The organism is Phaeobacter sp. JH20_37 (assembly GCF_048056015.1).
GTDB classification, from domain to species: Bacteria; Pseudomonadota; Alphaproteobacteria; order Rhodobacterales; family Rhodobacteraceae; genus Phaeobacter; species Phaeobacter bryozoorum.
Window position 1 is genome coordinate 341099 of record NZ_JAYMWW010000015.1, and the last position, 106457, is coordinate 447555.

Genomic DNA, 106457 nt, shown 5'->3' on the forward strand with positions numbered 1-106457 from the left:
CGGGTGATTTCATTGTCGGCGGTGATCGCCTGACCTTCGCTTCGGGTGCGCAGTTTCAGGTCCAGTGCATAATCTGCACCAGATCCGCGTCCCAACCGGCTTTCGAGATTCTGGACCAGGAAATAGGCGTCGGTATCATCCGTAGCGCCCAGCGTTTCCGGGGCTTGCACCCTTACCGCGCCATAAAGCACGGATCCGCTGCCACCGGGCGCGTAAACCGGAGTGAAACCGCAGGCCGCCACCAACAAAGAAGCGGCCAATGCGATGAGGTATTTTGGCCTACGCCACGACATTCACAATCCGACCCGGCACGACAATCACCTTCTTTGGAGCGGCGCCATTCAGCGCCTTTTGCACAGCTTCATGCGCGAGGGCGATTTTTTCAACCTCATCCTTGCCGAGGTCCTTGGCAACGGTGATTTCACCGCGGCGTTTGCCGTTGACCTGAATCGGCAGGGTGACGCTGTCTTCCACCAGCATCGATTCATCCGCAACCGGCCAAGGGGCAGTTGCGCACAGGCCTTCGCCCCCCTGATGGTTCCAGATGTCCTCAGCCAGATGCGGCGTCATCGGAGACATCAGCTGGGCCAGTGTCATGATCGCCTGCTTCTGCGCGGCAGCCCCGGCCTTGGATTTGGCAAGGGTGTTGGTGAAGCTATAGAGCTTCGCAATCGCCGCATTGAAACCAAAGGTTTCGATGCTGAGGGTAACATCGCGGATTGCCTTATGCATATCGCGCAGCAGCTCATCGTCGCCCTCACCGCCAGCGCTCGGGTCCATCTCGCCGATGCGATCGCAGAGATTCCAGACGCGGTTCAGGTGCTTATGCGCGGCTTCTGCACCAGAGGCCGTCCATTCCACATCTCGTTCAGGCGGTGAGTCGGAGAGTACAAACCAGCGTGCGGTATCCGCCCCATAAGACGAGATGATGTGCAGCGGATCGACGACGTTGTTTTTGGATTTCGACATCTTGGCCGAGGGGATGACCTTGACCGTTTCGCCGGTTTCCTTGACCACAACCGCACCGTCGCGCTCCTCGACCTCTTCCGGGTAGTGGTAGATCGGGCGGTCATTCTCAGTGCGGCGTTCCGCGTTTTCATAGATTGCATGTGTCACCATGCCTTGAGTGAACAGCGCGTCAAAGGGTTCCTTTGCCTTCTCGGGCAGGTGACCGCAGATCTGCATGGCACGGGCAAAGAAGCGCGAATAAAGCAGATGCAGAATCGCGTGCTCGACGCCGCCGATATACTGATCGACGTTCATCCAGTAGTTGGCATCCTCCATCCGAGTCGGTGTTTCGGCGTCGGGCGCGGTGAAACGGGCGAAATACCACGACGAATCAACGAAGGTATCCATTGTGTCGGTTTCGCGCTGCGCAGGCTTGCCACAGGCAGGGCAGGCACAGTTGCGCCAGCTGGGATGACGATCCAGCGGGTTGCCGGGGATCGAGAAGTCAATCGCCTTGCCGTCTTCGTCATAGGGCAGCGCGATGGGCAGGTTTTCCTTCTTCTCCGGTACCACGCCGCAGTCCGGGCAATGTACCACGGGAATCGGGCAACCCCAGTAGCGCTGGCGCGACAGACCCCAGTCGCGCAGGCGGAATTTGGTGACACCTGCACCCCAGCCTTCGCGTTCGGCCTTGTCAACGGCGGCATTTACGGCCTCTTCACCAGTTTGCTCATCCGCACCGGCGAAGCCTTTGACATAGCGAACCTTCTCGGCCTTGGTCGGGACATAGGCCTCGGTCAAGGGGCTGTCATCTTCAGGGTTCTGGAACACCGGAATGATGGGTAGGCTGTATTTGGTCGCGAATTCGAAATCGCGCTGGTCATGTGCAGGGCAGGCAAAGATCGCGCCGGTGCCGTAGTCCATCAGAATGAAGTTCGCGATCCAGACCGGCAGCTCCCAGTTCGGATCCAGCGGATGCTTCACGCGAATGCCGGTGTCATAGCCCAGCTTCTCGGCGGTCTCGATGGCCTCTTCGGTCGTGCCCCCCTTGCGGCATTCGGCGACAAAGGCGGCGACTTCTTCCGAGTCGGCTTCCAGGGCCTTGGCAATCGGGTGATCGGGAGAGATGCCCACGAAGGATGCGCCGTTCAGCGTATCGGGGCGGGTTGTGTAAACCTCGATCGGATCGCCGCCATCGCTGCGGGTAAAGCTGAACTGAAGGCCGCGGGATTTTCCGATCCAGTTCTCCTGCATCAGACGCACCTTGGCGGGCCAGTTTTCCAAAGTGTCCAGCGCGGTCAGCAGCTCATCCGAATAATCGGAGATCTTGAAGAACCACTGCGTCAGCTCGCGGCGCTCGACCAAGGCGCCGGAGCGCCAGCCTCGGCCGCCTTCGACCTGCTCGTTCGCCAATACGGTCATGTCGACCGGATCCCAGTTCACCACGGCATTTTTGCGGTAGACCAAACCTTTTTCGAGGAAATCGAGGAACAGAGCCTGCTGCTGGCCATAGTAGGATTCGTCGCAAGTGGCGAACATCCGCGACCAATCCAGCGACAGGCCCAGCGGTTTCATCTGTTCGACCATCGTGTCGATATTCGCGTAGGTCCAGTCCTTGGGGTGACCGCCGCTGGCCATCGCGGCGTTTTCAGCGGGCATACCAAAGGCATCAAACCCCATCGGGTGCAGTACGTTATGGCCGGTCGACAGTTTGTAGCGCGCGATCACATCGCCCATGGTGTAATTGCGCACGTGCCCCATGTGCAGTTTGCCCGATGGATAGGGGAACATCTCCAAGACGTAATACTTCGGTTTGTCAGCCGAGCGTTTCGCCTGAAAGATCCCGGCTTTTTCCCATGCGTCCTGCCAACGCGCTTCGATTTCCGGGGCAACATAACGGGGCATCAGAGCTGTCCTTCGTAGATAAAAACGCCAGGTTTGGGGCCTGGCGCTTGTGATAGTGATGTTTGCCCGCCTGTTCCAGAGGGCAGAAGAGGGGGATGCGCCGGGTTAAAGCTTGCGGTCGGCGATGCGCAGCTGGCGGGCCCGAGAGAGAATCGCATCCTCGATCGCGCGTGCTGTACTGGCGCTGACTGGGCCGTTGCGGGTCTGAAGCGACACGTTTAGCGAGCGGGCATCCAGTGCGGGATCCTTGATATGAACCGTTGCACGATAGGCGCGCCCGCCACCCGGGGGAGTACCGTAACCTGTGACGATCACACCGGTGTAGGGTTCGACGGTTTGCAGCGGCAGGAAGTCCAGCACATCCAGCGTTGCGGTCCAGAGGTAACGGTTCACCTGAACAATCTGTTCGGCCTTCGTGGGTTTGAAGGCATCCCAGATTGTCGTGCCTTCTATGTTCTCCGGGTTCCGCGGGTTGCCGCCAATGACGTTTTCATTATAGGCCGACGGGCCGCCGCGGTTCTTGCCGCCGAATGCGCCACAGCTGGCGGTGACAGCCAGAAGCGAGATGAGTCCAAGTTTCGTGAGCCAGCGCATGATGGGCAAGATCCGTTGCTATTCCGGTTGCGGACTAGTCCTAGCCAAGCGATAGGGCGGCAACAAGCCTATTCTTTAATAGACTCTCTCTGTGCGAAGCCGTTGATGCCGCTCGGGTTAAGATACTGTGACATGGTTGCATCAACTTCGGGCCGAAAGGATTTGCCGCCTGCGCCCAAGCTTGCGTAACGACCCCAAAAAGAGCGAAACGGAGGGCGTACTCAGACTTGTGCCACTCAGCGCCTGTTTGAGCTTGGACATTTAAACCCGAGGGAAAAACATGAAAAAGATTCTCTTCGCTTCGACTGCGCTGGTCGCCACCGCTGGTGTTGCAGCAGCAGACGTTTCGTTCGGTGGCTACGGCCGCTTTGGTATCGGCTACGTTGAAGATCGTACCGTTGGTGGCACTTCCGACACCGTGATCGTCAGCCGTTTCCGCATGAACATCGATGGCTCCGCTGAAACCGACGCAGGCGTGAAGTTCTCCGCTCGCGTTCGTATGCAGGCTGACGAAGATGCAGCTTCCGGCGAAGCAAACGCAGCTGGCCTGAACGGCGCGCGTTTCTCGGTTGAGTACGGCGGTTTGCGTGTTGACGTAGGTAACGTTGCTGGCGCAATCGACAACCTGCCCAACTACTACGGCAACGAGCCGGGCCTGGAAAACTTCGTTGGTCAGTACTCCGGCGTTAACTACGACTTCGTTGGTTACTCCTCCGGTGGCGCAGGCGTGAACGGCGTTTACGCTCGTTACGCAGTTGGTGACTTCGCTGTTGCTGCGTCCTACGACCAGGCGGCAAACGGTGGCGACGGCGACCGTTTCGACATCCACGCTGCTTACACCTTCGGCAACATCACTGCCGCTCTGGCATACGGTGAAACCGACAACGGCGCAGCAGACGACGACGACATCGTTGTTCTGTCGCTGGGCGGCACCTGGGGCGCATTCTCCGGCACCCTGCTGGTTGGTGATGAATCCATCGCGGGCAACGTTGCTCAGTCCGACACCTTCTACGGTATCTCTGCTGCTTACGACGTAAGCTCCGCAACTACCCTGACCTTCGCTTACGGCGACGGTTCCGGCGACGGCGACACCCGCAACGTTGGTCTGGGCGTGATCCACGACCTGGGCGGCGGTGTCTCCCTGCGCGGTGGTATCGGCGAGAGCAAAGTGGGCAGCGCCGACGGCCAGATGCGTGCCGACTTCGGTGCTCAGTTCAGCTTCTAAGCTGACCTGAACCACTACGGTTCTTGGGGCGGGCTCTTACGAGCTCGCCCTTTTCTTTTGTGCAGAAACTGTGTTTTTCTGCGGCAACATCTGACCATAGTGAGACTGCCCCATGTCGCTTCAGGAGATCCAATCCCGCATTCATACCGCCGAAGAAAAAGCTGGCCGCCCTCGAGGGTCGGTGCAGCTGATCGCGGTATCCAAGGTTCAACCCAACGACAGGGTCGCGGCGGTTCTGGAAGAGGGGCATCGCTGTTTTGGCGAGAATCGTGTGCAGGAAGCCGCCGGAAAATGGCCGGACTTCGCGACGCGCTACTCGGAACTGGATCTGCACCTGATTGGCCCGCTGCAAACCAACAAGGCGCGGCAGGCGATGGATCTGTTTCAGAACATTCATACTGTTGACCGCGCGAAACTGGCCAAGACCATCGCGCGGCTGGCGCAGGAACTGGGCCATTGTCCAAAGCTGTTCGTCCAGGTCAACACCGGCGAGGAGCCGCAGAAAGCCGGGATCCCTCCGGGTGAAGCAGATGCCTTCATTCGCGAATGTCAGGATATGGATCTGCCCCTCGAAGGTCTGATGTGTATTCCGCCCGCAGCTGAGGAACCGAGCATTCATTTTGCTCTTCTCCGCAAGATCGCAGAGAGAAATGGCCTAACGGGCCTGTCGATGGGCATGAGTGGTGATTTTGAAACTGCTGTTGCGTTAGGCGCGACCCATGTGCGTGTTGGATCGGCCATCTTCGGTGCGCGCGCTTACGAGCTCTGATAGCCTGCGCGGCAACGTCTCAGCGCGCCAGCGGTGGCACCACAAGGCGTGTACCGGGCAGAACCAGTTTGGCCAGCCAGTGTAAATCCTGACGCGAAAAAGCGATGCAGCCCTCGGTCGGGAAGCCGGGGCGCCGCCACTGATGCAGGAAGATTGCCGACCCACGGCCGGGCTCGGCAACCGGCCAGTTCCAATCCGTGACCAGGACCAGATCATACAACGGGTCAGCACGTCTGAGGGCTTCATGGCTGTCGGAGTATGGCGCGCGGACGTGTTGGTTGTAATCCTCGGCGTCGGAAGCGTCGGACCACAGGTCGCCGGGCCCGATCGGCTCAGCCCAATCGGTTGGTGGTGCCATTCGGTCCGGTCGATAGAGCATACCGACGACAAGATGGCAGCCGATTGGCGTTGCACCATCGCCCTCGACCTTGTTCGGACTCAGCCCACCGCGCCCGATTGAACAGGGCAGGGTGCGTCCAGCAAAGCGCAGGCCCCTTGGGGTGAGCAGCATATCGGTTGACCGCAGGTTACGCGGGATGCCCGATCTCATAGCATGTGGCCGGATTTGGCGGCTTTTGTTGCGAGATATTCGCGGTTGAACGCGGTCTCCCCGACCTTCAGCGGTACCCGTTCGGTGACTGTGATGCCGGTTTTTTCCATCATGGAAATCTTGTTGGGGTTGTTGGTCAGCAGTCTCACCGAAGAAAAGCCCAGCTCCTTCAGGATTGCGGAGCCTAGGCGAAAATCTCTCTCATCATCTTCGAACCCAAGGCGATGATTGGCCTCAACCGTGTCAAACCCCTGATCTTGCAGGGAATATGCGCGCATTTTATTAGCAAGGCCAATGCCGCGCCCCTCCTGGTTGAGGTAGAGCAGTACGCCCTGTCCTTCGGCGCCCATCTGGTTCAGCGCTCCATGCAGCTGGGGGCCGCAATCGCATTTGAGCGAGCCAAGAACATCGCCTGTGAAACACGCGGAATGCAGTCGGGCAAGGACTGGAAGGCTACGGTCAGGTTTGCCGATTTCGATGGCATAATGTTCTTCCGCGCCATCTTCCGGGCGAAAGATGTGCAGCCGCCCGGCTTCGGCCGCAGCGATTGGAAGACGAGCCGCGGCGACGGGATGAAGCGGCGAACTTTCGACCATCAGCGGTGCAACTGCGGCGAGCGGCAGGGTTGTCAGCCCATAGCTCTGGGCGAATTGTGCGGGATGTTGCAGGGGGCAAACCACCGCGGCAGGCAACAGGCGGGCCGATTTGGCCAAGGCAATGGCCAACCGGTGCAGCTCTGCATTGCCTCCGCGACCGCTTTGCAGCGGGCCCTTCATCGGTGTGCTCAGATCGTCAGCGGGGTCGGCAACGGCCTGAAGCCAAGACAGATCCGCTGAATTTGGAACGCTGATGCGGGCAACATCGCCATCATAGGCACGGGCCTTCAGAGTACTCGCCCGCCGGGCTGTCACGGCCAATGTCAGTGGGCCAAGCGTGCGCAGGCTCGCCAGTCGGGTGCTGTCCAATGGTTCAACCGCGACGGCCAATACCGCCTGATCGGGCGTGGTCAGGACGACCGGCAAGCCCATACGCAGGTCCACCCGCGCGCGGGCCAGTAGGTCGATCATCGTGGGCATCAGACTCATGCGGAAATCCTGTGGGTCATTGACGTCTTGGGGCGCGGCACCGCTGCGGTGAACAGTATTTAAGTAGTCATAAACGATGGAAAAGTGAAACAATTCCCGCCCCATGGACACGTCGGCGTGAAACTCTTGCAGCATAACTTGTGATCGGGCGGCGGACTGCGCATCTGTTGTGCACGGCACAGGAGGACAAGGTTATGGCCCAACTGAAGAAAATTCTGCTTGTAGACGATGATGAAGATCTGCGCGAAGCCCTGAGCGAGCAGCTGGTTATGACCGAAGACTTCGACGTGTTCGAAGCCGAGAACGGTCAGACAGCTATGGAGCGCGCAAAAGAGGCGCTTTATGACCTGATCATCCTGGATGTTGGCCTCCCCGATACCGATGGCCGCGAACTCTGCCGCCTGATGCGCAAACAAGGTGTGAAAGCACCGATTCTGATGCTGACCGGGCATGACAGCGATGCGGATACGATCCTCGGGCTGGATGCCGGGGCGAATGACTATGTTACCAAACCGTTCAAGTTTCCGGTCCTGCTGGCCCGGATCCGCGCGCAGCTGCGCCAGCATGAACAATCCGAAGATGCCGTATTTGCACTTGGTCCATATACGTTCAAACCGGCGATGAAACTGCTTCTGACCGAGGACGATCGCAAGATCCGCCTCACCGAGAAGGAAACCAACATCCTGAAATTCCTGTACCGCTCTAACGAGGGGGTTGTGCAACGCGATGTGCTGCTGCACGAGGTCTGGGGCTACAATGCTGGGGTTACAACCCATACGCTGGAAACCCATATCTACCGACTTCGCCAAAAAATTGAACCAGATCCGTCAAATGCACGTATACTAGTCACAGAGTCGGGTGGCTACAAACTGGCCATCTGACACCTCAGCGCCACAGAATCGCCCGGACTGGGAGGTATGGTGGTCATTGAGACAAGTGCGACGGCACTGACGAGAGATCCCGTGCATGTCCGGGTAATGACATGTTCCTCCCTGTTGGACTGCCGGGCCTAGTGCCCGGCTTTTTTTCGTTCATAGCAGCGCGAATGATGAAGATACGGCGATGATTTCGCCGTTTTCCCGATGCCATTTGTGCACTGGTATCACCGCGCCAGAGCGGGCAGTATCCGGCCAACAGCACAGACATTTGAGAAAGAGGCGCGCGATGTCGTTTACCCTAGCCACCTGGAATATCAATTCGGTTCGCCTGCGGGAGCCGATTGTCTGCAAGCTGTTGGCAGAGGAGGGGCCGGATGTACTCTGCCTGCAGGAGTGTAAGAGCCCGGTCGACAAGATTCCCTTGGAGCAATTTGCCGAGCTGGGCTACGGCCATATGATCGCCCGCGGCCAGAAGGGTTACAACGGCGTCGCAATTCTCTCCCGGCTGCCGATCGAGGATGTCGGTGACAAGGATTTTGCCGGTCTTGGCCATGCCCGCCACATCGCGGGCCGTCTCGAAAATGGCGTTACCATCCATAACTTTTATGTCCCCGCTGGCGGCGATGTGCCTGACCGCGAGGTCAATGAGAAATTCGGCCAGAAGCTCGACTATCTTACTGATATGCGGGATTGGTTTCACTCTGAGCGGCCGGAGAAATCCATCCTTGTCGGAGACCTCAATATCGCGCCGCGCGAAGATGACGTCTGGGATCACAAGAAGCTGCTGAAAGTGGTGAGCCACACTCCGATTGAGGTCGAACATTTCGCCGATGTCATGGAGGCCGGTGGCTGGTCGGATGTCACCCGCAATGATATCCCGGATGGGCGGCTCTACAGCTGGTGGAGCTACCGTGCCAAGGATTGGGATGCGGCGGACAAGGGGCGCCGACTGGACCATGTCTGGGCCAGCTCCGACATCAAAAACTCCTCCCATTCCAGTCGGGTAATGCGGGATGCGCGTGGATGGGAGAAACCAAGTGACCATGCGCCTGTCTTCGCGACATTTGACCTCTGACCGCCGATGATCGGTGGCGCTGGTCCGGGACAGGTTGCCGGCGCCACGGAATAGTGATTTTCACGCCGCTCGTGATTAGCTACACTGCCGCCAAAATACGCCCAGTGATTTACAAGAGGCAGAGGCAATGAGCAGAATCATAGGCGCCATGATCCTATTGCTGATCGTGGCATCCTGCGGAGGTGGCGGTGGCTCACCGCCGCGCAATCTCGACAATGCGTGCAGCATCATCAAGCAACGGCCCGAGTATCTGAAGGCGTTCCGCGCCACAGAGAAGCGCTGGGGCGTTCCCATGCATGTGCAGATGGCCATCATCCATCAGGAAAGCCGTTTCCGGTCCGACGCGCGCACACCGCACCGCTTTGCGCTAGGGGTGATCCCGATGGGGCGGCAGTCCAGCGCTTATGGCTACAGTCAGGCGCTCGATGGCACCTGGGACGATTATCGCAAATCTGCCGGCCGCCGCGGCGCCAAGCGCAACCGGATCAAGGACGCCACCGATTTCATGGGCTGGTATATGAACCAGACGCGGGACCGCAACGGTGTGTCGCTCTATGATGCGCGCAACCAGTACCTAGCCTACCATGATGGACATACCGGTTTCGCCCGCGGAACCTACCGATCCAAACCATGGCTGCTGCGGGTTGCTGCCAAGGTGCAGGCGCGGGCTGAGATGTATCAGACACAGCTTGCCACCTGTCGCCGCGCACGCTGACCGTTGCGATCATTACGACAAGAGACCCCCCGTCCGATTGTTCGGGCGGGGGGTCTCATGTCTGACGTCGCCGCTCTTTAGCGCGACGGGGCTGAACTGGTGTTGAATAGTTTGGAGGACAGCTTGACCCCGGTTTGCAGCCCGCCAAGGATCACCGTGGTCTTGCCGCCGGAACCATCGTGGATCACCCATTTCCGCAGCTCAACCGGGTTGTCGGTGAACATCATTTCGATACTGCCATATTCCGGGTTTTTAGGATCCTGCGCGCGGATAATCGTGGAGGTGCCATCGAAGCCGTGACCCACCACCATATTGGCACGGCCCAGGTTCACGTTGCGGGCCAGGATCAGCGAAAGTGGCGTCCGGTTGAGTGGATAGGTCTCGGGCGGCTGGTTTGACTTCGGATCCTGAATCAGAACAGCGCCCGCGCCTGCAACCACAACCCCCTTGTTGGGCGGATCATATTCGAACCGCATCCGTCCGGGCCGGTGCATATAAAGCTTGCCGGTGGAGAGGCTACCATCGTCATTAATCTGGCTGAACGGGGCTGTCGCAGTAGAGATCCCGTTCAAATATTGCGAAACGTCGTTCAGGCTCAGTTTCTCGGCTGCCCATGCAGCCGGGGCACAGAGCGTCAGCGCTAGGGCGTAGGCAAGTTGTTTCATGGTTTCTAAATAGGGAGACATTGGCAAATGTGAAGAGGCGGGACCAATTGGCCCCGCCGTGAAACGACTATTGCTCGGGAACCAGAATTTCCCTTTTTCCGACGTGGTTTGCAGGAGAGACGAGCCCTTCTTCCTCCATCTGCTCAACAAGACGTGCTGCCTTGTTGTAGCCGATGGCCAGTTTTCGCTGGATATAGGAGGTCGAGCATTTGCGATCCTTGATGACGATCTGTACCGCCGTATCGTATAGCGCGTCCTCGGTATCGGTATTGCCACCGGTAGAGAGACCCAGCACCGCATCAATATTGTCGGCCTTATCGTCATCCGGGCCGTCAAGCACATTGCCGATATATTCGGGCGGTCCGAATTGCTTGAGGTGGTTGACCACCTCTTCGACTTCTTCATCTGACACAAACGGGCCGTGGCAGCGGGTTATCTTCGCGCCGCCCGCCATATAGAGCATGTCGCCCATACCCAGCAGCTGCTCGGCGCCCATTTCGCCGAGAATGGTCCGACTGTCGACCTTGGAGGTCACCTGGAACGAAATCCGCGTCGGGAAATTCGCCTTGATCGTACCGGTGATCACGTCAACCGAGGGCCGTTGCGTGGCCATGATTAGGTGAATGCCCGATGCCCTGGCCATCTGCGCCAGACGCTGGATGCAGGCCTCGATCTCCTTCCCCGCAACCATCATCAGGTCGGCCATCTCATCGACGATGACCACGATATAGGGCAACGCCTCGGGCGCGAATTCTTCGGTTTCAAAGACCGGTTCGCCCGTGTCGTCGTCAAATCCGGTTTGCACGGTGCGGCTGAACATCTCGCCTTTGTTAAGCGCTTCTTTCACCCGGCCATTGTAGCCCGCAATATTCCGCACGCCCATTTTCGACATCTTGCGATAGCGATCTTCCATTTCGCCGACTACCCATTTCAGGGCGACGACGGCCTTTTTCGGATCTGTCACCACAGGCGAGAGAAGATGCGGAATGCCATCATAGACGGAGAGTTCCAGCATCTTCGGGTCGATCATGATCAGACGGCATTCTTCGGGCGTCAGCTTGTACAGCAGCGACAGGATCATGGTGTTGATCGCCACCGATTTACCCGAGCCGGTGGTCCCTGCGATCAGCAGGTGAGGCATTTTCGCAAGGTTGGCGACCATGCTGTCACCGCCAATATCCTTGCCAAGCGCCAGTGGCAGCGCATGGGTGCCGTCGCCAAAATCGCGTGACGCAAGAATTTCGCGAAGGACAACTTTTTCACGCTTGTCGTTGGGCAGTTCGATACCGATCACGGTGCGACCCGGCACGGTAGAGACCCGCGCGGACAGTGCGGACATGGAGCGTGCGATATCATCGGCCAGACCGATCACGCGGCTGGCCTTGAGACCCGGTGCCGGCTCCAGTTCATACATGGTGACAACGGGACCGGGGCGCACCGAGACGATGTCACCCTTGACGCCATAGTCATCCAATACCGATTCCAGCATTCGCGCGTTTTCTTCCAGCGCCTCGTCACTCAGGTGGTGGCGTTCGATCTGTGCCGGGCTGGTCAGCAGCGAGAGCGGCGGCAATTCGAAATCACTGCTGGCATCTTCAAAGGCCAAGGGGGGCTGTGCTTCGGCCTTTGCGCGGGCCGATGGCTGCGGCGGCTTGCGGACTGGCTGTTCCACAACAGCCCGACGTGGCTCTGCCACCGGAAGTGTCACAGGGGGCGTTACGGGCGGGGCGACCGTCGCCGCTGCCGCATGAGATGCGGCAGCGCTTTTTGCGGTACGGCGCAGAACCTGCGCACCGCTGGCGTCTGGGGTCGGAGCGCTTGGCAGCCCTTCGGAGGCGACATGGTCGACGAACCCAGCGGACGCCGGATGCTCATATGCAGCACTATTGTACCCCGGGTGCGGCTCAGCATCGGGGGAATATCCGACCTCTGGTGCGGGTGGAACAGGCGGGACCGTTCCCATCGCCGCCTCCATAGCGTCCATCGACGCACCGGTCAGCGGTGGTTCGGGCGGCAGACCTTCGACGTTGTGATTAGGGTTGAAAATCAGGGGTTCCGGTCGACGTCCACGGCCCTTGGTCAGCGGGAAATCCACTTCGGGTGCCACATCAGCAGCGCGGCGCACGCGTACGGCACTGGCAATTTTTTCGGCGATCCGCTCATCGCCGGGAAGGGTGTCCAGATCCGCTGCCCTGCTCGCCTCACTCAGGACGGGTTCAACAAGTTCCGGTTCGGGCATCACTGGTTCGGCCCGGCGGATGAGGTTCGGCACACGGGCAAACAGGCCAGTCTTTTCCTTGACCGGTTCGGGCTCATCTTCGTGGCGCATCTCAAATGCCGGTTCTACCCGGCCATAAGGGGCGGCTGCCGGCCCAAGCACCGGAGCACCAAGCGGCGGCGCTGCTGTGGGCCCGTCGTCGAACTCCAACGGCTCGAACATCTGCGGGTCGGTTTCGGTGCTGTCGACGACATCTGCCATCGCGACCGCTGCTGCTGTACGTTCGGCGCGGCGGCTTCGATAGTTGAGCGCTGCCTGCATGCCGCTTGCTGCGCCCCGGCCAAGGACACCGGCGATCGCACCGTAGATCAGAATGAGACCGACCAATACGAACCGCAGACCACGGGTGACTTCAGCGCGGGTAAAGCCGAGAACGGTGGCGCCCAAGCCCAACATTCCAAGCGCGGTGAGGAGTGAGAGGAATTTGACCAGAAAGATCAGCCCAACTGGCAGCAGGGCCAACAGCATCCCCAGAAAGGTATATCCGATCATACCGCCGAGACCGAAGGTATGCGCCGATTTCCAGGCGTCGGATGGGACCAGCGTTTCCAGATGCAAGGAGACCAGCAGCAGCCAGGGCAGCGACAGTAGCAGCGGCCACAGGAACCGGTCTTCGCCGCGATGCAAGATGCAGCGTCCACCCCAGACGGTCAGGAAGAGCGCGATCGCCCAGCTGGCCTTGCCAAAGAGCGTGATCAGAATGAAGGCCAGCGATGCCCCGGTGCGACCCAGCATATTTTGCACCGGGGCGTCAGTCGACACCATCCAGTTCGGATCATCCGCCGAATAGCTGCCGATCATCAGGGCAACCATCAGGCCGAGGCCAATCAGCAGTGCGCCAATCAGTTCCTTGCCACGCTTCTCGATGGCCGCCTGCATGTTACTGTCCAGCAATGGATCGCGGCTGCGCGTCTGAAATGCCATGCCTACCTCGTTTCATCTTGTCCGTCGGGGCGTCCCGCTTCTTATGCGCGGGTTTGGGCCCCATGACTTTTTTATTTTGGCGCCGCTCGTTGAAAGGGGCGCATCGAATGGGTCATCAGTAGAGGCAGTTGCGCAATTTGCGCAGGGCTACCTCGGTCTGATCTGCGGGGGCGACCAGTGCCACCCGAATATAACCGGCGCCCGGGTTCTTGGTGCCGTTGCCCTGGGCCAGATAAGATCCGGGCAGCACCCGTACGCCGGTGTCCAGCCACAGTTTCAGTGCCGCCGCCTCTCCGTCCTCGACCGGTAGCCAGAGGAAAAAACCTGCCTCAGGTGCCATGTAACCGTCCAGCCCGTCAAAAACCTGATCCGCAATCCGGTATTTTGCCTGATAAAGCGCGCGGTTCTCCACGACATGCGCTTCATCCGCCCAAACTCGGGCTGCAGCGGCCTGTAGCGGTGCGGGCAGCGGGGCGCCGGAATAGGCGCGCAGCTGATGCACCCGCTTTAGCGTTTCCGGTCCGCCGACGATGAGGCCCGAGCGGAGACCAGCAAGATTGGAGCGCTTCGAGAGCGAATTGAACAGCACCACCCGTTCTGGGTCCGCACCCATTTCTTGTGCGACGCTCAGGGCACCGACCGGTGCGCTGTCCCGGTAGATTTCAGAATAGCATTCATCGGCAAAGATGCGGAAATCATACTGCTCGGCCAGTTGGATAAGCTGGGTCCAGTAGTCCCGGCTGGCTACGGCACCCTGCGGGTTGGCGGGCGAACAGATATAGGCGACAGCAGTGCGGTTCAGCACCTCGGGCGGCAGGCTGCTATAATCGGGCAGATGACCCGTCGCAGCCGTCGCGGGTACAAAAACCGGCTCTGCTGCAACCGAGATCGAGGCAACCATGTAGACCTGATAGAAGGGGTTCGGGATCAGCACGACTGGTTTCTGGCCGTTTTTCTGTTCCGGGCAGAGCGCCATCGCTGCATTGTAGAGCCCTTCTCGGGTGCCGTTCAGCGCCATGACCTGTGTCATTGGGTCGACGCTGACATCATAGCGGCGCTTGATCCAGTCGCTGATGGCGCCGCGCAGCTCGGTGCTACCCTCGTTGGGAGGGTAGCTCTGAAAGCCGGCGGCGTTTTCGACGATCACATCCGTCACCCAGGCCGGGAAATCATGTTTGGGTTCGCCAATGGTCATATGCACCACATCGCCGCCCGGCGTGTGATGGTCCAACAGGGCCCGCAGTCGCGGGAACGCGTATGGCGGCAGGTTTGAAAACCGCTCCGGAAAATTCATGTGTTTGGCCTCAGGTCCGGGATCGTTAATGCCCCGTTCACAAACAAACTACAGAGCGGATCCCCCTGCGTCCAGCCGCGCGAAGGTGGGCTTGGCAAAATGTGGCTTTCACGCCAATGCCCGCTCCACAGCTGCGCCGACGCGCAAGAGGGCCTCTTCGCAGTCAGGTTGCCCCAAGATCTGCAAGCCACATGAGGGGGCTCCAGTGGGCAGTGACAGGCCACACAGTCCCATCAGATTGCCAATCCGGGTGTTGCGCAAGGCCATCAGATTTGAATGGATGTAGTAGTCGTGATCGTTCTGAAGCCGTTCGACATCAGGTGGCAGGATCGGAGAGGTCGGGCAGAGCACGCCGTCAAACCCTGCGGTGGCCAGATCCCAGTCCATTCGATACTGCTCCAGCTTGGCCCAGGCGGCGACATAGTCCGGACCGCTGAAACCGGCCCCGGAGCGGAACCGCTCCAGAATCTCGGGAAACATCAGATGTGGTGCTGCCTCGATCACATCTTTCCACAGGCCGTAGGCCTCCGCTGTAAAGAGGATCGCACTGAGCGACATGGCCTCCTTCAGCACAGGAACCTCCAGCGGGACAATATCTGCTCCGGCTGCGCGTAGTTTATTCAGGGCGTCGCTGTAGGCCTCGGCAATCTCAGGGGCCAGATCCTCCTGCGCCACGGTCCGCAGGTCGGCAAAGCGGCGTCCCTCCAAGGTGGTTCCGCGCAGATCGGGGCCATGGGTGCCCTCCAGCATACCTAGATAAAGCGCGGCGTCCTCGACCGATCGTGCCAGAGGGCCGACGGTATCAAACCTGAGGCAAAGCGGGACAACCCCTTCCAGGCTGATCCGGCCGGAAGTCGTCTTTAGTCCGACAAGATCATTCCAGGCCGAGGGAATTCGTACAGATCCCCCTGTATCAGAGCCTATTCCACAGGCCGCCAGACCAAAGGCGACGGAAGCTGCCGCACCGGAGGACGATCCGCCAGGGGCTGCCTGATCGTCATGGATGCAAGGCGGTGTTGCCTTCACCGGATTGAGACCGAGCCCGGAGAAGGCCAGCTCGCTCATATGTGTTTTGCCGAGGCAGACAGCGCCCATTGATGTTGCCGTCTGCAGAACCAGCGCATCGCGTTCGGGGACCCGCTCGGCTAGCAGATTGGACCCGGCTTCGGTTGTGATATCAGCGCTGTCAAAAAGATCCTTCCAGCTGATCGGAACGCCGTCTAGCAGCGACAACCGCTGTCCCTGCGCCGCGCGCAGCTTTGCCGCTTCGGCCTCGGCAAGGGCGCGGTCATGGGTGACGATGGTGTAGATCCGGTCGCGCTTGGGATGGGCGTCAATGGCCTCCAAATAGGTTCTGGTCAAGGCAACCGGGCAGATTTCACCTGCCTCAATGCCACGGCCCAGATCCGCTGCGGTCTGCGTCAGCCATTCTTGCATGTGCGCCTCTCCAAATTGCTCGGGATGAGGCGACGGTAGCGGCACCGCGCCCCATGGACAATCCCAATCGCAGGCGCATATTGCGGGGCATGAAAAACACAACCGACATCCTGATTGTGGGCGGTGGCCTGAATGGTCCGGCCCTGGCATTGGCGCTGGCCCAGACAGGCCACACAGTGACGCTGATCGACGCGCTGCCGCGGGATCTGCGCGACGATGACGGCTTTGATGGGCGCAGCTATGCGCTGGCGCTCGCATCACAGCGGTTGCTGGAGCAGATTGGCGTCTGGTCGCAGGTCGCGGACAAGGCCCAGCCGATGCTGGACATCAAGGTCACCGATGGTCGCGCGGGTCAGGGACCATCGCCGTTCTTCATGCATTTCGATCATGCCGAGATCGAAGATGGTCCTATGGGATACATGATTGAGGATCGCTATCTGCGTCGTGCCCTGCGCCGCGCGATGGAGGCGGATTCGGCAATCACGCTGGTGGATGAGCAGACAGTCGTCGCGCAGCATGTCGACGCCACTGGTGTGACCCTTACGCTGGCCTCTGGTGACGCGCTGCGTGGGGGAATGATCGTCGGGGCGGATGGTCGGCGCAGTGGCACCGCAGCACGCGCAGGTATCAAACGGACCGGCTGGGATTATGGTCAGACGGCGCTGGTTTGCGCCATTCAACACGAGGCGCCGCATAACGGCGTCGCCCATCAATTTTTCATGCCCTCTGGCCCGTTGGCGATTTTGCCGTTGCCGGGCAATCGGTCTTCCATCGTCTGGAGTGAGCGGAGCCGGGTTGCTGAAGCGATCCAGGCCCTGGACGAGGCGGACTACCTTGCGGCGCTGCGCCCCCGATTTGGCGATTTTCTGGGCGAGATCAGCTTGGCCGGTGACCGTTTCATCTACCCTTTGAACCTGACCCTCGCCAATGCGTTTGTGGCTGACCGGCTGGCGCTGGTTGGCGATGCCGCCCATGGGGTCCACCCGATTGCAGGGCAGGGGCTGAATGCAGGGCTTCGCGATGTCGGCGCATTGGCGGAGGTGCTGACGGAGGCAAAGCGCCGGGGCGAAGATATTGCCTCTCCGCTTGTGCTTGCGCGTTATCAACAGTGGCGTCGCTTCGATACCGCCAGTCTGGCGGCAGCTACCGATGCGTTCAACCGGCTGTTTTCCAACGATAACCCGCTACTGCGCTTGGGGCGCGACGTTGGGATGGCCGTGGTTGGCGCCTTTCCGGGGCTGCGCCGCACCTTTATTCGTGAGGCAGCCGGACTGACCGGGGATCTGCCGAGATTGCTTCAAGGGCTGCCGATCTGAAGCTGGCCATGGTGCGGGTGCAAATCAAATTGGCCGGACAAAACTTGCCCGGCCACATCAAGATTTCAGCTTCAATCGCATTGCGGCAGGTATCGGCCTAGTCCAGAACGCGCGCCTCGCCCTCAAGCATGACAGGAATGCCATTGCGGATCGGAAAGGCCAGATTGGCCGCGCGCGATATCAGCTCCTGCGCTGAGGCATCGTATTCAAGGACCGTCTGCGTGCGCGGGCAGACCAGTGCCTCAAGCATCCGGCGGTCAAAGGGCGCCTCACTGGCTCCGGTGGAAGACGGTTCAATGCTCATTGCAGAATTTCCTCATGCGAGCCGCCGCGAAGGGCGAATTCGATCAATGTGATTAGGGTCTCGCGCCTTGTGGCAAGGCAGGGCGCTTCGAGCAAGGCCTGTTTGTCTTCGGGATCGAAATCGAGCATCATCGACAAGGAGTTGATCAGTAGCTCGTCCTCGGCGTCCTTCAGGGCATCCCAATCTGTCGAAAGGTTGCGCGATTCAAAGAAACGTTCGAGCAGCTCTAGAAAGCGGGCGCGGTTGAAATCGTCGTCCGCCTCAACCCGGCCCAGATCGCGATGAAACCCGTCCCAGTCGACATCGCACCGCCGATATGGCGTGAACCCATTGATCTCGGTCTTGATCCGAAACCGTGAGACGCCGGACAAGGTAATCAGATAGCGGCCATCTTCGGTTTCCGAAAACTGCGTCACCCGTCCGGCGCAGCCGATGCTGTGCAGGCTACTGTCGCCGGTTTTCGACGGGAACGGCTGTATCATGCCGATCATCCGGTGTGGCGTCTTGAGCGCATCCTCCAGCATTTGCAGGTAGCGCGGTTCGAATATGTGCAACGGCAATCGCGCCCGGGGCAAGAGCAACGCCCCGGGCAGCGGAAACACCGGCAGAGTGTCGGGCAGATCAGCAACCTGTATCATGCTAGGGACTGTAGCGCTGGCGCCGCCCTAGGCAAATATGATGGAGCTGAGTTTGCGCCGACCATTGAGGACAATCGGATCGTTTGGCTTCAGAGCGTCGAAAATTGTGAACAACTGTGCTTTGGCCGCGCCGTCGTTCCACTCTTGGTCTTTGCGGAACAATGTCAGGAGTTCATCCACTGCGGCTTGGGTGTCGCCAGCTGCGTGCAGGGCCTGTGCCAGATCAAACCGGGCCTGATGGTCCTCGGGGTAGGCGTCCACGGTTGCGCGCAGTTCCGTCACGGGACCTGCATTCTCGGCCTGACGAGCCAGGGCGATCTGGGCATGAGCGGCCTCGATTTCTGCGGCATCGGAGATATCGGCAGGTGCGCCATTGAGCACCGCCTCCGCCTGGTCGAGATCTCCCATGGCGACATGGGCGCGTGCCAGCCCCCCGTAGGCGGCGGCGCTGTGATCATCTTCGCCAAGCACGGCGGCGAAGGTCTGCGCCGCATCCGCGAAATCACCATCGGACAGCATCTGCTCGGCCGCTTCGACAGCTTCGCCCAGCCCGCCGTCCGCGCTGCCACCAGCTGCTTCGATTGCACGTTTGATGAATGCGTCGATTTCAGATGGCGCTACGGCGCCTTGAAACATGTCAATGGGCCGCCCCTGAACAAAGGCGACAACCGTCGGGATTGACTGCAAAGGAAGTCCTTGCTGCGAGAGGGCCTGAACCAGACGTTGGTTCTGATCCACGTCGATCTTCGCCATGGTGACAGCGCCTTTTGCCTTGGTCACGGCAGCTTCCAGCGCGGGTCCAAGTGTTTTGCAGGGGCCACACCAAGGAGCCCAGAAATCGACGATCACCGGTGCATGCATCGACGCATCGACAATGTCCTGCATGAATGTTGCCTCGGTCACGTCTTTGACCAGATCACCTGCGGGGGCCATATCTCCCGCGCCGCCAAGAATATCGATCATGCGCTTGCTCTCCATTTCCAACTTGCCCCCTATATGAAAGCTGGCTGCCCAGAAACCAAGGGTTCATCTGCGCAAAGCCCTGCACCCGAGCGCTATCGCGGCTGTTTGCCGAGGGCTCAGAAGGCGCAGGTATACGGCGACAGCATTGTTCTATCGTGAATGACACAGTGTTTCCGGCGAAACCGGGCCGTGGATTCGACATTTTCCCTTGTCGCAGAGTATCATGAGGCGATAGGAACAGCATTCATGCTTAGAACGCGCGCAAAATATAATCTGGGACAGGTTGTCCGCCACCGCAAACATCCCTTTCGCGGAGTTGTGTTCGACGTCGATCCAGAGTTTGCCAATACCGAGGAATGGTACGAGGCCATTCCCGAAGACAGCCGCCCGGTGAAGGACCAGCCGTATTACCATCTGCTGGCGGAAAACGATCAGACCTACTACGTGGCCTATGTGTCGGAACAGAACCTGATCGCCGACTATTCCGGCGAACCTGTGGGGCACCCCGATATTCCAGAGATGTTCGGCAGTTTTGACGAAGGCAGCTATGAGCTGCATTATCAACTGAACTGATATAAGCGGCAGGCGTTTGGACCTCAGCCTTATGAACTCCGCACTGGCGCGGCCAAAGTGCGAAGATCCATTTCTCTCAATTGCGGTCCTGTCGTGCGGTTTAATACCCCAGAGCGCAGCCATCTTTCCGAGGGTCGCTGGCACCTTCCAGCACACCTGAGCGATGAATCTGGATCGCCTGTGCTCCGCCAATTGCGGTCTCCGGTATCGTGATGTTGTGGCCCATATCCGCGAGCTCTTGCCTCACCACATCGCTGTAGCCGCGTTCGACCTTCAGGGTGGCGCCATCGGCAAAGGCGCGGGGCAAATCGATCGCCGCCTGGGGATCCATGCGAAAATCCGTCATGTTAGAGACGAATCGCGCGTGACCATTGGGCTGATAGGCACCACCCATCACGCCAAAGGGCATGGTGACCGCGCCTTCCTTGCACAGCATTCCCGGAATGATGGTGTGCATTGGCCGCTTGCCGCCTGCCAGCATGTTGGGGTGGCCCTCTTCCAAGGTGAAACCTGCGCCGCGGTTTTGCAACAGAATGCCAAACTTGTCGGAGGCGATCCCCGATCCGAAACCGTGGAAGATCGAATAGATCAGCGAAACGGCCATGCGGTCCTTGTCGACGACGGTGATATAGATCGTGTCTTTATGCACTGCCTCACTGATCGGAGCAGGTGCAGCCATCGCGCGCTTCGGATTGATCAGCTCGGCCAGGCGCACCGCCGTTTCCGGCGCCAGCATATGGTCCAAACGGACCGTGTGATCTGGATCCGCAATGAACCGGTTGCGCGCATCATAGGCGAGCTTTGCGGCTTCAGCTTCGATGTGAATACGTTCTGCGCCAACTGGGTTCATGCCTGCCATATCGAAATGCTTCAGGATATTCAGCATCAGAATAGCCGTGGCTCCCTGACCATTTGGCGGGTGTTCGACCAGCTCGATATCCTTGTAGCTGCCGACAACCGGTATGGTGACGTCAGCCTGCGTAGCGGCAAAATCCTCGCTGCGTTGCAACCCGCCGCGGGCTTGCAACGCAGCAATCATATCTTCGGCTACCTCGCCCGTATAAAACGCATCACGCCCGTCTTTGGCGACGCGCCGCAATACCTCGGCCTGACCTAGAGCGCGAAATATCTGCCCGATCCGCGGTGGCTCACCATCAAAAAGATACTGGTCGCGGGCGCTGCCCTGAAGCGTGTCGGCATCGTTCTGCCAGTCAAAGGCCACTCGCGGAGCCACCGGAACCCCAACTTCGGCATAGTGGATAGCAGGGGCAAGGATGGCATCCAGCCCCAACCGCCCTTCGGTATCGGAGAGTTTGCAGAAGGCGTCGATTGCACCGGGTATGGTCACTGCATGTGCGCTGGTCAGGGGAACCGCGCTCAACCCATCCGCCCGCAGCCCGGCCGCGTTGGCGGCCGCGGCGGCACGCCCCGATCCGTTCAGGGCCATAACCGGCGAGCCGGGGCGGGAGTAAAGAACAAAACAATCGCCACCAATCCCGGTCATTTGCGGTTCACAGATGCCAAGCAGCACCGCGCCAGCGATTGCGGCATCCATCGCGTTGCCGCCGCGTTTCAGAATGTCTATGGCCGCGCCCGCCGCCAGCGGATGAGATGTGGCGCAAAGACCATTTTCGGCAAAGACCGCCGACCGTCCGGGGAAGTGAAAATCGCGCATGGTGCCTCCTGTAACTGGAAGGCAGCTTAGGTCGCACGGACGCAAAGGCAACGACAAAGGAGGATGAAATAGTCGCCGCTGTCGCTATGGCGCAATGCGGCAAGGCGCCGTTCCGGCGCAGATTATCTGCACTGGCGCCGCCTGTAGCCCGATGAACCGAGCGATAAAGAGGAGAGAGGAGGTCTGGTGTTCGCCGCCGGGTGGCCAATGTGCCGTCCGCATGGTGGCGCTGAATGCCGGAACTCGGGCGCTAGACGTCACGCGCTATTGGCGTTGCGCATCTGAATTTCGAAACACAGGGAAAGGTTGTTGCCGCTGTCATCTCGCTTGTATTGCACATCTGAGGTGAGTTCGCGGATCAGCAGCCAGCCAAAGCCGCCTTCTGGCAGCTGGTCGGTCTCAACAGTCAAGTCATGCGCGGTCGCGATCGGCAATTCGCCATCCTTGAACGGAGCGCCTCCGTCGCCAATCGAGATCCACAGCTGGTCAGGGTGCAGATTGCACCGTATGCGGACATCCCCGATGTCCATGCCGGCATAGGCATGTTCGACAACGTTGTTCACCGCCTCAGTCAAGGCGATCTGCACCTCATCCGCCCGGGCTTCCGGGATGCCCATTTTGCGCAGCCGCGCCACAACATCCTGTACACCGGATCTGGCATCCAGTTCCGTTGCCGTGAACGTGCAGGAAAAGGTTTCTACCATAGTCTTTTCGCTCCGCGTTACAAACACGCGTGGGGTCAAGAATCGATGCGGGTGGCAGTCGTTGCGTCGCTCAGTGACGCATACAAATCAAAAACAGTATCCATTCGCGTCAGTCGAAACACCTTGTCGACCATCGGCGTCAGCCCGGCGAGATCCAGTTTTCGGCCCTGTCCGAGCTGCTTCATAGCAGCTACAATAGCACCAAGACCGCTGGAATCGATGAATTTTACTTCGGACAGATCAAGAATGACGCGATCAGGGCCATTTTCGGTGGTCGCGCGCATGTCTTCTTTGAATTGGATGGCCATCGCTGCATCAATGCGTTCGGCATTGACGGTCACGATCTGTGTACCATCTGCTGTTGTGCTCGTCAGGCTCATGAGTGTCCCCGCGTCAATATGTGTTGACGATCAAACTAGACGTCAATCCTTACGATTTTGTATGCACTATTTCGAGATTAGGAGGAATATTAGATGAAAAATGTAGTGATCGCAGGCGCGGCCCGAACCCCGATGGGAGGTTTTCAGGGCATGTACGACGGCGTCGCGGCCGCCGACCTCGGCGGCGCTGCAATCCGCGCAGCTCTTGAGGGGGCAGGCGCCAGCACGGTGGATGAGGTCCTGATGGGCTGCGTCCTTCCGGCGGGCCAGGGCCAGGCGCCCGCGCGACAGGCCGGGTTTGCGGCTGGCCTCGGAGAAGAGGTGCCTGCAACGACGCTGAACAAGATGTGTGGCTCCGGGATGAAGGCCGCGATGATTGCTTATGATCAGATCGCGCTTGGGCAGACCGATACCATGGTTGCGGGCGGTATGGAGAGCATGACCAATGCGCCTTATCTTCTGCCGAAGATGCGCAATGGCGCGCGGATCGGGCACGGGCAGGTGGTTGATCATATGTTTCTCGACGGCCTCGAGGACGCCTATGACAAGGGCCGCCTGATGGGGAGCTTTGCCGAGGATTGCGCTGAGACCTATCAATTCACCCGTGAAGCGCAGGACGAATACGCGCTGACATCGCTATCCAATGCGCTGGCCGCACAGGAAAGCGGTGCGTTTGACGGTGAAATCGCAGCTGTCACCGTAAAAACTCGAAAAGGCGAGGTCGTGACGGATGCCGATGAGCAGCCGAAATCGGCGCGCCCCGACAAGATCCCGACGCTCAAACCGGCCTTCCGCAAGGATGGCACCGTAACGGCAGCAAATGCCTCCTCGATCTCCGATGGCGCGGCGGCCTTGGTTCTGGCCTCGCAGGAGGCTGCCGAGGCGCAAGGCTTGACCATACGCGCCCGGATCATGGGGCATGCAAGCCACGCACAGGCGCCGGGTCTGTTCACAACTGCTCCAGTCCCAGCAGCGAAGAAGCTGATGGAGAAGATCGGCTGGACCACCGATGATGTCGACCTGTGGGAGGTGAATGAAGCCTTCGCAGTTGTGCCCATGGCCTTCATGCGTGAAATGGGGCTGCCGCGCGACAAGGTGAATGTGAACGGCGGTGCCTGCGCGTTGGGGCATCCGATTGGGGCCTCTGGTGCGCGGATTATTGTGACCTTGCTCAACGCGCTGGAAAAACGCGGTCTCAAACGGGGGATCGCTGCCATCTGTATCGGCGGCGGCGAGGGAACGGCAATCGCGATCGAGCGGGTGTGAATGTCACCTTTACCAAAATACTCTCGGGGGTGAATTGACCTTAAGGTCAAGAGGGGGCAGACAGCCCCCTCTGCTACACTTGAGGAGGGCTGCTCTTGCAGGTCGAGTACGAAACACTTGCCAAGACTATCGCTGCACTGACTGAGGGCGAGACTGACGAAGTTGCGCTGATGGCAACCGTGACCTGTGAGATCCACCACAGCGATGATCGGTTCAACTGGACTGGGTTTTATCGGGTAGTGGCGCCGCAATTGCTGAAGATTGGCCCCTATCAGGGTGGGCATGGATGTTTGCAGATCCCGTTTTCACGCGGCGTCTGCGGAGCAGCGGCGCGCAGCGGTGAGGTGCAGCTGGTCGCCGATGTTGACGCCTTTCCGGGCCATATCGCATGTGCGTCATCGACACGGTCCGAGTTGGTGCTGCCGGTCTGGAACCGCGACGGAGCGCTGATCGGCGTGTTTGATATCGACAGCGATCAGCCGGATGCCTTCACGCAAGAAGACGCAGAGCAGCTGACGCTCATATTGAAGCAGGTCTTCAGCCGCGCCGATTGATTCGGTGATCAAGGGGCGTTGCCCCTCGGCCTGACGGTCTCACCCCAGAGTATTTATGGAAAGATGACGAAGCCGGGCGCCTTTATGGCCCCGGTTTTTGTTTGTCAGGGCCGTTCATGAAAAAAGGCTTTGAAATTTCACAAAGCCAGTGCATCGTGAAAAAATGACCCGCTTTTTCATGGAGCCCCTGTGACAGATCAATCACCATATCACGCAACACTCGGTGCGGATCTGCGCGCCTTGCGTAAGGCGCGTGGCGTGACGCTTGCCGATCTTGCGGGACGTCTTGGTCGGTCTGTTGGCTGGTTGAGCCAGGTCGAGCGGGATATGTCGGAGCCGTCGATTTCTGATCTTAGAGCGATTGCCAGCTCGTTGGATGTGCCGATGTCGATGTTGTTTGCCCATTCGGCGGCGCCGGTTTCAGAACAGGGGTACATTGTCCGCGCAGGCGCGCGCCGTCCGATGGGGTCGGGCGACGAAGGTCTGATCGAAGAACTGCTGTCGCCCGATCTGACCGATGACTTCGAGATGGTGCACTCCACCTTTCGTCCGCATTCGCGGATGCAGACCCCCGCCGACCGCCCGACGCAGGAGGTTGGCTACATGATTTCAGGCCGGTTGGACCTGCTGATCGGGGGGCGCAGTTTCACCGTGGGGCCCGGCGACAGTTTCCGGATCAAGGAAGAGCCGTACCAATGGGCCAACCCCTATGACACGCCGGCCGTCGCGGTCTGGGTTATTGCTCCGCCGGTGTACTGATGAGTATTGATGCCTGGATCATATTTGCGTTGTTCTGGGCTGTCTTCGTGACCACACCCGGGCCGAATGCGGTGAATTGTATCTCCAACGGAATGGCCTTGGGGTTTGGGCGTGCAATGGTCGGTGTTCTGGCGATCCTGACGCAAGCGACGTTGTTCCTATTGCTGTCGGCCCTGGGGGTGACGACTCTGATCGCAGCCTCGCCCACCGGATTTCTGGTGGCCAAGCTGATTGGCGCCGGGTTTCTGATTTATCTGGGTTGGCGTGGTTGGCGCAACGCGACACGCCCGGTTCCGGCCACTGTCCGGCCCGCCCGTCACATCTACCTGCACGCCTTGGCGGTGGCCGTGATCAATCCGAAGAGCGTGGCGGGTTATCTCGCCGCGTTCTCGCAGTTCATCCAGCCGGACGTGCCGGTCTGGGACCAGATGCTGGTGATCGTGCCCACTGCCTTGGGCCTGACCACTCTGAGTTACACCGGTTTTACCCTGCTGGGTGCCGGCCTGGGAAAAGCTGCAATGAAAGCCGTCTTCAGCGTCTGGATCCGTCGCCTGCTGGCAATTTGTTTGATTGTTTACGGCGTTCTGCTCGGCGCGAGCAGCGCTCCCAACCTGGAGGTTGCAAGATGATCAAGGGGTCCTGTCTTTGCGGGGGCATTCATTATGAGACATCCGCCCAACCGCAGGGCGCCTCGATGTGTCACTGCGGCCAATGCCGTCGGCAATCCGGGGGTATATGGTCGTCGGCTCGCTTGCCGGAGGCAGAGCTGATGATCTCCGGCGAGGTGAGCTGGTACGCGGCCAGTCCGGTGGCGAAACGGGGTTTCTGCGCCCGTTGCGGATCGTTTCTGTTCTGGAAAGCTGAAGATGGGGACGCGATCTGTTTTTCGCTTGGCTCGGTCGAGGCACCTACCGGTGTCTCCCTAGAGAAGCATATCTTTGTTGCGGACAAGGGCGACTACTACGACATCGCGGACGGCGTGCCGCAAGAGGACTGACATCAGGGAGCAATCATGTCCGATTTTCCAAACAAGGCCCGTGTGGTCATCATCGGCGGTGGCGTCGTCGGCTGTTCGGCACTGTATCATCTTGGGAAGAAGGGATGGACGGATTGCGTCCTCCTGGAAAAGAACGAACTGACAGCCGGTTCGACATGGCATGCGGCGGGCAATGTTCCGACATTCTCGACCTCTTGGGCGATCATGAACATGCAGCGCTACTCGACCGAGCTGTATGACCGCCTCGGTGAAGAGGTCGACTATCCGATGAACTATCATCAGACCGGCTCTGTCCGTCTGGCCCATACCAAGGAGCGAATGCAGGAGTTTGAACGCGCCTGCTCCATGGGCCGCTATCAGGGCATCGGGATGGAGATATGGACGCCTGAGCAGGCCAAGGAGCGTTATCCGTTCCTGGAGACCCACGACCTGCAAGGTGTGCTGTGGGATCCGTCAGACGGCGACATCGACCCGGCGCAGGTGACGCAGGCGTTGGCCAAGGGCGCCCGCGACATGGGGGCGAGGATCATCCGCTTCTGCCCGGCAACCGGTGTCACCCAGAAGGAAGACAAGACCTGGATCGTGCATACCGATAAGGGCGATATTGCCTGTGATTATGTGGTGAACGCCGCCGGTTATTATGCCCAGCGTGTCGGAGAGTGGTTCAAGCCCTATGGCGGGCGCACCGTGCCGATGATGGTGATGAGCCACCAGTATCTGCTGACCGAGCAGATCCCCGAGATCGAAGAGCACACCAAGAAGACCGGCAAGAAGCTGCCACTGATCCGCGACGTGGATGTGTCCTATTACCTGCGTCAGGAGAAGAACGGCTACAACCTCGGCCCCTACGAGCCGAACTGCAGGGGCCACTGGATGACCGAGGACGACCGGATGCCGGACGATTTTTCGTTCCAGCTGTGGTCGGACGATCTGGACCGGATCGAGGATATCGTCACCGACGCGATGGCGCGGGTGCCGCTGATGGCGTCCACCGGCGTCTCCAGCGTGATCAACGGCCCGATTCCCTATGCCCCCGACGGTCTGCCGCTGCTGGGCCCGATGCCGGGCGTGGACAACGCGTTCGAGGCTTGCGTCTTTACCTTTGGCATCGCCCAGGGCGGCGGTGCCGGCAAGGTGCTGGCGGAATGGATCGCCGACGGCCAGACCGAGTGGGACATGTGGTCCTGCGATCCGCGCCGCTACACCGACTATACCGACCAGGATTACTGCGATAAAAAAGGCATGGAAGTCTACGGCAACGAATACGCCATGCACTTCCCGCACCACGAATGGCCGGCAGCGCGCGACAAGAAAGTCAGCCAGGTGCATTGCCGCATCAAGGAGCTCGGCGGCCAGATGGGCGCCTACAACGGCTGGGAGCGCGCCAACTGGTTTGCAAAGGATGGTGACGACACCTCCGAGGAGACCACCCATACCTGGGGCCGCTCCGGCCCGTGGCAGCAGCGGATCAAGGAAGAATGCGAAGCGGTCCGCGACGATGTTGGCGTGCTGGACCTGCCGGGTTTCTCCCGTTTCAACCTGGACGGTGAGGGCGCAGCCGAGTTTCTGCGCGGGATGATCACCGGGGGTCTGCCCAAGGCGGGCCGGATGAACCTGGTCTACTTCGCAGATAACCGCGGCCGTATCCTGACGGAGATGTCCTGCATCCGTCATGGCGAGGACCACTTCACCCTGATCACCGCGGGCTCGGCCCAGTGGCACGACTTCGAGATCCTGAAGAAGGCGCTGCCCGAGGGCCTGACCCTGACCGACCGCACCACCGAATTTGCAACCATGATCGTCACCGGCCCGAAATCGCGGGAGCTGCTGGCGGGCATCTCGGATGCCGATCTGTCGCTGGGCTGGCTGACCCATCAGGAAGCCACGGTCGCGGGCAAGCCCGCCTTCCTGGCGCGGGTGTCCTTTGCTGGCGAACTGGGCTGGGAGGTCCATTGCGCCAACGCGCATCAACCGGAGATTTACGAGGCCCTGCTGGCGGGCGGCGCCAAGCCGTTTGGCATGTACGCGCTGAACTCCCTGCGCATCGAAAAGGGCTACCGCACCTGGAAGGGTGACCTGTCCACCGACTACTCGCTGCTTGAAGGCGGGCTGGAGCGCTTCGTCAAGCTGGACAAACCGCAGGATTTCCCGGGCAAGGCCGCGATCCAGGCCGAAAAGCAGCGTGGGGTGAAGAAATCCTTTGTCACCCTGATTGTCGATGCCGGGGAGGCGGACGCGCCCTATATGTCCTGCATCTGGAAGGATGACGAGATCGTGGGCGAAACCACCTCTGGCGACTGGGGCTACCGTGTGAATGCCTCCATCGCGCTGGGCATGGTGCGACCTGAGTTGGCGGTGCCCGGAACCGAACTGGAGATCGAAATCTACGGTGAGAAATACCGTGCGGTGGTTCAAAAAGACGAACCACTGTGGGATCCGGGCAATGACCGGCTCCGGGCCTGACCCTCGCGCGACCTCCGGGGGCCCCGCCCCTGGGGGACGTCGGTGGCAGGTTGATATCCTGCTGAGCGAAGGTTTCGTCCTGACGGAATTTTCCGCCGTGGTGGAGCCGCTGCGCCTGGCCAATCGGGTGTTGGCGCAGCCACCGTTCTCCTGGACCCTTCGCTCCGCAGCGGGTGGTCAGATCGGCTGCCGGGCGGGTGCCTTTGTCGAGACGGAGCCTTTTGCAAGCCGCGCCGAGGCGGATTGTGTTTTTGTTCTTGGCAACACGGATCCCGATTGCCCTGCGCTGTCGATGGGGCCGCTGATCAGCAAATACCGCGCGCGCGGAGCCAAAGTCTATCTGCTGGCTGAGGCGGCAAGCAGGTACATCCGCGACAGCGGAAAGCAGGGGGCGCTCCACACGACACATTGGGAAAACGCCACTTTGATGCGCGAACGTATTGGATTGTTTGACGCCAACTTCGCGCTTGCAAGCGAGGATGGTCAGGTTGTGACCTGTGCCGGAATGGGGTCGACGGTGGATATCGTTCTGGCCCTGATTGGACAGCTGACAACGGCCGCCGCCCAGGTGACGGTTGCCAATATCCTGCTGCATGACAAGATACGCGATTACGCATCGCTGCAACCCTTCTCAGGTGTGAAGCCAACGGTTACCGGTGATGCTGACCTCGATCAGGCCATTCGCGTGATGCAGGAGCACATCGAAGACCCGTTGCCGATCAACGAGATCGTGGATCAACTGGGGATTTCGACCCGATCGCTGGAGCGCAAGTTCAATACTTTTCTGGGGACCACTCCAAACGGGTTTTACCGCGAAATGCGGCTGAACAAGGCGAATAATCTGCTGCTCAACACCACTATGAGCGTGCGGGAAATCGGATTGGCCTGCGGATTCTCCAACGGGTTTTCGACCCTGTATAAGGCTTTTTTCGGCATTACCCCATTTGCCCTGCGAAAGTCACGACGCGCTTCCCAGTCCATGGAGCGACGTCGGAAACCCGCCCATTAGCGGCGGAGAATACAGCGGCAAAATTGGCGTTTTTCATACATTTCCTGTCGCCTATCTGTGGCAGGGTCTGATCAAACGAGATCAGGAGACACAAGATGAGCGATCTTCCCAACAAGGCCCGCGTGGTCATCATCGGCGGCGGCGTGATCGGCTGCTCGGTGGCTTATCACCTGACCAAGCTCGGCTGGCAGGATGTGGTGCTGCTGGAGCGCAAGCAGCTGACCTCCGGCACCACATGGCATGCTGCGGGGCTGATCGGCCAACTGCGCGCGTCCTCCAACATGACCAAACTCGCCCGCTATTCGGCCGAGCTCTATTTGGGGCTTGAGGCAGAAACCGGAGTCGCGACGGGTATGCGTCAGGTGGGGTCGGTGTCCGCTGCCCTGACCAATGAGCGGCTTGAGGAGCTCTACCGCAACGCCGCCATGGCGCGCGCCTTTGGCGTGCCGGTGGAGGAGCTGTCGCCTAAGGAGGTGAAGGAGCGCTACGAGCACATCAATCTGGACGGCGTGACCGGCGGCGTCTGGCTGCCGACCGACGGGCAGGCGGACCCGGCCAACATCGCATTGGCCCTGGCCAAGGGCGCCCGCCAGCGCGGTGCGCTGGTCAAGGAGCGCATCAAGGTCACCGGCATCGCCAAGCAGGGCCGCCGCGTCACCGGTGTGGACTGGGTCAGCGACGATGGCGGGGCGCAGGGCCATATTGAATGCGACATGGTGGTGAACTGCGCCGGCATGTGGGGGCATGAGGTCGGCCGCATGGCAGGCGTCAACGTGCCGCTGCACGCCTGCGAGCACTTCTACATCGTCACCGAAGGCATCGAAGGCCTGACCCAGATGCCAGTGCTGCGGGTGCCGGACGAATGCGCCTACTACAAAGAAGATGCAGGAAAGATCCTGCTGGGAGCGTTTGAACCGAACGCCAAGCCCTGGGCGATGAACGGCATACCCGACAGCTTTGAGTTCGACCAGCTGCCCGAGGATTTCGACCACTTCGAGCCGATCCTGGAAGCCGCCTGCAACCGGATGCCGCTGCTGGCGGAGGCGGGCATCCACACGTTCTTCAACGGACCGGAATCCTTCACCCCGGATGATGCCTACCATCTGGGCCTGGCGCCGGAGATGGACAATTTCTGGGTCGCGGCAGGCTTCAACTCAATCGGCATCCAGTCTGCAGGCGGTGCCGGCATGGCGCTGGCGCAGTGGATGGAAGACGGCCAGAAGCCGTTTGACCTCGGCGATGTGGACATCTCCCGCATGCACCCGTTCCAGGGTAATAAACACTATCTGTTCGAGCGTTCAAAAGAGACTCTGGGCCTCCTGTATGCGGACCATTTCCCCTACCGCCAGAAGGCCACGGCCCGCGGCGTGCGCCGCACCCCGTTCCATTATCACCTCAAGGAACAGGGCGCCGTTTTCGGCGAAATAGGCGGCTGGGAGCGCGCCAACTGGTTCGCAAACGCTGGCCAGGAGCGGGAATACCAGTACAGCTGGAAGCGCCAGAACTGGTTCGAAAACGCTGCCGCCGAACACCGCGCCGTGCGGGAAAATGTCGGCATGTACGACATGTCTTCCTTCGGCAAGATCCGCGTTGAAGGCCCGGATGCGGAGAAGTTCCTGAACTACATCTGCGGCGCCAATGTTTCGGTTCCGGCGGGCAAGATTGTCTACACCCAGTTCCTGAACCCGCGCGGCGGGATTGAGGCGGATGTGACCGTCACCCGCCTGAGCGAGACCGTCTATCTGGTCGTAACCCCGGCGGTGACCCGTCTGGCGGATCAGACCTGGATGATGCGCCATAAGGGCGGTTTCAACGTCGTGCTGACTGATGTGACCGCAGGCGAGGGTGTGTTGGCCGTGATGGGGCCGAACGCGCGCAAGCTGTTGCAGAAAATCTCGCCCAATGATTTCTCCAATGACGTGAACCCCTTTGGCACCGCGCAGGAGATCGAGCTGGGCATGGGCCTCGCCCGTGTCCACCGGGTGACCTATGTGGGCGAACTGGGCTGGGAGATCTACATCCCGGCGGAGATGTCCGGCCACGCCTTCGAAACCCTCTGGGAGGCTGGCCAGGACATGGGGCTGAAGCTCTGCGGTATGCACATGATGGACAGCTGCCGGATCGAGAAGGGCTTCCGCCACTTCGGCCACGACATCACTTGCGAAGACAATGTGATCGATGCAGGGCTTGGCTTTGCGGTTGCCGTCGGCAAGGACGACTTTATCGGCAAGGCCGCGGTGCTGGAGCGCAAGGAGAGCGGTCCCAAGAACCGCATGGTTCAGTTCAAACTGACCGCCCCCGAGCCGCTGCTGTTCCACAACGAGCCGATCATCCGCGACGGTAAATACGTGGGCTATCTCAGCTCCGGTAACTACGGCCACACGCTGGGTGCCGCCATCGGCATGGGCTATGTGCCCTGCGAGGGGGAAAGCGCAGCGGATGTGCTGGGTTCGGTCTATGAGATCGACGTCTGCGGCGTGAAAGTGAAAGCCGAAGCTTCCCTGAAGCCGATGTATGATCCGAAATCGGAGCGGGTGAAGGCATAGGTCACCTCTAAGGAACCTATGGGGGCGAGATCAGCGGGAGAAAATGTGCGCAGTTCGCGCACTCTTTCCCCGCCGATCCGATAAGGCCGTCTACCATCGCCGACAGCAGTGTTCTTTGTGCTTCCGCTCTGTCAATTGCGCGCTGAGCTGTCATAAACGCGGCTCAGGGAGATTCCACGATGACCTCATCAGTTGAGAACAAAGACACGCCGCAGGGCCTTGCCTTTGCAGTTTCCGCCTATCTGATGTGGGGATTTCTGCCGATCTATATGAAAGCGCTGGCACATATGCCCGCCGCCGAAGTTGTCGCGCATCGGGTAATCTGGTCGGTGCCCGTGGCGGGTGTGCTACTCATTATCCTGCGTCGAACCCGTGATCTGCGCGCGGCGCTGACCTCGCCCAAGGTCTTGATGATGGGGGCGGTGACAGCGGCGCTGATCTCAGTGAATTGGGGCATCTATGTGTGGTCGATTGCAACCGGGCATGCGCTTGATGCGGCGCTGGGGTATTATATCAACCCGCTGTTCAGCGTCATGTTGGGTGCACTTTTGCTGGGAGAGAGATTGTTGCCGGCACAGCTGGTCGCAATCGGTCTGGCGGCACTGGCGGTGCTGGTGCTTGCCGTTGACGCCGGGCGCCTGCCGTGGGCTGCCATTGGTCTTACTCTCAGCTGGGGGTTCTATGCGTTCTTCAAGAAATCCCTGCCGGTCGGCCCCAATCAGGGTTTCATGCTGGAAGTGCTGATCCTGACCCCTCCGGCGCTGGGATATCTGCTCTATCTTACGGCCTCCGGTGACGCGCATTTCGCGGGAGCGTTCAGTGACACCGCGTTGCTGCTGGGCTGTGGTTTGGTCACAGCGGTGCCGCTGATCACCTATGCCAATGGCGCCAAACTGCTGCGGCTCTCCACCATCGGTATCCTGCAATATATTGCTCCGACGATGATATTTCTGGCAGCGGTGTTCATTTTTGGCGAAGATTTCGGTCGCGCGCGCATGATCGCCTTTCCGATGATCTGGCTCGCGCTGGTGATCTACTCGGTCTCATTGGTGCGGCAGATGCGCCGGGCCTGAGGGGCGGGCCGGGATGTGCAGGACAGTTCCGCGTTGATGGTCTCTGCCAAGGTTTCAGCCCAAAGAGAATAGGCGGCTGCCGACGGATGATAGCCGTCCTGCGCTGCCAGCGCTGGGTCGGGCGCCATCGTGAATGGCAGGTGGATGACATCGTGATTTCCTGCGGCTAAGTTGGATAGAACCCGGTCCAGCCGCGCCGCGTGGCGACCCAGGACCCAAGCCAGCGGTTGGGGAAGGGCTGGAAAATCTGCCATTGGTGGCACTCCTGACAAGACCACGAGCCTGACACCAAACCGGTCCCGCAGGAGCTTGATCAGCGCGCACTGTTCCATGTGAAACCGTCGCCGCCGCGCAAGCCGGGTCACGTCATTGACCCCCAATGCCAGAACCGCAACGTCAAAGGTCTGCGGCGGCAGCGCACGCACCCGCGCCAGAGCATCTGCGCTGCGATGCCCGGTTGTGGCCTCCAGCCGCCAGGTCAGATGCCGACCTTGCGTCAGGCGCGATGTCAGTTGACCGGAGAGCGCATCGTTCTGGCGACCGACACCGACACCAGCAGCTGAGCTGTCGCCGACAATCAACAGCCGTAGCGGCGTGCCCTGTCCCTGTTGGCCGAACCGAGGCCCCGAGGGTTCCGGCAGGTTCAGCGCCCTGCGCCGGACGTTAACTGCCTGCACCACCAGAAGCGGCAGCAGGACAATGCGGGCGATATGATCGATGCCGATCAGCTGAGCGCCTTTTGATATTGCAGAAATCGTGGGTCGGTGGTGACCCGTTCCATGATTGCGGCGCGCAGCACGCCGACGCTTTTATAGGGGCGCATGACCACCTCGAAATGGCTGATCAGGCCGTGCGAATTCAACGTGATCAGGTCAACGCCCACGGCATCGAACTCGCCGATCTTGCACTGGAACTCCAACGCCCAGTCGTTTCCGTCCCCCATGATCCGACGATAGCGAAAGTCACTGAATACCTGACCGACATGACCCAGAATCGCCGCCACTGGTGCGCGACCGGTCCATGTTTTCCAATAGGTCGGGGGCAGGAACTGCACATCCTCCGCCAGGAGATCTGCAATCTGGCGGTCGTCGCCTTTGGCAACAACCTCTTGCAGCCTGTTAATGGTCGGATGTGTCATGCTGCACCTCTCAGAACAGGGAGCCCGCGGTGAGGCAGGGGTTACCGCCACCCTGACGCTCCGCCAGATCCCGGGCAAGCACGACGTAGCGATACCTTGCCCTGCGGGCGCCGGATCGCTAGGGACGCGGGCATGACTGTTTCTAGCGATTATACCCCGCCGACGGATCCATTGGATATCCTGCATCATGACGCGCAGCTATTGGTGGTGAACAAGCCCCATGGTCTGCTGAGCGTACCGGGGCGCGGAGAACACCTTGCGGACTGTCTGCTCACCCGCTTGCAGGCAGTGTTTCCCGAGGCGTTGCTGGTCCATCGACTGGATCGCGATACCTCCGGCGTAATGGTGTTTGCGGTCACTCCGCACGCCCAACGCCATCTCTCGATGCAGTTTGAAAAACGTACCGCAAAGAAAGCCTATATCGCGCGCATCGGTGGCAGGCTAAAGCCGCGCAGCGGGACCGTCGATTTGCCGCTGATCGTCGATTGGCCAAACCGCCCGCGCCAGATGGTCTGCCATGACACTGGCAAGGAGGCGGTGACCGATTGGCGGGTGATAAAATATGAAGAGGCCGCAACACGTGTGCGTCTGACGCCAAAGACAGGTCGCTCGCATCAGTTGCGTGTGCATATGCTCTCGCTCGGACACGCCATTCTGGGCGATCCGCTTTACGCTCAGGGGGCTGCACTGGATCATCCACGCATGATGCTGCACGCAGAAGAGCTGCGTATCAAACATCCCGACAGCGGCGAATCGATGAAGTTCCGCGTCAAGGCGCCGTTCTGATCGCAGCAGTTACTAGACGCTGATCCGCAGCCAGTCCGGTGGCAGGATATCGGGGTTGTTCAGCTTGGGGTCGCCGAACCATTTTGCCGGTCCCGCAACCCGGCGCTTCGCAGTCTGGTTCAACCAGGCGGCCCACCAGGAGAAGGAGCTGTTGCCGATGATGTTATGTCTGCACAGGCTCATCAGGCGCATGTCCTCGTAGTCGGTGTCCGCGCCATTGAAATCCACCACCACCTTGTCACAGGGGAGGGGGAGGTTGTCCTTGGCCCACTGCGGATCGTCCGAGAAGACATAGACCGTTGGCTGTCCCTCCAGCCCGTCCAGCACCTGTTGCAGCGCGGCTTCGTAATAAGACTGATCGCAAAGCACATGCGCCGCGAGCGTCAGATAATCGCCCCGCCGAACATGCAGCGAGATCGCGTTGCTCTCACTGATCCTGGCCGCCATCTCGGCGTTCTGCTGATTTGAGAAGTCAGGAAAGGTGAAGTCCCGCCTGATCCGTTCAGCGCACCCATTGAAATAGTGCTCGCTCTGCCAATAGCCGTGCAGATAGCTGTCGTCGCCCCAGTGTTCGAAATCTGCATTGTAGCCAAGGCCAGCTTCTCGCCGGAGTTTCGGTCCTGCACCCAACCTCTGCCCGAGGCTGCGCCATACCGCATAGCGCAGTGGTTCGGTCTGGCGCAGCGGAGGTAATTTGTCCGGCGCCGCCAAATCAAGGTCGAAGACACGTGTCAGGACACCTTCGCCGCGCAGCTCCGCGCCACGGCTGTCCAGCGCCAGCGAGACCCCGAGCCGATCCGCCAGCGCGCGCCCGGCGGCATATTGGAACATCTGGTTGCCCAGTCGGCCGTGCAGGCGGGTGATAATCATCGTCGGTCCCTCGAAGAGCTACAGGGGCGTTCATATGCGTGAAGCAGTGTCGTGACCAGTCCCGCCCTCGCTCATCCGCCGTATCGCGCCTGCCAGTCACCAAGGGCTGCGATGCCGAAATCGGGATCCGGCTGATCCGGCATTGGTGCGAGGATCTCGATTGAATGCCCGTCAGGATCCTTGAAGTAGATCGAGAGCGCCGGCATCCAGCCCAGCACCACCGGCTCATCGGTTGGGCTGCCGTGAAAATCGAGCGGTATGATTCCCGCATCCGTCAACCGGTCACAGATGCCATCCATTGCCGCTACGGTACTGCGAAACGCCATGTGCAGCCGCAGTCCCATCGGTGCGGATCCACCGGCCCAGAGCCCCAGCATTCCCTGAGACTGACCGCCCACCCAGTAGAATGCGACCTGTCGTTCCGGCAGATGGTGGGCCAGCTGCAAACCCATGGTCTCTCCGTAGAATGTCATCGCACGGTCTAGGTCTTTAACCGTCAGATGCGTCTCATAGATTCCGGTCAGTTCCGTTTCGATATGTGTTTTGCCGGTAGCGTTATCCTGTACATGGATCATCTTAAGGCTCCGCTGAATGGTCAGGTAGCGACAGCCTGCAATCTCAAGTCAGGTTTAGATCAAGCGAAAAATCACAGCCGCGTGGCTTCGCCAGACGGATATCTGATGTCATCTGCTGATGCGGCCGGGGCGTGACAATCAGGTCAGCAACTGTTGTGCAGGCTGGCTTGGGTCTTGACCTCGGCCGATTGAACGGCCTAAGGCTGACGTAAGGGTCGGGGCCCTGCCGCTCGCGGTTGAGAAGACCATGGTGAACCCCCGCGCTGAAACTCCTGTCTTTCGCCCATCCATGTGATGCGCCAATGGCAATGCGGGCCCCATTTATCCGGCGCATCTTGTTGATTGGACAAGAGGCAAGAATGACAAATAGCCAGACAGATCTCCCGCCCATTGGGAGCCTCAAGCAGCAGGCCCGCAATCTGCGCGCTCAGTTGCAGGCACGTAACCACACACTCTCGCATAGCGCCGCGCTTGAAATGGTGGCCCGGCAATATGGCTACAAGGATTGGAACACGATCAGCGCCAAGGCTGACAGGCCACGCCCGGATGTTGCGCAGCAGGCGTTGCAGATCGGGCAGATCCTGAGGGGCAGCTACCTTGGCCAGGCCTTCACAGCCGAGCTGCGAGGGTTGCAGGTGTTTGCTGGCGGCGCCCGACGACGCGTTACCCTGCATCTGGAACAACCGGTCGATGTTGTGAAATTCGACAGTTTCTCAGCGCTGCGCCAGCGGATCACCGGAACCATCGGCTGGGATGGCCGCTCAGCTGAGTGTACCTCCGACGGCCTGCCCCAACTGGTGCTTGAACTGCCCAATTAGAGCCTGTTTTGCACCAGCATGAGGCGCCAGAAAAGCCCTGGTCCCAGCAAAGCCCTGATGCAGGAAAGCAAGGAGCCGCCCTCTAGGGGCGGCTCCTGTTGTTATGACCCTGAAAAATAGGCCTATTCTGCGGCCCAGCCGCCGACGGCTTTGACTTCCAGGAAGTCCTCGATGCCCCAGCTGCCGCCTTCGCGGCCGTTGCCAGATTGCTTCATTCCACCAAAGGGAGATCCGGCGGAGCGGGATTTGCCGTTCATCTCGATCATGCCGGCGCGCAGTTTGCGAGCCATGCGATTGGCACGGGCCGCATCCTGTGTCTGCACATAATTGGTCAGCCCGTAGGGGGTATCGTTGGCGATTTCGATCGCTTCTTCTTCGGTCTCGAAGGGGATAATCGACAGCACCGGGCCAAAGATCTCTTCGCGGGCGATGGTCATCTGGTTGTTCACATCGGCAAAGACGGTGGGCTTGACATAGAAACCCTGGTTCAGCCCATCAGGACGGCCGGTTCCACCTGCGACAAGGCGGGCGCCTTCGTCGATGCCTTTCTGGATCAGATCCTGGATCTTAGTCCATTGCAGTTCGTTCACAACCGGCCCGATGTGGCGGCCTTCGCTGGAGGCGGGGCCAACCTCCACCTTGCTGGCAACAGCAGCAGCTTCTTCGACAGCTTTGTCATAGATGCTTTTCTGAACCAGCATCCGGCTTGGGGCGTTACAGCTCTGGCCGGTGTTGTTCATCATATGCAGGACACCGCGCTTGACGGCCTTGTCATCGGCATCTTCAAAGATGACGTTGGCGCCTTTGCCACCCAGCTCCAGATGAACTTTTTTCAGCGTGTCGGCTGCGGCCTTGGAAATTGCCGTGCCTGCGCGGGTCGACCCGGTAAAGGACACCATATCCACGTCCGGGTGGCTGGACAGCTGAGTGCCGACACCGGCGCCGTCGCCATTGACCAGATTGAATACGCCCGCAGGGAAACCGGCCGCATCCATCATTTCGGCAAAGATCATTGCATTGAGCGGGCTCTGCTCGGAGGGTTTCAGAACCATGGTGCACCCGGCAATGGCCGCCGCGCCAACTTTCAGCGTGACCTGATTCATCGGCCAGTTCCACGGCGTGATCAGCGCAGCGACACCAACCGCCTCGTGGATGATACGATCATTCGGGGCATGGTCGCCCAGCGGCGCTTCGAAGGAGAACGCCTTGGCTGCCTTGATGAAATTGCGCAGATGCCAGCTGCCAGCGCCCGCCTGCTGGGTGCGGGCCATATCAATTGGCGCCCCCATTTCGATGCTCATTGCCTGCGCCAGATCTTCAGTGCGGCTCTCATAGATCTCGATCAGCTTTTCGACCAGCGCGATGCGCTCTTCTACCGGAGTGGCCATCCAGCCCGGCAGCGCCGCCTTTGCAGCCGCGACGGCAGCATCTGTATCCGCCGCACTGCCAAGCGAGATGACCGCGCAAGGCGCTTCGGTCGATGGGTCGATCACTTCGAAATCATTCGGGGCAGCCGGGGCGACCCATTGGCCGTTGATGTAAAAATCACGTTTCTCGATCATCTGTCGATCTCCCGATTGTCAGGGTGTGACGGGGCGGTGCCCGCGATTGGCGGACACTCTGTCACTGGCGTTTCGGATGAGCAAGGGGGGGATTTCATAATTTGATCAAATTTTGCAGCGGAATAATTTTCGCCACTTTGACCCTATATGGAACGGCGGTATGATGCCCGGCACCAATCCGTGCAGATGTTCCGATGGGGGCAGATTGACGCGTGGGGCGATCTTTTCGTCTGCCTGTCGCCCATCAAGGGTTTAACCTGCGCGCCGAGTGGTTAGGTTACTCACCAGATAGCATTCATTTGACAGCAGAGGAGAGACCCATGGGTTTGCGTATCAATGATGTGGTTCCGGATTTCACCGCAGAAACCGATCAGGGCACCGTCTCGTTTCATGACTGGATCGGCGACAGCTGGGCGATCCTGTTTTCCCACCCCAAGGATTTTACACCGGTTTGCACCACAGAGTTTTCTGCCGTGGCGCAGTTGGCTGATGAATGGGCTGCACGCAACACGAAGGTGATCGGTGTGTCCGTAGATGGTGTTGAAGACCACAAGAAATGGAAAGGCGACATCGAAAGCTATGGCAAAGCTGCGGCAGGCTTTCCGATCATCGCGGATGAAGGTCTGGCTGTCTCCAAGGCCTTCGATATGCTGCCGGCAGAGGCCTATCTGCCTGATGGCCGCACACCCGCAGATAGCGCCACGGTGCGATCGGTCTTCATCATCGGACCTGACAAGCAACTGAAGCTGTCGATGACCTACCCGATGACCGTCGGGCGCAATTTTGCGGAGATTCTGCGCGCGCTGGATGGCCTTCAGATGTCCGGCAAAGGTGTAGCAACTCCGGCAAACTGGGTTCCGGGCGAAGATGTCATCATCCCCCCCAGCGTCTCGAACGAGGATGCGAAGGCTAAATTTGGCGAGTTCGAAACGATCTTCCCCTATCTGCGCAAGACCAAAGCGCCAGAGTGATCTGTAGGAAGGCGTAGCGGGGCACGTAAGCGGCCCTGCTGACATGTCGTCATGAACAGGGGCCGTCTGGCCCCTTTTCTATTGCGGGTCTAACCGGGCTTTTGCGATCGCAAGGCGACCTGTGTCCGGTAGAGCGCGCGTTTCAGCTCCCGCGCAAGCTTGCCACCTGCTGGACGGGATTGGATGGTTGATCCGCCCAGGGCCTCGGTCAGCTCAGATGCGCCGTTTGGCCATATGGTATGTACTGGCTGGCGGTGAACCCAGTGCATCTGAAGGAAGGTGTCAACCGGCCGGTCCAGCGTCTCGCTTGCTTCCAGCAATCGGGCGGCGGCGGTCTTGCCCACCACCTGTGCCACGGTTTGCAGTCCGATGCGTCTTGGCAGAAACATGCGCGCCGCGCCTGTTTGCGCAACGACCTGCCGCGCTGACTCGCGCTGTTTGGCAGGCAGGCGGATGAAGTGATCCTTGTCGGCATGGTTGCCGACAAGCGCCATCGCGTCGCGCCAGAGGTTGGGCTCAAACGCTAGATCGTCCTCAACGATCAGTCCGAAATCATCCATGCCTTCCGCGATTTTCTGCCAGCACTTGCGATGGGATAGAAAACATCCGACTTCGCCTGCCCGGAGCGCGAAGGGGTAATGTGGCCGGTGCAGATCCCCATCGCAGAGAGGCACAAGCCCCGCCTGAAGCGCCGCCCGGCCGTTGACCGCCTCGACCACTTCCGGCTGCGGCAGCTGCGCCATCAGACGCGCCACATTGGGCGCGCGTTTCTGATCGTCGGCCATATGAATGATGTAGGATCTCATGGTCCCAGAGGTAGCGATCTTGACCGGTGGTGAAAAGAGGCGAGCAGGAACCAGCTGCCACTGAAACAAAGAAACCCCGCCATTTCTGGCAGGGTTCCGGGTGCTTGGAAAGGGAAGGCAGATTACTCTGCGTCTTCTTTCTTCTCGGCTTTGATTTCTTCGCCGGTTTCCTGATCCACGATTTTCATGGACAGGCGGACCTTGCCGCGATCATCAAAGCCCAGCAGCTTTACTTTCACTTCCTGGCCTTCCTTCAGAACGTCCGAAGGGTGGTTCAGGCGGCGGTTTTCGATCTGGGACACATGCACCAGGCCGTCACGCTTGCCGAAGAAGTTCACGAAGGCGCCGAAGTCGACGATCTTCACAACCTTACCGGTGTAGATGGCGCCTTCTTCCGGCTCTGCCACGATCGAGTGGATCATGTCGTAGGCCTTCTGGATCGCGGTGCCGTCGGCCGATGCGATCTTGATCACGCCGTCGTCGTTGATGTCGACTTTCGCGCCGGAGGTTTCCACGATTTCGCGGATGACCTTACCGCCGGAGCCGATCACTTCACGGATCTTGTCGGTCGGGATCTGCATGGTCTCAATGCGGGGCGCATGGACGGAGAACGCGTTGGTTTCCGACAGTGCCTTGGCCATTTCGCCGAGGATGTGCAGACGGCCGTCTTTGGCCTGATCCAGCGCTTTTTCCATGATCTCAGGCGTGATGCCTGCAACCTTGATGTCCATCTGCAGCGAGGTGATACCGTTCGCAGTACCGGCCACCTTGAAATCCATGTCGCCCAGGTGGTCTTCGTCGCCCAGAATGTCCGACAGGATCGCGTAGGAGCCGTCGTCTTCCAGGATCAGACCCATCGCGACACCGGCAACCGGTGCCTTCAGCGGCACGCCGGCGTCCATCATGGACAGCGAACCACCACAGACCGACGCCATCGAGGAGGAGCCGTTCGATTCGGTGATCTCGGACACCACGCGGATGGTGTATGGGAAATCGGTCGGAGCAGGCAGAACAGCCTGCAGCGCGCGCCATGCCAGTTTGCCGTGGCCGATTTCGCGGCGACCGGGCGAGCCGACACGACCAACTTCACCCACCGAATAGGGAGGGAAGTTATAGTGCAGCAGGAAGTTGGATTTGAAGTTGCCGTGCAGCGCGTCGATGAACTGCTCATCGTCGCCGGTGCCGAGGGTGGTCACGGCCAGGGCCTGGGTTTCACCACGGGTGAACAGGGCCGAACCATGGGTCCGCGGCAGCAGGCCGGTTTCCGATTCGATCGCGCGCACATCGGTGGTCGAGCGACCGTCGATCCGCTTGCCGGTTTTTACGACGTCGCCGCGCAGAATGGCTGCTTCCAGCTTCTTCATCGCGGAGCCGAGGTTGGCGTCTTCCAGCTGTTCTTCGTTCAGCGATGCCTTGATCGCCTCACGCGCGGCGGCAACAGCGGCGGTGCGCTCCTGCTTGTCGGTGATTGCAAATGCAGCGCGCATCTGCTCTTCGCCTGCGGCTTTCACTGCGGCGAACAGCTCCGAATAGTCAGCAGGCTGGAAATCGAACGGCTCTTTGGCCGCGTCTTCCGCCAAGGAGATGATCAGGTCGATCACCGGCTGGATCTGCTCGTGAGCGAATTTCACCGCACCCAGCATCTCTGCTTCGGTCAGTTCGTAGGCTTCGGATTCAACCATCATCACGGCGTCTTTGGTGCCGGCGACAACCAGATCCAGACGCTGATCAGGGTTCAGGCGCAGATCCTGCATGTCGTCAACGGTCGGGTTCAGGACGTACTCGCCGCCCTCAAAGCCAACGCGCGCAGCCGCAATCGGACCCATGAAGGGTGCGCCGGACAGGGTCAGCGCTGCGGAGGCCGCGATCATCGCAACCATGTCGGGATCGTTGACCAGATCGTGGCTCAGCACGGTGCACATCACCAGGACTTCATTTTTGAAGCCGGGGACGAACAGCGGGCGGATCGGACGGTCGATCAGACGCGCGGTCAGGGTTTCTTTTTCGGTCGGGCGTGCTTCACGCTTGAAAAATCCGCCGGGGACCTTGCCCGCAGCGTAGTATTTTTCCTGATAGTGAACCGTCAGGGGGAAGAAGTCCTGACCCGGCTTCTGCTGGCGGGCAAAAGTGACGTTTGCCATGACCGAGGTTTCGCCCAGGGTGGCAATCACTGTGCCATCGGCCTGACGGGCAACCTTGCCGGTCTCCAGTGTGAGCGTCTCTTCGCCCCACTGCATTGATTTCTTTGTAACGTTAAACATTCAGCTTATCCTAGCTGGGAGCACTCCCGGGCGTATCCCGGGTCTCCCGTTTGATGTGGCGGCCCCATTGCCGCCGACCCCTCTCTATCTTTCTTTCGACTGCCGGGGTCTTGGCAGCACGTCTCAGATAGGCCGCCCTTACAGGATTTTTCCACAGATTGAAAGAGCAAGCGCCAGGAGCCGTCGCAGCCTGTGCCCCGTTTGTCGGCATCGTTCGTGTCGATCCTCCGCTATCTGGGCGTGGTTGGTGAATTGCGGCCTGCGTTAACCGGATCCTCAGCGTTTTTATGGAAAATTTGCGCAATCCAGAAGGGTAAGACGACGTCGACCCCAACACTTAGAACAGGTGCTGAATGAACGATTGGACTTCCGGCTATGTCGCCGAACTCGACTATACGCACGACTTTTTTCACGAGATGACGCCCTCCCGCCTTGCCTTCAGCGCCGTGTCTCGGGGACATCGGCATGGGCTGGACAGCGATGAACTGACCTATTGTGAGCTGGGCTGTGGTCAGGGCTTCACAGCCAATCTTCTGGCCGCAGCCAATCCGCATGTCGATGTCCACGCGATGGACTTCAATCCGGCCCATATCGCCGGTGCCAATCGCCTGGCCGCAGAAGCAGGACTGGCAAACGTCCACTTCTACGAAAGATCCTTTGAGGATTTTGAAGAAGAGGCGGAGCTGCCAAATACCTTTGACGTCATTGCGCTTCACGGTGTCTACAGCTGGATTTCGCAAGAGAACCAACAACGGATCACCGGATTCATCTCCCGTCGTCTGAAACCCGGTGGGTTGGTCTATATCAGTTACAACACGCAGCCGGGCTGGGCGCCATCTATGCCGCTGCGCAGGATTCTGACCGATCGCGCCGCGCAGGGCAGCGGTCCGTTGGAGCAACGTATAGAAGACGCATTGAATTTTGCCGAGCGGTTGAAACAGGTCGGAGCCGAATTTTTTGTCTCAAACCCCGGCCAGTTGAGACGGCTGAGTGAAATGAAAACCATGTCGCGAAACTATCTGGCGCATGAGTTTTTCAACAAGGACTGGACGCCATTCCACTTTGCCGATGTGGCGGAGGATCTGGCGCAGGCCAAACTTGAGTTTCTCGGTGCTGCGAACCCGTTGGATCATGTCGATGACATCTGCTTGAGCAGTCCGCAACTTGCGCTGCTGGCGGAGGAAAGCAATGCAAACAGGCGCGAGGGGCTGCGTGATGTTCTGCTGAATGAACAGTTCCGGGCCGATATCTTTTCGCGTGGGCATGTGCCGCATACGGAACGCGGCAGCGTTGGCGCATGGTTTCAGACTGGCTTTGCCCTTGCACGTCACTATGGATCCGGCCCGTTGAAGATCAGCTGGCGCAATGGGGATGTTGCGCTTGAGGCCGGTCAGTATGAACCTGTCCTGAGAGCTTTGGCCGAGGGGCATAAAACAGTTCGGGTCCTGCTGGAGCAGGGCGTGTTTGCCGATATGACCTGGGGCGAGATCACGCGGCTGCTGACGATCCTGACGGGGGCGGGTCATATCGTTCCCTGTCTGCCTTCAGAAGGCTATGCGGATCGCGCGGCGCAGTGCCAAGCATTTAACCTTGCAGTGTGCAAAAATGCTGAAGACAGCGAAAGACTGGGCTTCCTGGCCTCTCCTGTCACCGGTGGGGGGGTCGCGGTGGATCGCATGGAACAGCTGTTCCTCCTGGGCCAAAGCGAAGGGCAAACGGCGCCCAATGACTGGGCCGAATTTGCGTGGCAGATCCTTGGGCCGCAGGGGCAGCGGTTGGAGCAGGACGGGCGCGTTCTGACCCAGCCTGAGGAAAACCTGGCGGTCTTGCGCGCCCGGGCTCATGCCTTTGCCGCGCGCCGACTGGGCATTCTTACCGGGCTTGGCGTGAGCTTGATTGCCGCCGATCCGTTACTGTCTGACGCCGTTGCGCCAAAGGCTGCGCTATCAGGACGCAGCACGGCGGCCTAGTGACCGGGCAATTGCATAATCGGCCTGTGTCTCAAACACGAAAAACGCCCGCTTCCGATAGGAGCGGGCGTTGAATTTCAACCGTCTGGTCGTCGCTATTAGCGACGGATGCCCAGGCGTTTGATGAGGTCCTGATAGCGGGCCACGTCTTTGCCTTTGGTGTAGTCCAGCAGCTTACGGCGCTGAGCAACCATCTTCAGAAGGCCACGACGACCGTGGTTGTCCTTCTTGTGGGTTTTGAAGTGCTCGGTCAGGGTGTTGATGCGCGAGGTCAGGATTGCAACCTGGACTTCCGGGGAACCGGTATCGCCTTCTTTGGTTGCGAATTCTTTCATCAGGCGGGCTTTTTCTTCAGCAGTGATCGACATCGGGGTCTCCTTTGAAGGTTTGTGTGAATGGCGCAGGCCGGGATGTCGTCCAGCACAGGCCCATGGAGGCGTCTCAGGCTCGGCCGCCTTCCGCAGAAAGCGGCATAACCATTGAACAGGTCGCGCCTATACGCAGATTCTCGGGAAATAGCAAAAGGTTTCGGTCGGGTGTGGGCCGGGGATGGGCGTCGGGGCTAAATGAATGGCACCTGATCAGCCGAGTGTCAGCCCGCTGCTGGCGCTGTTGGTGGCCAATACGCCAAACCGGAGCGCGGCATCCTGATCGACGACCAGAATGTCCGATGCCGACAATTGTTCTGGCCCGGTGACGCGCAGCGCCTCGATCCCGTCAATGGTCACGATATGCTCACCCGGTGCATCCGGGTTGCTGGTGACTTCCACGGTGGGCGCCTCCGGGCCGAATTGATCCCAGATCACAACCAGTTGATCCTCATCGACGTTGAAATCCGACATGTCGATGGCGGCAGTGGGATCAGCCTCGTTACCGTCGCCGACTGCGCTCGCGTGGAACTCACCTGCTGCAAAAATGAGGTGGTCGGCCCCATCCCCCGTCGAAACGATATCACCGGCGCCCGCCAAAATCGTGTCATCCCCGTCGCCACCGTTGAGATAATCCGTGGTCATGCCATCGTCGCTGCCGATCAGGCGATCATTGCCGGTGCCACCAAACAGCGTATCCTTGCCCAGGCCACCAGTCAGGTGATCGTCGCCATCGTTGCCATGTAGCGCGTCTCGCCCGTCCGCCCCGGTCAGCGTGTCATTGCCCTGGCCGCCATGGGCCACGTCATCGCCATCACCACCATCGAGCTGGTCATGACCGAAATGGCCAAACAGCGTGTCGTTGCCGCTGTCTCCGCTCAGACTGTCGTCCCCGCCCTCTCCGTGCAACAGATCGTCACCGTGATGCGCCTCAAGCGTGTCGTCACCCTCACCACCGTAAAGGCTGTCGTCGCCCTCACCGCCCTGGACGGTGTCATCTCCATCGCGGCCGTTCAGCTGATCGTTGCCGCCCAGCCCCTGCAGGTCGTCATCCTGATCGCTGCCGCCGAGCTGGTCGCTGTCCTCTGTGCCGGCCTTCACGAAATCATCAAGTGAAACCATATCGGTTGCTGTGTCATCGGTCACCCCGTCATTGTCTGCAGACCCTGTCTCAGAGGCGTCTGGATCATCGCCGCCCTCGTCAATCAACAAGATACCACCGACGGCGGCGACTCCCAAAATTGCAGCCAGCATCAACATTCCGGCGACCCCTCATGACAACACGCGGAACACCCGCATTATCAAAGTCGCACACGTATTGGTTGAACATCAAAGCAATTCAGAAGCGATGGTTAGCGAGGCCTTACCCGGTCAAGGGCAGCCAGCGTTCCGGCTGCTGGGTATAGCGGATGTAAAGCGGGTGCTTTGGGTGGCCGGCCTTGCTCAATCCCAGGTGAAACAGCGGTTTACCGGTTTCGGCGAGAGCACCAGCAACCCTGACCCCTTGCTGGCGAAACGCGCCATGGGTGCCCCAGGCGCAGATAACCTGATCCGCCCAGCCTGCGCCGTCCAGGATCATCGCCAGATTGTCAGGACCGACCGGGTCCGCCGCCCGTTTCATGTCACGCGGATCGGTGGCCCGAATGGCAAAGATATTGGTTGCGCGGAACCCGCCAAACCCAAGGGCTCGCGCGCGCCGCTCGCAGCGTTCGATAGTGGGGTCATTCTGCACTTCGGTCGCGGTTGACGGGTTGAGCATGACAAACATCACACGCGGTCCCGCCGGGTCCCAGACACGGCTGAGACTATAGCGGTAGTGCTCACAGTCGGAATAGACCGCGCTGGAGGGGGCATCGCCCTTGGTATGGCTGCGGTGGATCATGCTTTCCTGTGGTGGCGGGCGCCCGGGCCTGTGTCAACCGTGGTTCAGCGTACGAACACACGGCTGGGGTGTAGCTCGCCGGATTTGTAATGACCAACTGCGACCGCAAGCCCATCCAGCGAGGCCCAAGCCTCTTCCCCGTATTCCACATCAGAGGCAAGCACCATTCCGGGATTGCCATTGCGCAGTTTCGCCGCGCCTTCGGGAGTACAGGTCAGCTGCGGCAGATCCGCGAGACCTTCCTCCAGCGGGCGCAGAAACCCATCCAGATCCGGGGATTTGGCCATCTCATCCAGAGTTTCCAGGCTGATGCCATCCTCGGCATCAAACGGCCCGGACCAGATACGGCGCAGACATTTCACATGGCCATGGCATCCAAGTGCCGCGCCCAGATCCCGCGCGATCGACCGGACATAGCCGCCCTTGCCACAGGTCATCTCAAGCACGACATGGTCCGCATCCGGCCGGTCCACCAGGATCAGCTCCTCCACCCAGAGCGGGCGAGCTGCGAGCTCGATATCCTCGCCGTCGCGGGCGAGTTTGTAGGCGCGCTGGCCGTCCACCTTCACGGCTGAGAACTTCGGCGGCACCTGCATGATATCACCTAGGAATTGCGGCAGGGCCGCAATGATATCTTCGTCGCTCGGGCGGGTGTCGCTGCTGACGATTACCTCACCTTCGGCATCATCGGTATTGGTCGCCTGACCAAGCCGCACGGTAAAGGTATATGCCTTCAGTGCGTCGGTGATATAGGGCACGGTCTTGGTCGCTTCACCTAGGGCCACCGCCAGGACGCCGGTCGCCTCGGGATCGAGCGTGCCGGCATGGCCCGCCTTCTTGGCGTCAAAGGCCCAGCGGACCTTGTTCACAACCGCAGTGGACGTCAGCCCCGCAGGCTTGTCGACCACCAGCCAGCCGGAAATATCGCGCCCTTTGCGTTTGCGTCCCATGTCATACCCCAATGTCATCGTCGGTGAGAGAGGCGCGCGGGGTAGCCCAGCTGTCAGGGCCTGTCAATCGCGCGCAGCTCCGAAATCCACCCGCGTGGGGCCCGGTTTGCGTCGGCGCCCTGTACGGTCTCAGTTCGTGGTCGCGTCCGGCTGCGTCCTGTCGGCCACGACGCCAACCACCGGCCCCATCATGAAGCCGGCATCACTCCGGTTGATCTGGGGCGCGTGCAGCCGTGAAATATTGCCGTCGAAATACAGCGCGCTCGGCAGGCCCAGGTGGTCTCGGAACAGGCTGCCGAACTGGTGAAAGGTGACAGCGTTACGCGAAATCGCAAAAACCACCCGCTGCCCGTCGGCACTGGTCCCGACCCCATTGCGAATGAAATATGAGGTCGAGTCCGGTAGAAACCGCGGATGCAGCGCACCTTCAATCACCAGCATCGGGCCCGATTGCGTGGCATAGCGGCATTGCGGGCCGGTTTTGGCAAAGGTCAGCGTTTCGATCACATCCGTGCGGGTTTCGCCGATGCACAGCACGCCATTTGGCAGCAGACCAAAATTTCCGGGGCCGGGCGTGGTGACCAGCCGCATCTCTTCGGCATCGCCGTCCTGATACAATCCAACCGGCGAGCGATCGCGGTGGTACATGCCTGCATTGGTGGCAAAGGGCAGCGTCTGCCCCTTGGCCTCCAGCTCGCTTTCGATTGTAGAGAAATGCCCGTAGATCTCGCCTGCATCATTCTTCAGAAACAGGCGTAGTTCGTCTTTCGTCACATCGACGTCGCAGATCGTGTAGCGGTTGCCCTCATAGGCGATGTCGCGGCAGTCCACTGCCGCAGCAGGCGCTGCCAAAAAGGCCAGCGCCACACCCATCGCCCAGCGAATCACTCGCCCGTGTCGCGGCGCACCGCGTCCTGCGACAGCATCCTGCGGGTGTCATCCATCCGGTCAAAGGTGTCGTCCAGCTGAAACCGCAGTTCCGGCGTGAACTTCAGCGCCAGCTTCTTGCCGATGATCCGGCGCAGTTCACCCTTGTTGCGGGCCATTAGCTTGAGCGTTTCCTCCTGCCCCTTGCCGCCCAGTGGCAGCACATAGGCGGTCGCAATACGAAGATCGGGTGAGGTGCGGACCTCGCCGACGGTGATCGACAGCCGGTTCAGTTCGGGATCATGCAGGTCGCCGCGCGCAAAAATCTCGGACAGGGCGCGGCGAATCAATTCGCCGACGCGTAGCTGACGTTGTGAGGGCCCGGTGCCCTCGTGGAGTTTGTTCTTAGCCATATATCCGATTTATGCCGAAAGCAGGGCTTTGCCAAGCGCAGCACAAGCGGTTAGGACAAAACCTGCACGAAACAGATCATCCGCGATCCAGCGCACAGACGAGGACCCCTGACATGGCAGATAGCAGCACGGATACACCCGGCATCGTGATCACCGGTGCCTCTGGTCGGATGGGCCAGATGCTGATCCGCACCATCATGGAGCACCCCGGCGCGCGTCTCGTTGGCGCGGTTGAGCGTGAGGGGCATGACTGGATCGGCCAGGACGTGGGCCTTGCCATGGGCGGGGCCGAGATCGGCGTCACGGTGACGGATGATGCGCTCGCAGCTTTTGCCAGGGCGCAGGCGGTGATTGATTTCACCAGCCCCGAGGCGACGATTGCCTTTGCCGAACTGGCGGCGCAGGCCCGAGCGGTCCATGTCATTGGCACCACCGGTATGAGCGATGCGCAGATTGCGCAGCTGGAACCGGCCTCGCGTCACTCGGTGCAGATGCGCGCCGGCAATATGAGCCTCGGTGTAAACCTGCTGGTACAGCTCACCAAGAAAGTCGCAGCCGCGCTCGACGAGGATTTCGATATCGAAGTGATCGAAGCCCACCATCACCATAAGGTCGACGCGCCATCGGGTACGGCCCTTATGCTGGGGGAGGCCGCCGCCGAGGGGCGCGGTGTGACGCTGGCGGATGTGACCGACAGCGGGCGCGACGGCATCACCGGCGCGCGCAAGCGCGGTGACATCGGCTTCAGCGCCATTCGGGGCGGCGATATCGTTGGCGAACACGACGTGCTGTTTGCCGGTCAGGGAGAGCGCATTGTTCTGCGCCATCTGGCAACCGATCGCGCGATCTTCGCCCGCGGCGCCATCAAAGCTGCGCTTTGGGGGCAGGACAAGCAGCCGGGCCAATATGACATGCTCGACGTTCTGGGTCTCTGAGCTTCAGCGCCGTCAGGGCGGATAACCCTAGAAACAGGCCTGGCCTCGGTCTGTCAGGCGTCAGAAATCGATGGCGATGCCCTTCTTTTCCCAGTCGCCGTAGCGCGCGGGATCGGGGCCGTCCCGACCGCCAAGTTCAACCGGGCGCTTGGCGGCTTCGGCCTCAGCAGCTTTGCGCCGCTCCGCAGCCTCTGCCAGCGCGCGCTGCGCGGCGGGGGGCAGCGGCTGGGCTGCTACTTGGGTCTTGGATTTATTAGCGTCACTCATGCCGGCTTCCCTTGTTGTCGTTCTATGATATACGCCCGCGTCCGGCGTCGACAACCCATCGCGCCGCTGCCCCTATTGTCAGGAGACCCGCATGTCCAATGCAAGCCAAGCCCGCCGCCGTGCCATTCACCTGCTGGATCAGGTGCTGGGAGAGGGCAGGCTGTTGTCGGAATGCTACGCAGCGGGTGCGCTGGATAAACTGCCGGCAGAGGAACGCGCGCGCAGCCAGCGCCTGGCAACAGATACGTTGCGCAATCTCGAGCGTGCCGACCGCATCCTGCAGAAACACTTGAAAAAATCGACACCACTCACCGTGCACAACGCGCTGCGCATCGGCACGGTTGAGTTATGCCAGGGCGGCGCGGCGCATGGGGTGGTGAATGATATGGTGGGGATCATTTCTGGCCATCGTCGCCACGGAAAACTGAAGGGGCTGGTCAACGCGGTCTTGCGCAAGGTGGCAGAGCAGGGGTCGGCTGAATGGGCCAAGCTGCGGGTGCCACGCCTGCCGAAATGGCTGCGCAGCCCGCTGTCGCAGGCCTGGGGTGCTCCCGCGATGCTTGCGATCGAGGCTGCGCATCTGGCGGGCGCGCCGCTGGATCTGACCGCCAAACCGGGCGCCGACCTGTCTGCGCTGGACGCCACGAGGCTGCCGACAGGATCCTATCGCATCCACGGGTCCGTGCAGGTTTCTGGTCTGCCAGGGTTCGAGGCAGGCGACTGGTGGGTTCAGGATGCCGCCGCAGCGTTGCCGGTGCAGCTGCTGGCCGCCCAGCCCGGCGAATCGGTGCTTGATCTCTGCGCGGCGCCGGGTGGCAAGACCATGCAGATAGCCGCGGCTGGCGCCACGGTGACCGCCGTCGACCAATCCGCAGGCCGCATGGCACGGCTTTCGGAAAATCTCGCCCGGACCGGGCTGACCGCTACGGTGGTTGTCGGCGATGCCTTGGAGCAGACCGGTGCATATGATGCGGTACTGCTGGATGCACCTTGTTCGGCCACCGGTACGATCCGCCGCCATCCAGATCTGCCCCATGCCAAGGACGGCAGCAGCTTTGGTGCGCTGATTGAGTTGCAGGCACAGATGCTTGCCCATGCCTGGAGCCTCGTGAAACCCGGTGGACGGTTGATCTATTGCACCTGTTCGCTCCTGCCGGATGAGGGCGAATGCCAGGTAGAGGATGCCTTGGAAATGTTTCCCGACATGTCGGTTGGCACTCGACTGCAACAGCTGGACGGGATCGCCGCTGACTGGATCACCGAAGAAGGCGGCTTGCGCCTGCGCCCGGATTACTGGCCCGAGTTGGGCGGCATGGATGGGTTTTACATGGCGGAGCTGCGCAAGGCCGACTGAGACCGGCAACCCCTTGCCGATACTGCCCTGAGGTATCTGCCGCATTATCGGTGACTTGCCCGGTAACCGCCGCTATGCTCGGCGCAAAACGCCCCGGAAAATTTCTCTGGCGTGAGGCAAGAGAGCATGTCCCGATACGATAGAATGGCGCGGCGCGGCACCCGCCTTTTGAACCGCTATTATGCAAGGCGCGCCCGTCGGCAGCCCGGTGCCACGGCCTTTGTGTCGCAGCCTGAGCCGCGCACCATTGGCAGTTTTGCCCGTGGGCGTCAGCTGGTGGCGGGCAATCTTCTGTTTGCAGGCTATCTCGTCGAATCGCCCACGACCGGTCTTTGGGATGTTGTGGCACCTGACCTCGCCTTTGATGCGGAACGCCACGGGTTTGCCTGGCTGGATGATCTGGCCGCTGTCGGTGATTTTCGCGCCCGCGAAAAAGCGCAGCTCTGGGTCTGGGGCTGGATCGAGGCTCACGGCAATGGCACCGGACCGGGCTGGTCGCCGGATCTGACCGGCCGCCGCGTGATCCGCTGGATCAATCATGCACTGTTTCTGCTAGCTGCGCGTGATGCAAAACAATCCGAGGCATTCTTTGGCGCTCTGTCCCGCCAGACGTGGTTCCTGTCGCGGCGCTGGCAGGGGGCCTCACCCGGATTGCCACGTTTTGAAGCGTTGACCGGGCTGATCTATGCCGGTCTGGCACTCAAGGGGCACGAAGATCAGGTCGATCCGGCCCTGAAAGCCCTCGCCGAGGAATGCGCCAGCCAGATCGACGATCAGGGCGGGCTGCCGACCCGTAACCCGGAGGAACTGCTGGAAGTCTTCACCCTGCTCACCTGGGCTGCCGCGGCGCTGCAGGATGTCGGACGCGGGGTTCCACCAGCACAGGTCGCAGCAATTGAACGGATTGCACCGACCCTGCGTACTTTGCGCCACGCCGATGGCGGACTGGCGCGCTTTCACGGCGGCGGGCGCGGGCTTGAGGGACGGCTCGATCATGCGCTGGCAGCGAGCCATGTCACCAAGCGCCATGCCGACGGGCTTGCAATGGGCTATGCCCGGCTCTCCGGGCGGCGCACCTCTGTCATCATTGACGCCTCTGTGCCGCCCAAGGGGCGCGCCTCATGGAACGGTCATGCCTCCACGCTGGCATTCGAACTGACCTCAGGCCGCCGCCCGCTGATCGTGAACTGCGGCTCTGGCGAAACCTTTGGCGTAGAATGGCGCCGTGCCGGGCGCGCCACGCCGTCGCATTCGACGCTGTGCATCGAGGGCCACTCAAGCGCCCGTCTCTCCGCTCCGGAACGGGGGAGTGGACATGAGCTGATGACAGAAGTCCCGGATAACGTGCCGCTCGATGTATCGGATCTGGAAGATGGCTATCGATTCCAGGGTGGGCACAACGGATATGAGCGTCATTTCGGCCTGACCCACGCGCGCACATTGGAGCTCGCCATGGATGGCCGTGGCCTTGCGGGCGAGGACATGTTGCTGGCGCTGGACACGACGAACAAACGACGCTTTGACAAGGCGATGGATGCCCATTCCCTGAGCGGCATCGGCTTTGAGATCCGCCTGCATCTGCACCCCGACGTGGACGCAGCCCTTGACTTGGGGGGCGCAGCAGTATCCATGGCGCTCAAGAGCGGGGAGATCTGGGTGTTCCGTCATGATGGGACCTGCGAATTGAAGCTGGAGCCCAGCGTGTACCTGGAAAAGACCCGCTTGAAGCCGCGTGCGGCAAAACAGATCGTTCTCTCCGGGCGGGCAATGAATTATGCCACGCGCATCCGGTGGACGCTCAGTAAGGCGCAGGAGACTGCCGTTGCCGTGCGAGACCTGAACCGGGACGACCCCGCGTTAACCGACTGAGCCTGAAAAGGACCGCCCTGCCATGACCGACCTTCACCCCGTACGCCGTGCGCTGCTTTCCGTATCCGACAAGACCGGGTTGATCGACCTGGGTAAGGCCCTGGCGGCACGTGGCGTTGAGCTGCTCTCAACCGGCGGGACGGCCAAGGCGCTGCGCGAGGCAGGCCTGACCGTGAAAGACGTGTCCGAGATCACCGGTTTTCCTGAGATGATGGATGGTCGGGTGAAGACGCTGCACCCGATGGTGCATGGCGGTCTGCTGGCGCTGCGGGACAACGACACGCATGTGGCTGCGATGGAGGAACATGGCATCGGTGCCATCGACCTTCTGGTGGTGAACCTCTATCCATTTGAGGAAACCGTGGCCAAGGGCGGCGACTACGACAGCTGCATCGAGAACATCGACATCGGCGGTCCGGCAATGATCCGCGCCGCCTCCAAGAACCACCTGTTCGTGAATGTTGTGGTGGATGTCGAAGATTACGAGCCACTGCTGGCAGAGCTGGACAAAAACGACGGCAAGACCTCCTATGGCTTCCGTCAGTGGCTTGCACAGAACGCCTATGCTCGCACAGCCGCATATGATGCGGCGGTGTCGAACTGGATGGCAGGCGCGCTGAAGCTTGAGGCACCCCGCCGCCGCGCCGTTGCAGGGCAATTGGCCCAGACCCTGCGCTATGGTGAGAACCCTCATCAGCAGGCGGCGTTTTACCTGGATGGCTCCGCCCGCGCAGGTGTCGCCACCGCACAGCAGGTGCAGGGCAAGGAACTGTCCTACAACAACATCAATGACACCGATGCCGCCTTTGAGCTGGTCAGCGAGTTTGCCCCCGCTGATGGCCCCGCCGTGGCTATCATCAAACACGCCAACCCCTGTGGAGTGGCCCGTGGCGCAACACTGAAAGAGGCCTATCAGAAAGCCTTCGACTGTGACCGGACCTCGGCCTTTGGCGGTATTGTCGCGCTGAACCAGCCGCTGGACGGCGAAACCGCTCTAGAGATCGTCCAGATCTTCACCGAAGTCGTCATCGCCCCCGGTGCCTCGGAAGAGGCAAAGGCGATTTTCGCCGCCAAGAAAAACCTGCGTCTGCTGCTGACCGATGGTCTGCCCAACCCGCAGGATACAGGTCTGACCACCCGTCAGGTCTCCGGCGGTATGCTGGTGCAGGACAAGGACGTCGGCCACCGCGCCATGGACGACCTGAAGGTGGTCACTGAAAAGGCCCCGACTGAAGAACAGATGCAGGATCTGCTCTTTGCCTGGAAGGTAGCGAAACATGTGAAATCCAACGCCATCGTCTATGTCAAATCTGGCCAGACTGTTGGTGTTGGTGCAGGTCAGATGAGCCGTCTGGACAGTGCCACCATCGCAGGCGTCAAGGCGCAGCGCATGGCTGACGCGCTGGAATTGCCCGAAAGCCTCGCCAAAGGATCAGCGGTGGCGTCTGATGCGTTCTTCCCCTTTGCCGACGGCCTGCTGGAAGCGGCAGCGAATGGCGCGACCTGCGTTATCCAGCCCGGTGGTTCCATGCGAGATGACGAGGTGATCAAGGCCGCCAATGACGCCGGTCTGGCGATGGTCTTCACCGGCATGCGCCATTTCCGCCACTAGACACGGTTGACGCCGATCGGACCAGTTTGGTCCGGTCGGCCATCCGAAACCCCGTCAAGAGGAGCCGCGCTATGCGAGCCAAAGTGATGATCTGGGCAGCGGTATTGGCGTTGCTTGCGGATCAGATCAGTAAATATCTGGTGGTTCGGGTCATGGATGTCGCCAATCGCGGCGGCATTGACGTGCTGCCGCCGCTGCTGCGGTTCCGCTATGGTGAAAATACGGGCATCAACTTCGGCCTGTTCGGCGGTGGCACTGACACCACACGCTGGATCCTGATCGGGCTGTCTCTGGTGATCTGCCTGGTGCTAGTGATCTGGATCTCGCGCCTGCCTGCCAATGCCCGCGTCATGCAACTGTCCGCCGGGCTGGTCATCGGCGGCGCGCTGGGCAATGTCGTCGACCGGCTGCTCTATGGCTATGTGCTCGATTTCCTCAATATGTCCTGCTGCGGCATCGACAATCCCTTTGTCTTCAATGTGGCGGACATCTTTATCTTTGCGGGAGCGGCCGGCTTGATCCTATTTGACGGGCGGCAGAAAAACCCTGCGTGACCTCGCTGGGTAAATACGATAAAAGCGGCTCAAACAGGCAGGAGTAACGGGTCATGCGGATCCCTTTTGGTGTGATTGTTCTGATGGGCGCGCTGGCCGTATCTGCCTGCGGGCAAAAAGGGCTGCGTGATCTGCGCCCCTCCGGAACCGGCCCGGATGAATTTATGGTCCTGCCTGCCAAACCGCTGGAAGAACCGACCAGCTACAAGACGCTGCCGCAGCCGACGCCGGGCGCGGCCAACCTTACCGACCGCAACCCCAAGGGCGAAGCCGTCGCCGTGCTCGGCGGAAATGCCGCAGCGCTGGTTCCCAGTGATGGTGTCCCCGCCAGCGATGGCGCCTTGGTCACTGCCGCCAGCCGCTATGGCGTCGATCCCGACGTCCGTGCGGATCTCGCCGCGCGCGATGCAAAGAAGCGCAAGCGTGAAAACCGCACGGCACGGTTCAAGCTGTTCCCTGTTGACCGCTACCAGGACGCCTATAAACGCGAGGCGATTGCGCCGGATGTGGTCAGCGAACGATTCCGCCGTGCCGGATTCGAGACCCCGTCGGCCCCGCCGGCAGAGTAACGCCGAGTCGGCAGTTTTCGGGGTTATGTGGCGATCACAAAAACGCCATTTCCCTTGCACATGCCCCCCTAGAGCGTAGTTTGATGCCAGCGATGTTGGTCCGTTTTATGGATCAATGCCAATGATATGTCGTCGGATCGGACCTGCTGCTTTGCACGCCCCCACACGGACAGGGTGGCGTATAGCATTGCCCATCGCGGGCAGGTGGCCCTGTCTGACCGGCTGCATTTGTCTATTTTGACGCTACCGGTCTACCCATTGCCGCTGGCGTACCGCAAAAAAGGAGATCACCAATGATCCCCCCTATGAAACCCGTGATCCGCCGGATCATCAGGGCCAGCGCGCTTGTTGCAGCCCTCGTGGCCATGGATTTGGCGACTCTGAGATCCGGAAACTTTGTTCAGACGGCGCAGGCACAGGGCGCCGATGCGCCGAACGATGCAAGCGACATGGTCACAAGCTTTGTGCTGGACAATGGCATGCAGGTGGTCGTGATCGAAGATCATCGCGCGCCCGTTGTTCAGCATATGGTCTGGTACCGCGCCGGTTCCGCCGACGAACCTGTGGGCCAATCCGGCGTGGCGCATTTCCTCGAACACCTGCTGTTCAAGGCCACCGATACGATGGAGGCCGGAGAGCTGTCAGCCACGGTTGCGGCCAATGGCGGGCGGGACAATGCTTTCACCAGCTATGACTATACCGCCTATTTCCAGCGTGTCGCAGCGGATCGCCTGGGGCTGATGATGCAGATGGAAAGCGACCGCATGGTCAATATCCGCCTGACCGAACAGGATATCGAAACCGAACGCGAAGTCATTCTGGAGGAACGCAATCAGCGCACCGACAGCGAGCCGCGTGCGTTGTTTCGTGAGCAGTTGAATGCGGCGCAGTATCTCAACCATCGCTACGGGCAGCCGATCATTGGCTGGCGCCATGAGATGGAAGAGCTGGACATGGCAGATGCGCTGTCCTTTTACGGGACATACTACGCCCCCAATAATGCGATTCTGGTGGTCTCCGGTGATGTCGATCCCGCAGAGGTGCGTCGCCTTGCCGAGGAGAGCTATGGCAAGATCCCGGCCAACCCGGAGCTGCCCGAACGGCTCCGCAGCAAGGAGCCTCCGCAGACCGCTGCCCGCCGCATTATATTCAAAGATCCGCGCGTGGCGCAGCCCTTTGTCCAGCGCTCCTATCTGGCGCCTGAACGTGACAGTGGTGCGCAGGAACGCGCAGCGGCGCTATATCTTCTGGCCGAACTATTGGGCGGCGGCAGCACGTCGTATCTGACCAATGCGCTACAGTTCGACCAGCAGGTGGCAGTCTATACCGGGGTTTTCTATTCCGATGTCTCGCTGGACGACACCACCTTCGACTTTCTGATCGTGCCGGGCGCGGACATCAGCCTTGAGGATGCCGAGGCCGCGCTTGATGCGACCTTTGCCCGGTTCCTCGAAGAGGGCGTCGATGAGGCACAGCTGGAGCGGATCAAACTGCAACTGCGTGCCGCCGAAGTTTATGCCCGCGACAATGTCGACGGGATCGCAAATCGCTATGGTCGGGCGCTGGCCTCGGGACTAACGGTTGAGGATGTGCAGGCCTGGCCCCGCATCCTGCAATCCATCACGGCGGATGAAATCATCGCAGTTGCCCGCGAAGTGCTGCGACCGGAGGTCTCGGTGACCGGCTGGATGATGCGAGATGAAGAGGTAAGCCAATGAAGGCGATAAAGCTCATCACGGCGGCAATGGCCGTCTGTTTCCTCGCCCTGCCTGTCTGGGCAGAGGTGAAAATCAAGGAGGTCACCTCTCCCGGTGGCATCACCGCCTGGCTGGTCGAGGATCACAGCATCCCCTTTACCGCGCTGGAACTGCGGTTTCGCGGTGGCACATCGCTCGACAAACCGGGGAAGCGTGGCGCGACCTATCTGATGGCCGGCCTGTTGGAAGAGGGCGCCGGACCCTTGCCTGCCCAGGACTACGCCCGCGCGCTGGAAAGCCTGGCGGCGGGGTTCTCCTATGATGCAGACAAGGATACCGTGTCCATTTCGGCGCAATTCCTGAGCGAGAACCGCAATCAGGCGATTGATCTGCTGCGTCAGACCATCCACGAGCCGCGCTTTGATCAGGATGCACTGGACCGGGTGCGTGCGCAGGTCCTCGCCGGACTGCGTTCCGATGCGAAAGATCCCAATGACATTGCCGGGCGGGTGTTCTCGCAGATGGCTTTTGGCGATCATCCCTACGGCACCGAAGGAAACGGGACCATCGAGAGCGTGACCGCCCTCACCCGACAGGACATGTTTGATGCGCATGAAGCGGTCTTTGCCCGCGACCGGCTCTACGTCGGGGCGGTGGGGGATATCACCGAGGCGGAATTGGGAGCGCTTCTCGATACTTTGCTGGCGGATCTGCCAGCGGAAGGCGCGCCAATTCCAGGACCGGCAGATGTCACCATCGAAGGGGGCGTGACCGTTGTTGACTACGACACGCCACAATCGGTGGCGCTGTTCGGTCATATCGGCATCAAACGCGACGACTCGCGGTATTTTGCGGCCTATCTGCTGAACCAGATCCTCGGTGGGGGATCTTTTGACAGCCGCCTGATGTCGGAGGTGCGCGAGAAACGCGGCCTCACCTACGGTGTCTACAGCTACCTGGTTCCGCGTGATCTTGGTGCTGTCTACATGGGCTCCGTCGCCTCGGCCAATGGCAAGATCGCCGAGACGGTTGAGGTGATCCAGACCGAATGGGCGAAGCTGGCAGCCGAGGGTGTAACGGAGAAGGAACTGGCGGATGCAAAGACCTATCTGACCGGGGCCTACCCACTGCGCTTTGATGGCAATAGCCGGATCGCGTCCATTCTGGCGGGGATGCAGATGGATGACCTGCCCATTGATTACGTCGCCACCCGCAATGACAAGGTGAATGCAGTGACATTGGACGAGATCAACAAGGTGGCAGCGGAGATCCTGCTGCCGGATCAGCTGCATTTCATCGTGGTGGGTCGTCCTGAAGGTCTGCAATCCACCAACTGAGCTGGGCTGGCGGGATATCAAACGGAAAAAAGGGCGCTACCATTTCTGGTAGCGCCCTTTTTGCAGGATATGACGGGTGCAGCCCCTTTGGGCTGCACCCATCGGCTTATTCGCCGTAGGGAATCCAGATGTTCTTTACCTCGGTTGCGGCTTCGAGGAAGCGGCGGCTGTGGTCCGACGTCCAGTCCAGCGCCATGCCATTGTTGACCCATGTACGCTTGAGATTACCGGCGGAGGCAGCCTCGATCGCGGCGGAGAGGTCAGAGGAGGAGAAGCTCCAGACCGCATCTACATTGAGATGGGCGGCCAGCGGTTCGGCCAGTTCGGCGTGACGGCCGGTCAGGATATTGACGACGCCACCGGGCAGATCGGATGTGTCCAGCACCTGATAGAAGTCGGTCGCCGCCAGCGGGTAGGCCTCGGATGCGGCCAGGACCACGCGGTTGCCCATGGCAATGGCGGGTGCCAGCACCGAGATCAGGCCCAGCAAGGGGGCCTCATCCGCGCAGAGTGCGCCGATCACCCCAACAGGTTCCTTCATCGCCAGGGCCACACCGCGGATTGGCACACCATGGGCCTGCCCGTCGTATTTGTCGGCCCAGGCAGCGGCGGTGAACAGGCGCTGGATCGAGGTTTCGACCTCCTGCGCGCCTTGGGACTTGCCGGTCATCCGGTCGATCCGATCGGCAAATTCGCCAGCCCGCGCAGATAGGTTTTCGCCGATGTAGTAAAGGATCTGCGCGCGCAGATGGCCCGTCGTCTTGGCCCAGCCATTGGCTCCGGCTGCGGCCTCCACGGCGTTGCGCACGTCCTTGCGGTTGCCGAGGCCAACGTGGCCCAGCAGCGCGCCGGATTTGCCATGGATGGCTTTGGAATAGCCGCCATCCGGGCGCGCCTGCTTGCCACCGATATAGAGTTTTGCGGTGCGGTCCACGGCATCAACCGGTGCACCTTCACCGTCAAAACCCTTGATCTGGTCAAGAGCTTTGACCTTGCCCTTTGGCTTGGTGTAGGCGCCAAGCCCTTCCCAGCCGCCTTCACGGCCAAAGCCGCTTTCACGGGTGCCGCCAAATCCTGCGGCCGCATCAAAGAGATTGGTGGCATTGACCCAGACCACGCCGGCAACCAGTTTGGGGGCGATGTCCAGCGCGAGATTGACGTTTTCAGTCCAGAGCGTCGCCGCCAGACCGTAGCGGGTGTTATTCGCCAGTTCTACAGCCTCGGATGGGGTGCGGAAGGTGGTCGATACCAGAACCGGACCAAAGATCTCCTCCTGCATCAGCGTGTCGGAGGGCGCCAGACCTTCGATGAGGGTGGGCGGGTAGAAACACCCGCGCTCCGGCACATCTATCTGCGCCTGATACATGCGGCCGGCCGAATTGGCGGCAACCATCTCGCTGATGGTGGTCAGCTGCACCGGGTCGACAATGGCGCCGATGTCGATGCTCTTGTCCAGCGGATTGCCGATGCGCAGCTTGTCCATCCGTGCGCGTAGTTTCCTGTGGAAACGGTCGGCGACGCCTTCCTGAACCAGAAGTCGCGAGCCGGCGCAGCAGACCTGTCCCTGATTGAACCAGATTGCATCAACGAGACCTTCAATGGCGGAGTCGATATCGGCGTCGTCAAAGACGATGTAAGGAGATTTGCCGCCCAGCTCCAGCGTCAGCGCCTTGCCGCTGCCTGCGGTGGCTTCGCGAATGCGGCGGCCGACGGCGGTGGACCCGGTAAAGGCGATCTTGTCGACTTCGGCCCCGACGATCATCTCCCCCACGGCGCCATCGCCTGTCACGATGTTCACAACACCCTTGGGCAGGCCCGCCTGACGGCAGATATCGGCAAACAGCAGGGCGGTAAGCGAGGTGTATTCCGCAGGTTTCAGCACCACAGTATTGCCCATGGCCAGGGCCGGCGCGACCTTCCACGCCAGCATCAGCAGCGGAAAGTTCCAAGGGATGATCTGCCCACAGACACCCAGCGCCTCACGGTCGGGCAGTTCGCTTTCCATCAGCTGGGCCATGCCTGCGTGATAGTAGAAATGGCGCTGCGCCAGCGGCACATCAATGTCGCGGCTTTCGCGGATTGGCTTGCCGTTATCCAGCGTTTCCAGAACCGCAAACAGGCGCGCGTGTTTCTGCATCAGCCGCGCGATGGCATAGAGATAGCGTGCGCGGCCGGCGCCGCCGAGGGCCGCCCATTTGCCCTGTGCCTTGCGCGCCGCGGCAACAGCGCTGTCGACATCCGACTGGCTGGCCTGGGTCAATGTGGCCAGAACCTCGCCGGTTGCCGGGTTCTTGCTGTCGAACCCGTCGCCGGGTGCGGTGAAGTCGCCGTCGATGAAATGGCCGAACCGGGCGCCCTGATCCACCAGCCAGGCCAGCGCCTCAGCTGCACTTTCGGGGGCGGGGCCATAGGTCATGGTGTCGAAAATCTCTTTGATAGTCATGTGTCGAGCCTTGTGTCTGTCGCTGCTTGCCCGGATCCGGAAGCGGGCCGGAGGCCCTTCAGGCATCCGGGGGTGGCATCTGAAGGTTAGGCCAGCGCGTGGCGGTAGCCGGCGGAATAGGCGCCGGTGACATGGTGTTCGAGCTGCCGTTCGATATCGCCCAGCAGGCTGGACGCGCCAAAGCGGAACAGATCCGGCTGCAGCCAGCGGTCGCCCAGCTCGTCCTTGATTAGCGAAAGATATACCAGCGCATCCTTGGCCTTTGAGATCCCACCAGCGGGTTTGTAGCCAACGCGGTAGCCGGTGCGCTCGTGATAGTCGCGGATGGCGCGGATCATGACCAGGCTGACCGGCAGCGTGGCGTTGACGCTTTCCTTGCCGGTCGAGGTCTTGATGAAATCAGCACCCGCCATCATGCAGATCAGCGAGGCACGCGCAACGTTACGCAATGTGCCCAGCTCTCCGGTGGCGAGGATGGCCTTTACATGTGCGTCGCCACAGGCCTCGCGGAAGGCTTTCATCTCATCATAGAGAGCCTGCCAATTGCCGGACAGCACGTGACGACGGGAGATCACGATATCAATCTCCTTGGCCCCGGCCTTCACACTTTCTTCGATCTCGGCGAGGCGCAGGTGAAACGGCGACAGGCCGCCGGGGAAACCCGTAGACACGGCGGCCACCGGAATACCCGTGCCCTCCAGCGCGTCGACAGCGGTTTCGATCATGTCGTGGTAGACGCAGACCGCGCCGGTGGTGATCGGCTCCATGCCGAGCGCGGTCATCAGGTCGCTGCGCACAGGCTGGCGCGCCTTGGCACAAAGCCGTTGCACACGCCCCACGGTGTCATCACCGGAGAGTGTGGTCAGGTCAATCAGCGTGATCGCCTTCAGCAGCCAGGCCGCCTGATAGTCTTTCTTGACGCTGCGCCGACCTGGCAGCGTGGCACAGCGACGTTCGATGGCGGAGGTGTTTGCCTCAACCCCAAGCGCCCAGTCCAGATCCAGCTCCATGCCGGGGTTACGCGGTTCGCCCACCTGCGGCAGCTGCGCGGTGTGCTCTGCAATTTGGCTTTCCATGCCGGGAATCCTCATTCGAGTTCGGTGCGAAAATCGCACGACCACCCAAGCTTGGCAAGCAAGGGCAGGGTTGTCTGGGGTAAAATTTTGACTGTTTGGACAAAAATTATCTATTTTTGCGAACCGTTCTCATTTCTTTTTGCGAATAAGTCGCATTTTCATTGACAGGACATCGCTGAGCGCTCTTATTGATGTCAGATGACAATTAGAGGATCAGCTCCATGCGTTCGACGCTAAGCACATCAATGAAGATCGCCCACAAGCTGGTGCTGGCTGCTGTGATGGCCTTTGTCGGGCTCGTTGCCGCGACGTTCGGCAGCTCAGACGGCGCTGCTGCGCGGGCGGATGCCCCGCTGAAAGTGGTGGCAACAACCGGCATGATCGCCGATGCCGCCCGCCAGGTTGGCGGTGATGCAGTCGAGGTGCGCGCCCTGATGGGACCCGGGGTAGACCCGCACGCCTATCGGCAGACACGGTCCGATATCGTGGCGATGACCCGTGCAGATCTGGTGCTGTGGCACGGTCTCTATCTTGAGGCACAGATGGAAGAGTTCTTCCACGATCTGGCGCGCAAACGGACGGTGGTTGCCGTCGCCGACGGTCTGGACAAGGATAAGCTGCGCGGCCATGACGCCTATGCAGATAAATATGACCCCCATGTCTGGATGACCCCGGCCCTGTGGAAGGACATGGTCGCAGAGGTTCAGGCGGCGCTGAGTGATGCGCGTCCGGATCAGGCCGATCTTTTTGCCGCCAATGCAGCGGCGCATCTGGCAGAGCTGGATCAGCTCATCGCCTACGGCAACGACATCCTGGCCCAGGTGCCGGTCGAAAATCGGGTGCTGGTCACGGCGCATGATGCCTTTGGGTATTTTGGCCGTGACTTCGGGTTTGAGGTGCTGGGCATTCAAGGCATCTCCACCCAATCCGAAGCCGGCCTCAATCGCATTGGCGCGCTGGTCGATATGCTGGTGGCGCGTCAGATCTCTGCCGTCTTTGTCGAAAGCTCGGTTTCGGATCGTTCGATGCGTGCCCTGATCGAAGGGGCAGCGGCGCAAGGCCATGAGGTTCGCATCGGCGGAGAGCTGTTCTCCGACGCGATGGGCGCCGATGGCAGCTATGAGGGCACCTATGTCGGGATGCTGGATCATAATATGACCACCATCGCGGCTGCTCTTGGCGCCAAGGTGCCACCTAAGGGCATGTCCGGCCGCCTGTCCGGTGCCGGATTTTGAAGGGAACCGATGAGATGAGCGTGGAACTGGCCCGCGACAATGGCGCGCCCACTGCCGCTGAGGGAATCACCCACAGCCTTGACAGGTCGCCGCTGGCCATCAGGGGGCTGACCGTAACCTACGGCGAGAAGCCAGCCGTTTTCTCTGTCGATATGACAGTGGAGCCGGGACGGATGACGGCCATCATCGGCCCGAATGGAGCTGGTAAATCGACCTTGCTGAAGGCCGCGCTTGGCATCGTGCCGCCAGTTTCAGGGCGGGTGCAGGTCTTTGGCAAGCCGCTGGACAGCCAACGGGCCCGCATTGCCTATGTCCCGCAACGGGCCAGCGTCGACTGGGATTTCCCGACACGGGTGATTGACGTTGTAATGATGGGGCTCTACCGCGAGCTGGGCCTGCTGGGCCGCATCACCGGACGCCATCGCACCGAGGCGCAGGCCTGTCTGGACCGTGTCGGGATGGGCGATTTCGCCACCCGCCAGATTGGCCAGCTGTCCGGGGGTCAGCAGCAACGGGTCTTTCTGGCGCGGGCGCTGGCTCAGGGAGCAGATCTTTATCTGCTGGACGAACCCTTTGCCGGTGTCGATGCCGCGACCGAGAAGGCCATTATCGCGGTGCTGAAACAGCTGCGCGCAGATGGCAGGACAGTGGTTGTGGTGCATCACGATCTTGCCACCGTCGGCGAGTATTTCGACAATGTCTTCCTGATCAACACACGCAAAGTCGCAGAGGGTCCGGTTGCACAGGCCTTTACCGCCGAAACCCTGCAAAGCGCCTATGGCGGGCGGTTGGCCACTGCGCAGGTTGACCAGCTGGCCGTGGCACCCGGATCTATTCTCCCACAGAGCGGCGGGCCATTCTGATGCTTTGGGACGCCCTGCTGCTGCAAATGGGCTATAATGCGACGCTGGTCGCAATTGGCGCCACATTGCTTGGCATCGCCGCCGGCATCACCGGAACCTTCCTTTTCCTGCGCAAACGGGCGCTGGTCAGCGATGCCATCAGCCATGCCACCTTGCCCGGTGTCGGGCTTGCCTTTCTGGTAATGGTCGCGCTTGGCGGCGATGGTCGCAATCTGGCCGGTCTGCTCCTTGGGTCGGCACTCTCGGCGATGGCCGGGCTGTGGTGCCTCAACTGGCTGACCCGCCGTACCCGTCTGGCCGAGGACGCCGCGATTGGCGCCGTGCTCTCCGTGTTCTTCGGGTTCGGCATCGTGATCCTGACGGTGATCCAGACGCTGGGGGTGGGCCGTCAGGCCGGGCTGGAGGGGTTCTTGCTTGGCTCTACGGCAGGCATGTTGTGGAACGATGCGCTGGTGATTGCGGGAGGTGGCGCGGCCACGCTGCTGTTGATTCTGCTGCTGCGGCGCCCGATGACCCTGGTGGCCTTTGACCCTGAGTACGCCGCGTCACAGGGTGTCTCCGTCTCCCGTATCGACATGATGATGATGGGGCTGGTGATGGCTGTCACCGTTGTCGGGCTGAAAATCGTCGGCCTGATCCTGATCGTGGCGCTGCTGATCATCCCGGCCGTCACCGCCCGGTTCTGGACCGAGCGGTCCGATCTGGTGGTGCTGCTGGCTGGCGGTGCCGGCGGGCTGTCAGCCTATCTTGGTGCGGCAGTATCTGCATCGGCGCCGAACCTGCCCACCGGACCTATCATCGTCCTGATGAGCTTTGGCCTCTTTGCCCTGTCGCTTCTGCTGGCTCCCAATCGCGGGGTGCTGGCGGCTGTGCTGCGCCATCGGCGGTTTCAGCGCCGGGTTCATCTGCGCCAGGGGCTGCTGGCATTGGCGCAGGATCAGGTGATCTATGAGCCGCTGACCCTGCGATTGCTGCGCCAGCGTGGCCTCTTACGCGCCGATGGGGTGCCCACGGAACAAGGCCGCGCCCGCGCCGCCAAGGCGCTGCGAGACGAACATCGCTGGGCGCTGGTGCGGAGCGACCAGACACATGAGGCGGCAGCGGCGCTATATGATGGGCTGCGCGAGATAGAGACGGTTCTGACTGCCGACCAGATTTCCGACATTGACCGCCGCATGGGCGGCCCCCGTGAGGTTCTGCCATGAGCGGCGCTGAATTTGTCCCGTTGTCCCTGACACCTCTGCTGATTGGTGTCTTTGCCGCCGTCGCCTGTGCGCTGCCGGGGAATTTCCTGCTGCTGCGTCGGCAGGCGCTGATTGGAGATGCCATCAGCCATGTTGTTCTACCGGGTATCGTTGTTGCTTTCCTCCTGACCGGGGTGATCGCAGCGGGTCCGATGATGCTGGGGGCCGCTGGAGCCGCCATCGTCGCCGTGGTTGTGATCGAACTGATCCGCCGCCTTGGCCGGATCGAGCCGGGGGCCGCCATGGGCGTGGTCTTCACCACCATGTTCGCAGGCGGGGTATTGCTGCTGGAGCAGACCGATACATCGGCGGTTCATCTGGATGTGGAACACGCGCTCTACGGCAATCTCGAAAGCCTGATCTGGCTTGATGCCACCGGCTGGGAATCGCTGCTGGATCCGGTGGCGCTCAGCTATTTGCCGACCGAGCTGTTGCGCATGGGGCTGACCTTGATCGGGGTCACCGTCTTTATCGCGCTGTTCTGGCGCCCTCTTAAGATTGCGACCTTTGATGAGGGGTTTGCCCGCACGCTGGGTATCCGCACCGATCTTTTGGGGCTGGGGTTGGTGATCACTGCTGCAATCGCCGCCGTTGCGGCCTTTGATGCGGTGGGGTCGATCATCGTGATTGCGATGTTCATCTGCCCGCCGGCCGCAGCGCGGATGATGTCGAACCAACTGGAGGGTCAGCTGGGGTGGAGCGTCGGGTTTGCTGTGGTTTCAGCGGTTGTCGGCTATGTCCTGGCGGGCTATGGCCCGCTCTGGCTTGGCGCTGCGGACGCCGTAAGCGCCGCCGGGATGATCGCAACGGTTTCGGGTCTGTTGCTGGCGATTGCGGCACGGTTCGGCCCGTGCCGCCACCGGGCCGGGGCGCCAGCAGGGGTCTGATCAACAGGCCGCTGACCGCGCCCGACAGGACGGATTGCGGCTGGAAGAATCGCGCGGCGGCATGCTAAATATTGCGGCATGGCATATGCAGACCCCCAAATCAGCGACAGTTCACAACCGATCATCCGGCAGCTTGATGACAGTGCCATCAACCGCATCGCTGCGGGAGAAGTGGTCGAACGCCCTGCTTCGGCGGTCAAGGAACTGGTGGAAAACGCCATTGATGCGGGGGCCTCTCGGATCACCATCGACATCGCGGATGGTGGCAAGACGCTGATCCGGGTGACCGATGATGGCTGCGGCATGGCACCCGCAGATCTGCCGCTGGCGCTGTCGAGACATGCCACCTCCAAGATCGACGGCTCTGACCTGCTGAACATCCATACCTTCGGCTTTCGCGGTGAGGCGCTGCCATCGCTCGGGGCTGTCGGACGGTTGAGCATTACCAGCCGCGCCAAGGGACACGAGGCCGCGAGGATTCGCGTCGCCGGTGGCCAGATGGAGCCGGTGAAACCTGCCGCCCTGCGCGCAGGCACCGTGGTTGAGCTGCGGGATCTGTTCTACGCCACGCCCGCCCGGCTGAAGTTCATGCGCAGCGACCGCGCCGAGACGCAGGCCATTGGCGACGTCATCAAGCGGCTGGCGATGGCGGAACCATCGGTTGGCTTTACCTTGCGTGATGTCTCCGGCGGCGGTGAGGGGCGGGTGACCTTTCGCGCGGACCCGCTGTCGGGTGATCTTTTCGATGCGCTGCACGGGCGGCTCACGACGGTTCTGGGGCGCGAATTTGCGGAAAACGCGCTCAAGATTGATGCCACCCGAGAGGGGGTCCGGCTTTTTGGCTATGTGGCCTTGCCGACCTATTCGCGGGGCGCCGCGGTGGCGCAGTTCCTCTTTGTGAACACCCGACCGGTTAAGGACAAGATGCTGACCGGTGCCCTCAGGGCGGCTTATTTCGATTTTCTCAGCCGCGACCGCCACCCGGCAGCGGCGCTGTTTCTCGACTGCGATCCGGCGCTGGTTGATGTGAACGTCCACCCCGCGAAGTCCGAGGTCCGGTTTCGCGATCCCGGTGTGGCGCGGGGTCTGATCGTCTCAGCGCTGCGCCATGCGCTGGCGGAGGCCGGTCATCGGGCCTCGTCCACGGTTGCGGGCGCGACCCTGGGGGCGATGCGCCCAGAAGCCACCTCGTCAGATCCGGCCGGCGCTGGCGGCCCGCGGATCTACCAGATGGATCGGCCGTCAATGGGCGCGCGCAGCCTTTCTTATGCAGCCCAGCAACCAGAGAGCTTCGCACCTGCTCCCGCTCATCCGGCGCAATCGGTGTCGCCCGGCTTTGCTGAGCTGGCCAGCGCCTATAGCGGCCGTGTGACAGAGGCGCCCAAAGGTGCGATGGCCCCGGGTCAGCCCTCGGACAGACCCGAAACCTCTGCGCCCGGGGCCGAGCATCTGCCGCTTGGTGCCGCACGCGGGCAGGTGCATGAGAACTACATCATTGCCCAGACTGCCGACGGTATGGTGATCGTCGATCAGCACGCCGCCCATGAACGGCTGGTCTACGAGAAGCTGAAACGCCAGATGGCCGAGACCGGCGTCGCTGCGCAGGCCCTGCTGATCCCCGAGATCGTCGAGCTTAGCGAGGGGGATTGTGCCCGTATCCTGGCGGTGGCCGATGATCTGGGCCGCTTTGGTCTGGGCATCGAAGCCTTCGGTGGCGGCGCCATCGCTGTGCGTGAAACCCCGGCCATACTCGGCACTGTCAATGCCACAGCGATGGTGCGCGATATCCTTGATGAGCTGGATGATCAGGGCGAAAGCCAGCTGGTTCAGGCCAAGATCGAAGCCATCCTCAGCCGGGTTGCCTGCCATGGGTCCATCCGCTCGGGCCGCTGGATGCGCGGCGAGGAAATGAACGCCCTGCTGCGCGAAATGGAAGCAACGCCGCATTCCGGACAGTGCAACCACGGGCGTCCCACCTATGTCGAGCTGAAACTGGCCGATATCGAACGTCTGTTCGGGCGGAGCTGATGGAGTCGGTCCTGCTCTTTCTGGAGCGCGCGGAGCCGCAGATGCTGGTGCTTCTGGGGATTGGTGGTCTGATGATGGTGGGTCTCGTCATGCTGCTGCGCAGCCATGCACGCGCTGCCGCGAGCATGGCCCCGATCGCACAGCAGATGGCTCATCTGGGACAAAGCGTTCAGCAGTTGCGCGGCGGGCTACAGCATGTCTCCGACGCGCAGGCCAACGCGCAGATGCAGATGATCCAGACCGTTGAGACCCGGCTCGGCGCTGTGCAGCAGCAGGTCAACGACCGTCTCTCCGACAACGCGCTGCGGCAGGCCCGCGCGCTGGCCGAGATGCAGGAGCGCTTGCAGGAGAGCCTGCACGGGTCGACCAAACGCACCGTCACCTCGCTCACTCAATTGCAGGAGCGGCTGGCGGTGATTGACAAGGCGCAGGACAATATCACGAAGCTGTCGGGTGATGTCCTGGGGCTTCAGGACATACTGGCAAACAAGCAGACGCGCGGCGCTTTTGGTGAAATCCAGCTGAATGATATCGTCTCCAAGGCGCTGCCCTCTGACAGCTATGCCTTTCAGCACACGCTGAGCAACGGCAAGCGCGCCGATTGCCTGATCCATCTGCCCAATCCCCCCGGTCCGATCGTGATCGACAGCAAATTTCCGCTGGAACCCTATGAGGCGCTGCGCAACGCCGAGACCCCGGAGCAGCGCGCCAGCGCCGCGCGCCAGCTGAAGGCGGCATTGCGGGGCCACATCCGGGCGATTTCAGAGAAATACATACTGGAGGGCGAAACGGCGGATGGCGCGCTGATGTTCCTGCCCTCCGAGGCTGTTTATGCCGAACTCCATGCCAATTTTTCCGACATTGTGCGTGAGGGCTTCTCCGCCAAGGTCTGGATCGTTTCGCCAACCACCTGCATGGCCACGCTGAACACCATGCGCGCCATTCTCAAGGATGCGCGGATGCGCGAACAGGCCGGCGCGATCCGCAGCGAGCTGGGACTTCTGCATAAGGATGTCGAACGTCTGGGCGACCGGGTGGGTAATCTGGACCGCCATTTCGGCATGGCGGCAAAGGACATCGCGGAGATCAAGATCAGCGCTGACAAGGCCGGACGCCGGGCGCAGCGGCTGGACAACTTCGACTTTGAAGAAATTGCCCCGACATCAGCTGGCATCGGTCAGCCCCCCGATCCGGTGAATGTCGTTCCGCTGGGGCGTTCCGATAGCTGATGCAACAGACCACCATCGCTCCTCTGCTGAACACGGCCTCAATCGCGGCAGAGCGGCTGGTGTCGGTTCTGCGGATCGCGGTGACGCTGGGCCTGTTTGCCGTATTCGTGGTGACGATGTCGGGGGTGGACTTCAGCTCTCTGGCGCCCTTCCTGCATCGTCAGCTGCTGTTTGCGCTATTGACGATGTTTGCCTATCTGACCCTCGGTATCGTTACCTTTGCTGCGACGACATTCGGGTGGTTCCGGCCCTGGATGTCCTGGATCAGCGTGACGGCGGACTGTGCCTTTCTGCTCTTCAATGTCTGGTTCAGCCTTGAGAACAGCAACTACCCCGGAGGCGTGGCGCTGCTGCTGCCGCCGGCCTGGCTGGTTCCGCTGGTGCTGGCCTACGGTGTCATGCGGATGGACCCGCGCCTGCAGCTGTATACGACGGTTCTGCTGACCGGTGGGCTGGGGATCCTGATCTTCTGGCCGGTGACCCGGCTGGATGTGGGGCAGATGGGCAGTCTGTACAGCGTGCTGGACAGCCCGGCAAACGTGATGAAGCTGACAATGATCCTGCTGGCCGGATTGGTCATGGTTGTGGCGGCTGCGCGGATGCGGCGATTGTTTTACCGGGAATTGACGGCGGCCGAGGCGCGCGCCAACCTGACCCGCTATCTGCCGGCGCAGGTGGCCGATCAGCTCGCGGATGGCGGGCTTTCGGCGCTGCAACAGGGCCAGCGCCAGCCGATGGCCGTGATGTTTGTCGATATTCGCGGCTTTACCCGCTGGTCGGAATCACGTGATCCGCAGGAGGTCGGAGATTTCATCACCGCATTCCGCAATGAGGTGGAATTCAGCGCCACCCGGCATGGCGGAATGATCGACAAATATATGGGCGATGCGGCAATGCTGCTGTTTGATGATGCGCCTGTGGCGCGCGGCGGCGCAAATGGCGCCGCCCGGGCTCTGGCCTGTGCGGCGACGCTGAGCGAGGCCATTCACCGCTGGTCGGACCGGCGCGTCGCTGCGGGCGAGCCGCCGGTGGACATTGGCATCGGCGTTCACGCAGGTGAGGTGTTTTCTGGTGTTGTCGGCAATGCGGCGCGGCTGGAATATTCGGTCTTTGGAGATGCGGTCAACACCGCCTCCCGCCTCGAGCAGCACAGCAAGACCGTTCCGCAGACCATCATTGCCTCAGCCATTACGTTTGAGATCGCAGGTATCGCCCCCGCGCGCCAGCGTTGGGTTGCCCTGGCGCCGGTGACGTTGCGCGGGCGCAGCAGGCTGATCGAGATCTACGCCAAAGACAGCTGATCCGTCGCGCGCCGGCCTCCCCGGGGGCGCGGTCTGGCGGCTTCTGCGGTTCTTGCCCCAGATCAAGGACAGCCACGCGGCAATGGGGTCTGATCCTCATGAACAGCGCGGACAATGGAGGACGAGCCCATGCTGGAGATCAGTGCCCGAAAGGTGGCGCAAGTGGCCATGATGGCCCGCGAGCTATCGCGCGCCGAGGGGGAGCTCAGGGCGTTTATCGACCGCATGGGCGAGGATGAGCAGGCCGAGCTGGTTGCGATCATGTGGATTGGCCGAGGCAGTTTCGACGCCGACGATCTGGAGGAGGCCATCGCAACCGCTCAGCAGGAGGCGACCACGCCGACTGCGGATTACCTGATCGGGACACCACATCTGGCGGATAATCTGGAATCCGGCTTGGACGCGCTGGGGATTGATGTTCAGAGCGTCGAAGAGGATGTCATCGGGCGCTGAGCGTTCCGCTGACGGGTTGCGATGGCAGATCGGTATGGCAGGGGGCGCCGAGGTGCGGCGCCCGCATGGCCTGTCGCGCCGGGGCTCTGCCCCGGACCCCGGGATATTTGGGGCCAGAAGATGGCTATCTTCCGCGCAGTCGGTAGCCGGGGCGTGGGTTCAAGACGTGCTGTCGACCACCTCGAGATGCTGGGCCAGTGCACCGATCTTACCCATCCACTGATCCACCAGATCGGCGTCGCTGGGCGCGGCGCTGACGCCGGGAGCGATTTTGCCGTTGATGGCAGCCTCGATGGCGAAGGACACCGGGTAGGAGACCAGCCGCGCCATCGCCGTGCCGCGGTCGTCACCCCAGGCATCCATCACATAGGTCTTGTGCCAGACTTCGGCACCGTCTTTTTCGGCTTTCAGCCCGACGCAAAGCACCACGCGGTCTGGCTCACCGTCGTCATAGGCATTCTCTGCCCAGAATTGATCCGACATTTCCTTGAGCCGGGCATCGCCTTCGGGGCCCGATAGTGTCTCGACCTCCTTGAAGACATCCGCCCAGGCATCGGCCCAGCCGTTGAGGCGCAGGGTGCCGCGAACGAATTCTTTTACCTTCCAGTCCGCGCCGAATTCATACTGCGCCATGAAAGGGAGCGAGTCGCGGTTCGGATAGACTTCGAAGCTTTCGGATGCGGGCAGCGGTGCCTCGTAGGAGGAGATCGCATCCCAGGGGCGGGCGACGTCCAGCGCCTTGAAATCGTGGATCGACTTCGACGGGGAGCGCAGCGCCTTCAGCACGCCGAGCGGCGACCAGCTGAATTTGTAGCGGAACGGGTTCGGTGTCTTGGGGATGCCGCCGCAGTAGGAGATAAAGCTGATCTCATTGTCCGCATCGAAGGCCTTGGAGGCCTTATAGTCGGCAACCAGCGCATGGGCCATCAGGTGGTCGATGCCTGGGTCGAGGCCAACCTCGTTGACCAGGCAGACAGCGGCGTCCTTTGCCCGCTGGTCCAGCGCGCGCATCTCCGGGGCGATGTAAGAGGACGACACGAAATGGGCGCCATGCTCAATTGCCAGCTCAGCCAGCGGCATATGCCAGTCACCGGGCAGCATCGAGACGATCACATCCCTAGGGCTGAGCATCTGGCCCAGATTGGCAAGGCTGAAGGCATGGATATTGGTTGTCAGATCGCCGATTGCATCGCGCGCCTTATCGGGAGTGCGGTTCCAGACCGCGACGTCATGGCCCGCCTCAAGCAGGCGGCGCAGGCCAGGGATTGCGGACAGGCCGGTGCCGCACCAATGGATTGTCATTGTCAGTCTCCGTTGTTTGGTTCCGGCGATGGTCAGCCCGGAAGATGGTCCTTGAAGGTGGTTTCCGCCCGGCCCCAGACGCCACTGGCAAGATCGGTAAGGGTCAGCAGGGAGGGCAGCAGCTGGGCTGCATAGTCTTCGGAGCTTTCGACCGGCAGCATCGAAGGCAGGTTATCAATCGCCATGACGTCCAGTACGGGATCCTGGGCGACCCGCAGGGCAGGGGCCTCCCATGTGGTGGCGCTGTCATAGACCGGAACCGGGTTGTAGTCGCTATCGGGATCGCAGGCGACATCGCCGATGGCGGTCAGCCGACGATCAGCGGTCAGCGCCTCTTGCGGGACGAAGACCGGCGTGCCGGGGCGTGCGAAGATGCAGTTGAGAAAGAGATCATGGGCCAGAATTTCGGGGAAAGGGCCGCCGCTGGCGGTTTCTGCCATATCCCATTTGGTGACCGCGACACCCATCGCCTCGCAGAGATCGGCGGCCCCGGTGCCGACCCGGCCTAGGGCGCCAATGACGATGGCCGAGGGGCGGTCGGTTTTCAGACCATCCAGCTCTGCGCTCAGCTCGGCAAGCAGCGCATCCTTGCCCTCGTAGACGCCAACCGGGCCGCAGAGCTCACCGCGCTGCTGCGCGGCCCAGGTTTTCAGCGTGACGGCCGCACCGGCATAGCCGGCCCAATAGCCGAAGGCCGCAACCCGGCGGCCACTTTCATCGACCAGATATTCCAGATCGTAGAGCGTGCCGCCGCCGGCCTGGAACCGTTCAAGAAGCGCTTTGCCGGAGTGCTGCCCCTTGTAGGCATGTCCGAACATGATGTGGCGGTGCGGCAGCGGAGTGCCATCTTCGGGCAGTTCTTTCAGGCCGAAGATGATGGCGTCGCGGGGGGCGTCGGGCCAGCTGTTCTCTGCCGCGATCTCGCAGCCGGCGTCAATGTAGCCCTGCAACGGGATGGCGCGGACCGTGCTTTCCTCGACCGTGACCTTCAGCCCGGCGTCGATGAGCGCTCTGGCACCTTCGGGCGTCAGGCCAACCCGTTGTTCATTCGGGCGCTGTTCGGCCCGTACCCATAGATGTGTCATGTCTTGTCCTTTACAGCATGCCCTTGGCGGTCACCGCGTGTACCGAGTCACGCTGTTCCATAGCCGCCATGAAGGTCTGAATTTTCGGGTAGTTGGCGAGGGTCACGCCGTCGCCCTCCAGCCAGGTGCAGATCACATAGAGATAGCAATCCGCCAGGCTAATGGTGTCGCCCAGCACGTAAGGGCCGCGCAGTCCGAACTGGCTGATATAGTCGCAGGAGGCGGCCATGGTCTGTGGCACCTTGGCCTGCATGTCCTTGAAGCTGGAAGTCTTGTTGGCCCAGCGGCTTCCGCGCAGTTTATGGGCGTGGTTCACATGCATGGTGGAGGCGAGATAGAACATCACCTCACGCATGCGGGCCAGCAGGACCGCCTCGCGGGGGCGCAGAGCGGCATCGGGGGCCATATCGGCCACATATTCCAGCAAGGCGCCGGTTTCCGTCAGGATGCCGCCATCCACCACCAGCGCCGGGACACGGCCCTTGGGGTTGATCTGGGCATAGGCGGTGCCAAGCTGTTCCTTGGCTGCGAAGTCAATACGGATCGGCTCGTAGTCCAGTCCGGACTCTTCCAGCGCGATGGCGACGGCCACCGAAATCGTCCTGGGTGCATAATAGAGCTGCATCATCCTGTCCCTCCCTCAGATAGTGCGGTCCCCGGTCGGATGTCGGGTCTACAGATGGGTCTGTGCGTAATGCCGGTCCGGGGCTTCCAGATGGGGCACCGCGTTGAACAGCACCGGGCTCAGCTGACCGCCGATCGCGTGCAGCCGGTGCATCGAACTGTTCATGATCGCGAGCGCCATGCGCGCCATTCCGGTGGTATCCAGCCCCATCGCCTGCCGCATGGCCATCGCGATCAGCCCGCCGGATGTAACCACCAGGGCCGGCCCGTCGCCTGCGGAGATTTCGGCCAAGGCGGAGCGGGTGCGGGTTTCAAAGTCTCGCCAGCTTTCTGGCGGGTTGGTGATCTCATCCGCAGCCCAAGCGGAGAAAACCTTGGGCATGTGCTCGATGAACCCTTCCCGTTCGGTCGGGATCTTCAGCCCGTGCTGGGCCTGCATCGCCTCGGCCAGATTGAAGTATTCCATTTCGTTCAGTCGCGGATCCTGCACCACGTTTTCAAGCCCCATGGCAGTCGCGGTTTGCAGATGGCGGGTCAGCGTGCCGCAATAGACGCGGGTGTAATGCGCGCGCGTCTCGCTCAGATGCGCGCCAAGCCAGCGTGCCTGCTGATGGCCCAGATCGCTCAACCGGTCATAGCTCGCTTCGTCGCGGGCGCTGGTGTTGGCCTGTCCGTGGCGGATCAGCGTGATATGCGTCATGGCGTGTTCCTTTGCGTCCGGGCAAGTCTTAAGCAAGCTTTTCAACGGTGGAAAGGGCCAGTTGTCGATTTCGGATCCAATCCAGTCGGGCGGCACGGTGACAGGTAAATTAGGTCCGGTTCGGACCAAATGTTTCGCGTGCGAAACAAACGAACAAAAGCTTAACGAAGAACCACGCAAAAGACCTTGTTTTACGGTTGTTGCGCAATGGGCGCGCGGGGAATTGGGCCGCCGTAAACCGGCGCGCTGTACGGTGGGTGAAAGGGGATCTTGAGCTGATGGGCGACGGCGGTATGTGGTGGCTTATCGCCGATCAGGCGCGGTCATAGCCCCGTTTCAGCATCCGTTTGCGGTGCTGATCCGCCGCGATCGAGGCTTCGCGCAGGTTGCCGTAGATATTGATGGCGCTCTGCCCGCTGCCGCCGGCCACCCCCCATTCCCTGAGAACGGAGACTTCAGCGAAGAGGTTCATCGCGAGTTCGATCCGGTAGAAGCGCGGGACCCGCGCCGGATGTTGGCGATAGAGCAGACAGGTAGCCATACCCGAATCATATCGCCGTCGATTCGCTGCGTCCAGTCCGAGCTTTGGCCGGAGTACTCCCAGAGCTTTGGCGGCTGGATTTCGAGCCGGCGGCGGCGTGGTCAGAGCCAGCTGACATCGCCGAGGAAGATATAGCCGGCGCCGTAGATCGTCTTGATCAGGCGCGGGTTCTTCGGGTCTTCGCGCAGCTTGGTGCGCAATCGCGAGATGCGCACATCCATGGCCCGATCAAAGCTTTCGCCAGCACCACCGCCGAGGCTTTCTTGCATCTGGGCGCGGGAAATCAGCCGTTTCGGGCTTTCCAGGAACAGCCGCAGCACCTCGCCCTCGGCATGTGAAAACGGGGTCTCTGCGCCGCTGTCATCTTCAAGGATGTAGCGATCGAAATGCGCGGTCCAGCCGGAGAACGAGGCGCTGTTTCCCGTGGTTACCGCGGTGCGGGGGCCCCCGCGCAGCCGGGCGCGGATGCGCGCCACCACCTCGGCCGGGTCAAAGGGTTTGGTGATGTAATCATCTGCCCCGAGCTCCAGCCCGGTAACACGGTCCTGTACCTGTGCGCGTCCAGAAATGATGATCACGGCCGCCCCCTGTTCCAGCGCGAGGCGATGCACCAGCGCCAGCCCATCGGTATCGGGCAGCGAGAGATCGACAAGGCAGACATCGGGAGTCACCCGGTTGAGAGAGGCCTCAAATTCGCGGGCGCGGGCAAAGCTCTGGGTGCGAAATCCGGCTTCCTCCAGAGTGTCGGTCAGGATGCGGCGGATCTCCGGCTCGTCGTCAAGAATGGTGATCAGGGGTCGGCTCATGCGGCGGGTTCCGATTTGATCAGCGCTGAAAGCTGATGAGTGGTAAAGGGTTTCTGCAACACCGGGCAACGTTTCAGCGCCATGCGGAACAGAGGATCGCTGGTCGGCAGGGACGTCATCAGAATGCAGGGCAGGCGAGAGCCCTGCAAGCGGTCGACCAGGTCGATCCCGGTGGCGCTGCCCTGCAGCTTGATATCCGACAGGACCAGAGAGATGCCATCGATATCTGCGGTCAGCGCGCAGGCCTCGTCGACGCTTGTGGCCTCAACCACCGCATAGCCGAGATCTATCAGCATATCGCGGAAGGTGGCGCGCAGCTCCTCGCTGTCCTCCACCAGCAGTGCCAGCCCGCCAGCAGCATCAGGGGCCAGGCGGTATGGAATGCGCAGGGTCACGCTGGCACCGGAAACGGTATTGCCGATCCTCATGTCCCCACCGGTGGATTTGGCCATATCGTAGACCATCGGCAGGCCCAAACCTGATCCTTCGCCGCCCTTGGTGGTGAAGAAAGGGTTCAATGCCTTCTCCAGCGCGGTTTTGGAAAAGCCCGGTCCGGTGTCGGTAACGCTGAGTTCAAGCCAGGTTTGCCCGACGACATGGGCGCTGACAGTGATCTGACCCTGACTGCCGCAGGCGTCACGTGCGTTCAGAATAAGGTTCAAAAGGGCATCCTGCAGTTTGCCCGGATCCAGCAGCAGCCGCACATCCGGCGTGTGATCCACGATGCTAAGGCCCATGCCCTGGGGCAGCGAAGGCGTCGCCAGCACCTTCAGCTCTTGCAAAAGGCCGTGCAGATCGGTGGCGCGTGGACGCAGGCTGCGGTGTCCGGTCATCTCGGCAATACGGTTGAGGAGGCGCCCGCCACGGCGGGCAGCGGAGAGCGTGGCCTGAACCAGATCGGCCGCCTCCGGGGTCAGGTCGGATTTCGCCAGTTTGCCCTGCATCCCGAGGATGATGGTCAGGAGGTTCGAGAAATCATGCGCCAGCCCGCTGGTCATCTGAGCGGCCATTTCGCGGCGGCGGGCCTGTTGCAGGGCGACACGGGTCTGGGTTTCCTCGGTCACATCCATCGACAGGATAAACACGCCGCCGGTGTCATCGGGGGTGAAGGCCACCCGGATCCGGCGGCTGTCATGGCTTTCAGTAAACTCGAACACCGGGCTTTCGCCCTGGTAGGCCGCCATCAGATGCGGTGCAATCTTGTCATAGGCGGCCGCGCCGAGCGCCTCTGCGATATGCGTGCCGAGAATTTCGGACGGACGGCTGGGAAACACCGAACTGAGGCGCCGGTTAGTATAGGTGTAATAGCCCTCGGCGTCGACATGGGCGATATGGGCGGGCATCATCTCGGTGGTCAGGCGGGTGCGCGCTTCCATCTCCGTGAGCTGACGCTTCGCCTCTTCCAGTGCGGTGATCGTCGCGGCCAGTTTGCGGTTGGTGGCTGACAGCTCTTCGGTATGGGCGATCAGCTGATCGGACATTTCCTCGGATCGGGCGCGCAACAGCTGTTCAATTCGCTTGGTCCGGGTGATGTCGGTGTAGACCGTGACCCAGCCCCCCTGAGGCAGAGGTGCCCCTTCGATAGAGATCACCTGACCGTTGGCGCGTTCGCGTTCCAGATAATGGGGCACGAAATCCAGCGCCTGATCAACGCGCTGTTGCACGAACCCCTCGATATCATCGACCGGGCCATATTCGCCGCTGGTGGCAATATGTCGGATCGTCTCGTCAAAGCGTGCACCCGGGGTGATCAGCGCATCGGGCAGGTCGAACATCTCCTGAAAACGCTGATTGCACACAACAAGGCGCAGCTCGCTGTCATAGATCGACATCGCCTGGGCAATCAGGTTGAGCCCGGCGGTGGTCATTGTTGCGCGGTGTTTCTCGGATCGGTTCATGCTGTCTCCCCGCCGCATGGCTAGCATCCCGACGGGCCTGCGCAAAGAGCTTAGCCTGCGACAGGGGGCCCCGGTGGGACGATCTGCGTTCGCTGGGCGAACGGCTGTTACAATTCGTAAGATTTGGGAAAACTTCAGGAAAAAGTTGACGCAATAGCATGAGGCCGTCCCTAATCGGGATCAGAATCGCGGTTAGCGATCAGTCCGGCCGCATGGGTCGGAAAGGGGAGGAGAAAGAACGTGGCTCAGACGCAGTCGGGTGCCGCAGGGATGATGTCCCTGCCGGCGCTGCTTGAACGCAATGCGGCGCAGTTTGGCGATCGCCAAGCCTATCGGGAAAAGGAATTCGGCATTTGGCAATGCTGGACCTGGTCCGAGACCCAGAAGGAAATCGAGGCGCTGGCGCTTGGGTTGATCAATCTGGGCGTCAACGAAGGCGACTTTATCGCCATCATCGGGCGCAACCGTCCGTATCTCTACTGGGCGATGGTTGCGGCACAATCCGTGGGCGCGGTGCCGGTGCCGCTCTATCAGGACGCGGTGGCGGAAGAGATGGCCTATGTACTGGGCCACTGCGGTGCGCGGTTTGTGATCGCGGGTGATCAGGAACAGGTCGATAAGGTCATCGAGGTTCAGGAAGAGCTGAGCAATCTGGAGCAGATCATCTATCTGGATCCGCGTGGTATGCGCAAATATGATCACCATGCGCTGCATCAATATTCCCACGTTCAGGATCAGGGCCGCGCGGCACGCGACGAATGGGCCCCCGATCTGGAAGCCCGCAAGGCCAAGCTGACCTACGACAGCACCTGCGTCATGCTCTACACCTCCGGCACCACGGGCAAGCCGAAGGGTGTCGTCCTGTCCAACCGCAACGTGATCGAAAGCGCCAAGAACTCGGCGGAGTTCGACCGGCTGACGGCGGGAGAGAACATCCTGTCCTATCTTCCGATGGCATGGGTCGGGGATTTCATTTTCTCGATCGGGCAGGCCTATTGGTGCGGCTTCTGCGTGAACTGTCCCGAAAGCGCCGAAACGATGATGACCGACCTTCGCGAGATCGGTCCGACCTATTTCTTTGCGCCGCCACGTGTCTTTGAAGGCCAGCTGACCAGCGTGATGATCCGTATGGAAGACGCGAGCACGCTGAAGCGCAAGATGTTCCACCACTTCCTGGCACATGCAAAAAAGGTGGGCGGCGACATTCTCGACGGGCGTCCGGTAGGCCTGATGGACCGGCTGAAGTACAAGCTGGGCGATCTGCTTGTCTACGGTCCGTTGAAGGATACGCTGGGCTATGGCCGTATTCGCGTCGGCTACACTGCGGGTGAGGCAATCGGGCCGGAAATCTTTGATTTCTACCGCAGTCTGGGCATCAACCTCAAACAGCTCTACGGCCAGACAGAGGCGACGGTGTTCATCACCGTGCAGCCTGATGGTGAGGTGCGCGCAGATACGGTGGGGGTTCCGGCCCCGGATGTGGAGATCAGGATCGCCGAGAATGGCGAGATTTTCTATCGGTCGCCGGGCACCTTTGTTGAATATTACAACAACCCGGAATCCACGGCCTCGACCAAGGATGCCGAGGGTTGGGTGGCCACTGGTGATGCGGGTTTCTTTGAAGAGGGCAGCGGCCATCTGCGCATTATCGACCGTGCCAAGGATGTCGGAAAAATGGCGGATGGCGCGATGTTTGCGCCCAAATACGTCGAGAACAAGCTGAAGTTCTATCCGGATATTCTGGAGGTCGTGCTGTTCGGCAATGGCAGGGACCGCTGTGTTGCCTTCATCAATATCGATCTGACGGCAGTCGGCAACTGGGCAGAACGGAACAATATCGCCTATGCGTCCTATCAGGAGCTGGCGGGGCATCCGAAAGTTCTGCAATCCATCAAAGAGCATGTTGAAAAGGTCAATGAGTCCGTGGCTCAGGACCGGATGCTGTCCGGCTGCCAGGTGCATCGCTTTGTTGTGCTGCACAAGGAACTGGACGCAGATGACGGCGAAATGACCCGGACGCGGAAGGTCCGCCGTGTGGTGGTCGAAGACAAATATGCCGACATCATCGCGGCTCTTTACGATGGCTCGTCACAGATTTCGACACGCACCGAGGTGACTTACGAAGATGGCCGCAAGGGCGCGATCAGTGCCACGCTGGATATCATTGATGCCAAGGTCGTACCGGTGGCCCCACAAGCGGTGGCTGCCCAATGAAACGGATTATGACAGGCGCTGCGTCGATGCGGTCGGCGGCGGCGCGGAGCCACAGCACATCAACCAACAAGGCGAAAGGCGTGGTGTCGTGAAGGATATGGAAGACGGCTATATCACCGAGGACGGGCGCAAGATCGGCGGCGTGGTGATGGAGATGAAGAACATCACCCTTCGCTTTGGCGGCGTGGTGGCGATCAAGGATATCTCGTTTGATATTCGCGAAGGCGAGATCCGGGCCATCATCGGCCCCAACGGTGCGGGCAAATCCTCGATGCTGAACGTGATCTCGGGCTTTTACGTCCCACAGGAGGGTGAAGTTCTGTTTCGCGGCAAACCCCGCCCCCAGATGCGCCCCTACGAGGTGGCACGTCAGGGCATCGCCCGGACATTCCAGAATATCGCGCTGTTTGACGGGATGAGCGTGCTGGACAACGTGATGACCGGGCGGCTCAACTTTATGAAGACCAATCTGCTTCAGCAGGCTATCTGGCGTGGCAAGGCGGAGGCCGAGGAGACCGAAAACCGGGCGGCGGTTGAGCGGATCATCGACTTTCTTGAGATCCAGCACATCCGCAAAACGCCTGTGGCACGGCTGCCTTATGGTCTGAAAAAGCGGGTTGAGCTGGCGCGGGCGCTGGCGGCGGAGCCAAAGCTGCTGCTGCTGGATGAACCTATGGCGGGGATGAACGTCGAGGAAAAAGAGGACATGTCCCGCTTTATCCTGGATGTGAACGACGAGTTTGGCACCACCATCGCGCTGATCGAACACGACATGGGCGTGGTTATGGATCTGTCCGACCGGGTTGTCGTGATGGATTACGGCAAGAAGATCGGCGACGGCACGCCCGAGGAAGTGCGCAACAATCAGGATGTGATCGACGCCTATCTGGGGGTCAGCCATGACTGATGAGCGATTGGGTGGAAAAATTTTCGAAAATTTTTGGCAAGTTTCTTTGAGGAAACTTGCAGGAGGAGAGCGGGATGCCTGAACAACTCGTCTTTGCGATGGAGGTCACGCTGAATGGCCTGATGGCTGGAGTGCTCTATGCGCTGGTCGCGCTGGGGTTTGTCCTGATCTACAAGGCCTCGGGGATCTTCAACTACGCCCAGGGCGTGATGGCATTGTTTGCCGCGATGACTCTGGTTGGGATCATGAACGGGCAGGTTCCGTTCTCCCATGTGATCAACGCGATCTTTGGCGGGCATGTCACCCATTTTGGCTGGACCGTGCCGTCCTTTGTGGCGATCGTCATGACGGTTGGGGTGATGGTTCTCCTGGCCTGGATGGTCCAGCAATTCGTGATGCGCCATCTGGTTGGCCAGGAACCGATCATCCTCTTTATGGCCACCATTGGACTTGCCTATTTCCTCGAAGGGGTGGCGGATCTGATGTGGGGCTCGGAGATCAAGACGCTGGACGTCGGTCTGCCGCAGGGCATCAACCTGTGGATCGACGAGACCACCTATCAGATCTTTGATTATGGTTTCTTCATCGACAATCTCGACATCGTTGCGACCATCATCGCGGCACTGCTGGTGGCGGGGCTGGTGGCCTTTGCGCAATATACCAAACAGGGGCGCGCCATGCGGGCGGTGGCCGACGACCATCAGGCGGCGCTGTCGGTTGGCATTTCGCTGAACTTTATCTGGGTACTGGTCTGGTCTGTCGCGGGGTTTGTCGCGCTGGTCGCCGGGATCATGTGGGGCACGAAGTCCGGCGTGCAGTTCTCGCTGTCGCTCATCGCGCTGAAGGCCCTGCCGGTATTGATGCTGGGCGGCTTCACCTCGATCCCCGGCGCAATTGTTGGCGGGCTGATCATTGGCGTAGGCGAAAAACTTTTCGAATTCATGGTCGGCCCGATGGTCGGGGGCGCGACGGAAAACTGGTTTGCCTATGTTCTGGCGCTGCTGTTCCTGGTGTTCCGCCCGCAAGGTCTGTTCGGGGAGAAGATCATTGAACGGGTCTGATGCGCCTTGGCATGGCGTGCGGCCCCGATCTTTCGGGACCGCGTCGCGGTGGCTCCGTCAGCCTTCCAGACGTCGGAAGGCCGCGATGACGATGGCTGCAAACACGGTGACAACCAGCGTGAAGGCTATCGTCAGATCGCCGATCAGCTGTCCGACAAGCACCGTCATGGCCGCCGCCGCGCAGAGCGCAAGCAGCAGCATGCCCCAGGCACCCGGCGCAACATCGCCTGAAGGCCGCACTGCGGTCCGGGCCACTGGCTGGCGGCTGGCCTGCGGCAGCACCGTTGCCTCCTCGACCGTGTTCAACAGCCGGGTCTTGGCCTTTGTGAACTCCTCGGGAGATATCTCTCCCCTGTCCCGCGCAGCCTCTAGCTGCCGGATTTCCTGCAAGATTGCACTCATCGTTCCCACTCACTTTTCCCACGATGAAGGTGGCAGAAAGATTTGGACGAAATGTGGCGAAAGCCAGAAATCCGAAGAAATGGTTAACGCCGGAGGCGGCCGATGACGAAGCTGATCGCCATCATCAATGTCATTGCCTGGGCCGGGTTCTGGGCCTTTGGATATCTGGCGCTGACCGCCGAAGGGTTTTCCGAAGCACAGATGGTCACAGCATCGCTGTTGGCGGCGGCGGGGCTGATTACCGGGGTTCTTGCCTATCTGCGACTGGCCCGTGCTGCCGAGTTAAGCGGTTACGCCAGCAAGACAAATCAACTCGACGCGGGTCTTAGAAACCGCGCGCAGCAAGAAGGGAGCATCTGAGTCATGTTCTATCGTGAAGCCGGAGATTTCAAAACCTCCTACCAAGATGACAGCCAGACCTTCCCGATCAAATTCGACCGGATCCGTTATTATGTGGTGCTGGCACTGGCGTTTCTGGTGGTTCCTTTTGTGATAAATGACTATTGGGCCAACGCCATTCTGCTGCCGTTTCTGATCTATTCGATCGCGGCGATCGGCCTCAATATCCTGGTGGGATATTGTGGTCAGGTGTCGCTGGGCACCGGTGGTTTCATGGCGGTGGGGGCCTATGCCTGCTACAAGCTGATGACTGCCTTTCCAGAGGTGAGCATGTTCATTCATGTGTTGCTGGCGGGCGGGATCACTTCGCTGGTCTGCATCGCCTTTGGCCTGCCGTCGCTGCGCATCAAGGGGTTCTATCTGGCGGTGGCGACACTGGCGGCGCAGTTCTTTCTGGTGTGGCTCTTCAACCGGGTGCCTTGGTTCTACAACTACTCGGCCTCCGGCCAGATCAGCGCGCCTGAGCGGGATGTGTTCGGCATCCTCATCACCGGCCCCAATGCTCCGGCCTGGGCCACCTATATGTTCAGCCTGATTTTCCTGGCGTTTTGCGCACTGGTGGCCCGCAACCTGACCCGTGGCACGATTGGGCGCAGCTGGATGGCGATCCGTGATATGGACATCGCCGCCGAGATCATCGGGGTGAACCCGCTGAAGGCCAAGCTGTCGGCCTTTGGTGTGTCGGGCTTCTTTATCGGTGTCTCCGGCGCGCTGTTCTTTTCCGTCTATCTTGGTGCGGTTGAAGTCGGCGAGGCCTTTGGCATCAACAAGTCGTTCCTGGTGTTGTTCATGGTGATCATCGGCGGTCTGGGGTCGATTTTCGGCTCCTTTGCCGGGGCGGCGTTTCTGGTGCTGCTGCCGGTGGTTCTGAAGGTTGTCGGCGTTGATGTGCTGGGCTGGCCCACCGATATCGTCGCCCATATTCAGCTGGTGATTGTTGGTGCGTTGATCGTGATCTTCCTGATCGCCGAACCGCATGGCATCGCCCAGCTGTGGCGCGTTGCCAAAGAAAAACTGAGACTCTGGCCGTTCCCGCACTAAGCGGGGTCAGCCAGGCAAGACCGCGGGGAAACAACAAGATCAAACCCCGTTTCGACCCACATCGGACAATTCAAGGGAGGATGAGACCCGATGAAAATGAAACTGACGACTCTGGCGCTGGGCGCCATGATGGCCGCTGGCCCTGCGATGGCAGACCTGGTGTTCCCGTCGCTGAGCTATCGCACCGGCCCTTATGCCGCCGGTGGCATCCCCTTTGCCGACGGCTATGCGGATTACTTCACCCTGGTCAACGAGCGTGACGGCGGCATCAATGGTGTGAAGGCCAAGGTCATCGAATGCGAGACCGGCTATAACACGGAAAAAGGTGTGGAATGCTATGAGGCGACCAAGGGCGAAGGCGCGCTGGTCTATCAGCCGCTGTCCACCGGCATCACCTATCAGCTGATCCCGAAAGTGACGGCGGACGGCATCCCGCTGCACACCATGGGCTATGGCCGGACATCGGCAGCCAATGGCGAAGTGTTCAGCAATGTCTTCAACTATCCTGCCAACTACTGGGATGGTGCGTCAGGGATCATCAACTATCTGCTTGAGGAAAACGGCGGTGATCTGAACGGCAAGAAAATCTCGCTGCTGTTCCATAACTCCGCCTACGGCAAAGAGCCGATCCGCACGCTGGAGGAGCTGTCCAAGAAGCACGGCTTCACCCTGTCGACCCTGCCGGTGGATCACCCCGGTCAGGAACAGAAGTCCCAGTGGCTGCAAATTCGCCGTGATCGCCCGGATTTCGTGATCATGTGGGGCTGGGGTGTCATGAACCAGGTTGCCATTCAGGAGGCCGCCAACATTCGCTATCCGATGGAGAATTTCATCGGTGTCTGGTGGTCCGGCGCCGAGCATGACGTGATGGCTGCGGGCGACAAGGCCAATGGATACAAGGCCGTGACTTTCCACGGTGTTGGTCGTGACTTCCCGGTGTTCGATGACATCCAGACGCATGTCGTTGACAAGGGGCTTGCGGCTGGTGCCGGCGATCAGATCGGTAACGTGCTCTATAACCGCGGCATGTATGCGGCGATGTTGGCCGTTGAAGCGGCCAAGACCGCACAGGAGATCCACGGCACCAATGACATCACTCCGGCGATGATGCGTGACGGCATGGAAGCTCTGGAGATGCCCGAGGCACGGATGTCGGCGCTGGGTATGCCGTATTTCGGCCCGTCCTTTAACGTCTCCTGCGAGAACCACGGTGGCCCCGGCCTGGTTGGTATGACCCAGTGGGATGCCTCGAGCAAAACCTGGAACCTGATCAGTGACTTTGCCCCGAGCGATCGCGACGTGATCCAGCCTCTCATCGAGGAAGATTCCATGGCTTATGCCAAGGAAAACAACATTGAGGTGGGCTGCAAGTAACGCAGTTTGGTCTGCCCCCGGTTTTCGGTCGGGGGCGGACCTGGCGAACCGCGTCGCTGCTGGCGCGCATATCATCCGGTGCGGCGCGCAAGGGCCGCACCCACAGACAGACCCGGAACAGGGCGACCGGGTCAGGACCGCGTGAGGACAACAACAGATGCTGGATACAGCCAAAACCACCGATGTTCAGGCAGAGACCCTGCTTGAGGTCAACAACATCGAAGTGATCTACAACCACGTGATCCTCGTTTTGAAGGGCGTCAGCCTGAAGGTGCCCAAGGGCGGGATCACCGCGCTATTGGGTGGCAATGGCGCGGGCAAGACGACAACACTCAAGGCGGTGTCAAACCTGCTGCATTCGGAGCGGGGCGAGGTCACCAAAGGGTCGATCAGCTACCGCGGCGAGCGGATTCAGGACCGCGATCCTGCCGAACTGGTCAAGAAAGGCGTCATTCAGGTGATGGAGGGCCGTCACTGTTTTGAGCATCTGACCGTTGAGGAAAACCTGCTGACCGGCGCCTATACGCGCAGCGATGGCAATGCGAACATCCAGCGCGATCTTGAGATGGTCTACAGCTATTTCCCGCGCCTGAAGGAACGCCGCCGCAGTCAGGCCGGCTATACCTCCGGCGGGGAGCAGCAGATGGTGGCCATGGGGCGCGCCCTGATGAGCCGCCCTGAGACGATCCTGCTGGACGAGCCGTCCATGGGGCTGGCACCTCAGCTGGTGGAGCAGATCTTTGAAATCGTGAAGTCGATCAATGAAAACGAAGGGGTGACCTTCCTTCTGGCTGAGCAGAACACCAATGTGGCGCTGCGGTATTCGCACTATGGTTACATTCTGGAGTCTGGCCGTGTGGTCATGGATGGCCCGGCGGCTGAGCTGCGCGAGAACCCGGATGTGAAGGAATTCTACCTCGGGATGTCCGACGAAGGACGCAAGAGTTTCCGGGATGTGCGGTCATACCGCCGCCGGAAGCGGTGGTTGAGCTGAGGTGGGGTGCTGACATGACATATTTTGACAGCCTTGAGACCCGCAGTGCAGACGCCCGTGCCGCTGATTTGGCGGAACAGCTGCCGCAACAGATTGCCCGTGCTATGGCCGCGCCGGGTTATGGCGAAAGCCTGCGTTCTGTAAATGCGGCGACAATCACCAGCCCGGAGGATCTGGCGGCCCTGCCGGTGCTGCGCAAATCGGACCTGAGCAAGGCGCAGGCCGCGCATCCTCCCTTTGGCGGGTTCACCGTGAAACCGGCCAGCGGGTTTGCCCATATCTTCCAGTCGCCCGGCCCGATTTACGAACCGGGTGGTGTGGATCATGACTGGTGGCGCATGGGACGGTTCCTGCATGCGGCCGGGATCGGTGTTGGCGATGTGGTGCAGAATTGTTTCGGCTACCATCTGACACCTGCCGGGATGATCTTTGAGAACGGCGCGCGTGCGGTTGGTGCAGCCGTATTGCCTGCGGGCACCGGTCAGACGGAATTGCAGGTCACTGCGGCGCGTGACGTTGGGGCGACGGCCTATGCCGGGACGCCGGACTATCTGAAGGTGATCCTCGATAAGGCCGATGCCATGGGCGTCAAGCTGGGCTTTACCAAAGCGGCAGTGGGCGGCGGTGCGCTGTTCCCCTCCCTGCGTCAGGAATATGCTGATCGCGGGATTTCCTGTCTGCAGTCATATGCGACGGCGGATCTGGGCAATATCGCCTATGAAAGCGCGGCGATGGAGGGGATGATCGTCGATGAGCAGGTTATCGTCGAAATCGTCACCCCCGGCACCGGCACCCCTGTGGCCGCCGGAGACGTCGGCGAGGTTGTCGTCACCACGCTCAATCCCGACTATCCGCTCATTCGGTTTGCGACTGGAGATCTGAGTGCGGTTCTGCCCGGCGAATCTCCCTGTGGACGCACCAATATGCGGATCAAGGGCTGGATGGGCCGTGCGGACCAGACCACGAAGATCAAGGGCATGTTTGTACGCCCGGAACAGGTCGCCGCGCTGGTCGACAAACATGCCGAGATCGTCAAGGCACGCGTTATCGCCAGCCGTGATGGCGAGATGGATGCGATGACCGTTCAGATCGAGGCACAGGATGGGGACGAAACCGCCTTCTCGCGCTCGGTCGTGGAGGTGCTGAAGCTGAAAGGGCGCGTGGAAGTGGTCGCGCCCGGCGCCCTGCCCAAGGACGGTTTGGTGATCGAGGACCAGCGCAGCTACGACTGATCCCCTTACCTGTGGGGACACCACCCGATCAGGGTATCTGCTGGCGCAACCGGGCTCCTCCCACCGGTTGCGCCAGTTTTTGTGACAGCAACAGCGATAGAGAGAGGCGCGGCGAATGGCTGCGCTTTGGCTTTGTCGCTGGTATTTCCGACGAAAATGATCGAAATAGAGGGCTGCACTGAGGTAGTCCCGTATCTATGCCAAAGATCACACCCATCTCCCCCACCTCCACAGAGGCCACGCGCTCCGCCAGGGCGCCGATTTTCGATGGCGCAGCAACGGCCGGCGCCGTCCCGTCCGCGGATGCGCCTAACCGGACACGTGGGCGGCGGAAGAAACCGGGGGGGGCGCTGTTTGCGACGGTGGGCTGGGTTGTGGCCCTGTCCTGTCTGTTGCCAATGCTGGCGGTTGCGCTGGCCGCTCTGACCGGTGGCACCGATACGATCCGGCATCTTATGGAAACTGTCTTGCCGGGTTATGCCGGTACCACATTGGTTCTGGTCTTTCTGGTGGCGCTGGGAACCGGGCTGGTTGGGGTAGGAGCGGCCTGGCTGGTCACTATGACCCGGTTTCCGGGCGTGCGCGTGATGGAGGTGGTTCTGATCCTGCCACTGGCCTTCCCGGCCTATGTGCTGGCCTATGCCTATACCTTTGTTCTGGATCATCCTGGCATCGTGCAGACCACCTTGCGGCAGATGACAGGCTGGGGACCACGCGACTATTGGTTCCCGGAGATCCGCTCTGTGGGAGGGGCGGCGGTGATGTTGGTGCTGGTGCTTTACCCCTATGTCTACCTGCTGGCTCGGGCGGCTTTTCTGCAACAAAGCGCGGGTGCGTTTCTGGCGGCGCGCGCACTTGGCAATACCTCGCTACAGGCCTTCTGGCGGGTCAGCCTGCCCATGGCGCGCCCCGCGATTGCGTCCGGTGTTCTGCTGGCGGTGATGGAAACCATCGCTGATTTCGGCACGGTGAGCTATTTTGGCGTGCAGACCTTTGCGACAGGGATTTATACCAGCTGGTTTTCGCTTGCCGACCGGGCGGGTGCGGCGCAGCTGGCGCTCTGTCTTCTGGGATTTGCGCTGACGCTGGCGGTAGCGGAGCGCGCAACGCGAGGTCGTGCGCGCTATCATCATGCGGGCAAGCATCAGGCCAAGATGCCGCCGGTGGAGCTGCATGGGGCGAAGGCGGCTCTGGCCTTTGGACTGTGCGTCCTGCCTGTCCTTCTCGGGTTCCTGCTGCCAGTGGTGATCCTGGCGCAGATGGGGCTTGAGTCGGAGCAGAACCTGCTGAGCAAACGGTATCTGGGCTTCCTGCAGAATTCAGTGACGCTGGCGACGACGGCGGCTGTCCTTACCGTGATGGCGGCGGTCTGCCTCGGCTTCTACCAACGGCTGCGTCCGGGTCGGCCGTCTGCTCTTGCCGGTTACGTCTCAAGGCTCGGCTATGCGGTGCCGGGCGGGGTGATCGCGGTTGGGCTGATGGTGCCGTTTGCAGCCTTTGATAACGCTTTGGATGCCTGGATGCGGGCGAATTTCGAGATCAGGACCGGACTGCTGATTACCGGGTCGATCTGGCTGCTGGTGGCGGCCTATATGGTGCGCTTTCTGGCGGCGGCATTGGGTGCCTATGAGGGAGGGCAGGCCACCGTTCATGCCAATATGGATGCGGCTGCCCGCTCGCTGGGGCAAAGCCCGCTGGGTATGTTGCGCCGGGTTCACCTGCCTATCCTGACGCCCAGCCTGATGACGGCTTTGCTGATTGTCTTTGTCGATGTGATGAAAGAGCTGCCAGCGACGCTGATTATGCGTCCTTTCAACTATGACACACTGGCAGTGCAGGCCTACCGGCTGGCCTCGGATGAGCGGCTGGAAGGCGCGGCAGTGCCATCGCTGGTCATCATGCTGGTCGGGCTGTTGCCGGTGATTCTGATTTGCAGGCAAGTGGGCCGACGCAGCTAGGCTATCAATGCTGGCGGCGTGGCGCCGGCCTTTAGCTCTGCCACCAAGCCTCGATTTCCTCACGGGAAATCCGGGCCGCCGGGCCAAGGGCAACCAGAACGGTTTCCTCGGCATCGCAGCGCTTGGCCGAGACCTGCCGACCAACCACATGCAGCTCGTAGCCGCCGCCATTGGTGAGTATAAATCCCTTCATCCGATAGATCCCGCTTGGCCGGTTTGCCAGCTTGTCACCCAGGCGGCACCGATCCATCGGCTCGGCGCTGCGGTGGTGCCAGGTCGCATAGGCGTGGTGGGCGGATTTTGCAGTTGCCCTGCCAACCGGCAGCGGGACCACGTCAAACAGCAGGTCGGCAATCGGGGCGTCTTCGAGAATCGTCGGCGTGCGGGCCCCCAGCTCGTCCAGCCGAGTCATAACAGCGTCAGAAGGGGCGTCGCATTTGCTGATCAGCACCAGGTCCGCGGCACGGATCTGCTGACTGGTCTGCTCGCGCAGCAGATCGTCGTTCAGCAGATCGCAGAGGTTTTCGCCATCGGCGACGGTGATGATGCCGCCATAGGACAGCTGGCTCTCGTTCACCACGGTGTTGGCAATGGCGACCGGATCGGAGAGGCCGCTGGCCTCGATCACGATATGATCCGGGCGGCTGCCCTCGGCCAGAATACGATGCAGCGCGGCGGTCAGATCTTCGCCCAGGGTGCAGCAGACACAGCCGTTGCTCAATGCGATGGTCTGTGAGGTTCCGTCCTGCAACAGGCTTTCATCAATGTTGATGCGCCCAAAATCATTGACCAGAACGGTCAGACGCAACCCATGATCATCGCTCAGCAGACGGTTGATCAACGTGGTTTTTCCAGCGCCGAGATAGCCGCTGATGATGGTGACCGGAATACGTGTCATTGGTATTCACCCGATGGAGTATTGTGGTCACGCATGGCTAGTTTCTCGCTCTGCATCTGTGAATTCGACCCGAAGCTATAGGTGGTCTTTTCCAGCCCGTCCACCCACGGCGCGACGTGAGGTAAAGGACTATGGATAGCGGTCATTCGGCGGTTTTCGCGTTCGTATCGGCTTTGCTGGGGGGGTACCTCAGACAATGCAATTGGCGGCCGGCGGTCCTCAGCACCTAAAATCACTGTGACCCGAGGGTGGATGTCCCCTGCGGGAGCCAAAATCACACAAGAGGGATGGATGCCGTGTTGAACCGCAATGACTTGATAATCCGCATTGTTCTGCTGGGGGTGGGGGCAACCGCCTTCATGGATCTGTGGGCCGTCGTCGCCGATGCGCTATTTGGCGTGCCGCAAAGTAATTTTGCCGTGGTGGGGCGCTGGCTGGGGTACATGCCGGATGGGATCTTCACCCATGAAAGCATCGGCAAGGTCCCGCCGGTGGCGAATGAGGCCGCAATCGGCTGGACTGCGCATTATGTTGTGGGCGTGATTTTTGCGGCGCTGTTTGTCGCGCTAGGCGGGCAGCGCCAGCTGCTGAAGCCGGGGCCGGTTGCGCCGATTCTTTTTGGTCTGGTGACGGTGGTTGCGCCATTCTTCATCTTGCAGCCTGCCTTGGGGGCCGGAATCATGGCTTCGAACAAACCGAACCCGGACATTGCGCGGCTGAAGAGCCTGATGTCGCATTTCTCGTTCGGGTTGGGTCTCTATGTTGTCGCCTATGGCCTGTCGCGCCTCGCGCCGAAGGGTCAGCATGGATCAAGTGACCAGATTTCACCGGCAGAATAGACAGACGACTGCCGCGTTGGAAAACAAGAAAGGCGCAGGAGACTCTCCTGCGCCTTTCCCGTTATTCGGCTGTGGTGGCTGCTCGGCCTTGCAGCGACCGGGGCAGTTACTCCCAACCCACCTGGTTGAAGATCTTCTGTGCGGTGGGGATGTTCTGCGCCACGTCCGACAGCTGCACGTCATCGGGTTTGAAGTGGCCGAGCGCCGCAATGCTGGGCGCAAGCGCAACACCCGGAACCGCCGGGTACTCATCATTGCCTGCGGAGAAATACTGCTGGGCCTGATCGGAGGCGAGGTATTCGAGGAACTTGATCGCGTTCTCCTTGTTCGGTGCGTTCACCGCAACACCGCCACCGGACAGGTTCATGTGGGCGCCTTCTGCGTCCTGCGCAGGGAAGACCCAGCCGATCATGTCACGTTCGGCGGACAGACCTTTCACGTCTTTGCGGATGGAGCGGGCGAAGTAGTAGCTGTTGCCAACGGCGATTTCGCACTCGCCGGAGACGATGCCGCGCAGCTGATCGGTGTCGCCGCCCTGGGGCGCGCGGGCCATGTTGGCAACGACGCCTTTTGCCCAGTCGGTTGCGGCTTCTTCACCGTGATGCGTGACGATGGAGGCCAGCAGAGTCTGGTTGTAGGTATTGGTCGAAGAGCGGATGCAGATCTGACCTTTGTAGGCGGGATCCGCGAGGTCGAGATATGTCTTCGGCGGGTTGGCGACATCTGCCTTGTCAAAGAAGATGATGCGCGCACGCTGGGAGAAGCCGAACCACTGGTTGTCCGCATCCTGCAGATAGCCGGGAACGCGGGCTTCCAGGATGTCGCTGTCGATGGCCTGAAGGAGGCCTTCGTTCTTGGCACGTGCCAGACGCGATGTATCAACTGTCAGCAGGATATCGGCGGGGGAGTTCGCGCCCTCGGCGCTCATCCGGGCGATCAACTCGTCAGCCTTGCCTTCGATCCGGTTGATCGTGATGCCGGTGGCCTCTTCGAAGTCGGAATAGAGCCGTTCGTCGGTATCGTAGTGGCGCGAGGAGTAGAGGTTCAGCTCACCCTCGGCAGCGGCAGATGTTGCGACGGCGGCGACCAAAGCGCCTGCAAGAATGGTGGTCGATTTCAGCATGGTACTTCCCATCTATTCAAAACACTCGGGGGGATCTTGGCCACTGGCGTCGAACCCGACTGATTTGCTCAGATAAAGAGTTTCACCAAAAATGCAAAGCAAAACTGACAAAAACTATCAGAAAAAGAGATGGGCCGTTACAACCCTCTTGAGGTCACCGGCAAGAGAGGCCTGAAAACACAAAAAAACCGCATCCGAAGATGCGGTTTTCTCAAATCAGCTATGCTGCGTCTGGCGATCAGCCCTGGCGTGCTTTAAAGCGGCGCTGGGTCTTGTTGATCACATAGACACGGCCCTTGCGACGCACAACGCGGCAATCACGGTGCCGGTTCTTGAGCGAGCGGAGCGAGTTCTTGACCTTCATGGCCTATCTCCTGTTCTGCGGCGCGAACCAGCGCCTGGGTTGCGGGGCTCCGATCGTAGGACCAGAGCAATGAATTCATGGTGGGCGATACAAGGTTCGAACTTGTGACCCCTTCGATGTCAACGAAGTGCTCTACCACTGAGCTAATCGCCCATGAATACCCACGCTTTCGGCCGGCCCCAAATTGAAAGGGGCGCGGATGACCGCGCCGGTGAGGGGGTCTATAAAATGAGTCGGAGAGGGGTGCAAGAGCTTTTGACCGCAGAAATTTCCGGTCTATGCTGTTTCTTGTATTTGAGCCGCCGGAGCCTGCATGTCTGACACAGTATACTTGGTGGAAATGCCACAGGAATTGCGGTCTGGGGTGGTTTTTGCCTCGCCGCATAGCGGATCGGATTACAGCGCGGCTTTTCTGGCGCAGACGATTCTCGATCCTTTGCAGCTGCGCAGTTCAGAAGACGCCTTCGTGGATGAGCTGTTTGCCGCCGCGCCGCGATTCGGGATGCCACTGCTGACCGCGCGGGCGCCACGGGCCTATGTCGATCTCAATCGATCAACCGAAGAGCTGGATCCGGCGCTGATCGAAGGCGTCATCAAACGGGGGCAGAACCCGCGTGTGGCCTCTGGCCTGGGGGTGGTGCCGCGCGTGGTGGCCCATGGGCGGGCGATCTATCATGGCAAGCTGAGCCGGGCTGAAGCAAGCCACCGGATTGCCACCTATTGGCGCCCCTACCACGTGGCTTTGCAGCAGTTACTGGACCAGGCCCGCATTGGCTTTGGCCAGGCCGTGCTGATTGACTGTCATTCGATGCCGCACGAAGCGATTTCGGCCGCAGGACGGCGGGGGGCTGGGCTGCCGGATGTTGTGCTTGGCGATCGTTTCGGCGCGGCGGCCTCGGCCGAGATCATGGACCGGGTCGAAGCGGCGTTTGTTGGCGCAGGTTTGCGGGTCGTGCGAAACACGCCTTTTGCCGGGGCTTATATCACACAGACCTACGGGCGCCCGTCACGGGCGCAGCACGCGGTGCAGGTCGAGATTGACCGCTCACTCTATATGGATGAGGCGCGGATTGAGAAAACCTCTGATTTTGCAGCGCTGCAAAAGGTGCTGTCCGATGTGATTGCCGAGCTGTCGCAGCTGAACTGTGAACCGATGCCGCTGGCTGCGGAATAAACACAGGCGGCTGTTCAGCGCAGGGCGCGACCCTTCTGGATGGCCGATTTTCCGAAGCGTTCGCGAATTGCATCCGTGGCCCGCTCCGCCTTTGCGCGCTGCCCGGCCTTTGGATCCAGAAGGTCGCCGGTGATATCGGCCTGCGTTTCGGGCACCAGCTCGGAGATGCCGCAGCCAAGTAGCCGGTAGGGGCCTTCGTCGCCGACCTGATCCAGAAGCGCCCGCGCCGTTCGGTAGATCATGTCGGCAATCTGGGTCGCATCTCGCAGAGATTGCCGCCGGGTGAGGCTGCTGTGATTGGCGCGCTTCAGCTTCAGCGTCACCACCCGCCCTGCAAGCTGTCGGGCTTTGGCGCGGTCAGAGACTTTTTCGGCCAGCCGCCACAGGTGACCGTCCAGCACCTCCAGACTTGCGGTGTCCTCGTAGAAGGTGGTTTCGTTCGAGATGGATTTCACCGGCGCATTGGCCGACACCCGCCGCCGGTCCTGACCGCGCGCGAGATGCCAGAGCCGTTCCCCCATTGAGCCGAACCGCGCGTTCAGATCAGTGCGGTCCCAGCGCAGCAAATCCGAAAAACTGCGGATGCCGGCTTTGTCGAGCGACGCCTGAGCGGCTGGGCCGATACCCCATATCAGGCGCACCGGTTTGTCTTTCAGGAAATCGGCTGTCTCCTCTTTGCCAATCACCGAGAATCCGCGCGGTTTGTCGAGGTCGGAGGCGACCTTTGCCAGGAATTTGTTGTGTGACAGCCCGATTGATCCTGTCACGCCCAGCTCGTCCTTCATGCGTTTGACTAGCCGTGCCAGCATCACCGCAGGTGGCGCACCATGCAGCCGCTGGGTGCCAGACAGATCCATAAAGGCCTCATCCAGCGACAGGGGTTCCACATCCGGCGTCAGCTCATCCATCATCGCTCGGATCTGGCGGCTGACCTCGACATAGACATTCATCCGCGGCTTTATCACCACGGCGTCCGGGCAAAGCTTGAGCGCCTGAAACATCGGCATGGCCGATCGCACACCGCGAATGCGTGCCACATAGCAGGCCGTGGAGACGACACCACGCCGCCCGCCCCCGATCACCACCGGTTTGTCGGCAAGCTCGGGATTGTCGCGTTTCTCAACGCTGGCGTAGAAGGCGTCGCAGTCCATATGTGCAATCGACAGCGAGAACAGCTCTGTGTGCGCCTTGATCCGTGGGCTCTGGCAGCTTGGGCAGCGCTTTGGATTTGGTGTCTGGCCGTTTTTTGGTTTGAGGACACCATAGGACAAGCACTCCCGGCACAGCACCTGCAGGCGCCGGGGCGCATGGCTGGGCGTCTCCAGCTCAGACGGGGCCGTGTGATCGGGCGGTATGTGCGATTGGTCTGACATGGGGCGGAGGCGTTGAGGCCGAAAGGGTCGGGGAATCTGATGGTGCTGCGGGGGCGCTCAGAGTAGCCTCTGCCACAGCAATTGTCTTTAGATCATCTGACATGGTGAGAGCAGCAATGACATTCAACGGCGCCAAGCTGGCGCTTTTCATTGGCGATAGGCTGCTGGTGATCGAGCGTGATGCCTATCCGCATATTCCCTACCCCGGCCATTGGGATTTCCCAGGCGGCGGGCGCGAAGGCGAGGAAACACCGGAAACCTGCGCGCTGCGCGAAACGGAAGAAGAGGTTGGGCTGGTCGTGCAGGAGGTGGATCTGGTGTGGCGGCAAAGCTATGAGCGGCGCAATGGTGTCGTCTGGATTTTTGTCGCGCATCTGTCGGCCGCGCGGGAGCGCGACATTCGGTTGGGCGATGAAGGTCAGAGCTGGGCGCTGGTGCGTCCTGAGTGGTACATCGGGCATGAGCTGGCGGTGCCGCATTTTGCGGAATATCTGCAAAGCTACCTGACACGCCCCGCCAAAGCTGGTGGCATAGGATAAGATGTGCGGTATCACCCTTGGCGGATCGCCTGTCAGCGGCTGAATGTCCGGGGCTGAAAAGAAAGAACCCCCGCTGCTGTAGCGGGGGAGGTGACGAACCTCAGGAAGAGCAAGGCCGTCAGGGGAGTGTCTCCCGTATAGGGTCGGTCATTTTGACCGCCGGGCAAAGGCTGTAAGGCAGGATTATGTAATTCTGCCTTTGATTGTGTGCTTTTGCGGGCACAGGACAAAAGGGCGCAATCTGCTGCGGTGAAACGCAAAATACTGTTGTAATACCGAAGGTTGACCCTAGGTAATCTTGGCGTACATGTGGCAGAATTCCCGTCCGGCATGGGTCTGATGAAAAGTTTTATTTCGGCTAGATCTTTGAGTTGCGAGTGGGACTGCCCGCCGCCTTCGGGTCAATCTGACCAGAAAACCCGCCGGGCAGATCTGTGCCGACGGGTTGCCCGTGTTGAATAAGTGTAACTGATGCCGTGTGGGACGCGCCGCAGGCGGGGGCCGGTTTACCGTGGCAGACTGGCCAGAATATCTTCGGCGGCGCTGCGCGGGGCGTCTGCTGCCCAGATCGGGCGACCGACCACAATATGATCGGCGCCGGCCTCCAGCGCACTTGCTGGGGTTGCCACCCTTTTCTGATCCCCAAGCGCCGCACCGGCAGGGCGGACGCCGGGGGTGACGATCAACTTGCCGGTGGCTTCTGGCAGGGCGCGGATCAGCGCCGCTTCCTGCGGGCTGGCGATTACGCCATCGGCCCCGGCCGCGAGAGCTAGCCCCGCGCGCTCTTGTACCAGATCGGAAATGTCGCCTGATTTTATCAGGGCTTCATCCAGATCGGAGCGGTCCAGCGAGGTCAGAATGGTGACACCAAGGATCTTGAGACTTGTGCCGGCGGCACCTTCCTTGGCTGCGCGCACCACATGGGGATCGCCATGCACGGTGAGAAAGTCGAGGTCGAACTGGGCCAGCCCCCGAACCGCGGCCTCAACCGTGGCGCTGATATCAAACAGTTTCATATCGAGGAAAATTCGTTTGCCGCGCTCCTGTTTCAGCTCATTCGCAAGCGCCAGACCACCACCGGTCAGCATCCCCAATCCGATTTTATAGAAGGAGACCGCGTCACCAAGCGTGTCGGCCAGCTGAAGCCCGGCAAGCGCATTGGGCACGTCCAGTGCAACGATCAGCCGGTCGTCGGCTTTGGCGTCAGGGGAAGAGTGGCTGGTGGAAGAAGCGGACATGAAGGTTCCTCGTCTTTTGTGCGGCGGTTCAGGCCGTGTGACGGTAGGGGTTGTCTTGGGATCGCACTGCTTTTAGTGCCGCCGCCTCGGTTGGGAAAGGGAAAAACGGGCCTGGCGGGGCGGTGGCAGGGTGCGACAAACCGATGGAGGGAGTGGCTGAATGAGCAAGCGGTTGATCTGGGTCAGGGATTTGGTGACATATTTGCCGCATAGTAGCCTTGAAGAGACGATAAGACCTCCCACATTGGACAGGAGGCCCCGACCGGGACGTGCCGCAGAGCGGGCGTCACCAGAAAAGGGGGCGCTTATATAAGGAGAGCAAGATGGACTTGAACAAGTTCACTGAACGGGCGCGTGGTTTTGTGCAGGCGGCCCAGACGATTGCGCGACGTGAAGATCACCAGCGGCTGATGCCGGAGCACCTGTTGAAGGCGCTGATGGATGATGACCAGGGGCTGGCAAGCAATCTGATCACCCGCGCCGGTGGTAACCCGACCCAGGTGGTCCAGGCGCTGGAACTTGCGGTTTCGAAGCTGCCGAAGGTGCAGGGCAATTCCGCAGACATCTATCTGGACGGCCAGACCGCCAAGGTGCTGGATGAAGCGGCCAAGATTGCCGAGAAGGCAGGCGACAGCTTTGTCCCTGTCGAGCGGGTGCTGATGGCGCTGTGCATGGTGAAGTCCAAAGCCAAGGAAGCGCTGGCGGCTGGTCACGTGACCGCCCAGGCGCTGAATGAGGCGGTGAATGACATCCGCAAGGGGCGCAAGGCAGACAGTGCCAGTGCCGAAGATGGCTATGACGCGCTCAAGAAATATGCCCGAGATCTGACCGAAGCTGTGCGCGAGGGCAAGATTGACCCGATCATCGGCCGCGACGAGGAAATTCGCCGCGCTATGCAGGTGCTGAGCCGCCGGACCAAGAACAACCCGGTGCTGATTGGTGAGCCGGGGGTTGGTAAAACTGCGATTGCCGAAGGTATGGCGCTGCGCATCGTCAATGGCGATGTGCCGGAATCCCTGCGTGACAAACAGTTGCTCTCGCTTGATATGGGCGCATTGATTGCCGGGGCCAAATACCGGGGCGAGTTTGAGGAACGGCTCAAGGCGGTGCTGACCGAAGTGACCGACGCCGCAGGCGAAATCATTCTGTTCATCGATGAAATGCACACGCTGGTCGGCGCGGGTAAATCCGATGGCGCGATGGATGCGGCCAACCTGATCAAACCGGCGCTGGCGCGGGGCGAACTCCACTGTATCGGCGCGACCACTCTGGATGAGTACCGCAAATACGTTGAGAAAGACGCGGCGCTGGCCCGGCGGTTCCAGCCTGTCATGGTGACGGAACCCACTGTGGAAGACACTATTTCGATCCTGCGGGGCATCAAGGAGAAATACGAGCTGCACCACGGTGTCCGTATCGCGGATGCGGCGCTGGTCGCGGCGGCCACCCTGTCGCATCGCTACATCACCGACCGGTTCCTGCCGGACAAGGCGATTGACCTTGTTGATGAGGCGGCGGCGCGTCTGCGGATGCAGGTCGACAGCAAGCCAGAAGAGCTGGATGCGCTCGACCGTCAGATCCTGCAGATGCAGATCGAGGAGGAGGCGTTGAAACTCGAGGATGACGCGGCCTCCAAGGATCGGCTGGATACCCTGCAGAAAGAGCTGTCGGACCTGCAGGAGAAATCCGCAGAGATGACCGCACAGTGGCAGTCCGAGCGGGACAAGCTGGCTTCGGCCCGTGAGCTGAAGGAGCGGCTGGACCGTGCGCGAGCGGATCTGGATGCAGCCAAACGTGAAGGCAATCTCGCCCGCGCCGGGGAGCTGTCCTACGGCGTTATCCCAGGTCTGGAAAAGCAGCTGAGCGAGGCCGAAACCTCTGACCGTAACGGTTTGATGGTCGAAGAGGCCGTTCGTCCGGAGCAAATCGCCGGCGTGGTCGAGCGCTGGACCGGGATCCCGACATCCAAGATGCTCGAGGGCGAGCGCGAGAAGCTGTTGCGGATGGAGGCGGATCTGCATGGTCGTGTGATTGGTCAGGACACTGCGGTCACGGCTGTGGCCAATGCGGTGCGGCGCGCCCGAGCCGGGCTCAATGACGAGAACCGCCCGCTGGGGTCGTTCCTGTTCCTTGGTCCGACCGGTGTCGGCAAGACCGAGTTGACAAAGGCGGTGGCGGAGTTTCTGTTCGATGATGACAGCGCCATGGTGCGCGTGGATATGTCCGAGTTCATGGAGAAACATTCGGTAGCCCGCCTGATCGGCGCGCCTCCGGGATATGTCGGCTATGATGAGGGGGGCGTTCTGACCGAGGCCGTCCGGCGCAAACCCTATCAGGTTGTTCTGTTTGACGAGGTGGAGAAGGCCCACCCGGATGTCTTTAACGTGCTGTTGCAGGTGCTGGACGATGGGATGCTGACCGATGGACAGGGGCGGACCGTCGATTTCAAACAGACTCTGATTATCCTGACCTCCAACCTCGGTGCGCAGGCGCTCAGCCAGCTACCGGATGGGGCGGATGCCGCCGATGCCAAGCGGGATGTGATGGACGCGGTGCGTGCGCATTTCCGTCCTGAATTCCTGAACCGTCTGGATGAGACGATCATTTTCGATCGCCTGGGACGCAAGGACATGGATGGCATCGTCACGCTACAGCTGGCGCGGCTTGAAAAGCGGCTTGTGGGTCGCAAGATCGTGCTTGAGCTGGATGAGGGTGCAAAGACGTGGCTGGCGGATGAAGGATATGATCCGGTGTTCGGCGCCCGCCCGTTGAAACGGGTGATCCAGCGGGTCTTACAGAACCCATTGGCGGAGATGCTTCTGGCCGGAGATATCCGCGATGGCGACACGGTGCCTGTAAGTGCCGGTGTCGAAGGTCTGATCATCGGCGATCGCATCGGCTCCACCGATCGGCCGCGCCCCGATGATGCGGTAGTGCACTAAGCTGACATGAAGAAGGAGGGCCCGCCGATCCGGCGGGCCTCTCTATATACAGGTCTGCTCATTGCTATGCGCCACCGTTCAATTTCTGGCCATCACGGCCGTGGCTCCTCTGCGCCGCAGGACGGTCAGGCGGGGTTCCCAGTCATACCGGGGATCCTTGGCCGTTGCGGACCAATACAACCTGCCGCCATAGCGCCATGGGTCCAGCACGATGCCGCCGTAGATATCCGCTCCCTTCGGGGCGATCACGGCGCTGCTGTGTTCAATCCGAAAGCTGTTTCTTGGCTCTGCGATGGCCCGCAGAACCGTGAGGCTTTGAAACCCTTCGCTTTGCAGCCGGGCCTGCATGTCCTCGGCGTAATGATAACAAAGGCCGCGTTGTTTGACGCCGGTATTGACGAGGGTGTTGTGCAGGATCGGTGAGGTTGTCACCTGATACTCCTGCGCAAGCGCGGTAGCGTGGCGATAGGCAATCAGCGCGGCTCTGGCCGCTTCTTCCGGATCGACTTGCGGGCCAAGTGCTTCAATCGCGTGGCGAAGCTGGCCGACCTCATCCGATTGGGTGTCCGTGCCCGGTGCGCAGGCAGCGATCATCGTGCCTGCGAGCAGCAGAAGCGAAACAAGGATGGACTTCATGCAGGATCTGTCCGCTGTCAATTTCCGTGGTGATCAGACTATCAAAGCCAGCGCCAGGAGGCAGCGGAAAAACTCAAACGATGGGTCTTACTCCTCGATTGCCTCCAGGACGATGTCATTCAGCAACGACTGGATCAGCTGCATGTCGCCATCAGGGAAAGCGCGAAAGCCGATTGTCGTGATCTCGCTGCCGGGCTGCTGTGCGACGAAGATATCGTAGGGGCAGAAGGTGATATTCATCGGATTGGCTTCCATCACCTTGCGCGACAGGCTGGCGGAGCAGAAAGAATAGACCTCGGCCTTTTGGAACAGAACGACGTCAGAGCCGACATCCTCGCGCGTCCGCTCCAGCATCTCTCCCACATGGCTGATATGATCGACTACAAACCCACGATTGGTGATCGCGCTTTCCAGCCCAAAGGTGACATCATCGAAGGCGAGATCGGTCTGATAGCTGACCATATCCGCCGTTATTGTCGGCTCGGCCGTGACAGGGAGGGATAACGCGATGAATGCCCCGTAACCCAGCGACAGAAGGCTGGCGAAGCGGCGTCCCGTGCGAAATGCAGCGGTTATTGCGGTGGATTTTGTCATGGTCCTCTCCCAATGTGATCAAAGGTGACTTGCCCGCCCGGTGGAATACACCAATTTGGTCTAGGGCGAACGGGCCGATGGGCAGCGCGTTCCATTATCATATAGGAGTTTTTGCATGGGTTTCGCGGCAAATGCCATAGAATTCCTCGCATATGCCTTTGTCTTTGCGTTGGGGGCGCTGGCATTGGTGGCTGCGGGGCTGTTTGTGGTTGATCGGGTGCAGACCGAGGACGCGGTGCGCCGCAATTATCCGGTGATCGGTAGGTTTCGCGGCCTGTTCAGCACCTTGGGAGAGTTTTTCCGCCAGTATTTCTTTGCCATGGACCGCGAGGAGATGCCCTTCAACCGCGCGCAGCGCGAATGGGTGGGACGTGCCGCAGAAGGAAAGGGGAATACCGTTGCCTTCGGCTCGACCCGCAATCTGAACGTGCCGGGGACGCCAATCTTCGTGAATGCGGCATTTCCGGCCTTGGATGAGGGCAAGGCCTGTTGCGAGCCGCGCCTGATAGGGCCAACCGCCCGTCAGCCCTATATGGCACCCTCGTTCTTCAATATCTCCGGCATGAGTTATGGGGCGCTCTCTGCGCCGGCCGTCCGTGCCCTCAGCCATGGGGCAAAAGAGGCCGGTGTCTGGATGAACACCGGCGAGGGTGGTCTGAGCCCCTATCACCTGGAGGGGGGCTGCGATGTGGTGTTCCAGATTGGTACTGCCAAATACGGCGTGCGCGATGAGAACGGCGGGCTGAGCGACGAACAATTGCGCAAGGTTGCCGCCCATGATGCGGTGCGGATGTTTGAGCTGAAGCTGGCGCAGGGGGCAAAACCCGGCAAGGGTGGGATCCTTCCCGCGGCCAAGGTCACCCGGCAGATTGCCGAGATACGCGGCATCCCGGAAGGCGAGGACAGCATCTCCCCCAACCGGCATCCGGAGATTGCCAATTACGATCAGCTGCTGGATATGATCGCGCATATTCGGGAGGTCACGGGCAAGCCGGTGGGGATAAAGCTGGTGGTCGGTGCTGAGACGGCCCTGCGCGAGTTGTTTCTGAATATTGCCGCCCGCAGGGACGACAGCGCGCCGGATTTCATCACCGTGGACGGTGGCGAGGGCGGAACCGGAGCCGCGCCTATGCCTTTGATTGATCTGGTTGGGATGTCTGTCCGGGAGGCACTGCCGCTGGCGTGCAATCTGCGCGATGAATACGGGCTGAAAGACCGCATTCGCCTCATCGCCTCTGGCAAGCTCGTCAATCCGGGCGATGTTGCCTGGGCGCTGGCGGCAGGCGCCGATTTTGTGACCTCGGCGCGGGGCTTCATGTTCTCGCTGGGGTGTATTCAGGCGCTGAAGTGTAACCGCAACAGCTGTCCGACAGGTATCACAACCCATGACAAGCGCCTGCAAAAGGGGTTGGTGGTCGAGGAAAAATCCACCCGCGTCGCACGCTATGCCAAGGAGATCATCCATGAGGTGGAAACCATCGCGCATTCCGTTGGCGTGACCGAGCCGCGTCAGCTGCGCCGCCGACATGTCAGGATCATGCAGGAAGATGGGCGCAGCCGGCCGATGAATGAGCTTATGCCAGGTTACAGTGCCATCGCGGAGACGTGAGAGGATATGTTTTGGACTGTGCCGCCCGCTGGCTTAGATCCTGCAGATACCCATACTAAGGAGACGCCGCATGGCCCACCGCTGGAAGAACGATCTGAGTGACGGCGACGTCACGCCTTATTCGGCTTTTCTGAACCGACGCCAGATCATGGCCGGTCTGGGCGGCGCTGCGGGGCTTGGTCTGGCGGGGTTGGCTGGGGGCACCGCACAGGCCGCAACGGAGGCGGAGCTGGAACCCAACAGCTGGGAAGACGTGACCAGCTATTGCAACTTCTATGAGTTCGGCACCGGCAAGGGGGATCCGGCTGCCTATGCCGGTCAGATGACCACCCAGCCCTGGAGCGTCGAAATCGATGGCCTGGTCGAGCGCCCGGGCAGCTACTCCATGGAGCAGATCATGGAGGCTATGACGCTTGAGGACCGGACCTATCGCTTCCGCTGTGTTGAGGCCTGGTCGATGGTGGTGCCCTGGCAGGGGTTTGAACTGGCGGATCTGCTCAATCTGGCCGGGGTGCAGGAGGGCGCGAAATATGTCGCCTTCGAAACCCTCTACCGGCCGTCGGAAATGCCCGGCACAGCCTATAAGGTGCTGGACTGGCCCTACCGGGAGGGCCTGCGCCTTGATGAGGCGCAGCATCCATTGACGATCATGGCCACTGGCATCTTTGGCAAATCGCTACCCAATCAGAACGGGGCCCCGCTGCGACTGGTGGTGCCATGGAAATACGGGTTCAAGTCGATCAAATCGATTGTCCGTATGACTCTCACCGATCAAGAGCCGCAGACCAGCTGGAACATGGCAAATGCGGGCGAGTACGGCTTCTATAGCAATGTGAACCCCAATGTGGACCATCCCCGCTGGAGCCAGGCCACCGAGCGCCGCATTGGCGGGGGGCTCTTTGCTCGCCGCGAGCCGACCCTGATGTTCAACGGCTATGAAAAAGAGGTGGCCGCGCTCTACGAGGGTATGGATCTGGCAAAGAACTTCTGAATGCAGCGCATCAACGATACAATTCGGGTCGTGCCCATCTGGCTGATCTATCTGCTGGGTGTGCTGCCCGCAGGCCTGCTGTTCTATCAGGGGCTCTCTGGCGCGCTTGGCCCTGAGCCGATCAAGGCGCTTGAGCATGAATACGGCAAACTGGCGCTTCAGCTGCTCGTCGTCACCCTCGCTGTGACACCGCTGCGTCGGCTGCTCGGGCTGAACCTGATGCGGTTTCGCCGGGCCATCGGTCTTTTGTGTTTCTTCTATGTCAGCTGTCACCTGCTGGTCTGGCTTCTGTTGGATGTGCAGCTGCTCAGTCAGATTCTTGCCGATATTGTTAAGCGCCCATATATCACCATCGGCATGGCGGCCTTTGTTCTGATGCTGCCGCTCGCTCTGACCTCCAATAACGCTTCGGTCCGGCGTTTGAGAGGTAAATGGCGCAGCCTTCACCGGCTGACCTACCCGGCCGCTCTGTTCGGAGCCCTGCACTATGTGATGCTGGTGAAAGGCTTTCAGCTGGAACCGCTGATCTACATGGGGCTGATCCTTCTCCTGCTGGCACTCCGCCTGCCGGCGGTCCAGCGGTTGAGGCCCGCCTGAGTCGCGGTGCGAGGCGTATCTCCATCGCAGAAGGCTCCTGCCCGTGCGTATGGCGAGTCGAAACATCGCAGCGAATAGCCCTCTCGACTCGCCCGGACATGAGCGCAGACGACAGCGACTCGGAGCTGAAACCGGTTGCAGCTTTGTTCCTGCTGGGAAAATGGCCCGATCATGCCGGGGAAATGTGGTATCCTCGATTGAGAAGTTTTCGTAAGTATATGAAAATAATATTTTTTTTAGAAACTCGTCA

98 protein-coding genes and 1 tRNA gene (1 of these 99 cut by a window edge) are annotated in these 106457 nt (G+C 60.7%); 52 read left to right on the forward strand and 47 right to left on the reverse strand.

The features are described from left to right. The 3 genes from lptE to VWZ87_RS14660 form a co-directional block, all read right to left on the reverse strand. A protein-coding gene (gene lptE, locus VWZ87_RS14650) for an LPS assembly lipoprotein LptE (protein ID WP_340546940.1) crosses the window boundary here: on the reverse strand, window positions 1–293 show its 5' portion. The gene continues 250 nt to the left of window position 1, outside the view; only the first 293 of its 543 coding nucleotides appear in the window; it begins with the start codon at window positions 291–293; its stop codon lies off the left edge, out of view. After that, window positions 280–2853, reverse strand: a complete 2574-nt coding sequence (gene leuS / locus VWZ87_RS14655; RefSeq protein ID WP_340546939.1) for a leucine--tRNA ligase — start codon at window positions 2851–2853, stop codon at window positions 280–282. Before leuS ends, lptE begins: the two co-directional genes overlap by 14 nt. Before the next feature lie 105 nt (window positions 2854–2958). After that, entirely contained in the window at window positions 2959–3447 is a 489-nt protein-coding gene (locus tag VWZ87_RS14660) for a DUF3576 domain-containing protein (RefSeq protein WP_340546938.1), read from the reverse strand. 280 nt (window positions 3448–3727) lie between these two features. On the opposite strand from VWZ87_RS14660, the gene VWZ87_RS14665 reads away from it, so the two are divergent. After that, window positions 3728–4672: a porin gene (locus VWZ87_RS14665; RefSeq protein ID WP_340546937.1), complete on the forward strand. Its 945-nt coding sequence runs from the start codon at window positions 3728–3730 to the stop codon at window positions 4670–4672. Between the two features lie 112 nt (window positions 4673–4784). Next, window positions 4785–5441, forward strand: coding sequence for a YggS family pyridoxal phosphate-dependent enzyme (locus tag VWZ87_RS14670; RefSeq protein ID WP_416534464.1), 657 nt, complete (start codon window positions 4785–4787; stop codon window positions 5439–5441). A gap of 19 nt (window positions 5442–5460) precedes the next feature. Here VWZ87_RS14670 and VWZ87_RS14675 read toward each other — a convergent pair whose 3' ends face one another. Together VWZ87_RS14675 and ribA are read right to left on the reverse strand one after the other, a co-directional pair. Beyond that, on the reverse strand, window positions 5461–5952 hold the full coding sequence (locus tag VWZ87_RS14675) for a L,D-transpeptidase family protein (RefSeq protein ID WP_416534506.1): 492 nt from the start codon (window positions 5950–5952) through the stop codon (window positions 5461–5463). Between the two features lie 35 nt (window positions 5953–5987). Continuing rightward, the gene (ribA, locus tag VWZ87_RS14680; RefSeq protein WP_416534465.1) at window positions 5988–7076 is read right to left on the reverse strand and encodes a GTP cyclohydrolase II; all 1089 of its coding nucleotides are present in this window, start codon (window positions 7074–7076) and stop codon (window positions 5988–5990) included. Between the two features lie 194 nt (window positions 7077–7270). On the opposite strand from ribA, the gene VWZ87_RS14685 reads away from it, so the two are divergent. The 3 genes from VWZ87_RS14685 (at window position 7271) to VWZ87_RS14695 (ending at window position 9744) form a co-directional block, all read left to right on the forward strand. Next, window positions 7271–7957: a response regulator transcription factor gene (locus tag VWZ87_RS14685; protein WP_340546934.1), complete on the forward strand. Its 687-nt coding sequence runs from the start codon at window positions 7271–7273 to the stop codon at window positions 7955–7957. A 283-nt stretch (window positions 7958–8240) separates the two neighbouring features. After that, complete coding sequence (locus VWZ87_RS14690) at window positions 8241–9029, forward strand: exodeoxyribonuclease III (RefSeq protein WP_340546933.1); 789 nt, start codon at window positions 8241–8243, stop codon at window positions 9027–9029. 127 nt (window positions 9030–9156) lie between these two features. Next, window positions 9157–9744 carry a transglycosylase SLT domain-containing protein gene (locus tag VWZ87_RS14695; RefSeq protein ID WP_340546932.1) on the forward strand — a complete coding sequence of 196 codons (588 nt, stop codon included), beginning with the start codon at window positions 9157–9159 and terminating at the stop codon, window positions 9742–9744. 77 nt (window positions 9745–9821) lie between these two features. On the opposite strand, the gene VWZ87_RS14700 is transcribed toward VWZ87_RS14695, so the two are convergent. From VWZ87_RS14700 to VWZ87_RS14715, 4 genes are all read right to left on the reverse strand, one after another. Then, window positions 9822–10409, reverse strand: a complete 588-nt coding sequence (locus VWZ87_RS14700; protein WP_340546931.1) for a LolA family protein — start codon at window positions 10407–10409, stop codon at window positions 9822–9824. A 67-nt stretch (window positions 10410–10476) separates the two neighbouring features. Beyond that, window positions 10477–13611, reverse strand: a complete 3135-nt coding sequence (locus tag VWZ87_RS14705) for a DNA translocase FtsK (RefSeq protein ID WP_416534466.1) — start codon at window positions 13609–13611, stop codon at window positions 10477–10479. 115 nt (window positions 13612–13726) lie between these two features. Further along, window positions 13727–14905 carry an aminotransferase class I/II-fold pyridoxal phosphate-dependent enzyme gene (locus VWZ87_RS14710; protein ID WP_416534467.1) on the reverse strand — a complete coding sequence of 393 codons (1179 nt, stop codon included), beginning with the start codon at window positions 14903–14905 and terminating at the stop codon, window positions 13727–13729. A 108-nt stretch (window positions 14906–15013) separates the two neighbouring features. After that, a complete protein-coding gene (locus VWZ87_RS14715) occupies window positions 15014–16342 on the reverse strand; it encodes an amidase (protein ID WP_416534468.1) in 1329 nt (442 codons plus the stop codon). An 89-nt stretch (window positions 16343–16431) separates the two neighbouring features. Here VWZ87_RS14715 and VWZ87_RS14720 point away from each other — a divergent pair, with 89 nt between their 5' ends. Next, window positions 16432–17658, forward strand: a complete 1227-nt coding sequence (locus VWZ87_RS14720; protein ID WP_416534469.1) for an FAD-dependent monooxygenase — start codon at window positions 16432–16434, stop codon at window positions 17656–17658. 97 nt (window positions 17659–17755) lie between these two features. On the opposite strand, the gene VWZ87_RS14725 is transcribed toward VWZ87_RS14720, so the two are convergent. Genes VWZ87_RS14725 through VWZ87_RS14735 form a run of 3 tightly spaced genes read right to left on the reverse strand, consistent with a single transcriptional unit; the run spans window position 17756 to window position 19563 of the window. Then, window positions 17756–17962 carry a Trm112 family protein gene (locus VWZ87_RS14725; protein ID WP_340546926.1) on the reverse strand — a complete coding sequence of 69 codons (207 nt, stop codon included), beginning with the start codon at window positions 17960–17962 and terminating at the stop codon, window positions 17756–17758. Continuing rightward, window positions 17959–18600 carry an LON peptidase substrate-binding domain-containing protein gene (locus VWZ87_RS14730; protein ID WP_416534470.1) on the reverse strand — a complete coding sequence of 214 codons (642 nt, stop codon included), beginning with the start codon at window positions 18598–18600 and terminating at the stop codon, window positions 17959–17961. Before VWZ87_RS14730 ends, VWZ87_RS14725 begins: the two co-directional genes overlap by 4 nt. Before the next feature lie 27 nt (window positions 18601–18627). After that, the gene (locus VWZ87_RS14735) at window positions 18628–19563 is read right to left on the reverse strand and encodes a tetratricopeptide repeat protein (RefSeq protein ID WP_416534471.1); all 936 of its coding nucleotides are present in this window, start codon (window positions 19561–19563) and stop codon (window positions 18628–18630) included. A gap of 246 nt (window positions 19564–19809) precedes the next feature. On the opposite strand from VWZ87_RS14735, the gene hspQ reads away from it, so the two are divergent. Further along, a complete protein-coding gene (gene hspQ, locus VWZ87_RS14740) occupies window positions 19810–20136 on the forward strand; it encodes a heat shock protein HspQ (RefSeq protein ID WP_340546923.1) in 327 nt (108 codons plus the stop codon). 100 nt (window positions 20137–20236) lie between these two features. On the opposite strand, the gene VWZ87_RS14745 is transcribed toward hspQ, so the two are convergent. From VWZ87_RS14745 to VWZ87_RS14755, 3 genes are all read right to left on the reverse strand, one after another. Beyond that, the gene (locus VWZ87_RS14745; protein ID WP_416534472.1) at window positions 20237–21811 is read right to left on the reverse strand and encodes a gamma-glutamyltransferase family protein; all 1575 of its coding nucleotides are present in this window, start codon (window positions 21809–21811) and stop codon (window positions 20237–20239) included. A 257-nt stretch (window positions 21812–22068) separates the two neighbouring features. After that, window positions 22069–22515: an ATP-binding protein gene (locus tag VWZ87_RS14750; RefSeq protein ID WP_340546921.1), complete on the reverse strand. Its 447-nt coding sequence runs from the start codon at window positions 22513–22515 to the stop codon at window positions 22069–22071. 35 nt (window positions 22516–22550) lie between these two features. Continuing rightward, on the reverse strand, window positions 22551–22895 hold the full coding sequence (locus tag VWZ87_RS14755) for an STAS domain-containing protein (RefSeq protein WP_340546920.1): 345 nt from the start codon (window positions 22893–22895) through the stop codon (window positions 22551–22553). 93 nt (window positions 22896–22988) lie between these two features. Here VWZ87_RS14755 and VWZ87_RS14760 point away from each other — a divergent pair, with 93 nt between their 5' ends. The 9 genes from VWZ87_RS14760 (at window position 22989) to rarD (ending at window position 33562) form a co-directional block, all read left to right on the forward strand. After that, window positions 22989–24161, forward strand: a complete 1173-nt coding sequence (locus VWZ87_RS14760; RefSeq protein ID WP_416534473.1) for a thiolase family protein — start codon at window positions 22989–22991, stop codon at window positions 24159–24161. A gap of 95 nt (window positions 24162–24256) precedes the next feature. After that, entirely contained in the window at window positions 24257–24715 is a 459-nt protein-coding gene (locus tag VWZ87_RS14765; protein ID WP_416534474.1) for a GAF domain-containing protein, read from the forward strand. A 189-nt stretch (window positions 24716–24904) separates the two neighbouring features. After that, entirely contained in the window at window positions 24905–25474 is a 570-nt protein-coding gene (locus tag VWZ87_RS14770; RefSeq protein ID WP_340546917.1) for a helix-turn-helix domain-containing protein, read from the forward strand. Continuing rightward, on the forward strand, window positions 25474–26103 hold the full coding sequence (locus tag VWZ87_RS14775; protein ID WP_416534475.1) for a LysE family translocator: 630 nt from the start codon (window positions 25474–25476) through the stop codon (window positions 26101–26103). The genes VWZ87_RS14770 and VWZ87_RS14775 overlap by 1 nt, the downstream gene beginning before the upstream one ends. Further along, complete coding sequence (locus VWZ87_RS14780) at window positions 26100–26471, forward strand: GFA family protein (protein WP_416534476.1); 372 nt, start codon at window positions 26100–26102, stop codon at window positions 26469–26471. Before VWZ87_RS14775 ends, VWZ87_RS14780 begins: the two co-directional genes overlap by 4 nt. A 15-nt stretch (window positions 26472–26486) precedes the next feature. Then, window positions 26487–28934, forward strand: a complete 2448-nt coding sequence (locus VWZ87_RS14785) for a GcvT family protein (RefSeq protein WP_416534477.1) — start codon at window positions 26487–26489, stop codon at window positions 28932–28934. Beyond that, window positions 28915–29943 carry a GlxA family transcriptional regulator gene (locus VWZ87_RS14790; RefSeq protein WP_416534478.1) on the forward strand — a complete coding sequence of 343 codons (1029 nt, stop codon included), beginning with the start codon at window positions 28915–28917 and terminating at the stop codon, window positions 29941–29943. The genes VWZ87_RS14785 and VWZ87_RS14790 overlap by 20 nt, the downstream gene beginning before the upstream one ends. Window positions 29944–30038: 95 nt before the next feature. Beyond that, on the forward strand, window positions 30039–32489 hold the full coding sequence (locus VWZ87_RS14795; protein WP_416534479.1) for a GcvT family protein: 2451 nt from the start codon (window positions 30039–30041) through the stop codon (window positions 32487–32489). A 179-nt stretch (window positions 32490–32668) separates the two neighbouring features. Further along, the gene (gene rarD, locus VWZ87_RS14800) at window positions 32669–33562 is read left to right on the forward strand and encodes an EamA family transporter RarD (protein WP_340546911.1); all 894 of its coding nucleotides are present in this window, start codon (window positions 32669–32671) and stop codon (window positions 33560–33562) included. Here the strand turns inward: rarD and VWZ87_RS14805 are convergent. Further along, a complete protein-coding gene (locus tag VWZ87_RS14805; RefSeq protein WP_416534480.1) occupies window positions 33523–34242 on the reverse strand; it encodes an SGNH/GDSL hydrolase family protein in 720 nt (239 codons plus the stop codon). The two genes, rarD and VWZ87_RS14805, sit on opposite strands and share 40 nt — an antisense overlap. Before the next feature lie 44 nt (window positions 34243–34286). After that, a complete protein-coding gene (locus VWZ87_RS14810) occupies window positions 34287–34700 on the reverse strand; it encodes a nuclear transport factor 2 family protein (RefSeq protein WP_416534481.1) in 414 nt (137 codons plus the stop codon). Between the two features lie 132 nt (window positions 34701–34832). On the opposite strand from VWZ87_RS14810, the gene VWZ87_RS14815 reads away from it, so the two are divergent. Next, window positions 34833–35486 (forward strand): RluA family pseudouridine synthase, encoded by a 654-nt coding sequence (locus tag VWZ87_RS14815; RefSeq protein WP_416534482.1) that lies wholly within the window; start codon window positions 34833–34835, stop codon window positions 35484–35486. Between the two features lie 12 nt (window positions 35487–35498). On the opposite strand, the gene VWZ87_RS14820 is transcribed toward VWZ87_RS14815, so the two are convergent. Together VWZ87_RS14820 and VWZ87_RS14825 are read right to left on the reverse strand one after the other, a co-directional pair. Further along, window positions 35499–36356 carry an alpha-1,2-fucosyltransferase gene (locus VWZ87_RS14820; protein WP_416534483.1) on the reverse strand — a complete coding sequence of 286 codons (858 nt, stop codon included), beginning with the start codon at window positions 36354–36356 and terminating at the stop codon, window positions 35499–35501. Between the two features lie 71 nt (window positions 36357–36427). Continuing rightward, complete coding sequence (locus VWZ87_RS14825; RefSeq protein ID WP_416534484.1) at window positions 36428–36931, reverse strand: VOC family protein; 504 nt, start codon at window positions 36929–36931, stop codon at window positions 36428–36430. A gap of 359 nt (window positions 36932–37290) precedes the next feature. Here VWZ87_RS14825 and VWZ87_RS14830 point away from each other — a divergent pair, with 359 nt between their 5' ends. Beyond that, entirely contained in the window at window positions 37291–37749 is a 459-nt protein-coding gene (locus tag VWZ87_RS14830) for a glyoxalase superfamily protein (protein ID WP_416534485.1), read from the forward strand. Between the two features lie 122 nt (window positions 37750–37871). Here VWZ87_RS14830 and VWZ87_RS14835 read toward each other — a convergent pair whose 3' ends face one another. After that, window positions 37872–39311, reverse strand: coding sequence for an aldehyde dehydrogenase family protein (locus tag VWZ87_RS14835; RefSeq protein WP_416534486.1), 1440 nt, complete (start codon window positions 39309–39311; stop codon window positions 37872–37874). A 320-nt stretch (window positions 39312–39631) separates the two neighbouring features. Here VWZ87_RS14835 and VWZ87_RS14840 point away from each other — a divergent pair, with 320 nt between their 5' ends. Continuing rightward, window positions 39632–40282: a peroxiredoxin gene (locus VWZ87_RS14840; RefSeq protein WP_340546903.1), complete on the forward strand. Its 651-nt coding sequence runs from the start codon at window positions 39632–39634 to the stop codon at window positions 40280–40282. A gap of 89 nt (window positions 40283–40371) precedes the next feature. Here VWZ87_RS14840 and VWZ87_RS14845 read toward each other — a convergent pair whose 3' ends face one another. Next, entirely contained in the window at window positions 40372–41088 is a 717-nt protein-coding gene (locus tag VWZ87_RS14845; RefSeq protein WP_340546902.1) for a glycosyltransferase family 25 protein, read from the reverse strand. 122 nt (window positions 41089–41210) lie between these two features. After that, complete coding sequence (pnp, locus tag VWZ87_RS14850; RefSeq protein WP_416534487.1) at window positions 41211–43349, reverse strand: polyribonucleotide nucleotidyltransferase; 2139 nt, start codon at window positions 43347–43349, stop codon at window positions 41211–41213. A gap of 353 nt (window positions 43350–43702) precedes the next feature. On the opposite strand from pnp, the gene VWZ87_RS14855 reads away from it, so the two are divergent. Further along, on the forward strand, window positions 43703–45319 hold the full coding sequence (locus tag VWZ87_RS14855; protein WP_416534488.1) for a class I SAM-dependent methyltransferase: 1617 nt from the start codon (window positions 43703–43705) through the stop codon (window positions 45317–45319). Window positions 45320–45417: 98 nt separating this feature from the next. Here VWZ87_RS14855 and rpsO read toward each other — a convergent pair whose 3' ends face one another. From rpsO to rbfA, 6 genes are all read right to left on the reverse strand, one after another. Continuing rightward, window positions 45418–45687 (reverse strand): 30S ribosomal protein S15, encoded by a 270-nt coding sequence (gene rpsO / locus VWZ87_RS14860; protein WP_340546899.1) that lies wholly within the window; start codon window positions 45685–45687, stop codon window positions 45418–45420. A gap of 213 nt (window positions 45688–45900) precedes the next feature. Continuing rightward, a complete protein-coding gene (locus VWZ87_RS14865; protein WP_416534489.1) occupies window positions 45901–46941 on the reverse strand; it encodes a calcium-binding protein in 1041 nt (346 codons plus the stop codon). A gap of 109 nt (window positions 46942–47050) precedes the next feature. Next, window positions 47051–47569, reverse strand: a complete 519-nt coding sequence (locus VWZ87_RS14870; protein ID WP_416534490.1) for a DUF1643 domain-containing protein — start codon at window positions 47567–47569, stop codon at window positions 47051–47053. Window positions 47570–47613: 44 nt separating this feature from the next. Continuing rightward, entirely contained in the window at window positions 47614–48519 is a 906-nt protein-coding gene (gene truB / locus VWZ87_RS14875; protein WP_416534491.1) for a tRNA pseudouridine(55) synthase TruB, read from the reverse strand. 129 nt (window positions 48520–48648) lie between these two features. Continuing rightward, window positions 48649–49392 (reverse strand): phosphodiester glycosidase family protein, encoded by a 744-nt coding sequence (locus VWZ87_RS14880; protein ID WP_416534507.1) that lies wholly within the window; start codon window positions 49390–49392, stop codon window positions 48649–48651. A gap of 11 nt (window positions 49393–49403) precedes the next feature. After that, the gene (gene rbfA, locus VWZ87_RS14885) at window positions 49404–49799 is read right to left on the reverse strand and encodes a 30S ribosome-binding factor RbfA (protein WP_340546895.1); all 396 of its coding nucleotides are present in this window, start codon (window positions 49797–49799) and stop codon (window positions 49404–49406) included. A 113-nt stretch (window positions 49800–49912) separates the two neighbouring features. On the opposite strand from rbfA, the gene dapB reads away from it, so the two are divergent. Continuing rightward, window positions 49913–50734: a 4-hydroxy-tetrahydrodipicolinate reductase gene (gene dapB / locus VWZ87_RS14890; RefSeq protein WP_340546894.1), complete on the forward strand. Its 822-nt coding sequence runs from the start codon at window positions 49913–49915 to the stop codon at window positions 50732–50734. A 60-nt stretch (window positions 50735–50794) separates the two neighbouring features. Here dapB and VWZ87_RS14895 read toward each other — a convergent pair whose 3' ends face one another. Continuing rightward, on the reverse strand, window positions 50795–51001 hold the full coding sequence (locus tag VWZ87_RS14895) for a DUF1674 domain-containing protein (RefSeq protein ID WP_340546893.1): 207 nt from the start codon (window positions 50999–51001) through the stop codon (window positions 50795–50797). A gap of 91 nt (window positions 51002–51092) precedes the next feature. On the opposite strand from VWZ87_RS14895, the gene VWZ87_RS14900 reads away from it, so the two are divergent. From VWZ87_RS14900 to VWZ87_RS14930, 7 genes are all read left to right on the forward strand, one after another. Next, the gene (locus tag VWZ87_RS14900; RefSeq protein ID WP_340546892.1) at window positions 51093–52355 is read left to right on the forward strand and encodes an RsmB/NOP family class I SAM-dependent RNA methyltransferase; all 1263 of its coding nucleotides are present in this window, start codon (window positions 51093–51095) and stop codon (window positions 52353–52355) included. Between the two features lie 126 nt (window positions 52356–52481). Beyond that, entirely contained in the window at window positions 52482–54224 is a 1743-nt protein-coding gene (locus VWZ87_RS14905; protein WP_340546891.1) for a heparinase II/III family protein, read from the forward strand. Window positions 54225–54246: 22 nt separating this feature from the next. Beyond that, window positions 54247–55836, forward strand: a complete 1590-nt coding sequence (purH, locus tag VWZ87_RS14910; protein ID WP_340546890.1) for a bifunctional phosphoribosylaminoimidazolecarboxamide formyltransferase/IMP cyclohydrolase — start codon at window positions 54247–54249, stop codon at window positions 55834–55836. 71 nt (window positions 55837–55907) lie between these two features. After that, window positions 55908–56390 (forward strand): signal peptidase II, encoded by a 483-nt coding sequence (gene lspA / locus VWZ87_RS14915; RefSeq protein WP_340546889.1) that lies wholly within the window; start codon window positions 55908–55910, stop codon window positions 56388–56390. A gap of 53 nt (window positions 56391–56443) precedes the next feature. After that, window positions 56444–56959, forward strand: a complete 516-nt coding sequence (locus tag VWZ87_RS14920) for a DUF3035 domain-containing protein (RefSeq protein ID WP_340546888.1) — start codon at window positions 56444–56446, stop codon at window positions 56957–56959. Window positions 56960–57252: 293 nt separating this feature from the next. Next, window positions 57253–58677, forward strand: coding sequence for a M16 family metallopeptidase (locus VWZ87_RS14925; RefSeq protein WP_416534492.1), 1425 nt, complete (start codon window positions 57253–57255; stop codon window positions 58675–58677). Further along, complete coding sequence (locus VWZ87_RS14930; RefSeq protein ID WP_416534493.1) at window positions 58674–59993, forward strand: M16 family metallopeptidase; 1320 nt, start codon at window positions 58674–58676, stop codon at window positions 59991–59993. Before VWZ87_RS14925 ends, VWZ87_RS14930 begins: the two co-directional genes overlap by 4 nt. A gap of 106 nt (window positions 59994–60099) precedes the next feature. Here the strand turns inward: VWZ87_RS14930 and VWZ87_RS14935 are convergent, their stop codons facing one another. Further along, window positions 60100–62436: an aldehyde dehydrogenase family protein gene (locus VWZ87_RS14935; RefSeq protein WP_416534494.1), complete on the reverse strand. Its 2337-nt coding sequence runs from the start codon at window positions 62434–62436 to the stop codon at window positions 60100–60102. Window positions 62437–62522: 86 nt separating this feature from the next. Next, complete coding sequence (deoC, locus tag VWZ87_RS14940) at window positions 62523–63512, reverse strand: deoxyribose-phosphate aldolase (RefSeq protein ID WP_340546884.1); 990 nt, start codon at window positions 63510–63512, stop codon at window positions 62523–62525. A gap of 281 nt (window positions 63513–63793) precedes the next feature. On the opposite strand from deoC, the gene VWZ87_RS14945 reads away from it, so the two are divergent. The 8 genes from VWZ87_RS14945 to VWZ87_RS14980 all read left to right on the forward strand — a co-directional run bounded on the left by VWZ87_RS14945 (window position 63794) and on the right by VWZ87_RS14980 (window position 72752). After that, window positions 63794–64747 (forward strand): metal ABC transporter solute-binding protein, Zn/Mn family, encoded by a 954-nt coding sequence (locus VWZ87_RS14945; RefSeq protein ID WP_416534508.1) that lies wholly within the window; start codon window positions 63794–63796, stop codon window positions 64745–64747. 14 nt (window positions 64748–64761) lie between these two features. After that, entirely contained in the window at window positions 64762–65610 is an 849-nt protein-coding gene (locus VWZ87_RS14950; protein ID WP_416534495.1) for a metal ABC transporter ATP-binding protein, read from the forward strand. Further along, window positions 65610–66815 carry a metal ABC transporter permease gene (locus VWZ87_RS14955; protein WP_340546881.1) on the forward strand — a complete coding sequence of 402 codons (1206 nt, stop codon included), beginning with the start codon at window positions 65610–65612 and terminating at the stop codon, window positions 66813–66815. Before VWZ87_RS14950 ends, VWZ87_RS14955 begins: the two co-directional genes overlap by 1 nt. Next, a complete protein-coding gene (locus tag VWZ87_RS14960) occupies window positions 66812–67741 on the forward strand; it encodes a metal ABC transporter permease (protein WP_340546880.1) in 930 nt (309 codons plus the stop codon). Before VWZ87_RS14955 ends, VWZ87_RS14960 begins: the two co-directional genes overlap by 4 nt. 78 nt (window positions 67742–67819) lie before the next feature. After that, complete coding sequence (mutL, locus tag VWZ87_RS14965; protein ID WP_416534497.1) at window positions 67820–69769, forward strand: DNA mismatch repair endonuclease MutL; 1950 nt, start codon at window positions 67820–67822, stop codon at window positions 69767–69769. After that, window positions 69769–70998, forward strand: a complete 1230-nt coding sequence (locus VWZ87_RS14970) for a DNA recombination protein RmuC (RefSeq protein WP_340546878.1) — start codon at window positions 69769–69771, stop codon at window positions 70996–70998. Before mutL ends, VWZ87_RS14970 begins: the two co-directional genes overlap by 1 nt. Further along, window positions 70998–72299: an adenylate/guanylate cyclase domain-containing protein gene (locus VWZ87_RS14975; RefSeq protein WP_416534498.1), complete on the forward strand. Its 1302-nt coding sequence runs from the start codon at window positions 70998–71000 to the stop codon at window positions 72297–72299. Before VWZ87_RS14970 ends, VWZ87_RS14975 begins: the two co-directional genes overlap by 1 nt. Before the next feature lie 129 nt (window positions 72300–72428). Then, on the forward strand, window positions 72429–72752 hold the full coding sequence (locus tag VWZ87_RS14980) for a DUF3775 domain-containing protein (RefSeq protein WP_340546876.1): 324 nt from the start codon (window positions 72429–72431) through the stop codon (window positions 72750–72752). Window positions 72753–72911: 159 nt separating this feature from the next. Here the strand turns inward: VWZ87_RS14980 and VWZ87_RS14985 are convergent, their stop codons facing one another. The 7 genes from VWZ87_RS14985 to VWZ87_RS15015 all read right to left on the reverse strand — a co-directional run bounded on the left by VWZ87_RS14985 (window position 72912) and on the right by VWZ87_RS15015 (window position 79708). Continuing rightward, on the reverse strand, window positions 72912–74054 hold the full coding sequence (locus VWZ87_RS14985) for a saccharopine dehydrogenase family protein (protein ID WP_416536734.1): 1143 nt from the start codon (window positions 74052–74054) through the stop codon (window positions 72912–72914). Window positions 74055–74086: 32 nt separating this feature from the next. Next, complete coding sequence (locus VWZ87_RS14990) at window positions 74087–75139, reverse strand: saccharopine dehydrogenase (RefSeq protein ID WP_416536733.1); 1053 nt, start codon at window positions 75137–75139, stop codon at window positions 74087–74089. Between the two features lie 10 nt (window positions 75140–75149). After that, window positions 75150–75764 carry a glutathione S-transferase family protein gene (locus VWZ87_RS14995; protein WP_416536737.1) on the reverse strand — a complete coding sequence of 205 codons (615 nt, stop codon included), beginning with the start codon at window positions 75762–75764 and terminating at the stop codon, window positions 75150–75152. Window positions 75765–75812: 48 nt separating this feature from the next. Then, window positions 75813–76463 carry a histidine phosphatase family protein gene (locus VWZ87_RS15000; RefSeq protein WP_340546873.1) on the reverse strand — a complete coding sequence of 217 codons (651 nt, stop codon included), beginning with the start codon at window positions 76461–76463 and terminating at the stop codon, window positions 75813–75815. A gap of 313 nt (window positions 76464–76776) precedes the next feature. Beyond that, window positions 76777–77004: a WGR domain-containing protein gene (locus VWZ87_RS15005; protein ID WP_340546872.1), complete on the reverse strand. Its 228-nt coding sequence runs from the start codon at window positions 77002–77004 to the stop codon at window positions 76777–76779. 101 nt (window positions 77005–77105) lie between these two features. Further along, window positions 77106–77810, reverse strand: coding sequence for a response regulator transcription factor (locus tag VWZ87_RS15010; protein WP_416536732.1), 705 nt, complete (start codon window positions 77808–77810; stop codon window positions 77106–77108). Continuing rightward, complete coding sequence (locus VWZ87_RS15015; RefSeq protein ID WP_416536731.1) at window positions 77807–79708, reverse strand: PAS-domain containing protein; 1902 nt, start codon at window positions 79706–79708, stop codon at window positions 77807–77809. Before VWZ87_RS15015 ends, VWZ87_RS15010 begins: the two co-directional genes overlap by 4 nt. A 270-nt stretch (window positions 79709–79978) precedes the next feature. On the opposite strand from VWZ87_RS15015, the gene VWZ87_RS15020 reads away from it, so the two are divergent. The 3 genes from VWZ87_RS15020 to VWZ87_RS15030 all read left to right on the forward strand — a co-directional run bounded on the left by VWZ87_RS15020 (window position 79979) and on the right by VWZ87_RS15030 (window position 83890). Continuing rightward, complete coding sequence (locus tag VWZ87_RS15020; protein WP_340547245.1) at window positions 79979–81922, forward strand: AMP-binding protein; 1944 nt, start codon at window positions 79979–79981, stop codon at window positions 81920–81922. A gap of 97 nt (window positions 81923–82019) precedes the next feature. Continuing rightward, the gene (locus tag VWZ87_RS15025) at window positions 82020–82829 is read left to right on the forward strand and encodes an ABC transporter ATP-binding protein (protein ID WP_340547244.1); all 810 of its coding nucleotides are present in this window, start codon (window positions 82020–82022) and stop codon (window positions 82827–82829) included. 74 nt (window positions 82830–82903) lie between these two features. Continuing rightward, the gene (locus VWZ87_RS15030) at window positions 82904–83890 is read left to right on the forward strand and encodes a branched-chain amino acid ABC transporter permease (RefSeq protein ID WP_416536730.1); all 987 of its coding nucleotides are present in this window, start codon (window positions 82904–82906) and stop codon (window positions 83888–83890) included. Between the two features lie 57 nt (window positions 83891–83947). Here VWZ87_RS15030 and VWZ87_RS15035 read toward each other — a convergent pair whose 3' ends face one another. Further along, window positions 83948–84292 (reverse strand): SHOCT domain-containing protein, encoded by a 345-nt coding sequence (locus VWZ87_RS15035; RefSeq protein WP_416536729.1) that lies wholly within the window; start codon window positions 84290–84292, stop codon window positions 83948–83950. A 102-nt stretch (window positions 84293–84394) separates the two neighbouring features. Between VWZ87_RS15035 and VWZ87_RS15040 the strand changes: the two genes are divergently transcribed. The 6 genes from VWZ87_RS15040 (at window position 84395) to VWZ87_RS15065 (ending at window position 91290) form a co-directional block, all read left to right on the forward strand. Then, entirely contained in the window at window positions 84395–84652 is a 258-nt protein-coding gene (locus VWZ87_RS15040) for a hypothetical protein (RefSeq protein WP_340546867.1), read from the forward strand. A 3-nt stretch (window positions 84653–84655) separates the two neighbouring features. Beyond that, entirely contained in the window at window positions 84656–85732 is a 1077-nt protein-coding gene (locus tag VWZ87_RS15045; protein ID WP_340546866.1) for a branched-chain amino acid ABC transporter permease, read from the forward strand. Window positions 85733–85822: 90 nt separating this feature from the next. Continuing rightward, entirely contained in the window at window positions 85823–87106 is a 1284-nt protein-coding gene (locus VWZ87_RS15050; RefSeq protein ID WP_340546865.1) for an ABC transporter substrate-binding protein, read from the forward strand. A gap of 157 nt (window positions 87107–87263) precedes the next feature. Next, a complete protein-coding gene (locus VWZ87_RS15055; protein WP_024098644.1) occupies window positions 87264–88100 on the forward strand; it encodes an ABC transporter ATP-binding protein in 837 nt (278 codons plus the stop codon). Between the two features lie 14 nt (window positions 88101–88114). After that, window positions 88115–89332, forward strand: a complete 1218-nt coding sequence (locus tag VWZ87_RS15060) for a phenylacetate--CoA ligase family protein (RefSeq protein WP_340546864.1) — start codon at window positions 88115–88117, stop codon at window positions 89330–89332. Between the two features lie 197 nt (window positions 89333–89529). Further along, window positions 89530–91290 (forward strand): ABC transporter permease, encoded by a 1761-nt coding sequence (locus tag VWZ87_RS15065; protein ID WP_416536728.1) that lies wholly within the window; start codon window positions 89530–89532, stop codon window positions 91288–91290. A gap of 31 nt (window positions 91291–91321) precedes the next feature. Here the strand turns inward: VWZ87_RS15065 and VWZ87_RS15070 are convergent, their stop codons facing one another. Continuing rightward, the gene (locus tag VWZ87_RS15070) at window positions 91322–92188 is read right to left on the reverse strand and encodes a CobW family GTP-binding protein (RefSeq protein ID WP_340546862.1); all 867 of its coding nucleotides are present in this window, start codon (window positions 92186–92188) and stop codon (window positions 91322–91324) included. A gap of 296 nt (window positions 92189–92484) precedes the next feature. Between VWZ87_RS15070 and VWZ87_RS15075 the strand changes: the two genes are divergently transcribed. Continuing rightward, entirely contained in the window at window positions 92485–93027 is a 543-nt protein-coding gene (locus tag VWZ87_RS15075; RefSeq protein ID WP_416536727.1) for a DUF2938 domain-containing protein, read from the forward strand. 106 nt (window positions 93028–93133) lie between these two features. Here VWZ87_RS15075 and VWZ87_RS15080 read toward each other — a convergent pair whose 3' ends face one another. From VWZ87_RS15080 to VWZ87_RS15090, 3 genes are all read right to left on the reverse strand, one after another. After that, a complete protein-coding gene (locus VWZ87_RS15080) occupies window positions 93134–94150 on the reverse strand; it encodes a Fe(3+) ABC transporter substrate-binding protein (RefSeq protein ID WP_340546860.1) in 1017 nt (338 codons plus the stop codon). Between the two features lie 238 nt (window positions 94151–94388). Continuing rightward, window positions 94389–94514 (reverse strand): type B 50S ribosomal protein L36, encoded by a 126-nt coding sequence (gene ykgO, locus VWZ87_RS15085; RefSeq protein ID WP_008562923.1) that lies wholly within the window; start codon window positions 94512–94514, stop codon window positions 94389–94391. A gap of 78 nt (window positions 94515–94592) precedes the next feature. After that, window positions 94593–94667: transfer RNA gene (locus VWZ87_RS15090), tRNA-Val, on the reverse strand. 160 nt (window positions 94668–94827) lie between these two features. Here VWZ87_RS15090 and VWZ87_RS15095 point away from each other — a divergent pair. Then, on the forward strand, window positions 94828–95688 hold the full coding sequence (locus VWZ87_RS15095; protein WP_416536726.1) for an N-formylglutamate amidohydrolase: 861 nt from the start codon (window positions 94828–94830) through the stop codon (window positions 95686–95688). Between the two features lie 14 nt (window positions 95689–95702). Here the strand turns inward: VWZ87_RS15095 and VWZ87_RS15100 are convergent, their stop codons facing one another. Next, window positions 95703–96983: a DNA polymerase IV gene (locus tag VWZ87_RS15100; protein ID WP_416536736.1), complete on the reverse strand. Its 1281-nt coding sequence runs from the start codon at window positions 96981–96983 to the stop codon at window positions 95703–95705. Window positions 96984–97177: 194 nt separating this feature from the next. Here VWZ87_RS15100 and VWZ87_RS15105 point away from each other — a divergent pair, with 194 nt between their 5' ends. Beyond that, the gene (locus tag VWZ87_RS15105) at window positions 97178–97600 is read left to right on the forward strand and encodes an NUDIX hydrolase (RefSeq protein WP_416536725.1); all 423 of its coding nucleotides are present in this window, start codon (window positions 97178–97180) and stop codon (window positions 97598–97600) included. A gap of 506 nt (window positions 97601–98106) precedes the next feature. On the opposite strand, the gene pyrF is transcribed toward VWZ87_RS15105, so the two are convergent. Next, window positions 98107–98838, reverse strand: coding sequence for an orotidine-5'-phosphate decarboxylase (gene pyrF, locus VWZ87_RS15110; RefSeq protein WP_416536724.1), 732 nt, complete (start codon window positions 98836–98838; stop codon window positions 98107–98109). 323 nt (window positions 98839–99161) lie between these two features. Here pyrF and clpB point away from each other — a divergent pair, with 323 nt between their 5' ends. After that, a complete protein-coding gene (gene clpB / locus VWZ87_RS15115) occupies window positions 99162–101780 on the forward strand; it encodes an ATP-dependent chaperone ClpB (protein ID WP_340546855.1) in 2619 nt (872 codons plus the stop codon). Between the two features lie 78 nt (window positions 101781–101858). Here clpB and VWZ87_RS15120 read toward each other — a convergent pair whose 3' ends face one another. Continuing rightward, the gene (locus VWZ87_RS15120; RefSeq protein ID WP_340546854.1) at window positions 101859–102416 is read right to left on the reverse strand and encodes a hypothetical protein; all 558 of its coding nucleotides are present in this window, start codon (window positions 102414–102416) and stop codon (window positions 101859–101861) included. An 87-nt stretch (window positions 102417–102503) separates the two neighbouring features. After that, a complete protein-coding gene (locus VWZ87_RS15125; RefSeq protein WP_416536735.1) occupies window positions 102504–102878 on the reverse strand; it encodes a DUF302 domain-containing protein in 375 nt (124 codons plus the stop codon). Window positions 102879–103125: 247 nt separating this feature from the next. Between VWZ87_RS15125 and VWZ87_RS15130 the strand changes: the two genes are divergently transcribed. The 3 genes from VWZ87_RS15130 (at window position 103126) to msrQ (ending at window position 106207) form a co-directional block, all read left to right on the forward strand. Continuing rightward, window positions 103126–104619, forward strand: a complete 1494-nt coding sequence (locus tag VWZ87_RS15130; protein ID WP_416536723.1) for an FMN-binding glutamate synthase family protein — start codon at window positions 103126–103128, stop codon at window positions 104617–104619. A 70-nt stretch (window positions 104620–104689) separates the two neighbouring features. Further along, a complete protein-coding gene (msrP, locus tag VWZ87_RS15135; protein ID WP_416536722.1) occupies window positions 104690–105610 on the forward strand; it encodes a protein-methionine-sulfoxide reductase catalytic subunit MsrP in 921 nt (306 codons plus the stop codon). After that, complete coding sequence (gene msrQ / locus VWZ87_RS15140; protein ID WP_416536721.1) at window positions 105611–106207, forward strand: protein-methionine-sulfoxide reductase heme-binding subunit MsrQ; 597 nt, start codon at window positions 105611–105613, stop codon at window positions 106205–106207. It abuts the gene before it with no gap. The last annotated feature ends 250 nt before the right edge of the window (window positions 106208–106457 follow it).

Coding starts and splice junctions, on each gene's coding strand:
- VWZ87_RS14930 (WP_416534493.1), top strand. CDS start 58,674: ATGAAGGCGATAAAGCTCATCACGGCGGCAATGGCCGTCTGTTTCCTC.
- VWZ87_RS14690 (WP_340546933.1), top strand. CDS start 8,241: ATGTCGTTTACCCTAGCCACCTGGAATATCAATTCGGTTCGCCTGCGG.
- VWZ87_RS14895 (WP_340546893.1), bottom strand. CDS start 51,001: ATGAGTGACGCTAATAAATCCAAGACCCAAGTAGCAGCCCAGCCGCTG.
- VWZ87_RS14985 (WP_416536734.1), bottom strand. CDS start 74,054: ATGACAATCCATTGGTGCGGCACCGGCCTGTCCGCAATCCCTGGCCTG.
- VWZ87_RS14725 (WP_340546926.1), bottom strand. CDS start 17,962: ATGAGCATTGAACCGTCTTCCACCGGAGCCAGTGAGGCGCCCTTTGAC.
- VWZ87_RS14675 (WP_416534506.1), bottom strand. CDS start 5,952: ATGCTGCTCACCCCAAGGGGCCTGCGCTTTGCTGGACGCACCCTGCCC.
- VWZ87_RS14935 (WP_416534494.1), bottom strand. CDS start 62,436: ATGACTATCAAAGAGATTTTCGACACCATGACCTATGGCCCCGCCCCC.
- VWZ87_RS15015 (WP_416536731.1), bottom strand. CDS start 79,708: ATGAACCGATCCGAGAAACACCGCGCAACAATGACCACCGCCGGGCTC.
- clpB (WP_340546855.1), top strand. CDS start 99,162: ATGGACTTGAACAAGTTCACTGAACGGGCGCGTGGTTTTGTGCAGGCG.
- VWZ87_RS14710 (WP_416534467.1), bottom strand. CDS start 14,905: ATGAATTTTCCGGAGCGGTTTTCAAACCTGCCGCCATACGCGTTCCCG.
- VWZ87_RS14835 (WP_416534486.1), bottom strand. CDS start 39,311: ATGATCGAGAAACGTGATTTTTACATCAACGGCCAATGGGTCGCCCCG.
- VWZ87_RS14780 (WP_416534476.1), top strand. CDS start 26,100: ATGATCAAGGGGTCCTGTCTTTGCGGGGGCATTCATTATGAGACATCC.
- VWZ87_RS14865 (WP_416534489.1), bottom strand. CDS start 46,941: ATGCTGGCTGCAATTTTGGGAGTCGCCGCCGTCGGTGGTATCTTGTTG.
- VWZ87_RS15080 (WP_340546860.1), bottom strand. CDS start 94,150: ATGCTGAAATCGACCACCATTCTTGCAGGCGCTTTGGTCGCCGCCGTC.
- VWZ87_RS14760 (WP_416534473.1), top strand. CDS start 22,989: ATGAAAAATGTAGTGATCGCAGGCGCGGCCCGAACCCCGATGGGAGGT.
- VWZ87_RS15005 (WP_340546872.1), bottom strand. CDS start 77,004: ATGGCTACCTGTCTGCTCTATCGCCAACATCCGGCGCGGGTCCCGCGC.
- ykgO (WP_008562923.1), bottom strand. CDS start 94,514: ATGAAGGTCAAGAACTCGCTCCGCTCGCTCAAGAACCGGCACCGTGAT.
- VWZ87_RS14880 (WP_416534507.1), bottom strand. CDS start 49,392: ATGGGTGTGGCGCTGGCCTTTTTGGCAGCGCCTGCTGCGGCAGTGGAC.
- VWZ87_RS15030 (WP_416536730.1), top strand. CDS start 82,904: ATGCCTGAACAACTCGTCTTTGCGATGGAGGTCACGCTGAATGGCCTG.
- VWZ87_RS14705 (WP_416534466.1), bottom strand. CDS start 13,611: ATGGCATTTCAGACGCGCAGCCGCGATCCATTGCTGGACAGTAACATG.
- VWZ87_RS14955 (WP_340546881.1), top strand. CDS start 65,610: ATGCTTTGGGACGCCCTGCTGCTGCAAATGGGCTATAATGCGACGCTG.
- VWZ87_RS15065 (WP_416536728.1), top strand. CDS start 89,530: ATGCCAAAGATCACACCCATCTCCCCCACCTCCACAGAGGCCACGCGC.
- hspQ (WP_340546923.1), top strand. CDS start 19,810: ATGCTTAGAACGCGCGCAAAATATAATCTGGGACAGGTTGTCCGCCAC.
- VWZ87_RS14785 (WP_416534477.1), top strand. CDS start 26,487: ATGTCCGATTTTCCAAACAAGGCCCGTGTGGTCATCATCGGCGGTGGC.
- VWZ87_RS14945 (WP_416534508.1), top strand. CDS start 63,794: ATGGCCTTTGTCGGGCTCGTTGCCGCGACGTTCGGCAGCTCAGACGGC.
- VWZ87_RS14825 (WP_416534484.1), bottom strand. CDS start 36,931: ATGATCCATGTACAGGATAACGCTACCGGCAAAACACATATCGAAACG.
- VWZ87_RS14980 (WP_340546876.1), top strand. CDS start 72,429: ATGCTGGAGATCAGTGCCCGAAAGGTGGCGCAAGTGGCCATGATGGCC.
- VWZ87_RS15120 (WP_340546854.1), bottom strand. CDS start 102,416: ATGAAGTCCATCCTTGTTTCGCTTCTGCTGCTCGCAGGCACGATGATC.
- VWZ87_RS14815 (WP_416534482.1), top strand. CDS start 34,833: ATGACTGTTTCTAGCGATTATACCCCGCCGACGGATCCATTGGATATC.
- mutL (WP_416534497.1), top strand. CDS start 67,820: ATGGCATATGCAGACCCCCAAATCAGCGACAGTTCACAACCGATCATC.
- VWZ87_RS14830 (WP_416534485.1), top strand. CDS start 37,291: ATGACAAATAGCCAGACAGATCTCCCGCCCATTGGGAGCCTCAAGCAG.
- VWZ87_RS14745 (WP_416534472.1), bottom strand. CDS start 21,811: ATGCGCGATTTTCACTTCCCCGGACGGTCGGCGGTCTTTGCCGAAAAT.
- VWZ87_RS14905 (WP_340546891.1), top strand. CDS start 52,482: ATGTCCCGATACGATAGAATGGCGCGGCGCGGCACCCGCCTTTTGAAC.
- VWZ87_RS14990 (WP_416536733.1), bottom strand. CDS start 75,139: ATGACACATCTATGGGTACGGGCCGAACAGCGCCCGAATGAACAACGG.
- deoC (WP_340546884.1), bottom strand. CDS start 63,512: ATGGAAAGCCAAATTGCAGAGCACACCGCGCAGCTGCCGCAGGTGGGC.
- rbfA (WP_340546895.1), bottom strand. CDS start 49,799: ATGGCTAAGAACAAACTCCACGAGGGCACCGGGCCCTCACAACGTCAG.
- leuS (WP_340546939.1), bottom strand. CDS start 2,853: ATGCCCCGTTATGTTGCCCCGGAAATCGAAGCGCGTTGGCAGGACGCA.
- VWZ87_RS15125 (WP_416536735.1), bottom strand. CDS start 102,878: ATGGTCAGCTATCAGACCGATCTCGCCTTCGATGATGTCACCTTTGGG.
- VWZ87_RS14730 (WP_416534470.1), bottom strand. CDS start 18,600: ATGATACAGGTTGCTGATCTGCCCGACACTCTGCCGGTGTTTCCGCTG.
- VWZ87_RS15010 (WP_416536732.1), bottom strand. CDS start 77,810: ATGAGCCGACCCCTGATCACCATTCTTGACGACGAGCCGGAGATCCGC.
- VWZ87_RS15130 (WP_416536723.1), top strand. CDS start 103,126: ATGGGTTTCGCGGCAAATGCCATAGAATTCCTCGCATATGCCTTTGTC.
- VWZ87_RS15045 (WP_340546866.1), top strand. CDS start 84,656: ATGTTCTATCGTGAAGCCGGAGATTTCAAAACCTCCTACCAAGATGAC.
- msrQ (WP_416536721.1), top strand. CDS start 105,611: ATGCAGCGCATCAACGATACAATTCGGGTCGTGCCCATCTGGCTGATC.
- VWZ87_RS14970 (WP_340546878.1), top strand. CDS start 69,769: ATGGAGTCGGTCCTGCTCTTTCTGGAGCGCGCGGAGCCGCAGATGCTG.
- VWZ87_RS15060 (WP_340546864.1), top strand. CDS start 88,115: ATGACATATTTTGACAGCCTTGAGACCCGCAGTGCAGACGCCCGTGCC.
- VWZ87_RS15020 (WP_340547245.1), top strand. CDS start 79,979: ATGATGTCCCTGCCGGCGCTGCTTGAACGCAATGCGGCGCAGTTTGGC.
- VWZ87_RS14685 (WP_340546934.1), top strand. CDS start 7,271: ATGGCCCAACTGAAGAAAATTCTGCTTGTAGACGATGATGAAGATCTG.
- dapB (WP_340546894.1), top strand. CDS start 49,913: ATGGCAGATAGCAGCACGGATACACCCGGCATCGTGATCACCGGTGCC.
- VWZ87_RS14660 (WP_340546938.1), bottom strand. CDS start 3,447: ATGCGCTGGCTCACGAAACTTGGACTCATCTCGCTTCTGGCTGTCACC.
- VWZ87_RS14995 (WP_416536737.1), bottom strand. CDS start 75,764: ATGCAGCTCTATTATGCACCCAGGACGATTTCGGTGGCCGTCGCCATC.
- VWZ87_RS14735 (WP_416534471.1), bottom strand. CDS start 19,563: ATGATCGATATTCTTGGCGGCGCGGGAGATATGGCCCCCGCAGGTGAT.
- VWZ87_RS14975 (WP_416534498.1), top strand. CDS start 70,998: ATGCAACAGACCACCATCGCTCCTCTGCTGAACACGGCCTCAATCGCG.
- VWZ87_RS14925 (WP_416534492.1), top strand. CDS start 57,253: ATGATCCCCCCTATGAAACCCGTGATCCGCCGGATCATCAGGGCCAGC.
- VWZ87_RS14845 (WP_340546902.1), bottom strand. CDS start 41,088: ATGAGATCCTACATCATTCATATGGCCGACGATCAGAAACGCGCGCCC.
- VWZ87_RS14755 (WP_340546920.1), bottom strand. CDS start 22,895: ATGAGCCTGACGAGCACAACAGCAGATGGTACACAGATCGTGACCGTC.
- VWZ87_RS14715 (WP_416534468.1), bottom strand. CDS start 16,342: ATGCAAGAATGGCTGACGCAGACCGCAGCGGATCTGGGCCGTGGCATT.
- VWZ87_RS14900 (WP_340546892.1), top strand. CDS start 51,093: ATGTCCAATGCAAGCCAAGCCCGCCGCCGTGCCATTCACCTGCTGGAT.
- VWZ87_RS15095 (WP_416536726.1), top strand. CDS start 94,828: ATGTCTGACACAGTATACTTGGTGGAAATGCCACAGGAATTGCGGTCT.
- VWZ87_RS14840 (WP_340546903.1), top strand. CDS start 39,632: ATGGGTTTGCGTATCAATGATGTGGTTCCGGATTTCACCGCAGAAACC.
- VWZ87_RS14920 (WP_340546888.1), top strand. CDS start 56,444: ATGCGGATCCCTTTTGGTGTGATTGTTCTGATGGGCGCGCTGGCCGTA.
- VWZ87_RS14665 (WP_340546937.1), top strand. CDS start 3,728: ATGAAAAAGATTCTCTTCGCTTCGACTGCGCTGGTCGCCACCGCTGGT.
- VWZ87_RS14670 (WP_416534464.1), top strand. CDS start 4,785: ATGTCGCTTCAGGAGATCCAATCCCGCATTCATACCGCCGAAGAAAAA.
- truB (WP_416534491.1), bottom strand. CDS start 48,519: ATGGGACGCAAACGCAAAGGGCGCGATATTTCCGGCTGGCTGGTGGTC.
- VWZ87_RS14870 (WP_416534490.1), bottom strand. CDS start 47,569: ATGATCCACCGCAGCCATACCAAGGGCGATGCCCCCTCCAGCGCGGTC.
- VWZ87_RS15000 (WP_340546873.1), bottom strand. CDS start 76,463: ATGACGCATATCACGCTGATCCGCCACGGACAGGCCAACACCAGCGCC.
- VWZ87_RS14720 (WP_416534469.1), top strand. CDS start 16,432: ATGAAAAACACAACCGACATCCTGATTGTGGGCGGTGGCCTGAATGGT.
- VWZ87_RS15035 (WP_416536729.1), bottom strand. CDS start 84,292: ATGAGTGCAATCTTGCAGGAAATCCGGCAGCTAGAGGCTGCGCGGGAC.
- ribA (WP_416534465.1), bottom strand. CDS start 7,076: ATGAGTCTGATGCCCACGATGATCGACCTACTGGCCCGCGCGCGGGTG.
- rpsO (WP_340546899.1), bottom strand. CDS start 45,687: ATGTCGATCACTGCTGAAGAAAAAGCCCGCCTGATGAAAGAATTCGCA.
- rarD (WP_340546911.1), top strand. CDS start 32,669: ATGACCTCATCAGTTGAGAACAAAGACACGCCGCAGGGCCTTGCCTTT.
- VWZ87_RS14810 (WP_416534481.1), bottom strand. CDS start 34,700: ATGACACATCCGACCATTAACAGGCTGCAAGAGGTTGTTGCCAAAGGC.
- VWZ87_RS14820 (WP_416534483.1), bottom strand. CDS start 36,356: ATGATTATCACCCGCCTGCACGGCCGACTGGGCAACCAGATGTTCCAA.
- VWZ87_RS15105 (WP_416536725.1), top strand. CDS start 97,178: ATGACATTCAACGGCGCCAAGCTGGCGCTTTTCATTGGCGATAGGCTG.
- VWZ87_RS14750 (WP_340546921.1), bottom strand. CDS start 22,515: ATGGTAGAAACCTTTTCCTGCACGTTCACGGCAACGGAACTGGATGCC.
- VWZ87_RS14960 (WP_340546880.1), top strand. CDS start 66,812: ATGAGCGGCGCTGAATTTGTCCCGTTGTCCCTGACACCTCTGCTGATT.
- VWZ87_RS15040 (WP_340546867.1), top strand. CDS start 84,395: ATGACGAAGCTGATCGCCATCATCAATGTCATTGCCTGGGCCGGGTTC.
- VWZ87_RS15050 (WP_340546865.1), top strand. CDS start 85,823: ATGAAAATGAAACTGACGACTCTGGCGCTGGGCGCCATGATGGCCGCT.
- pnp (WP_416534487.1), bottom strand. CDS start 43,349: ATGTTTAACGTTACAAAGAAATCAATGCAGTGGGGCGAAGAGACGCTC.
- VWZ87_RS15070 (WP_340546862.1), bottom strand. CDS start 92,188: ATGACACGTATTCCGGTCACCATCATCAGCGGCTATCTCGGCGCTGGA.
- pyrF (WP_416536724.1), bottom strand. CDS start 98,838: ATGTCCGCTTCTTCCACCAGCCACTCTTCCCCTGACGCCAAAGCCGAC.
- VWZ87_RS15025 (WP_340547244.1), top strand. CDS start 82,020: ATGGAAGACGGCTATATCACCGAGGACGGGCGCAAGATCGGCGGCGTG.
- VWZ87_RS14695 (WP_340546932.1), top strand. CDS start 9,157: ATGAGCAGAATCATAGGCGCCATGATCCTATTGCTGATCGTGGCATCC.
- VWZ87_RS14855 (WP_416534488.1), top strand. CDS start 43,703: ATGAACGATTGGACTTCCGGCTATGTCGCCGAACTCGACTATACGCAC.
- VWZ87_RS14795 (WP_416534479.1), top strand. CDS start 30,039: ATGAGCGATCTTCCCAACAAGGCCCGCGTGGTCATCATCGGCGGCGGC.
- VWZ87_RS14775 (WP_416534475.1), top strand. CDS start 25,474: ATGAGTATTGATGCCTGGATCATATTTGCGTTGTTCTGGGCTGTCTTC.
- VWZ87_RS14700 (WP_340546931.1), bottom strand. CDS start 10,409: ATGAAACAACTTGCCTACGCCCTAGCGCTGACGCTCTGTGCCCCGGCT.
- VWZ87_RS15055 (WP_024098644.1), top strand. CDS start 87,264: ATGCTGGATACAGCCAAAACCACCGATGTTCAGGCAGAGACCCTGCTT.
- msrP (WP_416536722.1), top strand. CDS start 104,690: ATGGCCCACCGCTGGAAGAACGATCTGAGTGACGGCGACGTCACGCCT.
- VWZ87_RS14790 (WP_416534478.1), top strand. CDS start 28,915: ATGACCGGCTCCGGGCCTGACCCTCGCGCGACCTCCGGGGGCCCCGCC.
- purH (WP_340546890.1), top strand. CDS start 54,247: ATGACCGACCTTCACCCCGTACGCCGTGCGCTGCTTTCCGTATCCGAC.
- lspA (WP_340546889.1), top strand. CDS start 55,908: ATGCGAGCCAAAGTGATGATCTGGGCAGCGGTATTGGCGTTGCTTGCG.
- VWZ87_RS14950 (WP_416534495.1), top strand. CDS start 64,762: ATGAGCGTGGAACTGGCCCGCGACAATGGCGCGCCCACTGCCGCTGAG.